This window comes from Halobacteriovorax sp. RZ-2, assembly GCF_043196685.1.
Classification (GTDB): Bacteria; Bdellovibrionota; Bacteriovoracia; order Bacteriovoracales; family Bacteriovoracaceae; genus Halobacteriovorax_A.
On record NZ_JBEBMR010000001.1, the window covers coordinates 346,029 to 461,371 of the forward strand.

Annotated in this window: 114 protein-coding genes, 1 tRNA gene and 1 riboswitch (2 of these 116 cut by a window edge); of the genes, 60 read left to right on the forward strand and 55 right to left on the reverse strand. The window is 37.2% G+C overall.

The window, feature by feature from the left end; translation table 11 throughout:
* The 6 genes from ABMA78_RS01525 to ABMA78_RS01550 form a co-directional block, all read right to left on the reverse strand.
* Positions 1 to 756 carry the 5' portion of a Na(+)-translocating NADH-quinone reductase subunit A gene (locus ABMA78_RS01525; protein ID WP_392856356.1) on the reverse strand. 588 nt of this gene lie to the left of the window's left edge, so the window shows 756 of its 1,344 coding nt (coding positions 1–756); the start codon lies at positions 754 to 756; its stop codon lies beyond the left edge, outside the window.
* A gap of 159 nt (positions 757 to 915) precedes the next feature.
* Positions 916 to 1,386: a YchJ family protein gene (locus tag ABMA78_RS01530; protein WP_392856359.1), complete on the reverse strand. Its 471-nt coding sequence runs from the start codon at positions 1,384 to 1,386 to the stop codon at positions 916 to 918.
* Positions 1,387 to 1,398: 12 nt separating this feature from the next.
* On the reverse strand, positions 1,399 to 2,061 hold the full coding sequence (locus ABMA78_RS01535) for a class I SAM-dependent methyltransferase (RefSeq protein WP_392856361.1): 663 nt from the start codon (positions 2,059 to 2,061) through the stop codon (positions 1,399 to 1,401).
* Positions 2,058 to 3,368: an MATE family efflux transporter gene (locus ABMA78_RS01540; protein ID WP_392856363.1), complete on the reverse strand. Its 1,311-nt coding sequence runs from the start codon at positions 3,366 to 3,368 to the stop codon at positions 2,058 to 2,060. Before ABMA78_RS01540 ends, ABMA78_RS01535 begins: the two co-directional genes overlap by 4 nt.
* 20 nt (positions 3,369 to 3,388) lie before the next feature.
* Entirely contained in the window at positions 3,389 to 3,742 is a 354-nt protein-coding gene (locus ABMA78_RS01545; protein WP_392856366.1) for a SirB2 family protein, read from the reverse strand.
* Entirely contained in the window at positions 3,739 to 4,242 is a 504-nt protein-coding gene (locus ABMA78_RS01550) for a potassium channel family protein (RefSeq protein WP_392856367.1), read from the reverse strand. The genes ABMA78_RS01545 and ABMA78_RS01550 overlap by 4 nt, the downstream gene beginning before the upstream one ends.
* A gap of 46 nt (positions 4,243 to 4,288) precedes the next feature.
* Between ABMA78_RS01550 and ABMA78_RS01555 the strand changes: the two genes are divergently transcribed.
* From ABMA78_RS01555 to ABMA78_RS01570, 4 genes are read left to right on the forward strand one after another with little or no spacing between them, the layout of a single operon-like run.
* Positions 4,289 to 5,029 (forward strand): hypothetical protein, encoded by a 741-nt coding sequence (locus tag ABMA78_RS01555; RefSeq protein ID WP_392856370.1) that lies wholly within the window; start codon positions 4,289 to 4,291, stop codon positions 5,027 to 5,029.
* Between the two features lie 29 nt (positions 5,030 to 5,058).
* A complete protein-coding gene (locus ABMA78_RS01560; RefSeq protein ID WP_392856372.1) occupies positions 5,059 to 6,222 on the forward strand; it encodes a DUF4056 domain-containing protein in 1,164 nt (387 codons plus the stop codon).
* A 26-nt stretch (positions 6,223 to 6,248) separates the two neighbouring features.
* The gene (locus ABMA78_RS01565) at positions 6,249 to 6,743 is read left to right on the forward strand and encodes a hypothetical protein (RefSeq protein ID WP_392856375.1); all 495 of its coding nucleotides are present in this window, start codon (positions 6,249 to 6,251) and stop codon (positions 6,741 to 6,743) included.
* Entirely contained in the window at positions 6,743 to 7,540 is a 798-nt protein-coding gene (locus ABMA78_RS01570) for a hypothetical protein (RefSeq protein WP_392856378.1), read from the forward strand. Before ABMA78_RS01565 ends, ABMA78_RS01570 begins: the two co-directional genes overlap by 1 nt.
* Here the strand turns inward: ABMA78_RS01570 and ABMA78_RS01575 are convergent.
* Positions 7,537 to 10,446: a helicase C-terminal domain-containing protein gene (locus ABMA78_RS01575; RefSeq protein WP_392856380.1), complete on the reverse strand. Its 2,910-nt coding sequence runs from the start codon at positions 10,444 to 10,446 to the stop codon at positions 7,537 to 7,539. The genes ABMA78_RS01570 and ABMA78_RS01575 overlap by 4 nt on opposite strands.
* Positions 10,447 to 10,577: 131 nt before the next feature.
* Here ABMA78_RS01575 and ABMA78_RS01580 point away from each other — a divergent pair, with 131 nt between their 5' ends.
* Together ABMA78_RS01580 and ABMA78_RS01585 are read left to right on the forward strand one after the other, a co-directional pair.
* Complete coding sequence (locus ABMA78_RS01580) at positions 10,578 to 10,973, forward strand: hypothetical protein (protein WP_392856382.1); 396 nt, start codon at positions 10,578 to 10,580, stop codon at positions 10,971 to 10,973.
* A gap of 30 nt (positions 10,974 to 11,003) precedes the next feature.
* The gene (locus ABMA78_RS01585; protein ID WP_392856384.1) at positions 11,004 to 11,255 is read left to right on the forward strand and encodes a BolA/IbaG family iron-sulfur metabolism protein; all 252 of its coding nucleotides are present in this window, start codon (positions 11,004 to 11,006) and stop codon (positions 11,253 to 11,255) included.
* On the opposite strand, the gene ABMA78_RS01590 is transcribed toward ABMA78_RS01585, so the two are convergent.
* The 7 genes from ABMA78_RS01590 to ABMA78_RS01620 all read right to left on the reverse strand — a co-directional run bounded on the left by ABMA78_RS01590 (position 11,252) and on the right by ABMA78_RS01620 (position 20,012).
* Positions 11,252 to 12,238, reverse strand: coding sequence for a hypothetical protein (locus ABMA78_RS01590; RefSeq protein ID WP_392856386.1), 987 nt, complete (start codon positions 12,236 to 12,238; stop codon positions 11,252 to 11,254). The two genes, ABMA78_RS01585 and ABMA78_RS01590, sit on opposite strands and share 4 nt — an antisense overlap.
* A 1-nt stretch (position 12,239) precedes the next feature.
* Complete coding sequence (locus tag ABMA78_RS01595; RefSeq protein WP_392856387.1) at positions 12,240 to 12,704, reverse strand: hypothetical protein; 465 nt, start codon at positions 12,702 to 12,704, stop codon at positions 12,240 to 12,242.
* The gene (locus ABMA78_RS01600) at positions 12,704 to 15,541 is read right to left on the reverse strand and encodes a hypothetical protein (RefSeq protein ID WP_392856390.1); all 2,838 of its coding nucleotides are present in this window, start codon (positions 15,539 to 15,541) and stop codon (positions 12,704 to 12,706) included. Before ABMA78_RS01600 ends, ABMA78_RS01595 begins: the two co-directional genes overlap by 1 nt.
* 48 nt (positions 15,542 to 15,589) lie before the next feature.
* Positions 15,590 to 17,002 (reverse strand): hypothetical protein, encoded by a 1,413-nt coding sequence (locus tag ABMA78_RS01605; RefSeq protein WP_392856392.1) that lies wholly within the window; start codon positions 17,000 to 17,002, stop codon positions 15,590 to 15,592.
* Positions 17,003 to 17,135: 133 nt separating this feature from the next.
* Positions 17,136 to 17,606 (reverse strand): hypothetical protein, encoded by a 471-nt coding sequence (locus ABMA78_RS01610; protein ID WP_392856394.1) that lies wholly within the window; start codon positions 17,604 to 17,606, stop codon positions 17,136 to 17,138.
* A gap of 244 nt (positions 17,607 to 17,850) precedes the next feature.
* Positions 17,851 to 19,056 carry a DNA recombination protein RmuC gene (locus ABMA78_RS01615; RefSeq protein ID WP_392856397.1) on the reverse strand — a complete coding sequence of 402 codons (1,206 nt, stop codon included), beginning with the start codon at positions 19,054 to 19,056 and terminating at the stop codon, positions 17,851 to 17,853.
* Positions 19,056 to 20,012, reverse strand: coding sequence for a M23 family metallopeptidase (locus tag ABMA78_RS01620; protein ID WP_392856400.1), 957 nt, complete (start codon positions 20,010 to 20,012; stop codon positions 19,056 to 19,058). The genes ABMA78_RS01615 and ABMA78_RS01620 overlap by 1 nt, the downstream gene beginning before the upstream one ends.
* Before the next feature lie 104 nt (positions 20,013 to 20,116).
* On the opposite strand from ABMA78_RS01620, the gene hisS reads away from it, so the two are divergent.
* On the forward strand, positions 20,117 to 21,457 hold the full coding sequence (hisS, locus tag ABMA78_RS01625; protein ID WP_392856401.1) for a histidine--tRNA ligase: 1,341 nt from the start codon (positions 20,117 to 20,119) through the stop codon (positions 21,455 to 21,457).
* A 71-nt stretch (positions 21,458 to 21,528) separates the two neighbouring features.
* On the opposite strand, the gene ABMA78_RS01630 is transcribed toward hisS, so the two are convergent.
* Positions 21,529 to 21,813 carry a hypothetical protein gene (locus ABMA78_RS01630; RefSeq protein ID WP_021266565.1) on the reverse strand — a complete coding sequence of 95 codons (285 nt, stop codon included), beginning with the start codon at positions 21,811 to 21,813 and terminating at the stop codon, positions 21,529 to 21,531.
* 192 nt (positions 21,814 to 22,005) lie between these two features.
* Between ABMA78_RS01630 and ABMA78_RS01635 the strand changes: the two genes are divergently transcribed.
* From ABMA78_RS01635 to ABMA78_RS01670, 8 genes are all read left to right on the forward strand, one after another.
* Positions 22,006 to 22,440: a hypothetical protein gene (locus tag ABMA78_RS01635; protein ID WP_392856404.1), complete on the forward strand. Its 435-nt coding sequence runs from the start codon at positions 22,006 to 22,008 to the stop codon at positions 22,438 to 22,440.
* Positions 22,441 to 22,475: 35 nt separating this feature from the next.
* On the forward strand, positions 22,476 to 23,804 hold the full coding sequence (locus tag ABMA78_RS01640; RefSeq protein ID WP_392856407.1) for a tetratricopeptide repeat protein: 1,329 nt from the start codon (positions 22,476 to 22,478) through the stop codon (positions 23,802 to 23,804).
* Between the two features lie 95 nt (positions 23,805 to 23,899).
* On the forward strand, positions 23,900 to 24,511 hold the full coding sequence (locus tag ABMA78_RS01645) for a hypothetical protein (RefSeq protein ID WP_392856409.1): 612 nt from the start codon (positions 23,900 to 23,902) through the stop codon (positions 24,509 to 24,511).
* 72 nt (positions 24,512 to 24,583) lie between these two features.
* On the forward strand, positions 24,584 to 26,785 hold the full coding sequence (locus tag ABMA78_RS01650; RefSeq protein WP_392856411.1) for a hypothetical protein: 2,202 nt from the start codon (positions 24,584 to 24,586) through the stop codon (positions 26,783 to 26,785).
* A gap of 51 nt (positions 26,786 to 26,836) precedes the next feature.
* A tRNA-Ala gene (locus ABMA78_RS01655) sits at positions 26,837 to 26,912 on the forward strand.
* A 499-nt stretch (positions 26,913 to 27,411) separates the two neighbouring features.
* On the forward strand, positions 27,412 to 27,717 hold the full coding sequence (locus ABMA78_RS01660) for a type II toxin-antitoxin system RelE/ParE family toxin (protein ID WP_392856412.1): 306 nt from the start codon (positions 27,412 to 27,414) through the stop codon (positions 27,715 to 27,717).
* A complete protein-coding gene (locus tag ABMA78_RS01665) occupies positions 27,718 to 28,035 on the forward strand; it encodes a hypothetical protein (RefSeq protein WP_392856415.1) in 318 nt (105 codons plus the stop codon).
* A gap of 477 nt (positions 28,036 to 28,512) precedes the next feature.
* Complete coding sequence (locus tag ABMA78_RS01670) at positions 28,513 to 28,827, forward strand: VF530 family DNA-binding protein (RefSeq protein ID WP_392856417.1); 315 nt, start codon at positions 28,513 to 28,515, stop codon at positions 28,825 to 28,827.
* 426 nt (positions 28,828 to 29,253) lie between these two features.
* On the opposite strand, the gene ABMA78_RS01675 is transcribed toward ABMA78_RS01670, so the two are convergent.
* Positions 29,254 to 30,210: a hypothetical protein gene (locus tag ABMA78_RS01675; protein ID WP_392856419.1), complete on the reverse strand. Its 957-nt coding sequence runs from the start codon at positions 30,208 to 30,210 to the stop codon at positions 29,254 to 29,256.
* A 247-nt stretch (positions 30,211 to 30,457) separates the two neighbouring features.
* Here ABMA78_RS01675 and ABMA78_RS01680 point away from each other — a divergent pair, with 247 nt between their 5' ends.
* Positions 30,458 to 30,949, forward strand: a complete 492-nt coding sequence (locus tag ABMA78_RS01680) for an RrF2 family transcriptional regulator (protein ID WP_392856421.1) — start codon at positions 30,458 to 30,460, stop codon at positions 30,947 to 30,949.
* Here the strand turns inward: ABMA78_RS01680 and ABMA78_RS01685 are convergent.
* Complete coding sequence (locus tag ABMA78_RS01685; RefSeq protein ID WP_392856422.1) at positions 30,946 to 31,362, reverse strand: MauE/DoxX family redox-associated membrane protein; 417 nt, start codon at positions 31,360 to 31,362, stop codon at positions 30,946 to 30,948. The genes ABMA78_RS01680 and ABMA78_RS01685 overlap by 4 nt on opposite strands.
* A gap of 76 nt (positions 31,363 to 31,438) precedes the next feature.
* Between ABMA78_RS01685 and ABMA78_RS01690 the strand changes: the two genes are divergently transcribed.
* On the forward strand, positions 31,439 to 31,864 hold the full coding sequence (locus ABMA78_RS01690) for a hypothetical protein (protein ID WP_392856424.1): 426 nt from the start codon (positions 31,439 to 31,441) through the stop codon (positions 31,862 to 31,864).
* Between the two features lie 135 nt (positions 31,865 to 31,999).
* On the opposite strand, the gene ABMA78_RS01695 is transcribed toward ABMA78_RS01690, so the two are convergent.
* Positions 32,000 to 32,803 carry a TIGR02147 family protein gene (locus tag ABMA78_RS01695; protein WP_392856425.1) on the reverse strand — a complete coding sequence of 268 codons (804 nt, stop codon included), beginning with the start codon at positions 32,801 to 32,803 and terminating at the stop codon, positions 32,000 to 32,002.
* A 137-nt stretch (positions 32,804 to 32,940) separates the two neighbouring features.
* Here ABMA78_RS01695 and ABMA78_RS01700 point away from each other — a divergent pair, with 137 nt between their 5' ends.
* Both ABMA78_RS01700 and ABMA78_RS01705 read left to right on the forward strand, forming a co-directional pair.
* Positions 32,941 to 33,477: a hypothetical protein gene (locus ABMA78_RS01700; protein ID WP_392856427.1), complete on the forward strand. Its 537-nt coding sequence runs from the start codon at positions 32,941 to 32,943 to the stop codon at positions 33,475 to 33,477.
* Positions 33,478 to 33,616: 139 nt separating this feature from the next.
* Positions 33,617 to 33,814 (forward strand): DUF5522 domain-containing protein, encoded by a 198-nt coding sequence (locus tag ABMA78_RS01705; protein WP_392856429.1) that lies wholly within the window; start codon positions 33,617 to 33,619, stop codon positions 33,812 to 33,814.
* A gap of 12 nt (positions 33,815 to 33,826) precedes the next feature.
* Here ABMA78_RS01705 and ABMA78_RS01710 read toward each other — a convergent pair whose 3' ends face one another.
* Complete coding sequence (locus tag ABMA78_RS01710; RefSeq protein ID WP_392856431.1) at positions 33,827 to 38,938, reverse strand: AAA family ATPase; 5,112 nt, start codon at positions 38,936 to 38,938, stop codon at positions 33,827 to 33,829.
* Positions 38,939 to 38,961: 23 nt separating this feature from the next.
* Positions 38,962 to 39,441: a response regulator gene (locus ABMA78_RS01715; RefSeq protein ID WP_392856432.1), complete on the reverse strand. Its 480-nt coding sequence runs from the start codon at positions 39,439 to 39,441 to the stop codon at positions 38,962 to 38,964.
* A gap of 803 nt (positions 39,442 to 40,244) precedes the next feature.
* Here ABMA78_RS01715 and ABMA78_RS01720 point away from each other — a divergent pair.
* The gene (locus ABMA78_RS01720) at positions 40,245 to 41,315 is read left to right on the forward strand and encodes a hypothetical protein (RefSeq protein WP_392856433.1); all 1,071 of its coding nucleotides are present in this window, start codon (positions 40,245 to 40,247) and stop codon (positions 41,313 to 41,315) included.
* Here the strand turns inward: ABMA78_RS01720 and ABMA78_RS01725 are convergent.
* From ABMA78_RS01725 to ABMA78_RS01735, 3 genes are all read right to left on the reverse strand, one after another.
* Positions 41,312 to 42,658 (reverse strand): ATP-binding protein, encoded by a 1,347-nt coding sequence (locus tag ABMA78_RS01725; protein WP_392856435.1) that lies wholly within the window; start codon positions 42,656 to 42,658, stop codon positions 41,312 to 41,314. The genes ABMA78_RS01720 and ABMA78_RS01725 overlap by 4 nt on opposite strands.
* Before the next feature lie 72 nt (positions 42,659 to 42,730).
* Complete coding sequence (locus tag ABMA78_RS01730; RefSeq protein WP_392856437.1) at positions 42,731 to 44,164, reverse strand: MBL fold metallo-hydrolase RNA specificity domain-containing protein; 1,434 nt, start codon at positions 44,162 to 44,164, stop codon at positions 42,731 to 42,733.
* A 280-nt stretch (positions 44,165 to 44,444) separates the two neighbouring features.
* Positions 44,445 to 45,170 carry a TSUP family transporter gene (locus ABMA78_RS01735; protein ID WP_392856439.1) on the reverse strand — a complete coding sequence of 242 codons (726 nt, stop codon included), beginning with the start codon at positions 45,168 to 45,170 and terminating at the stop codon, positions 44,445 to 44,447.
* A gap of 99 nt (positions 45,171 to 45,269) precedes the next feature.
* On the opposite strand from ABMA78_RS01735, the gene ABMA78_RS01740 reads away from it, so the two are divergent.
* Complete coding sequence (locus ABMA78_RS01740; protein ID WP_392856441.1) at positions 45,270 to 46,067, forward strand: LysR family transcriptional regulator; 798 nt, start codon at positions 45,270 to 45,272, stop codon at positions 46,065 to 46,067.
* Here ABMA78_RS01740 and ABMA78_RS01745 read toward each other — a convergent pair.
* Positions 46,062 to 46,685, reverse strand: a complete 624-nt coding sequence (locus ABMA78_RS01745; RefSeq protein WP_392856445.1) for an FMN-binding negative transcriptional regulator — start codon at positions 46,683 to 46,685, stop codon at positions 46,062 to 46,064. The genes ABMA78_RS01740 and ABMA78_RS01745 overlap by 6 nt on opposite strands.
* A gap of 62 nt (positions 46,686 to 46,747) precedes the next feature.
* Here ABMA78_RS01745 and ABMA78_RS01750 point away from each other — a divergent pair, with 62 nt between their 5' ends.
* The gene (locus tag ABMA78_RS01750) at positions 46,748 to 47,452 is read left to right on the forward strand and encodes a hypothetical protein (RefSeq protein ID WP_392856448.1); all 705 of its coding nucleotides are present in this window, start codon (positions 46,748 to 46,750) and stop codon (positions 47,450 to 47,452) included.
* Here the strand turns inward: ABMA78_RS01750 and ABMA78_RS01755 are convergent.
* On the reverse strand, positions 47,442 to 47,861 hold the full coding sequence (locus ABMA78_RS01755; RefSeq protein WP_392856450.1) for a CBS domain-containing protein: 420 nt from the start codon (positions 47,859 to 47,861) through the stop codon (positions 47,442 to 47,444). The genes ABMA78_RS01750 and ABMA78_RS01755 overlap by 11 nt on opposite strands.
* A gap of 244 nt (positions 47,862 to 48,105) precedes the next feature.
* On the opposite strand from ABMA78_RS01755, the gene ABMA78_RS01760 reads away from it, so the two are divergent.
* Positions 48,106 to 48,489 (forward strand): response regulator, encoded by a 384-nt coding sequence (locus tag ABMA78_RS01760; RefSeq protein ID WP_392856452.1) that lies wholly within the window; start codon positions 48,106 to 48,108, stop codon positions 48,487 to 48,489.
* Here the strand turns inward: ABMA78_RS01760 and ABMA78_RS01765 are convergent.
* Positions 48,486 to 49,814, reverse strand: coding sequence for an MATE family efflux transporter (locus ABMA78_RS01765; protein ID WP_392856453.1), 1,329 nt, complete (start codon positions 49,812 to 49,814; stop codon positions 48,486 to 48,488). The genes ABMA78_RS01760 and ABMA78_RS01765 overlap by 4 nt on opposite strands.
* 113 nt (positions 49,815 to 49,927) lie before the next feature.
* Between ABMA78_RS01765 and ABMA78_RS01770 the strand changes: the two genes are divergently transcribed.
* The gene (locus ABMA78_RS01770) at positions 49,928 to 51,202 is read left to right on the forward strand and encodes an acetyl-CoA hydrolase/transferase family protein (RefSeq protein ID WP_392856455.1); all 1,275 of its coding nucleotides are present in this window, start codon (positions 49,928 to 49,930) and stop codon (positions 51,200 to 51,202) included.
* A 1-nt stretch (position 51,203) separates the two neighbouring features.
* Here ABMA78_RS01770 and ABMA78_RS01775 read toward each other — a convergent pair whose 3' ends face one another.
* Positions 51,204 to 51,725, reverse strand: coding sequence for a TetR/AcrR family transcriptional regulator (locus tag ABMA78_RS01775; RefSeq protein ID WP_392856457.1), 522 nt, complete (start codon positions 51,723 to 51,725; stop codon positions 51,204 to 51,206).
* A 108-nt stretch (positions 51,726 to 51,833) separates the two neighbouring features.
* Between ABMA78_RS01775 and ABMA78_RS01780 the strand changes: the two genes are divergently transcribed.
* The 5 genes from ABMA78_RS01780 to ABMA78_RS01800 all read left to right on the forward strand — a co-directional run bounded on the left by ABMA78_RS01780 (position 51,834) and on the right by ABMA78_RS01800 (position 58,104).
* The gene (locus ABMA78_RS01780; protein WP_392856458.1) at positions 51,834 to 52,286 is read left to right on the forward strand and encodes a MarR family winged helix-turn-helix transcriptional regulator; all 453 of its coding nucleotides are present in this window, start codon (positions 51,834 to 51,836) and stop codon (positions 52,284 to 52,286) included.
* Positions 52,287 to 52,335: 49 nt separating this feature from the next.
* Positions 52,336 to 53,631, forward strand: a complete 1,296-nt coding sequence (locus ABMA78_RS01785; protein ID WP_392856460.1) for a TolC family protein — start codon at positions 52,336 to 52,338, stop codon at positions 53,629 to 53,631.
* A gap of 2 nt (positions 53,632 to 53,633) precedes the next feature.
* Complete coding sequence (locus ABMA78_RS01790; protein ID WP_392856462.1) at positions 53,634 to 54,302, forward strand: efflux RND transporter periplasmic adaptor subunit; 669 nt, start codon at positions 53,634 to 53,636, stop codon at positions 54,300 to 54,302.
* Positions 54,303 to 54,313: 11 nt separating this feature from the next.
* The gene (locus ABMA78_RS01795; RefSeq protein WP_392856465.1) at positions 54,314 to 57,355 is read left to right on the forward strand and encodes an efflux RND transporter permease subunit; all 3,042 of its coding nucleotides are present in this window, start codon (positions 54,314 to 54,316) and stop codon (positions 57,353 to 57,355) included.
* A 152-nt stretch (positions 57,356 to 57,507) separates the two neighbouring features.
* On the forward strand, positions 57,508 to 58,104 hold the full coding sequence (locus ABMA78_RS01800) for a hypothetical protein (protein ID WP_392856466.1): 597 nt from the start codon (positions 57,508 to 57,510) through the stop codon (positions 58,102 to 58,104).
* Between the two features lie 38 nt (positions 58,105 to 58,142).
* Here ABMA78_RS01800 and ABMA78_RS01805 read toward each other — a convergent pair whose 3' ends face one another.
* Positions 58,143 to 58,505: a c-type cytochrome gene (locus tag ABMA78_RS01805; protein ID WP_392856467.1), complete on the reverse strand. Its 363-nt coding sequence runs from the start codon at positions 58,503 to 58,505 to the stop codon at positions 58,143 to 58,145.
* 168 nt (positions 58,506 to 58,673) lie between these two features.
* Between ABMA78_RS01805 and ABMA78_RS01810 the strand changes: the two genes are divergently transcribed.
* The 7 genes from ABMA78_RS01810 (at position 58,674) to ABMA78_RS01840 (ending at position 67,458) form a co-directional block, all read left to right on the forward strand.
* Entirely contained in the window at positions 58,674 to 59,582 is a 909-nt protein-coding gene (locus tag ABMA78_RS01810; protein WP_392856468.1) for a DMT family transporter, read from the forward strand.
* Between the two features lie 50 nt (positions 59,583 to 59,632).
* On the forward strand, positions 59,633 to 61,978 hold the full coding sequence (locus ABMA78_RS01815) for a fatty acid cis/trans isomerase (protein WP_392856469.1): 2,346 nt from the start codon (positions 59,633 to 59,635) through the stop codon (positions 61,976 to 61,978).
* A 51-nt stretch (positions 61,979 to 62,029) separates the two neighbouring features.
* The gene (locus tag ABMA78_RS01820) at positions 62,030 to 62,791 is read left to right on the forward strand and encodes a glutathione S-transferase C-terminal domain-containing protein (protein WP_392856470.1); all 762 of its coding nucleotides are present in this window, start codon (positions 62,030 to 62,032) and stop codon (positions 62,789 to 62,791) included.
* 66 nt (positions 62,792 to 62,857) lie between these two features.
* Entirely contained in the window at positions 62,858 to 63,559 is a 702-nt protein-coding gene (locus ABMA78_RS01825) for a 5'-methylthioadenosine nucleosidase (protein WP_392856472.1), read from the forward strand.
* Between the two features lie 10 nt (positions 63,560 to 63,569).
* Positions 63,570 to 63,986 carry a hypothetical protein gene (locus ABMA78_RS01830; protein ID WP_392856474.1) on the forward strand — a complete coding sequence of 139 codons (417 nt, stop codon included), beginning with the start codon at positions 63,570 to 63,572 and terminating at the stop codon, positions 63,984 to 63,986.
* Positions 63,987 to 63,994: 8 nt separating this feature from the next.
* On the forward strand, positions 63,995 to 65,941 hold the full coding sequence (locus tag ABMA78_RS01835) for a bifunctional 2',3'-cyclic-nucleotide 2'-phosphodiesterase/3'-nucleotidase (RefSeq protein WP_392856476.1): 1,947 nt from the start codon (positions 63,995 to 63,997) through the stop codon (positions 65,939 to 65,941).
* Between the two features lie 140 nt (positions 65,942 to 66,081).
* Complete coding sequence (locus ABMA78_RS01840; RefSeq protein ID WP_392856478.1) at positions 66,082 to 67,458, forward strand: HAD-IG family 5'-nucleotidase; 1,377 nt, start codon at positions 66,082 to 66,084, stop codon at positions 67,456 to 67,458.
* Here the strand turns inward: ABMA78_RS01840 and ABMA78_RS01845 are convergent.
* A complete protein-coding gene (locus ABMA78_RS01845; RefSeq protein WP_392856479.1) occupies positions 67,448 to 68,416 on the reverse strand; it encodes a histone deacetylase in 969 nt (322 codons plus the stop codon). The two genes, ABMA78_RS01840 and ABMA78_RS01845, sit on opposite strands and share 11 nt — an antisense overlap.
* A gap of 171 nt (positions 68,417 to 68,587) precedes the next feature.
* Between ABMA78_RS01845 and ABMA78_RS01850 the strand changes: the two genes are divergently transcribed.
* On the forward strand, positions 68,588 to 69,709 hold the full coding sequence (locus ABMA78_RS01850) for a saccharopine dehydrogenase (RefSeq protein WP_392856481.1): 1,122 nt from the start codon (positions 68,588 to 68,590) through the stop codon (positions 69,707 to 69,709).
* On the opposite strand, the gene ABMA78_RS01855 is transcribed toward ABMA78_RS01850, so the two are convergent.
* Positions 69,694 to 70,515, reverse strand: coding sequence for a glycosyltransferase family 2 protein (locus tag ABMA78_RS01855; RefSeq protein WP_392856483.1), 822 nt, complete (start codon positions 70,513 to 70,515; stop codon positions 69,694 to 69,696). The genes ABMA78_RS01850 and ABMA78_RS01855 overlap by 16 nt on opposite strands.
* Positions 70,505 to 71,428 (reverse strand): aldo/keto reductase, encoded by a 924-nt coding sequence (locus tag ABMA78_RS01860; RefSeq protein WP_392856486.1) that lies wholly within the window; start codon positions 71,426 to 71,428, stop codon positions 70,505 to 70,507. Before ABMA78_RS01860 ends, ABMA78_RS01855 begins: the two co-directional genes overlap by 11 nt.
* Positions 71,429 to 71,502: 74 nt before the next feature.
* Here ABMA78_RS01860 and ABMA78_RS01865 point away from each other — a divergent pair, with 74 nt between their 5' ends.
* On the forward strand, positions 71,503 to 72,537 hold the full coding sequence (locus ABMA78_RS01865) for a hypothetical protein (protein WP_392856487.1): 1,035 nt from the start codon (positions 71,503 to 71,505) through the stop codon (positions 72,535 to 72,537).
* Entirely contained in the window at positions 72,534 to 73,535 is a 1,002-nt protein-coding gene (locus tag ABMA78_RS01870; protein WP_392856488.1) for a radical SAM protein, read from the forward strand. Before ABMA78_RS01865 ends, ABMA78_RS01870 begins: the two co-directional genes overlap by 4 nt.
* On the opposite strand, the gene ABMA78_RS01875 is transcribed toward ABMA78_RS01870, so the two are convergent.
* Positions 73,536 to 74,489, reverse strand: coding sequence for a hypothetical protein (locus ABMA78_RS01875; protein WP_392856489.1), 954 nt, complete (start codon positions 74,487 to 74,489; stop codon positions 73,536 to 73,538).
* Between the two features lie 234 nt (positions 74,490 to 74,723).
* Here ABMA78_RS01875 and rpmB point away from each other — a divergent pair, with 234 nt between their 5' ends.
* Positions 74,724 to 74,960 (forward strand): 50S ribosomal protein L28, encoded by a 237-nt coding sequence (rpmB, locus tag ABMA78_RS01880; RefSeq protein ID WP_021266376.1) that lies wholly within the window; start codon positions 74,724 to 74,726, stop codon positions 74,958 to 74,960.
* Between the two features lie 77 nt (positions 74,961 to 75,037).
* Here the strand turns inward: rpmB and ABMA78_RS01885 are convergent, their stop codons facing one another.
* Positions 75,038 to 76,732, reverse strand: a complete 1,695-nt coding sequence (locus tag ABMA78_RS01885; protein WP_392856491.1) for a S8 family serine peptidase — start codon at positions 76,730 to 76,732, stop codon at positions 75,038 to 75,040.
* Positions 76,733 to 76,880: 148 nt separating this feature from the next.
* Here ABMA78_RS01885 and ABMA78_RS01890 point away from each other — a divergent pair, with 148 nt between their 5' ends.
* Both ABMA78_RS01890 and ABMA78_RS01895 read left to right on the forward strand, forming a co-directional pair.
* Positions 76,881 to 77,558: a hypothetical protein gene (locus tag ABMA78_RS01890; protein ID WP_392856492.1), complete on the forward strand. Its 678-nt coding sequence runs from the start codon at positions 76,881 to 76,883 to the stop codon at positions 77,556 to 77,558.
* Between the two features lie 17 nt (positions 77,559 to 77,575).
* Positions 77,576 to 78,583, forward strand: a complete 1,008-nt coding sequence (locus ABMA78_RS01895; protein ID WP_392856494.1) for a DUF4340 domain-containing protein — start codon at positions 77,576 to 77,578, stop codon at positions 78,581 to 78,583.
* On the opposite strand, the gene ABMA78_RS01900 is transcribed toward ABMA78_RS01895, so the two are convergent.
* Positions 78,580 to 79,518, reverse strand: a complete 939-nt coding sequence (locus ABMA78_RS01900) for a hypothetical protein (RefSeq protein ID WP_392856496.1) — start codon at positions 79,516 to 79,518, stop codon at positions 78,580 to 78,582. The genes ABMA78_RS01895 and ABMA78_RS01900 overlap by 4 nt on opposite strands.
* A 180-nt stretch (positions 79,519 to 79,698) precedes the next feature.
* On the opposite strand from ABMA78_RS01900, the gene ABMA78_RS01905 reads away from it, so the two are divergent.
* The 9 genes from ABMA78_RS01905 (at position 79,699) to ABMA78_RS01945 (ending at position 87,703) form a co-directional block, all read left to right on the forward strand.
* Entirely contained in the window at positions 79,699 to 80,709 is a 1,011-nt protein-coding gene (locus tag ABMA78_RS01905) for an HD-GYP domain-containing protein (protein ID WP_392856497.1), read from the forward strand.
* A 119-nt stretch (positions 80,710 to 80,828) separates the two neighbouring features.
* The gene (locus tag ABMA78_RS01910) at positions 80,829 to 81,044 is read left to right on the forward strand and encodes a hypothetical protein (RefSeq protein WP_021266044.1); all 216 of its coding nucleotides are present in this window, start codon (positions 80,829 to 80,831) and stop codon (positions 81,042 to 81,044) included.
* A gap of 103 nt (positions 81,045 to 81,147) precedes the next feature.
* Positions 81,148 to 82,143 (forward strand): phosphate ABC transporter substrate-binding protein PstS, encoded by a 996-nt coding sequence (gene pstS / locus ABMA78_RS01915; RefSeq protein ID WP_392856500.1) that lies wholly within the window; start codon positions 81,148 to 81,150, stop codon positions 82,141 to 82,143.
* Entirely contained in the window at positions 82,143 to 83,084 is a 942-nt protein-coding gene (gene pstC, locus ABMA78_RS01920) for a phosphate ABC transporter permease subunit PstC (protein WP_392856502.1), read from the forward strand. Before pstS ends, pstC begins: the two co-directional genes overlap by 1 nt.
* On the forward strand, positions 83,081 to 83,941 hold the full coding sequence (gene pstA, locus ABMA78_RS01925; protein WP_392856503.1) for a phosphate ABC transporter permease PstA: 861 nt from the start codon (positions 83,081 to 83,083) through the stop codon (positions 83,939 to 83,941). Before pstC ends, pstA begins: the two co-directional genes overlap by 4 nt.
* Positions 83,941 to 84,708, forward strand: a complete 768-nt coding sequence (pstB, locus tag ABMA78_RS01930) for a phosphate ABC transporter ATP-binding protein PstB (RefSeq protein WP_392856505.1) — start codon at positions 83,941 to 83,943, stop codon at positions 84,706 to 84,708. Before pstA ends, pstB begins: the two co-directional genes overlap by 1 nt.
* A 10-nt stretch (positions 84,709 to 84,718) precedes the next feature.
* The gene (gene phoU / locus ABMA78_RS01935) at positions 84,719 to 85,336 is read left to right on the forward strand and encodes a phosphate signaling complex protein PhoU (RefSeq protein WP_392856506.1); all 618 of its coding nucleotides are present in this window, start codon (positions 84,719 to 84,721) and stop codon (positions 85,334 to 85,336) included.
* A gap of 8 nt (positions 85,337 to 85,344) precedes the next feature.
* Positions 85,345 to 86,040 carry a response regulator transcription factor gene (locus ABMA78_RS01940; RefSeq protein WP_392856509.1) on the forward strand — a complete coding sequence of 232 codons (696 nt, stop codon included), beginning with the start codon at positions 85,345 to 85,347 and terminating at the stop codon, positions 86,038 to 86,040.
* Between the two features lie 28 nt (positions 86,041 to 86,068).
* Positions 86,069 to 87,703, forward strand: a complete 1,635-nt coding sequence (locus tag ABMA78_RS01945) for an ATP-binding protein (protein WP_392856511.1) — start codon at positions 86,069 to 86,071, stop codon at positions 87,701 to 87,703.
* On the opposite strand, the gene ABMA78_RS01950 is transcribed toward ABMA78_RS01945, so the two are convergent.
* Genes ABMA78_RS01950 through ABMA78_RS01975 form a run of 6 tightly spaced genes read right to left on the reverse strand, consistent with a single transcriptional unit; the run spans position 87,700 to position 92,744 of the window.
* Positions 87,700 to 88,746: an NAD(P)H-dependent glycerol-3-phosphate dehydrogenase gene (locus ABMA78_RS01950; RefSeq protein ID WP_392856512.1), complete on the reverse strand. Its 1,047-nt coding sequence runs from the start codon at positions 88,744 to 88,746 to the stop codon at positions 87,700 to 87,702. The two genes, ABMA78_RS01945 and ABMA78_RS01950, sit on opposite strands and share 4 nt — an antisense overlap.
* Positions 88,743 to 88,997 carry a DUF493 family protein gene (locus tag ABMA78_RS01955; RefSeq protein WP_392856514.1) on the reverse strand — a complete coding sequence of 85 codons (255 nt, stop codon included), beginning with the start codon at positions 88,995 to 88,997 and terminating at the stop codon, positions 88,743 to 88,745. Before ABMA78_RS01955 ends, ABMA78_RS01950 begins: the two co-directional genes overlap by 4 nt.
* Before the next feature lie 13 nt (positions 88,998 to 89,010).
* Positions 89,011 to 89,586 (reverse strand): KdsC family phosphatase, encoded by a 576-nt coding sequence (locus tag ABMA78_RS01960; protein ID WP_392856516.1) that lies wholly within the window; start codon positions 89,584 to 89,586, stop codon positions 89,011 to 89,013.
* Between the two features lie 3 nt (positions 89,587 to 89,589).
* Positions 89,590 to 90,396 (reverse strand): 3-deoxy-8-phosphooctulonate synthase, encoded by an 807-nt coding sequence (kdsA, locus tag ABMA78_RS01965; protein ID WP_392856518.1) that lies wholly within the window; start codon positions 90,394 to 90,396, stop codon positions 89,590 to 89,592.
* Entirely contained in the window at positions 90,386 to 91,990 is a 1,605-nt protein-coding gene (locus ABMA78_RS01970; protein WP_392856520.1) for a CTP synthase, read from the reverse strand. Before ABMA78_RS01970 ends, kdsA begins: the two co-directional genes overlap by 11 nt.
* Entirely contained in the window at positions 91,980 to 92,744 is a 765-nt protein-coding gene (locus ABMA78_RS01975; protein ID WP_392856522.1) for a 3-deoxy-manno-octulosonate cytidylyltransferase, read from the reverse strand. Before ABMA78_RS01975 ends, ABMA78_RS01970 begins: the two co-directional genes overlap by 11 nt.
* A gap of 69 nt (positions 92,745 to 92,813) precedes the next feature.
* Between ABMA78_RS01975 and ABMA78_RS01980 the strand changes: the two genes are divergently transcribed.
* The 4 genes from ABMA78_RS01980 to purB all read left to right on the forward strand — a co-directional run bounded on the left by ABMA78_RS01980 (position 92,814) and on the right by purB (position 96,650).
* The gene (locus ABMA78_RS01980) at positions 92,814 to 93,173 is read left to right on the forward strand and encodes a hypothetical protein (protein ID WP_392856523.1); all 360 of its coding nucleotides are present in this window, start codon (positions 92,814 to 92,816) and stop codon (positions 93,171 to 93,173) included.
* A gap of 90 nt (positions 93,174 to 93,263) precedes the next feature.
* Positions 93,264 to 94,706 (forward strand): TolC family protein, encoded by a 1,443-nt coding sequence (locus ABMA78_RS01985; protein WP_392856525.1) that lies wholly within the window; start codon positions 93,264 to 93,266, stop codon positions 94,704 to 94,706.
* Positions 94,706 to 95,347, forward strand: a complete 642-nt coding sequence (locus ABMA78_RS01990) for a hypothetical protein (protein ID WP_392856527.1) — start codon at positions 94,706 to 94,708, stop codon at positions 95,345 to 95,347. Before ABMA78_RS01985 ends, ABMA78_RS01990 begins: the two co-directional genes overlap by 1 nt.
* A gap of 16 nt (positions 95,348 to 95,363) precedes the next feature.
* Positions 95,364 to 96,650 (forward strand): adenylosuccinate lyase, encoded by a 1,287-nt coding sequence (purB, locus tag ABMA78_RS01995; RefSeq protein WP_392856529.1) that lies wholly within the window; start codon positions 95,364 to 95,366, stop codon positions 96,648 to 96,650.
* A 2-nt stretch (positions 96,651 to 96,652) separates the two neighbouring features.
* Here purB and cdd read toward each other — a convergent pair whose 3' ends face one another.
* Positions 96,653 to 97,075: a cytidine deaminase gene (gene cdd / locus ABMA78_RS02000; RefSeq protein ID WP_392856531.1), complete on the reverse strand. Its 423-nt coding sequence runs from the start codon at positions 97,073 to 97,075 to the stop codon at positions 96,653 to 96,655.
* 114 nt (positions 97,076 to 97,189) lie between these two features.
* Positions 97,190 to 98,170 carry an alcohol dehydrogenase catalytic domain-containing protein gene (locus ABMA78_RS02005; RefSeq protein WP_392856532.1) on the reverse strand — a complete coding sequence of 327 codons (981 nt, stop codon included), beginning with the start codon at positions 98,168 to 98,170 and terminating at the stop codon, positions 97,190 to 97,192.
* A gap of 212 nt (positions 98,171 to 98,382) precedes the next feature.
* Here ABMA78_RS02005 and ABMA78_RS02010 point away from each other — a divergent pair, with 212 nt between their 5' ends.
* Together ABMA78_RS02010 and ABMA78_RS02015 are read left to right on the forward strand one after the other, a co-directional pair.
* Positions 98,383 to 100,041 carry a SulP family inorganic anion transporter gene (locus ABMA78_RS02010; protein ID WP_392856535.1) on the forward strand — a complete coding sequence of 553 codons (1,659 nt, stop codon included), beginning with the start codon at positions 98,383 to 98,385 and terminating at the stop codon, positions 100,039 to 100,041.
* A 69-nt stretch (positions 100,042 to 100,110) separates the two neighbouring features.
* A complete protein-coding gene (locus ABMA78_RS02015; protein ID WP_392856538.1) occupies positions 100,111 to 100,440 on the forward strand; it encodes an SWIB/MDM2 domain-containing protein in 330 nt (109 codons plus the stop codon).
* A 29-nt stretch (positions 100,441 to 100,469) separates the two neighbouring features.
* On the opposite strand, the gene ABMA78_RS02020 is transcribed toward ABMA78_RS02015, so the two are convergent.
* Positions 100,470 to 101,597 carry a DEAD/DEAH box helicase gene (locus ABMA78_RS02020; protein WP_392856541.1) on the reverse strand — a complete coding sequence of 376 codons (1,128 nt, stop codon included), beginning with the start codon at positions 101,595 to 101,597 and terminating at the stop codon, positions 100,470 to 100,472.
* A gap of 60 nt (positions 101,598 to 101,657) precedes the next feature.
* Between ABMA78_RS02020 and ABMA78_RS02025 the strand changes: the two genes are divergently transcribed.
* On the forward strand, positions 101,658 to 101,876 hold the full coding sequence (locus ABMA78_RS02025; protein WP_392856544.1) for a DUF3820 family protein: 219 nt from the start codon (positions 101,658 to 101,660) through the stop codon (positions 101,874 to 101,876).
* Here ABMA78_RS02025 and ABMA78_RS02030 read toward each other — a convergent pair.
* The 3 genes from ABMA78_RS02030 to ABMA78_RS02040 form a co-directional block, all read right to left on the reverse strand.
* The gene (locus ABMA78_RS02030; protein WP_392856546.1) at positions 101,873 to 102,316 is read right to left on the reverse strand and encodes a hypothetical protein; all 444 of its coding nucleotides are present in this window, start codon (positions 102,314 to 102,316) and stop codon (positions 101,873 to 101,875) included. The two genes, ABMA78_RS02025 and ABMA78_RS02030, sit on opposite strands and share 4 nt — an antisense overlap.
* A gap of 73 nt (positions 102,317 to 102,389) precedes the next feature.
* On the reverse strand, positions 102,390 to 102,857 hold the full coding sequence (locus ABMA78_RS02035; protein WP_392856548.1) for a hypothetical protein: 468 nt from the start codon (positions 102,855 to 102,857) through the stop codon (positions 102,390 to 102,392).
* Positions 102,858 to 105,884, reverse strand: coding sequence for a hypothetical protein (locus ABMA78_RS02040; RefSeq protein ID WP_392856551.1), 3,027 nt, complete (start codon positions 105,882 to 105,884; stop codon positions 102,858 to 102,860).
* 249 nt (positions 105,885 to 106,133) lie between these two features.
* Between ABMA78_RS02040 and ABMA78_RS02045 the strand changes: the two genes are divergently transcribed.
* Positions 106,134 to 106,796 (forward strand): hypothetical protein, encoded by a 663-nt coding sequence (locus ABMA78_RS02045; RefSeq protein ID WP_392856553.1) that lies wholly within the window; start codon positions 106,134 to 106,136, stop codon positions 106,794 to 106,796.
* A gap of 2 nt (positions 106,797 to 106,798) precedes the next feature.
* On the opposite strand, the gene ABMA78_RS02050 is transcribed toward ABMA78_RS02045, so the two are convergent.
* The 5 genes from ABMA78_RS02050 to ABMA78_RS02070 form a co-directional block, all read right to left on the reverse strand.
* Positions 106,799 to 107,545: a Bax inhibitor-1/YccA family protein gene (locus tag ABMA78_RS02050; RefSeq protein ID WP_392856555.1), complete on the reverse strand. Its 747-nt coding sequence runs from the start codon at positions 107,543 to 107,545 to the stop codon at positions 106,799 to 106,801.
* A gap of 55 nt (positions 107,546 to 107,600) precedes the next feature.
* Complete coding sequence (locus ABMA78_RS02055; protein ID WP_392856557.1) at positions 107,601 to 108,863, reverse strand: sensor histidine kinase; 1,263 nt, start codon at positions 108,861 to 108,863, stop codon at positions 107,601 to 107,603.
* A 222-nt stretch (positions 108,864 to 109,085) separates the two neighbouring features.
* Entirely contained in the window at positions 109,086 to 110,576 is a 1,491-nt protein-coding gene (locus tag ABMA78_RS02060; RefSeq protein ID WP_392856560.1) for a hypothetical protein, read from the reverse strand.
* Between the two features lie 24 nt (positions 110,577 to 110,600).
* The gene (locus ABMA78_RS02065) at positions 110,601 to 111,167 is read right to left on the reverse strand and encodes a pentapeptide repeat-containing protein (RefSeq protein WP_392856562.1); all 567 of its coding nucleotides are present in this window, start codon (positions 111,165 to 111,167) and stop codon (positions 110,601 to 110,603) included.
* A 44-nt stretch (positions 111,168 to 111,211) separates the two neighbouring features.
* Positions 111,212 to 111,607, reverse strand: a complete 396-nt coding sequence (locus ABMA78_RS02070; RefSeq protein ID WP_392856563.1) for an acyl-CoA thioesterase — start codon at positions 111,605 to 111,607, stop codon at positions 111,212 to 111,214.
* A gap of 19 nt (positions 111,608 to 111,626) precedes the next feature.
* Positions 111,627 to 111,731: riboswitch (cobalamin riboswitch) on the reverse strand.
* A gap of 85 nt (positions 111,732 to 111,816) precedes the next feature.
* On the opposite strand from ABMA78_RS02070, the gene ABMA78_RS02075 reads away from it, so the two are divergent.
* Entirely contained in the window at positions 111,817 to 112,446 is a 630-nt protein-coding gene (locus ABMA78_RS02075) for a hypothetical protein (RefSeq protein WP_392856565.1), read from the forward strand.
* A gap of 41 nt (positions 112,447 to 112,487) precedes the next feature.
* Here the strand turns inward: ABMA78_RS02075 and ABMA78_RS02080 are convergent, their stop codons facing one another.
* The 4 genes from ABMA78_RS02080 to ABMA78_RS02095 all read right to left on the reverse strand — a co-directional run.
* Complete coding sequence (locus tag ABMA78_RS02080) at positions 112,488 to 112,889, reverse strand: hypothetical protein (protein ID WP_392856568.1); 402 nt, start codon at positions 112,887 to 112,889, stop codon at positions 112,488 to 112,490.
* Between the two features lie 99 nt (positions 112,890 to 112,988).
* Positions 112,989 to 114,491, reverse strand: a complete 1,503-nt coding sequence (locus ABMA78_RS02085; RefSeq protein ID WP_392856569.1) for a hypothetical protein — start codon at positions 114,489 to 114,491, stop codon at positions 112,989 to 112,991.
* Between the two features lie 89 nt (positions 114,492 to 114,580).
* A complete protein-coding gene (locus tag ABMA78_RS02090; protein ID WP_392856571.1) occupies positions 114,581 to 114,922 on the reverse strand; it encodes a hypothetical protein in 342 nt (113 codons plus the stop codon).
* Positions 114,923 to 114,991: 69 nt separating this feature from the next.
* Positions 114,992 to 115,343, reverse strand: partial view of a MerR family transcriptional regulator gene (locus ABMA78_RS02095; protein WP_392856572.1) — the 3' portion only. The gene runs 554 nt beyond the window's last position; 352 of the gene's 906 nt are visible here — the last part of the coding sequence; its start codon lies off the right edge, out of view; the stop codon is at positions 114,992 to 114,994.

Consider the following 115,343-nt stretch of genomic DNA (forward strand, 5'->3'; position numbering starts at 1 on the left):
AAATAATTTACCAATAGCAATTACGTCTTGGTAGTTGATTGACCATACAGTCTTATTTGCACTTACAGGATCAATAAAGTGAATGTGAGTTCCTGCGTTTCCTGCTGGGTGAACACCTGCGAATTCTTTTGTTTCAACTTTAGTCGTTGAAGGCGTTGGAATATTTGCACCAGCTGCCTTACAAACGAAAGTTCTTCCGTCAGTCAGCTTTGAGATTACCTCAACACCGTTTACGAAATCTTCGCTTGCTTCAGCAATTACTACTGCTGGATCAGCTGCAAGTGGATTTGTATCCATTGCTGTTACGAAAATCGAATGTGGCTCAGAAGCTAAAGCTGGTGCTTTAGAAAATGGCCTTGTCCTGAAAGTAGGCCATAGACCTGATTCAACTAGAAGTGCTTGAACATCTTCTTTTGCTAAATCTTTTACTCCCGTCCCTTTGTAGTTTTCAAATGTAACTTGCTCGTTACCTGAAACTTCAATTACTAAAGTTTCAAACGCTCTTCTTGCACCACGGTTAATTTCAATAACCTTTCCGCTGATAGGTGCTGTATAAAGAACACCCTCAACTTTCTTACAAGAAAATAACGCCTGACCTTTTTTAACTTCGTCACCTACTTGAACAAGCATAGTTGGCTTCATTCCAACATAGTCTGGCCCAGTAAGCGCGACTTTAGTCACTTGAGGTCCTACCTCAATTTTTTGTGATGGCTTCCCACTGATAGGAAGATCCAATCCTCTCTTAATGTGAATCATAGCGACAAATCCCGTTATCTTGGTTTGTTAACAATAAAATATTTATGAAATTATTAGTTTTTTAACAGAAATACATAAAGTTGTAACCCTAATTTTAACTAATCACGTACTCGATTAAGAGACCATAACGCGTTAAAACAAAGGCTGTTTAGTCGACAATTATCGACCACAACATTTCTTGAATTTCTTACCTGAGCCGCAAGTACATGGGTCATTGCGTCCAACCTTGGCGCCATCTCTCTTTACCTGCGCTACGATTGGCTCACCGTCAACAAAGAACCAGTCTCCATCAACTTTAACAAATTCAGAACGTTCATAATGCACATGGTCTTGTCCGCCTAGGCCAAAAGTTGCCTTAAACTCAACCATTCCCCAGTCGTCCCTCTCTGTCCCCTCTGCAGTGTCAACGATCTCAAGACCCTTCCACTCAGATTGCGATGACCACGCCTTGATTTCATTTACATCCATATCCTCTCTATGATCTGGGTGTGTTGAATCAACGATGAAATCAATATTGCCGATTGTATAAGCAAAGTAACGTGCACTCATAAGTTGAGCTGCAGTTTGGGCCTTGGCCTCACCCTTAACAATTGCTTCACATGTCTTTGTATCAAGACCAGAATTACTCATAATAAACTCCATTTAATATCGATATAATAAGTCGGTAAAATTTGTGTTTGTTTCATCAAAATATACCTTGCTTTCTAGTAGTCGACTAGAAATAAATGTAAAATGCTCTCTTAGCATTTTCTGGTATTTTGTACGACTTCTGCGAATGGCATATTCGTCTTTAAACTCAAGATCTTCAATCTGACGATCCAACTCTTTATCTGTTGGAACTGTTAGATAAAAATACTTTAATTTGGAAGCTAGAATTGGCAAACAGTACTCTAGCTCTTCATCTGTGAGGTATTGAAAAACGCTTGTGCAAACACCAAGATCAAATGACTTCTTAGTGTTTTCATTCTTTCGACACCAACTAACAATATCTGTTTTTTCTAACTTAAATTTCGTTGATTCGATCTTATTGATTTCGCGATCTTTAACAATTTTGTAAGCGTGCTCACTTGGCTCAATACCATGGGCCTTATAGGGCTTAAATTCCTCTAAAAGTGCCTCAAATAAGTGACCAAGGCCAAAACCTAAGTCAATGATTGAGCTGATATCAATATACTCTAAACCAAATAAATTTTTAATATAGCCAACGTGTTGTTCCACATTACCTATTCCATCCATTTGATCAGCTTCCTCGTAATTGACGTCCCAATAGTCTTTTGAGAAACCTTGTGATCCTTTTTCTTTCATGTTGATTTAACCTTTAATGTCTTTCCGATTAAGTATGCATTCGAAATAAATCGGTAGATACCCACCGAGAAAATTGCCCCCCAAAGGAGCAAGAAGGATTGATTCAAATAGCTTAAGTAGGCCAGAGGAAGAAAGCATGTAAAGAAGGCGATCACCATATGGCGTCCTAAGAAATCGAAACGATTGATACCAAAGACAAGGCCATCGTAGACATAGGCAATCGACACCGGAATCTGGGCAATAGCAAGGAAGTAAATAATCCCCTTTATCGTTTCATGAATGCTTTCATCATAAGTAAAAAGTGAGATCAGAGGACCGTTAGCAAAGGTGAAGATCAAACAAAAGATAATCCCGATAGCTCCCCCCATAACAAGAAGTTTATGGAAGATATCTTTTAACTGATCATGGCCTTCATTTTTAAAGAGTGTTCCACCAATAATATTGCCAGACGTGGCCACGCCATCTGTAAAGAAGGAAGCAAATAGCCAAAGATTTAATATAATTTGATGGGCCGCAAGAGCTTTTAAAGAAATGGAGCTTGCTACTTTTGTGGCCAAGAAAAAACTTAGCGTCAAGAAGGCCGAACGCATGAAAACATTGATCGAACTTTTTCCCATATGAAAAGCATCGGCCAGAATAATTTTTTGCGATAAGAAAAGATGGCGAACCTTTTCATGTGTAAGTATGTAGTAGAGACTAATAAAGAAGCCAATTGCATTAGCAATAATTGTTGCGGCTGCAACACTTGAAAGCCCCATATTAAGTTGATAGAGCCCCAGGTAAGACAAAATAATATTTACCGAAGTGGCCACACCAATAATACCTAGGACAATATTAACCTTTGCCATTCCTCTAAGAACAGATAAGGCCGACATGAATAATAAAATAAAAACATGTCCATATAGTCTCGTTAAGAAATACTCATCACATAAAGAGTAAAGTTCTTTCGTTACGCTTAAGAAGTCATAAACAAAGTGACGTGCTGGAACAAAAATCAAAACCAGCAAGAGTCCAATGGAGAAAGCAATTAAAAATGTTACCTTAATAAGTGAGACAACATTTTCATACTCCCCCTTGGCAAGCTTTTGCGAGATCGCTTGAATAGGCGCATGTACTAAGAAATTAAACATCCAAGTGATGGATGACATAATAGAAACGCCGATGGCCATAGCGGCCAGCATATTCGTATCAAAATTTCCAACAAGAGCAGTATCGACGATTGAACTTAGTGGCTCGAGCATCGATGCGAGGATGGAAGGAATAGAAAGGGCCCAAAGGCCCTTATATGTTAACCAATTACGGTCCAAAATTTCTTCTTTAAAATTTCTTAGTATTTAGTTACTGCAGAAAAGATTGCAACGAAGATTAGTGCAAGAATTAAACCTAGACCTGCAAGACGATTTGCTTTCATGCGTTTTGCAAGAATTGGCCCAAGCGCAGAAACTGCAACCCATAGTCCAACCTTAACCTTAACCCATAGAGGCCAACCAGCACCATGACTAACACCGATACGAGCAAGAAGCCCCATACCACCTACGAAAAGTAGGAAACTTGCAATACCAGAAGTAATTTTAAATAGCTTTCTGTTTTGCGCTTCAGTACTTACAAATTGAGGTGCAAAGGCAGCAACCATAAGGACAACCATAAACACGTGAAGTACTTTGTAAAATTCATAACTCATTTCTTTTCTCCATTTCTCTCTTCAAGACTCGTCATTCTATCATTTAATATATTTAAAGTTTTATTTAACTTAGCTAGTTCTCTTTCTAGCATTAAATCTTCTCTATGTAGACTTGATTGCATCCCTTCTACATTTCTTTTTAAGACTTGTACACGTCTTCCGATCGTAAGAAATTGGCGCCCAAGCATGACATTAGCAAAAATTGCGGTATAAGTGGCAAATAGCCCCGTTCCAAAGATCATTAGAACAATTGCAATAACCCTTCCCCATAGTGTTACAGGAGTAATATCTCCGTAACCAACAGTGGTTATTGTGGTAAAGGCCCACCAAATAGCATCTCCAAGCTCAATAACTTTTGGATTGTGCCCTTTTTCAAGGTGTAAGAAGACGAAGGCGAAGATAACAACACCGAGGTTGCCGATGATTGTAATAAACCAAAAAGCAACGGTTTTGAATAAATAGATAAAGCGTTCAACAAATACGCGAAAGCCGGAGCGCAAAACTAACCTCTTCTACAAAATTTTAATTTACTATATAATATTTAATATGAGCTATTTTGGAAACAGCAATAAAGGAGAAAAGATCTTTCGCGGTGCATACAACTACTCCCGCAAGGATAATCTCTATGCTGAAGAAACATTTGAAGTCTACCGCAGGCCAAAACTCCACCAAATCTACTTTGAAGGAGAAATGCTGGCACGTGTAATGACCGGAGAGCTCTTAAAAATCAATGTCGCCTACACTGTTGATAAGGAATACACCCCAGTCAAAGTGCAAATCATTAAAAGTCTTGGAGAACAGATCTCTAAAGAAATTTTCTTATTTGATCATTCGACGAGTGAGCTCAAGTATCAATTTGAATGCGATGGTGAAGTTAATCAAGAATCCATCACGACTTCTCCAAAATTCTATGTCACCACTCCACTAAGCTGTTGCAGTATGCTCTTTCTTTGGTCAAAGAAATTTGATTCCGTTGGAAAGAACTACTACTCATTCTTTTCTTCAAATAATCAGTGGAAGTATGAAGGCCCTATTATCAATAATAATATCGTTGTTGAAAGAGCAGCGCAAACTTCTGAGTCAATCAAGATAGCAGGCGCAACAGTAACGGCCGTTCAGTACAAGTTATTTGAAAAATCAGATTCTGAAGACAGTAAAGATATGAAAGTGGATCCAGAGTTCCTAAGTATCTGGCTATCTCAACACCAAACCATTCCCTATATTATAAAAGATAAGCAAGGGACGAATATTTCGATTAAATATCTCAACAACCTCGATCGAACTTAACGATGAAAAGGCTTTGGATATCAACATTTATGTTAATTTTGATATCTTCTTGTGCTGGAAATATTTGGGTTGAAAGTACCAGACCTGACAGTAACGCCATAAATAGTGTCTTATCAAAAGATTATGGAGAGAATTCAAGTCTTGATTTAAAACTTAACCAATTAGATAAAGTCGAGTTCTCGCAAAACTTTAGGCCATGCTGTGCTTTTGGGACAAATTTTAAAATCAAACTTTTATCCATTCCAATCCCTTTTTTTAAAGAACGAAACACTGTCAACTACCAATCACTTGGAACACATATATACAATATTAATAATTTCTCAAAAGAAGAGATGGCCTCAATTGGCAAAAGAAATCCAGAAGTTAATGGGCTTATTTATACGAAAAGAGGTGGCCTAATTGATACTGCTCACATCAGGGATACAGCGGATATCACATTAACCCTTTTCTATAAGATTTATCCCAAATTAGGTACTGACTTTAAAATTGAATTACCCGAAGAAATTGGTAAGCGAGTAATTATTTTCAAAGCATTTGATACTAGAAAATTACAAGGTAAAGAGAAGATTTATTTTACATCGGCACTTGCTTCAAAGCTTGCATATGAAATGGCCATTTCTCATGAATTTGCTCAATGGCATGGCTACAGAAATGTCTCAATATTTTCAGAGGAACCATCTGCTTATTCTCCAGAGGATCTCTATTCAAATATTCTTGGCGCCAAGATCGCTTCGGCCTTAATCAACGAGCACCTTACCTTTTCCAGTATACAATACAATTTGAATATGACTTCCTGGCTTAAGGAGTCGTTAAAAGAGTTAGAACCAGTCGATAAAGATGAAACGCAAAGGCTTCTTATGACAACCAACAAAGTGTGGTGGGATATCGATATTAGATTGCCAGAGAAATTCATGTTGAAAAAAAGAGACTACGGCCTATCAATGAAGCTGGCACCTCTTGAGATTGCGGCCTCCCCTCTTAAAAATCCAGTTGTGCTTGAAATGAAAAGCTTTTTTAAGAGTTACAATTTAGACGAGATTGCAGTCATTCAATTTGAAATCGATTCATCATATGAAAAGACATTTAAGCACGTTCCAAAACACCTTTGGAATAAGAAACTCACAATTAAAGATTTTAGAAAGATCGCTCAATACGATAAAGAATTTGACGAAAACTACCTTAAGAATAATTAACTTCAAAAAACGTATAAGATAGCTATATGAAGAATTATATTTTTATATTTAACCTTTCTTTACTCTTAATCGCGACTTCCTGTGCGAAGCTTCCTGCTAGTAGAAGTGATATAAGTAAGAAGAATGAAATCCATCTGTCACAGCAACTCTCACCTTTTATGTCAGATGGTTGTTCGAAGTGGCCGGACGGAACGATTTCAAAGCCAGATGCATGGCTTAAGTGTTGCTTTGTCCACGACCAACATTATTGGCTCGGAGGCACAGAGGCCCAGCGTTTTAATGCCGACCAGCAGTTGAAAGCATGTGTAAAAGAAGAGTTCACTGATTGGATGTCCATAGTCATGTACCTTGGGGTTAGAATTGGCGGTGGCCCTCAGTACCAAACATCTTATCGTTGGGGCTATGGATGGAGTTATGACAGAGGCTATATCCCCCTAACCCAAGAAGAGATCGACTATGCCAAGACAGTCGCTCCAAAAGAGTTTGATGATATTAGAAAGTATATAAGGAAGACAAATTAATGAGGATCATATTCTACCTACTTATTCTTCTTAGTCCCTTATCAACTTTTGCCCAAGAAATGCCGGTCAATAAAGTTAGTGAGGAAAAACCTCGCTACTTTCCAATTTGGGGAGAAGAAGCAAAGAAGCGAGGCTACACTCTACCTCGTCCTTATGGGGTTAATGTTTCTAGAATAGAACATGATGAAAAATTTGGTGTTGATAAGGCAACTTTAAATGGTGAAGACCTATTTGCAGCACTTCCTGTTACTGGTGATGTGAAAGTCGATACTGAAACAAAAATCAATATGATTCGAACTGATTTTTGGCTACTCCCTTTCTTTAATCTATACCTTGGCCTAGGTCAGATTCACTCCAATGTTCAACTTGAATTTAAAACCCAGCTCCCAATTGTCGGTGCCCAACAACATAAGATACCTTTTAAAGCAAAAGGTACTGTCGCAAATCTTGGAGGAGTCTTAGTTGCTGGCTACAATAACTGGTTTGCCATGACTAATTTCAACTTAACTGACGTTATCATTGAAGATGAATTAGATGTAAATCTCTATAGTATCGCTTTTCGAGGCGGATACAATGCAGGGAAACTTCAAATCTTTACAGGGGCCATGTATATAGACAGCAATATTCAAATTACCGGCTCACGCCAAGATATAATTCTTAACGTAAGCCTTTCATCTAGTGGATGGCACGGACTTGCGGGCCTTAACTATGAAATAAATCGCGAATTTGGTTTGACCACAGAATTAAGCTTCGGTGATCGTTATATGTACTTACTCGAGTTTGGTTACCGATTTTAATCCAAAGTATTCACAAAATCCTTAGAAGCTTCAAGTGCTTCTTTAAAATTCGTGCGGTGAATTTGATATGGCTCCATCTGTTTTGTAAGCTTTGCCATTGTCGAGTTCTTCCACTTTTTTACACGTGAGTCGATAACAACGACCGCACCTGCATCAGTTTCAGTTCTTAACAGCCTTCCAAGTTTTTGATGTAGGTTTCTTGTTCTATGGGCAAGATAGTAATCTTCAAATTCGTTACCAATATTTGTTTCATAGTACTCACGGCGAAGACGAATAACCTGCTCCATTGAAAGGTCTGGAATTTTATCAATAAAGACAAATCTTAAGGCATCACCAGGAACATCAATCCCCTCACCAAAAGACTCCATTCCAATTAGGATTCCGTTTCCACTCTCTTTAAATTCTTCAACAACATTGGCCCCCATACCTTGAACAAAAACAGGAAGCTTGCCTTCAAATTTATCAAGCATATATTCCACGGCCTTCTCAAAGCGAGCACGAGCAGAGAATAAGAGTAAAGTTCTTCCATCGATATCTTCAATAAAAGGAGTTAGGCGATCACAAATTGTTTTCACAAAGTCCTTATCATAAAGAGATGGTGTATCATCGCATAAGAAAACTTTTGTACGGTTCTTATAATCATATACTGAAGGTAGATAGAGCCCTGTTCTAAAGCGCCTCTCAGGTTCACTATAAAGATAACCTGTCGACCACTCCATCCCGCGACTTCCTTGATCCCCATGCTCATTTCCTAGCGTTGCAGAAGTGTAAACAACCGATGAAGAAGTTTGTAGTAGTTGGTCATGTAAGATGCGTCCAGTATTGATTGGCCCTGCACTTAGTAGGAATCCTTGCTGCTCATGATACTTCATTGAAAGAGAATGAGGCTGAGAAGAGCTTTCAATCTTTAATAAGACCGCAAGAGCATTCATCACATCCTCAAGTTGCCCCACAAATGCTTCAAAACGAGTCCAAGCCGTAATTTCACCTTGGCCTTGCATATCGCTCACCTGCCAGCGAATCGTATATGGATATAATCTTTCATAAACTGATTTAAGAAGATAGAAAATACTCTCCAGATGGTGGAAGACACTTAGGCGAAGGGCTTCCTTTTCTGTTGGCATAATCATTGGAAGCTCATTCCAAAACTTGTCAGTATAGCGAGGCATCTTTTTAAAGATCATTTCAAACTTCTCAGGAAGCTCAAATAAGTGATCCCTAAGCATTGAGGCCGTATCAATTGATAACATTCGAAGAGATGAGATCTCTTCTTCTTGATTCTCTTCAATCAATGTATTGATTAGGTAGAAAAGAGAACCTAAACCTTGTAGATTTTGAAATTGCTTGTGAAGACTTTCAAGATCACTCTGTGCCACCTCTGCAGAGAATGCCTTAGTCGCCTCGCCTTCAATTTTATGGGCCTCATCCACCACCACGTAAGCAGGCCTAGGAAAAGACTTTGTCCAAGAAAACATCAGAGCATGATTTCCGATAATGATATCTGCTTCCTTAGCATCTCGAAGTCCACGAATATAAGTACAATTGGCATAGAATGGACACTGCTTACTTGAGCAAGCACGGTAATCAACGGCCAAATCTTTTTGAGCTTGTGAAAAGTTTTCAAGCTTCATACGAAGAACAAATGGTAGATCATCTTTTGAGATCATATGCTCTAGCGCACTATTTGAGTTGTGATAAAAAAGAGATTCAAAATAGATATCTGCAAATTTATCTTTTAAGTCATTACTTTGAGAAAATAGGTCCTCTTCATTCTGTCTTTGGGTAAAAAGAAGTTCACAAAAGTGATTGCTTGAACCAACAAGTTGTCGAATCTTTAAGTCCTTAGGAGAGACTCCTAAGAGCTTATGAAGAGCAGGAACATCCTTATTCATGGCCTGGGCCTGAAGAGTCTTAGTTCCCGTTGCCACAAGAACTTGCTTTTGTTCACTAAGGGCAAATAAAGCACTTGGCACTAAGTAGCCAAGCGTTTTCCCCGTTCCAGTTGGCGCTTGCACCATGGCGTGAATATGATTCTTGAAAGACTGACCAACTTTTAGGGCCAAGTCTTCTTGAGACTTACGGTAGCGGTAACCATTAAATAGAGTTGATACTTTATCTTCGTCACTGAAGATATTCTTCACATTCTGGCCATTGAAGGTCATATCAAAATTTTGCTCATACACTTGCTTATCTTCAAGTGTTTTAGGATATGCCCACTCTAAGGCCATCTCAATATGAGCTGCCGGATCGAAATCAATCTGTTCAGAGATCTCAAATAATTCTTCTTCATAGAGACATAGGAATCTAAAGAACCAATAGTCCTGAAGTGAGTATTTATGCATTAAAGACATCATGAAGTTATACTTACCAGCATCTTTCTTCGTCATAAGAGCTGCAACAATCACAACTTTTAAGAGGTCAACTGAATCTTGAAACCCTCGGTGCAATTCTTTTTCAGCTAGCCCAAAACCAACAATAAAGTTTTCAAGCTTCAGTGAAGACATATGTGGAAAAAGAAGTGATAAGAAGTAGAGCGAGTCTTGCCAACGATGCCTTTCTCTAAAGTCGAGGGTTTCAAAGTGATGGTCTAAGAAGCCGGCCTCAAAATCTGCATTATGAGCAAGAATGTCATGGCCATCTAACTCAAGAACTTCTCCGATGACATCATCAAGAAGTGGAGCACGCTTTAGCATCTTATTATCAATACCAGTTAACTTCTGGATGAATTTGGAAATTTCAAAACTTGGACGACACAGAGATTCATATTTATGAACGAGTTTTGTCCCTTCAAATTGAAGAAAACCAACATCTATTATTTCATCAACACTACAATCTGCACCCGTTGTTTCAATATCAAGAAGTGCCCATTTGCCTAGTGTGTTATTTTCTGTATTCATCGTATCCATGCTTGTTTACTGCTCCCATTGGCGCTAGGCCTTTATTTAATTTATCATTGTTAAATCGTATTGATAATCACCTTTTTATGTCTTATTCTAAGCTACATATTATTAATATTTTTATTACGTAAGGGTGCGCCATGTCTTCTGCGACATTTTTTCAAATTCAATCATTTCTGATCCTATCTTTAATGATTTATGGAGTAACCCAGAGCAAAAAACGCCAAAAGCACGTAAAGATTATGTCTGCTGCGATGATTTGGGATGTTATCTTAATTCTACAAATTGAATTAAGCCGCAGTGCTATCGATAAAGCAATGGAAGTTTTCCAGTCACAAACAGCACTTAAGATTCACCTATTCTTTGCGGTATCAAGCGTACTTCTTTACATCGCAATGGTTATCTCTGGCCGTATGATTCTAAAAGGTAATTCTAGCTTTATTAAGAAGCACCGTTACCTGGGTATCACGACTCTAGCGTTTAGAATTTTAACTTTTATCACAAGCTTCTATGCAGCTTCTAAAGTTGTACTATAAGAAAGAGCAAAAGCAGAAAGCGAGTTATTTATGTTATTTGAACAAGTAAAAACAATCATCGAAGAAAATATCAAAGATTCACAAGTAATGATCTACGACCTAACTGGTGGCGGCGATCACCTAGGTATCACAATCGTTAGTGACGAATTTAAAGGCAAAATGCTTCTAGCTCAGCACAGAATGGTTATGGATATTTTAAAGCAGAAGTTAAGTGAAGACTTACATGCGGTACAGCTAAAAACTCTAACTGTTGAACAGGCACAAGCACAAGGCCTTATTTAAAAGACATCATACCTAACATCAATAAATGGTAGAGATACATCCTTTCTTACAAAGGAAATTTCTTTAATTTTATCGCCAATTACAAATTCCTTGTACTTACCATCAGGTAGCTTGACTGCCCTTAGGAGCTTTGCCATTAGAACACCCTTTTCCTTATAGGCTTCTAGCCTATATCGAATAATTCTGGCCCTCGCAACATATACAGTATTTGATAATCCATAGATAAAAGGAATATTTCTTAAGAAATCATCTTCAGTAGAATAATAATTCATTGTACGAACATCCCAATTGATAAAGATATCCTCTTCTATATTTTCTGTAGTGAGATATTTTGAGTTTTGATTCTTTACCCATCCTAGATAATTATATCTTACAGGTGGACTCTTTTCCGGCGTCGAAGGCTTTTCTCGAACAGAGAGATTAGCATATGTATAAATCAGCGCATTTTGTTTCCAAATAATATCTTGATCCTCATCATCAACATTTTCTTGTAAGAGTTTATTATTGAGGTTGTTATTATAATTTAATCCCTTAAACTCTCCCCCCGTCGAATAAGCTTCACTTGGGTTTAAGATTACCTCTTTATCAAAGAAAGGATCTTGAATAAGAAAGTACATCTCTTTCGAATACTTACCTTCTGCACCAGGAAGTTCTAGTTTGATTTCTCTTTCACAAGAACGTACACATGAGACGTCATAGAAGTAATCAAAGAAATTATTCCCTCTAATATCATCTTTCAAATTTAGTGATCCAAGGGAAAGTTTAGCGAGAGAAATATCTTTTTCTAAGAATTGCTCAAATTGGGTTAAGTTGATTGTTTCCAAAATTTCTGAACTAACATTTTTATTCTTTTTCTGATAATCACTAAAGAAAGATGTCGCTGCCAAAAGAATCACTCCCGCAAGTCCAGACGCAACAACAAGCTCGGCCAAAGTAAAACCAATTTCATTCTTCAAATGTGACCAGATCGCAATCTTTTTCAACTTATTCTCCAGAAATAACAAATTCAAAATCTTTAAAAGTTTTAATATATTTACGGTGCGTAACTCGAATAATTAACTTATAAAGCCCTCGATAATCAGGATGTGGAACTAAGATATACCCCATTCGCCCCGGACAACTTAAACAATCCTCAGTAGATGTCACTAATTTATCATTCCAAGCAAGTGGAAGTTTTTCATTTAAGTCCTTTAAGCTTGTCATTGAAAGAAATTTTTCACTATCTAAGTCAACTTGAAAAATAGCACTATTTGATGCGACTTTTCGATATAAGGAATGCACAATATTGTATTGGATAATTTGACTTCGTGACTTCTTACTTGCTGATTGAAAAACATTTTGTCCTCCTAAAAAAGCATAGACAGTAACACCAAATAGCCCGGCAGCAACAACAATCTCTGCCAATGTTAATCCTTTTTGATTAGATAAAAGTTTATTTCTTCTAAACATCACTTACTCCCTGTTGCAACCCAATAGGTCTGTAAGTTAAAACGTCGATATCGATTTGGGATTTTAGACTTAGTCACAATCCCACCGTCATCAGGTAAACCAATTTCCGGGTCAACTGTAGTCCAGTTATAATTATTAGGGCCTTCTAAAACAAAATGAATCGGAGAACATGTTTTCATGTCATACATTTGCGAATTAGTTAAATTCTTATCCCAAACAGTAACATCATCTTTACACTTACTTATATTACCTTCATTATCTCGACGAGCTAACCAATTCATTTTTCGTAATTTTTCAACGGCCACTGGATGCCAGATATTATAAAAATCAATACCAGTATTGATGGCAGTATTTGAAATATTAAACTTATTAACAAGTAATGTACCAACAAAAGTAAGACGACTACTTCGCCCCTCAATAACTAATTCATCACATGCATAAAAGCCGAAAATAAAATCGACATTACTCGGAATAACACACTTTTTAGTAATTGACTGATTAGGGATACCTCCAGCATTACCTGGATACATATTATTTTCATTAAATGTATAGAGGTCCTGCATAACCATTTCGCCAGTTAACGTAATCCCATTACCTCCAACGTCATACATCCAAGAATGGAGGGTATTTTTTGTAAAAGAGATATCCCATTGAAAATTATCGTTTGTAGGAACACCAGAACACTTCTCTTCTAGCTCCTCGCTTTCACTAAGAGTTAGGCCATCTTCAGGTATATAAATTTCATTACTATATCGCCCAAATGATCCTTCTTCTAGTTTATGAGGAGGCTCGTTTCGGCCAAAATCATTCTTTAATAATGTCCAGCTGTTAAGATCTTTGCCTTCACTATTTTTCAACGAAACACTTGAAAAAGTTCCATCTAGCTCTCTATTAATTTTCAATTTTATCACATTCGGATTAGAGGCATCATTTGGTCCTGGCTTATGAGGCTCAGCATGGCGTCGTCCACTAATAGGGTTTGAACTATTTTCTACAGCAAAATCAAAGGCCCAAAACCTTAACTCAATATCCTGAATATTTCGATAACCATCTAGTTTTAACTGTTCAGGATTTTTCACATCCATTGCAAAGTTTGTAATATTTGTAACTCCAGCAGATAGATCAAGAGTGATACTTGGTTGCTTTGCAATACTATTTTCAATTTCAACAAGTGATGCATTTTTTAAATCTTGATAATCATCATAGCTTTTCTTAATACCATCAATTCTCTTTTCACAAGACTCTTTTCTTTTTGGTCTTTTATCGTAGGCTTGAGCGCAACTCTTATCCTTATGATCATTAAATGAACTATTCACCAAGGAACACTCACCAACTCTAACACTTTGATAATTAGAGCTGAATGATGAACAATTTTGAGCGTGTCGATCATATGCATTTTGAAATTCATTCTCTTTGTAAAGATCTTCAAACTCGTTTCTTTCTACACTATCTTTTTCTAAAACCTCTTTCGATTTAATAAAATTAATATCAGAATTCAAATTTATATTTATGCTTGAATCTCTGGCCAATAAGACTTCCGCTGATTCATTATTATCCAAGACCTTTATGTCCATTTTCATAATAGGTTTCTTTGAATTCCCCTTATTAATATAAGAGACTGTATTAGTTGGGTTAGATAGAAGTTGAATATAGCCTGCTTCTTCACTTACAAATTCACTTGGATAAGCGTATTCTCTGAATTCATTTGATATGGCCAATTCCGTTTTAGAAAGACCAATGCTAAATCCTCCACTATTTTTACGGCCAAAGAGCCTCGAATCCCTTGTTTCCGCCATATTATCCTCAAGCTTACGCCAAATATCACATTTCTTAGCTAAGCTTGTATCCACATAGTATTCATTTCCAAATAAGGCTGCAATTCCTTCATCGACTTCACCTTCAAGAACAACCCCACGCTTCAAACTTTTAACGTGTTTATATGTCGAATATAATTGATCATCATTGCCCCCAAATGATTTTGGTGAAAAATCTTTTCCAGGAAACTTAACGCCACCTCGCCCAACGTAAACATTAGAATATAATGCAACTGGTGAATATCCACTTTTAGGAACAATTAAATTATTATCGACGTAGACAGGTGCATGAATATTTAAACCACGTGAAGATTTGGAACCATTAATTTTCGAGAGATCAAAATCTCCTCCTTTAATAACGGCAAATTGATTAAGTGTTCGAGGGAATAAGCCGACTAAACTTTTCCCATAAGGAGAACTCTTATAATTTGAACAGCTCTTATCACTTTTCATTATTCCTTCGACGTATATTTCGATAAATCGGTCATCACCACTAGAATATAAAGAACTATTCTCAGCTTTTTTTAATCGGATAAGAATATCCTTCATGCAATTTCTTAATGTATTAGTAAGTGAAAGATTTAAAGGATGACTCTGTCCCAGAGATTCAAGTGATGAGATCGAAATCTTGGCTTCTATCTTTTCAAGTGAAGGTTCAAAATTAATTTCTCTATTGTACTCATTATAATAAGCTTTTTTAATTGCGGTAACAGAAGCACTAGACCACAGAAGTCTTTCAAGGTTAAACTTATTACTAATTACCTTATCCATATCTCCTGTACAATCATCACTTCTTGCCCAACTATTATCCATACACCATCTCTCTTTCAGAGCATATGATGTGTATGCGATAACCCCTCTTGTAAAGGTGTCCATCTCGGCATTTAAACGCCCTTCTTTCTTCTTCTTTGATACGATATCTAGAAGAGTATTTAAATTAGTGGCCAAAAATGCAGCACCAACCGAAGCGAATAGGATAAAAGCAATTGCTGCTCCACCATTTTGATTTCTAAATATTCTCATAAAAGTCCATTTTACTTAAATAACTTATTACCTTTCTATTTTCATTAACTAGCGCGCAGGAGAAAACCAAATGTCATATACTTGACCAGTCTTTCCATCCTTCATAGTAAACGTTGACATCTCACGTGCCTCAGCTCGTCCTTCAAAAGGAATATTTCCATGTTTATAATTTAGATTAATTTCAGAAACTTCTTTGCTGGCCAAAGAATAAAGCTCCTTCTTCTCACTAACTCCGTTACCGTTGATATCGTTCCATAGAATTAATCGGCCATAAATATCGTCTTTATTATTAATTAGACCATCACCGTTAGAATCATACTTCGCTAGCGCTTCAAAACCATTACCTGATTCGTTTTGATTCCCAAATAATTCAAGCGCACTATCAATCTTTCCATCATCATTTCTATCAAGAGCAAGAAAGTAAGCTTTTGAGTTAGGTTCAACCCAATGAATAACTGGAACGTCATTTATTAAAGGAAAAGAACTTCTTCCTAAAAACTGTGGAAGTTGAGAATTAAAAATTAACATTAGTGGAGAATAGTAAGAACCACAAAATTGGTTACGTCCAAGGAATGCGGCCTTAACACTTAAACAGTCTTCAAAGTCATTTAAACCGATACTGCCTTTATAATCTAATTTAACCCATTGATCTTTAGCTTCATCTTTTTGAAAGAACTCTACATTAACATCACTTGAACTACCATTGAAGAAAACACGGCCGGTACTCATTTCACGTACACCAACCCTCTTTTTAATTGTTAGGTTTGGAATTAAAACATTGATTTCACCTTCGCCAATCTCACTCTCAGTATTATCATCTGCACCACTTACAATTTCAGTACTAACTTCCATTGTATTCTTTCCGCGAATACCACAGTTAGCAATTCCGGCTTTCTTCGTATAAGATTTTTTCGCAGCATAGCCTGTTCCTTTCCAATTATAAAAGAACTTACACTTTACCTCTTTATTCAAATCAGATTGAGACAGAGGGTCACCAGATCGCTTGCAATCAAGGAAATCATCTAAGAAGAACTTTTGCTTAGAATAACTACAATTATAAGTTACGTTTGCAGACGAATTGCCATTAGTAATTAAACAACGAATTTTATTCGTGTCTATATCCCATGCACATGACTGTCCATATGTGTTTGGCCATGTGACTTCAGGAGAGAAAAATGTGTTACTCTCAAAGTGCTCTCCTCCATTTGTTAGCTTTACATTCATTTTGATGTCGCCACCATGTGGATCAATCGTGCTCTTTGCGTGTCTTAAGTTAGCACCGTAGCAAGTTGGAGTAAGTGTAATATTTAAATGTGTAGAACGAAATTGATCGCAACTATTTCTCTTAACAATATTTCCGACCTGATTAAGCTTTACGCCTACAGGAGAATTATTAGGTATAACTGAAATCCCCTGTGCTAAGACTACCTTCGTTAACAACAAGATTACTAAGTATTTCATTTACCCCTCACTTAATTAAAATAAAAAAATTTCACTTAGTTTATCACGACATATTTTCAATAATCGTGTCACGACTAATTTCAACATGATAGACATTACTCATCTCTAATTTACCGAAATAAGGTGACGATAATTATTGGTACTTCCCTTTATTGACGTCATTTTCACGATCTACAAGTTCATTAAATGAGTCCTCTAGTTCCTTAAAGTAGTCACCTTTTCTAAAGCTAACTTTTTCTAAAACCGGGATCTTGTCTGATGAAGACAACGATTTTAAATGTTGATTTAAGCGATATAGCGGGCCTGCGATCTTATGCGACATAGTCAGCCCAAGATAAAGAAATAGAAAGAATGTTAGTAGAACAACGACAAGCAGAGAAAAGCTAATAACTTGAATTTGAATATCCCAAAAATTTTGAAATACTTCACTTTGAAAAAATCCATTCTCTTCGGCCATGGATTGTAATCGAACTAAGAAAGAAAAGGTCGTGGCGATAAAGAAGCCACAAGTGATCAAATTAAGAATACCAAACTTCACTAGGAAGTGAGTTTGAAAACTAGGATTAATCCATATTTGTTTTAAACGACGGCGATTTTTGGCCATATTAAGCGTCTCCCACAATGTTTATTTATTAACATTATAGAATCGCGCCTAACTATTTAATACCAGGAAATTCTTTACAAAATAAAAGACTTCTTAGTGATGATCGTCCATCATTGCATCGTCAAAATCTTTACAAGCAATTGCAAGAGAAGCCGGAAGAAGTGCCCAGAACCCTACTAAACTTAGTGCTACAAATACTTCTAAACTCATATGTATATCCTTTATAATTGAAAATTATAGACCATTATAGGTCATTTAAACTTTCCTGACTAGAAAATTCGACTTCTGGCGCCTGGCCCTTGTCGATTTCAACTTCCATAATCCTCTGAAATCTCTTAGAAATCTTTCCAGTCGTTATATTAATATTATTTACATCTTTAGTAACCGTCGCTAAGTGCTTAGTTAGATCGCCCCATCTCTTCTCATAGAGGCCAAAATCAACTCCTAGCTTATTGATCTCTTCGTGAAGAATCGACATATACTTAGAGCGCTCCATATTCATCAGAACTGACTGAACTGTAGTTAATGTGGCCATAAAAGTTGTCGGTGAAGCAATCCAAACATTCTTCTTTTGTGAGTAAGCGATAATATCTTCGTGATAAGCATGAATCTCTGCAAAGATTGCCTCAGCAGGTAGAAATAGAACGGCCTGCTCAGAAGTTTCACCCTTAATAATATACTTAGAAGAAATATCATCAATATGCTTTTTAACGTTCTTCACGAACTCGCGGCGAGCAACAGTCTTTTCCTCAACCGATCCCTCAAACATTCTCTTAAAGTTCTCTAATGGAAATTTCGAGTCCACACAAAGTCTTCCAATTGGCTCAGGCAGATCAAGCATGGCATCCACAAGCTTGTCATTACTTAACTTATACTGAAGCTTGTAGTACTTATCACCTTCTCCAAAGACAGACTTCAGAAGAGAAGTCAGCTGAACCTCTCCAAAAATCCCACGTGATTTCTTATCAGTTAAAACCTCTTGTAGACTTACAACATTCGTTGAAAGAGATTCGATCTTCTTTTGGGCCTCATCAATTTTAGCAAGACGAGCAATAATCCCAGTAAAAGTTTCGTTAGTTTTTTTGAAACCTTCATTTAAGTTTTCTTGAACCTTATTATTGATCTTTTCAAGCTTTTCTTGAATAGCATGATTAGTCTTATCAAATTTCTTTTCAAGGTCTTGCGTTAACTGATCCTTAAAACTAAACATGTCTTTATTAAGAGCACCTTTTGTCTCCATTAGGCGCTCAACCACGATCTCACGAAGATTTGAAAAATTCTCCGCTAGCTGATTATTATTTCTAAAAAGCGTCTCTGTTATATCATCTTTTTGAGAACGGATGAGATTTGTGACTTCATCAAAGTTAACAGTGTGCTCTTTCTTAAAAATTAGAAATAAGAAAGCTAGGATCGCTATTTGTAAAACGATGACAATAATAATTGGAGTCATTAGTTCTTCCCTTCAACTTGTGGCGTAACATATTTTTGGGCCTTTTGCTCTCGCCCTTTTTCTTTAATGAACTGAAGGCCATCAATCCATTTACCTTGAACACGAACACCCCAGTGTAAGTGTGGAGCGCTAGAGCGACCAGTATTACCACTTAAAGCAATGATTTGACCACGCTTTACTGTGTCACCTTGATTAACCTTGAACTTTGACAAGTGGCAATACATTGTTATGACACCAGCTCCGTGATCAATGAAAACAGCATTTCCATTAAAGAAGAGGTCCTTAACAAGAATAACCTTTCCGTCATTAGAAGCCTTTACCGGAGTCGGCCTTCTGGCGCGCATATCAGTTCCTGAGTGCCAGCTATTCTTCTTATTATTGAAGACACGACGATTTCCGTAATAGGCCGTGATTTTAGAGTCGAGAGGCTTAATAAACTCTTTATCCGTTAGTGATTTCTCCAGCTCAGCTGTAGCATAAGCGTCTTTTTGTAACTTTACTTCTTCCTGCCAGCGTTTGACGGCCTCAGGTGATAAGTCGACATGCTTTTTTGAAACCTTGATATATGATTTCTTATAATCAAACGGCTTAATTTCAAATGTTGCGATATGGTATTGAACCTCTTGGCCATAGACCTCAGATTTTAAATAGCAATGAACTGAAGTTGGCGCATTCGTTTCTTCGCCATCTTTTGTCTCAAAGTACCAATATTTTGGTGCCCATACCGTCTCAAGCGTATTTCCCGTTACATTGTGCCCGAGAGTGTCTTCTCCACAAAGAACGCGAAATTTCTCACCAATACTTGGCAATTCCAAGACAATTTTATTGACCTTACCAGGGTGGGCAACTCGCTGTTCAACTTCGTATGTCCCAAGCTGTGGTAGTGGCCTGATTCCAGCACATGAATAGATAAATAGAATAAAGAAAAGTGGTAATAGCTTTGTGTGTTGTCTCATAAGAAAATTATGGCAAAGAAGTCACGTTTTTTAAAGGCCTATTGCTTTAAAAGTATTAAAAATCAGGGTATAAACAAATATATTTATTTCGAAGGGGTAATTTAATGGCGACTATTAAGCCGCAAAATGCAAAAGGTACAAGAGATTTCGGACCAATCGAGTCAGCAAGAAGAAATCATATATTTGAAACAATTAAAAAAAGGTTTCAATCTCATGGTTTTATGCCACTTGAAACACCGGCCGTTGAAAACTTGAACGTACTGACGGGAAAATATGGAGAGGAAGGAGATAAGCTTCTTTTTCGCGTTCTGAACTCTGGAGACTTTTTAAAGAAAGTTAAACCTGAAGATCTTCAAGAAAAGAACCTTGGTGCAGTTTCAAGTAAGATGTGTGAGCGTGGTCTTCGCTACGATCTCACAATTCCATTCGCTCGTTATGTGTGTGCAAACCTAAATGACCTTGCTCTGCCATTTAAGCGCTACCAAATTCAGCCGGTATGGCGTGCTGACCGTCCTCAGAAAGGACGCTATAGAGAATTCTACCAGTGTGATGGAGATATCATCGGAACAGAATCACTTCTAAGTGAAGTATCACTTGTTGAAGTCTATCACGATGTATTTAAGGACCTAAAAATCGACGGTGTTGAAATCGTTATTAATAACAGAAAAATCCTACAAGGAATTGCAAGTGTTCTAGGTGTTAGTGATAAATTAACAGATATGACAATTGCCATTGATAAGCTCGATAAAATTGGCGCTGAGAAAGTTGGAGAAGAACTACTTAATCGTGGCTTCAATGAGGACCAAGTAAGTCGTCTTTCAACTCTTCTAACACTTGAAGGTAACTCTGATGAGAAACTAGCAAAGATTAAAGACTTTCTTGGTGAAGATGAAATTGGGAAGCTAGGACTTGAAGAGCTGGAATTTGTTCTTTCAAATGTAAGAGAGCTTGGTATTGAGAACCTTGTCTTTGATCCTACACTGGCACGTGGGCTTGATTACTACACAGGCTGTATCTTTGAAGTAAAGCTAGTTGATGGTTCAATGGGAAGTATCGGTGGCGGTGGACGCTATGATGACCTAACAAGTATGTTTGGCCAAAAGGAGAAGCTTTCTGGTGTTGGAATCTCTTTTGGTGCAGAAAGAATTTATGATGTGATGCTTGATCGCGGATTATTTGAAGATATTAGCGCAAGCGTTGATTATATGATCATCAACATGGATGACAACGATCAAAAAGAATACCTACAAATTGCTCGCAAATTTAGAAGTGAAGGCCACTCAATTGAAATCTACCCTACTTCGGCCAAGATGAAGAAGCAGATGACTTACGCCAATAAGCGTGGGGTTAAAAATGTGATCTTCTATGGTGAAGCCGAGAAAGAAAAAGGTGTGTTACAAATTAAGGACATGCTCTCAGGTGAACAAACAGAAATATCAAAATAGTCTATCCTAGACATAAAAAAAGGCCAGCTAAGCTGGCCTTCTTTATTTCTAACGAAATTGATTCGTGTCGATTATCCTAGGATATCGTATGGACGAATTGTCTTTCTACCGTTAGCTGTACATCTCTTTTGAGCTTGATCAACTAGCCAGTATACGTACTCGTTCATTGCTTCAAGAGCGTCTGAAGATACGTTGTATCCTTTACCCTTAAGAGCTTCTTTAGTTTTTGAACCAACTAGAAGCATTTCTTTTTTCTTAGTTGCTTTTTTAGCTGTTTTCTTAGCTGCTTTTTTTGGAGCTGCTTTCTTTGCTGCCTTCTTTGGAGCTGCTTTTTTCGTAGCTTTTTTCTTTGCCATTTTAAACCTCGTGTTTAGTGTTTTTAATGAAAAATTTGTAATAATGTAATTTTAAGTACCTGGCCTGAACTACGTCAATAAAAAAAACGGAATGCCTCTTTAATTTGTCGATAAAACACCCTGATCTCAACTAAATAAGTGGGTAAAATGGTCACCTTTGCACCAATTCCAAGCTTAAGCTAATCTTTAGGGATGGATAAACAAGCTATTAAAATTGCTTCAGAAAAAAGCAATAAATTTATATTAGCGTTTGAAAATATCACAAGTAATACAAACGTCTACGATACAGAAAAAAACCAAATACTCATGCTGGAATCACCTAGTAGTATTTGTGCAATTATTCCTAAGAAATCATGTGCTAACGGACACAAGATCAACCTCTACATTATTCAAAGCTCGCAAGTACCAAAAGGACAGCTCGCTAATATTACAAAGCTTGCAAATGTCATAAAACTGGCAAGCGAGGTTATTGAGATTGAAGAGTATGGGCCAGAGAAGAATAAAGTTGTTTTCCGCTTACTTGAAGACAACCTAAAAGAGCATAAGAAAATTGAGGCGGTGATCTTAGAAAGACAAGAGCGCTTTAATGAACTTTTAAATCAATATAGAAACACACACAACGAATAAGAATAAAAATAAGAGACAGTTACGGAATTGAAGAAATGAATAGAGAAGCATTTTTTAACGACATGGAAGTTTTGGTAGTCGAGTCCATAGGAAACGCACGCGTAGCCTATGAAAATGCGTTTAAAACTCTGGGCGTCCAGAGAAAGAATGTACGATTTGCCAAAACTTTTGAAGATGCCATTAAGGAGATGAGAAGCTTTAAGCCTACTCTTGTATTCTCTTATGAAGTTCTCGCCGAAGGACGCTACAATCAAGTATTAAAAGAACACTTAAAAATTCTTCCTAACCGTACAAAGAATAGCTTCATTCTCTTAACTCAGAATGACTCAATTGATGCCATTTCAAGAATTGCCCAACAACAAGTTGACCTCGTTCTTCCAGTCCCATTTACCGTTGATAGTATTAAGGCCTTAATGGAAGAGCTTTATAAGATGAAGTCTTCCCCTAGTGAGTACAGACAACTGATTAATGAAGCTTATGAGTACGTGGGCACAAAGCATGAGAAGGTTTTTGAAATAACACAAAAAGCACGTGAACTCTCAAAGAACCCATTTGAAACACACTACCTTGAAGGTCTATGTCAATTTAAAGAAGAGAAGTATGATGATGCTATCAAGTCATTAGAACAAGCTTATTCACTAAACCCAACAGACTTCAATACATTAAAGTTATTCTTTAAAACATATAAGCATTTAAAGAATTACTACATGGCACTTCAGTATTCACTAAAGCTTCATGCGACCTACCCTATTTCTCCGGATATGCTTAGGGATCTTTCAATGGTTGCTGTTGCGGCCAGAAAGCATGAGTTGATTTTAAATTACTATGAAGCCTATAAGAAAGTTAATGAACCGGCCGATGATATCAAGGATGCCATTGCCGCAGCTTTAGTTATTTATGTTCAATGTGAACTTGATAAGTTCGATTTTGAAAAAATAAAGATCCAAGATCTTGCAGTAAATAAGAAGTACAGAGAATCACTTAAACTTTTAGAAGAGGCTTCAATAATCTGTACAACAAAGCCAGCAATTCTTGAACGTATTCTTGTTGTCCTTGCCCACACACCTGATAATAGGACAACTAAATATATTCAAATTAAGCAGAAGGAGAAATTTCCTCAATATGAGAATGCTCCTCTCATGGATGCCCTCGTTTGCGACAAAGACTCCACTGCTTCTCAATCACTAAAGATGGCCATTGATACAATCAATAGTGGCTACTCTTCAGAAATTCTTTACGAAATCATTATTAAACGATCTGTAGAGATGAAGCGTAAGAAAGAAAGTACTCAAGAGTGGTATGAACAGGCCCTTAAAATCTATCCAAATATGAAGGTTAGGCTCGATAAATTTTATAATGCCTGATGTGATTACGAACACTTCGCCCTGCGCCGTACTATAAAGACCTTTGCATAGGCCCACCAAAATTATATAAGAATAGGAAATTTTTGGGGGTATTTATGTTTAGAGCAGTAATCTTGCTAGCTGCTATTGTTTACTTAACGAGTACAATGGCGCAATTTCAAGCACCACAAATTCCAGCTCATACACAGGCTCAATGTGTAGAGAAGCTATGTGCAAACAATCCAGGTGAATGTAGTTCAAGAACGCAGCATCGTATGATCTTTGATGCGTGTTCAAGACAACTAGATCTAGGATGTCTTGATCTTTCAATGAAGCTAATCTCAAGCTATGAGCAAAATGAAATTGAAGAAATGGTTTCAATTGCTCGCTCTTGCCAGTACGTTTCAGGATACGCTCACCAAACGGCCATGAAGAATATGTACCGTTATGATCGTGATGAATTTTCAGAAATTACATTTATTAACTCAAGACTTTGGCTTGTTCAAAACTCTTGTCTATCAAGTGCTCTTTCAAGACTACATCCAAGAGACTTTGATGGCCTTGAAGATTTAAAAGCAATTACAAACCAATGTACTGGTACTTTTGATGTTGCCTGCTTTGAGACGCAGTGTAAGTCAAAATACTCATGCAATGATCAAGAAGAGGTTGTGGATGCACTTAGAAGCTGTATTTCAGGACCAAGTAAAGTTGATCGTCGCAGACTATAAAATTTAAAAAATTTAAAATTAAAAAGCTAAAAAAATAAATACACACAAGAACACAACACACAGGTTTTTTTAATGATTAAAATTATAATTAAAATAGTGGCCATCACGATGGTGGCCACGTTTTCTAAGGCTCAATTTAATAGCTCAATACTTTTTAGCGGACGTCTTGCAAACTCATGTCAGTTTGTAAGTGATCAAGCGGTCCTTGAAGTTGTTGACTCCCTTATCACAGCAATCAAAGATATCAATGACGAGCGCTACCGTTGTCAGTCAATCTATGCCAACTCTAAAGCATTCCTCGCCTCTTTAAATGAGCAATACCAATCAAGCTCAAGTGAACTTTCCATCATCGACTCAAATCTTGAGACGATCTCAAGTGAAGTCTACAAGCTTGTGACGGCCAGTTCATACGCGGGTGAGTATGATCAAGAGATTCTAAGCCTTCAGCGCAGAAGACAAGAACTTCTTGATGCTGACAATAATCGCAACAATGGAGTCGTTGATTCATTGAGTATGGCCACAACAATCCTTGATGATCTGAGAGCGGCACCTGAGTGTGATGAAGATCTTGGAACAAAGATGATTCGTCCAACGATCATGCTTATGGGTCAGGTTGCGGGAGCACTTTATCCAGGCTCAAACCTTTTTACGGCCGCAGCTTCAACGGGCCTAGCAAATATGGTGGACAGCCTTGTTTCATACGTTCAGTTTAAAGGAAATGATGCCAACCAGGCATTAGAAGACCTGTTCAGTAGTCGTAACTACTACGTTTCTTACAAGTGTGCCTATAAGAATATCAATGCCATGACTTGTAACCTTCGTCGCAAGAATGCAACAAGAGAAGAAGCAAAGTGGCTCTACAATTATATTAAGGAGCTTGATACTCCAACAAAAGACTTTGAACGAATCAAGGACTTAAGAAAGCACTACCCTCGCCTTCAGCGTATTCTAAGTGAGCTTCGTGACATTTACGAAACTGCAAACCAGCAGGACACAATCGTTACAATTGCAACTCTTCAAAAAGAACAGGCAAAACTTAGACTTTATCAGCCAAATCCTTACGAAATTGAGGAATGGAATGATAGCTACCAAAATATTCGTCCATGGGGCGAATGGGCCCATATGCTAACTTGGTATTCTAATATCAACTCTAAGCTAAAAGTTTATTGTCGTGAGTTCCAAGATGGTAAGTACTGGGTAAAAGAAAGTAGTGATTGTCAGGAAGGTGCTATTGCACGTGATGAAGACCGTTCGCAATATATCCAAGAAGTTGTTAAGCCTGCTCTAGCAGACCTTTCAGCGGATAAGGAAAGACTTTCTGAAAAGTTAAGAAACTCAGTAAATGTCGAAAGACTTTATAAAGTCATCGAGGCCGAAGATAATTGGCGCGATAATAAGAAAGACTTTTCAATTACAGAAGTTATTCAAATCTTTGAAGAAGACTTAGAGAATACAACAACTAGACCAGAGGCAACGTCACTCTTTTCAATTAGAATTAGAAAAGCACTTAAGGCCCTAAAGGCATTAGTTAATTTTGAAAATGTTGTGACAGACACTCAAGGCTTAACGCCAGAGGATTGTGACATCGATAATCCAACTTGTCAGTGCGACAGCTTCAAGGATCTTTCTCAAGCTGCGTATACTTATTTGGCAAATAACCTGTCAGATGGTGATGTGCTTTCAGTTGAGACAATTGATGCAAGTTTCTACAACTATATCCGCACAGTAGAAGAATACTTCTTATATGGACTTCCATATGCTGAGTCGCCAAAGCTTACGTACCAAGACAGCTTAAATTACTCGAAGTATATCTTCCTTGTTCCAATTTACCGTGGAATGCAAGAAAGTCTTCTACGTGGAGATAACGTGGGAGCAAGTAATATTCCTCTGATGAATACTGCGCGTGAAAATTTTGAAAAGGTATTTGCAAAAGAAATCATCAAGGTTCTAAACAAGAACGTAAAAGTGGCCCTGGACAAAGGAAGCCGTCACGATATCTACCGCGACACTCTCCACTCTTGTGCCATCTACTACCCAATGATTAAACAAAAAGGAATGGGCCTTAGAGCTAAGTATGTTCTAAAAAGATGTAAGAAGCTCCTCGATAAGAGCGGTGGTATCCCTTACCTCATCCAAGGCCAAGAGCGTTTCTCAACAAAGAACGAAGCTTACAAGAACCAGTGTTTCTACCGTGACTACGAAGAGGCCGTAAGCACAAAGAAAGCAGAAATTGCTCGCGAGCTTGACCAAAGTGGTGATTTACCAGAATTATAATATTGCCAACCCCAAGCGGGTTGGCCTATTATACTTTATACCATTTCATATGGGCCTTTAGCTCAGCTGGGAGAGCGCTTCGCTGGCAGCGAAGAGGTCAGCGGTTCGATCCCGCTAAGGTCCACCAAAACAAAAAAGCCCACTCGAAAGAGTGGGCTTTTTTGTTTTTGTTGATTTTAGTGTCAGATCTAATTGCTTTTGGCGGTCGACTCGATCCCGCATAAGCCCCTCCCTCCATTTATCTTTAACTATTACTCAAAAATTGAAATAAAAAAGAGCACCGTAAAGTGCTCTTAATAGTAATGTAAATATATTCTGAAATTCTTCAATTACTTTGTATTCATTAATTATTCAAGCACCCTTTTTCACTGAGCATTCGGTTCCAAGTCACTTTTCGTTAGCCGTGCGTAAAGAAAAAGCGCGTAGCTAAACTCTAACCACTACGGCCCTAATCCCTCTATCCCACATCTGAAATATTCATAGGATCTCACAGTTTAAAGATAGTAATTGAAAATAACGTAAGTTAGTAAATGCTTAACTATATGATTTTATATATTTCAAACACATAATTCATATCAAAAATGATATGAAAATCGACTTTATACATCATATATGATAGGATTTATATGTATTCCGTTATAAGAACTGAAGAGTTTGAGAAGTGGTTCAGCGAGCAAACACCTAAAGAAAAGGGACAGATCAATTCAAGAATTGCTCGGATAAGAGAACATGGTTACTTTGGTGTAGCTAAAAACCTAAGTAAAGATCTCGCCGAACTTAAGTGGAAGAATGGAAGAAGAGTATATTTCACTATCGCTTATGATGAAAATTGGGGCTTAATTATTCTTTTACTTGGAGGCAATAAAAACTCACAATCAAAAGATATAAATATAGCTAAATCAATATTAAAAAGATTAAACAAGGATGATTAAATGAAAGAGTTTGATATCAAATCCCTTGAGCCAATAAAACTAAAAAAAGGGATAAAACTCTACAAAGATACTTCTGTAGAATTTTTCAAGAGCAAGAAAGCTTTATCACAAGCATTATCTGAAGCAATTCTTGATGGTGATAAAGAAGCCTTTCATGAAATCATAATTGGATTTCTTAGTGTGATAAATAAAGAGGAACTTTCGAGAAGATCTAAAGTCCCAATTGCTACAATAAGAAGAATGGCCGCTGGTGCAAACTTCAATGTCGACAATATGCTTAAAATCACTGCTGCTATCAACAAAGAACTCGCAGCATAACACAGGAAAAAAAATGAATGATCAAAAAAATCGCAAGAAAGAGCACCTGGAACTACAGTTTCTATATACCACACAAAAACGAACGGACAGTAACTTAAAAGACACATAGTATCCAAACAGTCATAATAATAATTATCGATATTACAGCTTTTACAGCTAAAGATATCTTTCGTGCTTTTACACATCTATAATCATCACATTCCTTTATAAACTCAAACATATTAGATGACTTTGAAACATCATAGTCCTTTTTCAATCTAATAAAGAGCATAGAACTATATGTAGACAATACGCCGAGTACAAAAAATAAAAATGCATAAATGCTAATAAATACTATATTCATATATCACCTCTCTAAGAACAAAAAACTGCAGAATACTTGGCTCCTTGCCAACTTAACCAAGAAATAAAGTGTAAATGGATATATAACACTTTATAAGTTACCATATCCTAAACAATATAAAACCAGGTAAAAAAATGAATGATCAAAACAATCGCAAGAAAGACCCCTTAGAAGGCGTGACTTTAAAGATGATGTTAACAGATGTTATTAACCTCTTTGGCTGTAAAGAAATCTATGCAATGACTGAGATTAATAGTTTCAATGATGAGCCTCCCATGTTTAATAAAATTTTAAAATTTATTAGAAAAAATCCATGGGCCATTCAAAAGATTGAGAAGATGTATCGTGGAAATTTAGAAACGATAGAAAAAATGAAACGCGATGGAACAGTATCGAAAAAAGACCTTGCTCTTGGAAGTGGAACTGGTGGACGTAAAACAAAGTATTGAGATGCATAGGAAGATCATGTGTGAATCAGGAAACGTTTCTCCATCATTATTTTTTCTCGATCAAAACACAAGACAAGTTATTATGTACGACAATCAGAAGTAAATTAACTGCAAACATAATACTTCCTAAAGTTTCATTAGCAAGCCAAAGTGATAAAAAACTAAAAACGAAGGTATAGAAAATAAAAATCCCCCAATTATAAACTGAGTTATTTACCTTTATCATATTAGTTTGACCACATGATGGACATTTTATAGCCTTGCTTAAGTTTAGATAATTTAAACTAAAACCAGCATGACACTTTACACAAGTCTTTTCATTCGTTATTTTCATTGTGCGGTATTCCCCCACTCAGCATTGAGCTCTTAGTTACTTTTCGTTGACTCATTCTATAAAAACATTAATTCATACCTATTCTTCCATCACTACTTAAATTGAGCTAACACTCTCTCGTTACATTTTTTTACGCTTATCTCTTGATACTCTCTTTTCTTAAATTCTCTATATATAGTAGGCATTACATAACGAATACCTGAAGAAGGTAGCTTAAAATCTTGAATATTAGTAAAAGGTGTTAACTTCAAGACAAACTCTTCTTCATCTGTACAGACATCATAACCTAAATTCTTTAGAAGAGATGCCATAGTTGCACATGCAGAATAACAATTCTTATTAAGAAGTAATGTAATTTTATTACGATTAAAAGTAAATTTTGAAAGATCTTCTTCTCGATTAAATCTAAACTCGATCAAGTCTGGAAAATCTTCAATCTCAGTAAAGCCTTCACTACCTACGACATCTTCCCTACTATTAAATTCAGTATCAATAACAGTTCTAGGTTTAAATAGTTTTTCATTAACTGTTATCTTTTTTAATAATGCAAATGATAACAATCTATCTTTTGGACAAATATCAATAAGTAAAAGGCTACATAATACTCTATTTAAATCCTTATACGTTCCACCTTTATTTCCTCTCATATCAATATAGATATCATTAGGAGCTTTAATCAACGCTAAATCCTCTTTATCAATATTATAGAAGATGGATAATTTAAAAAACAAATAGTCTTTATATGATTTTACAAAATTCTCATATTCTTTGCCCGGACCTTCAGTAAGAATATAAACATGTTCATCTACAGTCTTCATCTTAATACTCATGCATTTTTTAAAAGCAACCTTATCTGTAGCTTGAATGCACTCGTCAAAGCTCGATACAAGCTCTTTGTTTATTTTTCCTGATGTCACATTATATTTTAATAAATTCTTAATTGTATTTACATCCTTTTCATAATCATCATTTCTATGATTAAAAGTACAAGATGATAAAAACAACAGTATTAAAAACAATTTCAACCATTTTTCCACATAAAAATACATGCCAATATCCTATAGCACCAATTATCGATTTTAATTCCCACCGGTGTTACTAACTGAGTAATGTAGTTCCAGACACTATTTCGTAGAACGACATTACTCGCACTTTCATTTTCATAACTACTATTCGACATTATACATACTAAAGCTTAGTCGAATCATTGACTTAAGAATTAAGATAGAATTGGGAGCTATATAGTTAATATCATGCTATAATTTTGACGTTAATGACAAATACAGGTGAACAAATTTGAAATTGAGAAATCAGATTGAATGGGCAATACATTGCATGGAATTTTTAGCGAGAGTTCCAGAGGGAGTATTTATCCCAACAAAAGTTCTCGCCAAATTTCATGGAATACCAAAGGAATACTTATCTAAGGCCTTACAACTTTTGGCCTCAAATGGATTGATTGAAGGGACCTTAGGTCCAAAAGGTGGCTATCAATTAGCAAAAGATCCTTCTCAAATTAGCCTTTTAGAAATTGTTGAGGCCATTGAAGGAAAGAAAAGAACCTTTAATTGTCAGGAGATTCGATTTAACAATCCTTGCTTGAAGAAAAAAGACAAAGATAAAAGTGTAAAGTGCACAATTGCAATTGCGATGCTTGAGGCCGATGAAGCTTGGAGAAATATTCTTAGAGAAAAGAAATTATCTGACATTGTCTCAGGAATAAATTCTCAAGTTCCAGCAGAAATCTTTGAATTATCAGAACAGTGGGTAAATAAAGAGATGTCCTAATCTGCGTCTCTTTTAAGTCTCCAAAACATGTATCCATTTAATAAGGCCAAGACAACTGTAAAGATAATAAAGTCGTAAACCATTTCAAACCCTACTGAAAAAATCATGCTGAAAGTAAAAGTTATCAAGAGTAGAAAACTTGCTAAGAAGGTTTCTTTTAACCTTACGTTAAAAATAAAAAAGACAGCTAATAAGACTTCAACGATAGTAACAATATATCCAAAAAAATATGAAACACTTTCAGGGAACCATGGGTTTAGACTAGCCGTGTAGCTTAAGAAAGTATCAAAATCACCCCAAACAACTCCCATATTTCCAGCAGGGCCTAGTAGGCTTAATCGATCCGCTACAACCCACAAATACGTGATTGCGAGAAGATATCTAATCACTAAAAGAGCTTTTTTAAAATACATACTTTTTTCCTTGAGCTAATTAAGGACACAATATATCCTTAATAAGAAAATTGCAATATTTTTTAAAAGGATAGATATGAGTCAGGAAAAAAGGTGGAGATTATTTTTCTTTTTATTATTTCTAGGAAATTTTTTAAGCGGGATATGGATGTTAGTTGGCCCTGTACATTGGTATGAAAACTTTCCTGGAAGAATTCCTGACTTTGGCCCTTTAAATGAGCATTTTGTTCGTGATCTAGGATGTATTTTCTTAGTGCTAAGTGTGATTTCATTTAAATCAGTTATTGATAGTTCATGGAGAAAGAATACACTTTTTATTTTACAGGTTTGGTTTACAGCTCATGCCTTTGTCCATCTCTTCGACACTCTTCGAGGACTGGTTGCGATGGAGCATTTATACATGGATATACCTTTATGCTACATGCCTCCTGTATTAGTTGGTTTCATGCAGTTTTATTATTATAAGGAACAAAGATCACTGAAAGGGAGTAAGATTGCTTAAAGATTTAATTTTTGCGTTGGTTGGAATCTATTTAGGACTCTCCCCTTTTTTAACATATTACTTTACGCATGGACCGGCCTGCCCATGTCATGCTCTCGTAAATGAAAAAAAAGTACCTTGAAAAGCTCCCCTATTTTAAGCTTTGAAAAAATCAATATTCAATCCACAAACAACTTCTGTTCCAGATTCCTTGATGTCATCTTGGCCAGATTGAATTAGCTTTAGAATTTTCTCCTTCAGAGGCAAGAAATCTTTTTCATCAATCGTAAATGTAGATGAATAATGAATATTATTCGGCTCTTCTTTAGCAATGATGTCTAATACTTGTATTCGCTTTGCCACCTGGTGGGGAGTGTTTAGCCAAGACTCAAATGGAAGATGAATAGACATACCACTAAAGATATAATTCTGATCCTGCTTCTTAACGAGTCCAAGCTTTTCTAAGTAAATTAGAGTGGACCTAACCTTTTTCTCACTTAGTGCAAATTGATTAGCGAGATTAGGAATTGTTTGTAATTTTGGACAACTTGTTGCGATGTGGATAGCAGAAGGTATCCATGAAATAAAGTAATCTTTATATTCCTCATTCTCATCGTCAATAACCATTGAATTAACTCTGGAAGCGAGATTGCCTGCTTCCTCAGCAATCTTTTCGCCCTTATATTTCAAATAACTTTTTAGTTCGTGAGTTGAGGCCCTTGAGTAGCGGATTAGATTCAAGAAATATTCTGTCTCAATTTTAGAGAAATTAAAAAAGACACTTAATTTAAACGCTTGGTCTTCGCTTAGATCGGCCTTATCCTTTAATACTTGAGAGAGATACGCGGCCTGACAGCCAATTGCCTTTGACAACCTTGCTTGTAGTCCCCTCTGAGCATAGGCCTCGAGAACTAAGTAGCGTAGATATTTATGATAGTTTTCAAACTCGAATATTTCCATTTGCGAAGACTAGTATATTAAAAATAAACATTCAAGGGTCAAAATATATATAAATAATATATACATATATTTTATTGCTTGTTAAATCTGCTCTTGTTCAATATCAATTTAAACCACTTTCCAAAGGGAGTACGTATATGAAACTTAAAATTGAAATCATCGCTTTTTTCTTAATGGCATTAAATCTTATTAACCCAGTAGTTGCTGGCCCAATCGTAAGCGCAGGCCCTATGGCCCACCCAGCGATAAGCACAATGCATATTGATAGCTCTGTAGCAGGTATTGACTTTCCAACAGATGCACCAGCTCCTCAATACGGCTACATTCTTGCTCTTTATAATGGAGTTAGAATTCCTGTATACACTGACCATGCTGAGCTAGAACTTGCAGAAGCTGGAACAGACTATCCAACTGATATTCAAGCACCATATTGGACAGTCTTTCAAAGAGTCTTAGTATTAGAAAATAATCTTCGCTACCCAGTAAGACTAACTTTTGATGTTAATGAAAACCTATTATGGAAACTAACAAGCGGTGAAGTAATTAACGTATCTAACGTAGTTAAAATTGTGAGAGCAGAAGCTGGAATTGATTATCCTTCAGATGTTCCATACTTCTTTAATCGTGACTTCTATGTTGCAGTCATGATTGATGAATCTAGAATCAGACTTTAATTAAATATCATCTTGGCCGAGAAGGACTTCTTTTCGGCCATGTTCAACATGTACTTGCTCATCACGTTAAATATGAGTAAAGTCGACTCCTCTGCAAGCTTGCTTATCCTATTTATAAACAAGGCCAGGAGTCCCAATCTTGAAAAAGAACAAAAAAAAAGAATTAAAGGCCCAATACCGCATTCTACACGACGAAGCCGTTAAAAATGGCGATGACTATTATAAAGATCCTGTCACAGGCGGTATCGTTTCAACAGAGGTACGCCTTAGACGCATGAGAAAGTGCTGTAAGTATGGCTGTCGACATTGCCCTTGGGGCTTCAAAAAAAGAAGTTAATCCATCACTTTTTTAGCTTAGAGGAAGAACCAATTTAAATCGCGCCCCTTGATTTTCACCGTAACTAACGGCCGTCAGAGATCCCTGTAATTGTTTAGCAAGGTTCGATGAATTATGTAATCCATAACCTTTTCCAAAACGGTTTGATTGTAGGCCCGCTTTAAAAAGAGTTTTCTGGGCATCTTTACTAAAGCCAACACCATTATCAAAGACTTCGATAACAAGTGACTTGTCTTTCAAAGATGCGTGAATATCAATTTGTGAAGGATTTTGTGATCGATCACAAGCAGTTTTAGCATTATTAAGCAGGTTCATTAAAATAGTAAGTGTATTTCCGAAGTCAATCTTAACTAACTCTTCAAAATCGACGTCTATATTAATATAGTCGAGGTGATCCATTTCTAACATCGAAAGGGCCTGCTCGATTAATTCTTTAACATTGACTGACTCAATTACATTCTTAGTTATACCATGCTCTAGATGAGTAACAAGAAGCTCTGAAACAGACTCCCCTTTCTTCTTTAGCGCCTTAACATCATTTCCTAAAACCTCATAAAGCTCTTCAGGAGATAAGCTCTTTTTACGAATTCTTCTATCCATACGATAAATAACAGTCATTATTGATGTAATAGAGTTTCCAACATTATGTAGAATATTAGACATGATATCGGCTCGACCAGCGCTTCGAGCTGTATCAATAAGTTGTCTCTGAGCAGTTCGTAGCTCGTTACTTATCCCCTCGGCCTTTTCCTTTTCACTCATAAGCTCGATCGTTCTCTTTTGAACTTCATATTCAAGCTCAGAGTTAAAGCGAGAAAGTCTCTCATATAATTCTGAGTTCTCTAAAGAAATAGCAAGCTGACCAACAAGCATATCAAGCAGTTCGAAGTGGCCTTTTGTAAATGCACCATTGATTTCATTATTTTCGAGGTAAAGAATTCCTTTATCAGCAATAGGGACAACAAGAACAGAAAGATTATCCTTACTTGAAAAGTAGCTCGAATTTTCAACTAATTGATTCGCAAAGAGACTATCCCCATAAAGGATAGGTGTCTTCGTACGCCAAACATAATTAATAAGAGAATGTGGAATTTCCCTGTAGTCATCTAGGGAAGTAGGAAGCGAAACAATAGTCTTTGCACCGCTTTGAGAACTGACAAAAAGTTTCTCACCTTTATTTAAAACAATGAAGCCCTTAGCTGCACCAGTATTAATAACCATAATATCAAGCATTGCTTCAAGTAGGTCTTCCTTAATGAGATTTTTAGAAATAACTTGAGATGAGAGAAGAATTGATTTTATGTCAAAATTTTCCCAAGATGTTGTTATTGTCGTTGTTTTCTCAATATCATCATCTTGATCACGAGTTGTTAAAGCAAATTCCGTCTCTAATTGAGAACTCTTTCCCCATGCTCCCCAAGCGCGGTAAAGACCTGCAGCTTTTTGAATCTGCAAGCGTGCAAAATCATCATTCATAAGGAGCTTCCAAACTCTTGCCATTCTCTCACGAATAACAGACTCGATATTGACGTATTCACTCTCCTGAGCATAAGCAGCTGCTTTGTCATAAAGCTCTAAAGACAGGTATGTATCACCTTTATGTAGCAGTCGCTCCGCTTCAACGAGGTAGTACATATGAGCAAAGTTTTCTGGACAATTGTCCATGAATCTCTTCATCTTCTCTTGGTTCGACTCCACTATTGTCATTAACGACTCATCAAAGTTTTTATTTTTAGCAACTGCGAGAATCGCCAGTGATTGAAAACAGTAATGTGTAACATTAGTAATAACAGAGAATGAATATGGTAAAAGCTCTTGTGATTTAAAAGATGCTTCTAAGCTTTCATCAAAACGCTGTAGTATGTAGTCATTTTGAACCTTAAGAGACATATACATACTCAAAGACATTAAACTTTGATTCTGTTGGCATTCTTCAATATAGCGAACTTCATTTTCTCTCTCAGCATCTTGAAGCTGTGAAATTGCAATACTAAGTCCCCTTAAAGTATCGATACCAATTTGATTTGGGTGTTCTGTACAGAATTCAATTCCAGTATGAATATCTTTTTGAAGTTCCTCAAGGTTTCGGCCACGGAAGAATTGATTATAAGGCTTAAATAGCTTGATAAACCCGGCCCATAAGTGTTCGCCAGCATCATGTCCTGCCTTAAATCCTTCCTCATTATAGGCATCCCCTTCCTTAATATGTTGAGTCCAGAACTGAACATGGTTTGCCATTGTGTGGCACGCTCGACACTTCTGTCCAAGATGAGAAAAGCGTTCTGCGATTTTAATTCCAAGTGCATTGAAGTCGAATCCTAAAGAGAACTCATTAAATGAACACAGAACAATTCCATACGATGCATAACCTTTTGCAGACTCAGGAACTGGCCCATAAGTAAGTGACAGCTGTACGATTTTAGCGACCACAATACAATACAGGTCAATATTACTTAAGTAACATGGAGAATCGAGGTTGATAAGAATTTCAACCGCAACGCGATTAAGCTTATCTTCCATTTCAGGGGCATCATAGAGAGACTCAATTCCAGTAGATGGAATAAGCTCTCTTACAGCTGCAAGTTCCTTCGGAACAATATTTTTTAAATTTTCACTTGGTAATGTAATACCTAGGCATCTAAGTGCCAAACGGCCCTCACTAATCGCCTTATCGTATACACCCTGTGCAGTGTATTGGATAATTAAGATATTATGTGCCTCAGCTTTTTCGATCGGGTCTTCTAATTGATCTAGTAGCCATCTGACATGCTCTTCACACTTGTTATAGTCTCCAGAGAGATAGTAAAGACTTCCTCTCTCCTTCTCTATTTTGAAGAAAGTCTCATGATGTGATTCATTTGCATTACTAGGAAGGAACCTAGATGCATAACTCAAAAAAACACTTGCTTGATCGAAGGCCGTTGAAGACTTTGCTTTTTGAGATGCCTCAAAATTCATTTCCGCGAGTTCAAGTCTAAAATCACTATCATCAATAATACTCTCACAGTGATTCAAATGACTAACAACAGTGATCGGTTCGACACTGCCATCAACAATATGTGATAAGAGTTGTTTGCCAATATTCATGTGCATAAGTGAACGCTCTTCTTTCGAAACGAGTTCGTAAGCTGATTGTTGAATCTTATCATGTGCAAATTTATATTCACTATTGTTAAGAGGTCTAATGAGTGATGCAGATACAACTGAGATCAATTCATCATGAATTTGGTCTTCACTAAGATCAGTAGCATTTTTTAATAATTGTAAGCTAAATCGATTCCCAATACATGCAGATAGATTAAGTAATTTTTGGGCCGATTCAGGTAACTCTTTCATCATCCCTATTAGGTAATCAACAACATTATCGCTTATTTGACTTTTTTGAATTTCAGAGACATCCCAGTCCCACTGGAGTTCCTTATTATTAAAAGTACAAATCTTTTTCTGATAAAGTACTTTAAGAAATTGGTCGACGCTAAACGGATTACCAGCAGTTTTTTGAAGTGTTAGCTTAGCTAATTCTGATGAATCTCTTTTAGACGTGAAAGTTCCATCGATCATGTCTTTAATATTATTTTGGTTTAGAGGTGCAAGCTTAATTTCAGATTGATTAATACACGAATTTGAATCGATTAAGGCCGAAAGAGGATGATTCTTATCAACTTCATTATCCCTAAAAGCACCAATAAAGTAGAGAGGCTTAACTTTTTCGTTCGTTAATAGAAGTTCTATCAAATGAATACTTCTAGCACTTGCCCACTGAAGATCATCAATAAACATAACAATATGTCCGAGCCTTTCGCATAGAACTTTAAACAATTCGACGAAGAGTAATTCAAATCTCGTTTGGGCCTCAATAGGCCCTAACGGTGCTGGCTCCTTTTGCTTACCAATAATCATTTCCAACTCGGGAAGAATATCAGTCATTACTTTTGCATTAATCCCAAATGCATTAAGTAAGCTCTCTCTTAAATGAGCGATTTCTTTATCACTTTTAGTAAGGGCAAGTTTTAAAATATCAGAAACAGCGTTTACAAGGGCAATTCCAAGAATATCACCTTGAAATTGGTCGAATTTCCCAGTGACAAAAATTCCATTTTCTTTTGTAATTGGCCCTAGAAGTTCATTTACTAAAACTGTTTTACCAATACCTGAAGGGCCAGAAATAAAACTCACCTGCTTCTTTTCATTTGATAGGAAATTATTAACTAAAAGGTTAATTTCTTTTTCGCGTCCATAAAGAGTCTCTGGAATTGAAAATGTATGTTTCACATCTTGTGAGCCAATCTCAAAGTCTGGCTCAGCTTGACCTGCTTCAATCGCTTCCAGGCACTTCTCAAGATCAAACCTAATTCCAGATGCGCTTTGGTAGCGAGACTCCGCTTTCTTTTCTAGTAAGTGATCAATAATTCTTGCAATTATCTTTGGATATTTTGCTAAACGACTTTCAACATCCACCTTTGTCGCAATATGGTGATAAACCCAAGTTAGTTTATCCTCTACCATAAATGGATACTCTCCGGTTAGAAGCTCAAAGAAAGTAATCCCTAATGAATAAAAGTCCGAACGATAATCAATCGATCGATTCATGCGTCCAGTTTGTTCAGGAGACATATAAGCAAGAGTTCCAGCAAGCTTATTTACTGGAGAGAAAGTGATAAAATCACTATCTCTTAATGAACCAAGCTCTAAATCAATAACTTTAACTTCGCCACTTGGATCGACAATTAGATTCGATGGGTTAATATCTTTATGCGTAATTCCCTTCGAGTGAATCTCTTCGATCACAGAGGTAATCTTAATTGCTAATTTTAAAAACTCAGTCGTTGATAAATTTGCATTAAGGGCCTTCTTGTCGAGAGAGACCGACCCGTCATCGTCTAAGACTAGGACCCAGTCACCTTCTGATTGAAAAAGGTCAATACAATTGACCATTGAATCGCTGTGATATTTAGACAGGATATTATATTCATTTTTTATGAAATCGATTTTATTACGAGAAGGCTTCTTATATACCTTGATGATAACTTTCTGATTACTACTTCTATCTTTTGCACGATAGACAGTAGAGTTCTTACTGCGATGAAGCTCATTCGAAATTTGAAAATTTGAAATCTCTTGCATGATATTACATCTCTATCTAAGGTTTATAATAGATATTTGTCTTCAATATTTTGCTCAATTAATTCTGGATATAGTAGGCCTGAGGTTAGGCTACAGAAGTTTTTCATCGTAAATGGCTTAGGGAGATAATAAATTTTTCGTTCTTTTGACGATATACGCCCTATCATTTCTTCCAATGTATAATCACTATACGCCGAACAGATAACAAAATTTTGTTTTGGGTGTTTTTTGACAATACGTGAAATGGCCTCAATTCCGTCAATTCCTGGCGGCATTCTAACATCCATAAAAATCACGTCGTATGGCCCTTGATCAAGGTAGGCCTTGTTGGCCATTTCCACGGCCTCTTCACCTTGATAAGCACTGTCTATTTTAAGTTGGCATGACTGAAAAGCACTATTAGTCAGATCTTCTTTCAGATCATCCTCTAGATCGATAAGACACATAGACATAAGCTCGTGAATATCTTCATTATCATCAACTATTAAGATGCGTCTAAGCATTAATTCCCCAACAAAGCTTGTTTGAATACAGAGTCATCCTCATCAGAGCTAAGTATTATTTGTATAAATAACTTATAACGCACACAAATAATGTGGTCAATAAAATCTAGCGATGCGACAAGGCCCTAAGTATCTAATAAGACGTCAGTTCAGGTTAATTTTTTATTAATTTCCAATAATGAACTGTATTTACTTGTCGGTCTTGAAAAATGAAGCCTCTGTATACTGTTATCAAGTTCATGCGCCCGGAAAGGGCAAAGGTAATCACTTAGGTCGCGCAAGCTTTGGGTATGAGTGAAAGTGGTGTTAAGAAGATGATTACGAGTAAAGATATCTCACTATCAAAACTTCAAAGGGATCTATGCCCATGGATCATTAAATCTAAGTGAGCAGAACTTAGAAAACTTCAGACTCGATTACTTCAATCTCTTAAATAAGTACTACGACCTAGAAGAGAAAGAAGACAGAGCAGAGAGTAGTACTGAATATGCCTACCTATTTGTCAGTGTACAAACAAAAGGGCAAGAAATTCACCCATTAAAATAATTTATCGAGGGGTCAGAAACACTAAGAAGAGATTTAGAGATGGATACAACTTCTTTGGAAAGCACCCAGAGAAGATCCTTCCATTCTTTGATAAATATATGAAGTAAAAATAGACCAGGGCCCCCAGATGACTTTCCTTTAACATAAATAGAGAGAAGTTATATGGGTGCCCTTTTTCTTTTAAAATTCAAGAACTTAAGAAGTACTTTGATATTATATGCAAGTAAACTTTTTTAGTTTTCTACCGAAAAGAAAACATGTTCTATCTTTTAAGCATTCTTATATTTGCCGCCTCTCTAACTACTCATGCAGGTGATATTGATACCTATTATGAATTAGAATTGGAGATCAATCGACTTCATTCTCAATTTAATAAGAATCAGGAAGAAGTAGCTAAAAAAAATAATCTCTTCTATCGCATGCTAAAGGCAGAAGAAACCCAAGCGCAAATAACAAAGCTACAAAAAGAAAATCAAGAAATTATAAAAAAACTAGGGCCTTTAAAAGAAGAACTTCAATCACTAGAAAACAAGCTTGTCGTCAAGTCCATCACCGGTGAACTTAAGGAGCTCACAGAGGTTAAAGACAAAAATCTTTGTATCGATAACGAGCTACACTACTTTTCAAATGATAGAGAGTTTGAAGGCTGGAATTTAAAGTATGGTAGTAAAGAAAGAAGAATCTCATACTACGCTAATAAAAGCACATATATTAAAAGCTGTCTGGAAAATCGCCCTGAAGACTCTATTATTGAGGTCGATTATAAATCACAATCACTTTGTAATGAGAGTATCGACATATTTAAATATGTTGGTACAAAAACGAAATATAAGACCTACATAAAAGAAGGGCTTGTTAATATTGATGTCTCTCTTTACTTAACGTTTGATGGAAATGAAAAAGACAAAGAAGAATCAATGTCCCTCGTGAGAAAATCAATGCCTTGTGTGAAAGACTTCTACGCAAGACACGGGCTCAAACTTAATGTCGATTTAAAAGAAGAGACTGGTATCATGGATCGATTCAAATGCGATCACACGATTACGATCTCTAAGGAGCATAAAAGGCCAACGGCAACAGAGTGGGCCACTCACAAATTCGCAAACGTAGCAAATATAAATGATCAGAAAAGATGTAAACTCTACATTCATGAATTGGCCCATAACCTAGGCTTAGCGGACGCTTACAAGGATCGAAAATGTCCTGATCGTAAGATCATTTTAGATGATAAGAATATTATGGGAGATGGACCAAGTGGTTACTCACCTTATCAGGCCGAGTTAAATGGTAGTCAGCTTAGAACAATCCTGGCCCCACTTTGTGATTAAAGTGGTATTTCAATTCTAAATGTGGTTCCATTATCAATTTCAGACTCTATAGTAATTGTTCCACCATGTTCCTTGATAATTTTTTTAGAAAGAGAAAGTCCTAGCCCACTGCCTTTGCCATATTCTTTGGTTGTAAAGTAAGGTTCGAATATTTTTATTTTATTCTCATCACTAATACCAGGTCCACTATCTGCTACTTGAATTATGGCCTTGTCATCACTAGTTGTAAGAGTAACCTTAATCTCCTTAACCTCACAATCCTCTAGAGCATCTTTAGCATTAGTAAGAAGATTCATGACAACTTGTTGAATCTTGCCTGGACTTCCTTTGACCTGTAATTCTCCGACTGGATTCTCAAAAGAAACACTGATTCCATAGTGCTCATAAATCTCTTCAATCATCAAAATACAATCATTTAAAACTTTGGATAGATCAAATATAATTAATGCTTGGCCATCCTTACGAGCAAAGTTCCTAAGCCCTTTTACGATATTTTCAATCTGCGTTGCCGATGATTCAATCTTATCTAATGATTTTAAAATATAATCTTCATGCTCACTGGCCTCATAATCTTCCTTCTTTAATCTTGAAAGATAACCTTTGATAATTGTAAGTGGCCCATTAATTTCATGTCCAACACCAGCAGCAAGTTCACCTATTGCCGCAAGTTTTGAACTATGTGTGATCACTTGATCTTTTTGCTGTAATTCTTTTACTTGATTAACGAGCTTTCTTTTAATAGGAATTAGAATTTTGAAGAACTCGTAAATTAATAGAAGAATGATTAACGAGAATAGAATTAATTCAATTTTACTTAAGTTTAAGATTTTTGATTTTGAATAGTCTGCGGACTCAAAAACAATCTTATTCATATTTTTTAAAAATACATCAGTCTCTTTAACGATGCCTTCAAGACTTCGTTTTTGATCATCACAGAAATTAACAATACAATTAATATCTTTACTGATATTCCTTAAAACAGGATCAAGATCTGTATACTGTTTTTTTATGTTATCTGTGAATGCGGGTGCAACCCCATTTTCTCGACTTCCATTCTTTAAATCCTCATGAGTCAAAAGGAGTAAATCCTTGGTTACAAGAATCTCGTTCCTTAAAGAACTCCTTGTGTGATCACTAGTATTAAACGAATAGATTAAGGCCTGCTTGGCCAATCTTTGGCTTAGCATACGTTGGCGGCCGGCCAAGTTAATAACTTGCGAGTAACTTTCCTGTTGGAGAATGAAAAATTGCATCAATGCCTGAGCAATGATAGTGAATAAGACAATCGATACGAAAGCAATAAGATACTTATATGTAATTCCTCTTTCATAATCAATTTTCATGAATAAAAAATAAACCACATAATAGCTTCTGAAAACTTAAATTTTAAAAATATAAGAAGTTATCACAACTTCTTATGCTGCCGTTTTCCTAGTGACTTTGGTCTGATTGTCATAAATATTCTCTAAGTCAAATTCCTCTCCAAAAGTAGCAACCGTTGTTCTTAAGTTTAATTGGGACTCAAGCAATATTTTAAGATGACTCGATGCCTGTTCTTCGCCGTGATTTAAGATAACTAATTTTGGAGAGATACGTGATTCATTTATCCATCCAATAAAGTCAAGATAATCACCATGTGCAGATAAGGAGTCGATATAGAAAATGCTGGCCCTTACAGGAAGCTTTTGCTTATGCATATGTAGCTCTTTTTCACCATTAATAAGAATACGGCCTTTAGTCCCTTCAGGCTGAAACCCAACTAAAATAATTCCGCTATTTTCATCAACAATATGCTTCATGACATGGTAGACAACACGCCCACCATCAATCATGCCTGATGCACTGACAACGATTCGCGGGCCGCTCATTTGAGTCAAGGCCTTTGAGTCCTCGACGTCTTCAATTTCAACAAAGGTATCAGGATAAATATCGATATCCTCAGTGACATGTTCTTTAACGTGGCCTTTATGAAAACAGTCGTTAAAGATGCGATTGGCCTTTTTGGAAAGAGGACTATCTAGATGAACAGGAACACTGGGGATCGCCTCATCATTCATAAGCTCTTTAATAAGATAAAGAATATCTTGTGTTCGTCCAACAGAGAAGGCCGGAATAACGGCCACTCCTCCACGCTTTAATATCGTATTAAGGTACATTCCGAGTACTTCTTTAGCAGGTATTCGTGCATGAAGCTTATTACCGTAAGTTGACTCTAATACGAGGTAGTCTGTTTCACAGATATCTTGCGGTTCATCTAAAAGGATATTTCGTTTATGGCCAATATCACCAGAAAAAACAATCGTCTTTTCTTCCCCTTCATTTGTTTTATAACGAATGCGAATAAAACTTGCTCCTAGAATATGGCCGGCCCAGAAAAAAGTAATCGCAATATTCTTAGAGATGGTTAGCTCTTCTTCGAAGTCCACAACTTCAAAGTGCTTAAGAACAGCTTGGGCCTCCTCGGTTGTATACAAAGGGAGTGCTGGTTTGTGTCTTGAAATCTTTTTTCGATTTGCATACTTTGCATCTTCTTCATGAATACGGGCCGAGTCCATAAGTAAGATTTGGCAAAGCCTAAATGTTTCTTTTGTGCAGTAAATCCTTCCACGAAATCCATCACGATAAAGACGAGGAAGAAGGCCTGAATGATCAATATGTGCGTGAGTTAGAAAGACCGCACTTAACTTACTTGCACCGTGATAGCTCATCCAATTTCGTTCACGATTTTCCTTTGCCCCTTGATAGAGTCCATAGTCAACTAAGTATTGTTCCTTATAGTCCTTTCCTACTTTAAGTAACGTCTTTGAACCGGTTACACCTCCGGCAGCACCAAGAAAAGTAATTTTCATCGATAGATCCTTTTTATAATTAATTTTCGTGTACTACCTATCGACGTTTTAATAGTTAAGAATGTTTAATATTGACTAAAGAATGGTAATCATAGTTGATCATTCAATTCGACTAACACAAACCTCACAATCACTTTGCAAAAAATAGACCCGAAACAAACCTTTAATTATTTTTAGAGTCGTATACTTATTTCATAGGAAAACAACTCAAGGAGAATATTATGAGAACTACAGAAAAAATTAATCTAACAACAAAAGGGTCAGTTTAATACTGACCTTTTTACATCATTACACCACGATAAATCATTGAACCACTAAACCCTACCATCACAACCTTCGCAACTTTTACAAAATAACGATTAGACATCTTTTTTAAAATCATTTTTCCTGTAACAGCACCGAGAAGCGGAGTAAAAATTGCCACAAAATAGAATGTATATGGCATTTCACCTAGATTAAATTCATAAAGTCTAATGAAAAAAATAGTTTTAGCAAGATGCCCCAGCATTTGTGTAAAGGCCTTTGTGGCAACAATTGAAAATCGCCCTAGTCGACTTGAAAGAAAGAACAAGTCTAAAGCAGATCCAGATACACCACTCAAGGCCTGTGAAGATGAAACGATTAATCCACAAAGGAGTGCACGACCTCTTTTTTCAATATCAAAATGAATAGCTAAAGGTTTTAGCAATCCAATAATTGGCAGAATACCCAATATGATAAAGATAACCTTTTTAGAAAGTTTCAACTCTATCCCTTGAAATACCCCATAAGCAATTGCTGTCCCTAGCAGATAAGGTAAAACTACCTTAAATTCAATATTCTTATAGTTAACGGCCGCCCTAAAGCCATTTGAGCTTGCTTGTGTTATTCCTTGGAGAATTAGGGCAACAGGTAGAGGGAGGTAGACTAGGAAGATGGCCATCAGAATAATTCCACCGGCCATACCTAGGGCCCCTGATATAATACTTGTAAATAGAATATAAAAGAATAAGCTCTCTAAATCCATATCCCCTCCCATTGACTGTATTATCGACAAAAACATATAATGAAAAAAGCGAATATATAGAATACAATATATTCAAATATCGAATACATGGAGAAAGCGATGTTAATCGAACTTGAGACTCTTAATGCCCTTGCAAAGTATAAAACAATGGGAAAGGCCGCAACAAGCCTAAGAGTCACTCAATCAACAGTGAGTAAGAGAATTCAAAGTCTAGAACAACAAACTAAGAAGATCTTAGTTGTAAAAAAAGGTCGTAATGTCGAGATCACTACGGCCGGGCAGAAGCTTCTTTTTGACAGCCTCCCTCTTATGCAGAAGTTGAAAGAAATTCTCGACCAAGACTATGAAGAGATGTCCAGACTTGCCATTGGTTTCTCTGAATCGATCCTTTCTTCATGGGGCGCAAAATTTATTACAGATTTTGCCAAAAAGAATAAAGAGGTCATTATCGAGCCACACGCCCATCGTACACCAGTGTTGGCCGACAAAGTCGCAAGTGGAGACTATGCCATAGCTGTTGTCGGTGGCCGTCCTAGAAATATTCCAGGAATTCATGTTGAAGAAGTCGCCAAAGAAGAAATGGTCATCATTGGCAAGAAAGGCCGTTTATTTTGTGTGGAAGAAACAAGTGGAACATGGGCATCCATAGCTAAGGATGTAAATAGGAAGAAGATTATTATCGATGAAAGAAGTGAGTTTCTCTCACCGATAGCTCAAATGGCAAAGAGTGGCTTTTGTCGTGGTCTTGTTCCAGAAAGTATCGCCAAAAGTGTTGGCGTAAGAAGTGATCAGATGAAAAAGACTGGGATTTATCGCCCCATCTATATTGTTGCAAGAAAACGTAGCTTTGAGCGTGAAAATGTTAAGTTATTTATAAAAGCGCTAAAAGAATTATAACTTCATTCTTTGAGCGACTTCTCTTTGATAAGGATCCCCTGAGCTACTAAGAGCTGAGATCACTCCTTGTCTATTCTCAATTGGTTGGTTTTGACTAAGCTTCCACTGGCCTTCAAGAGAAGTCACTTCAATTTTAATTCCCACAATTGCGGCCAGAAGCTTTTGAGTATAATCACGAGGAGCATCTTCAATTTTCCAAGGACTGTGACTCCCCTCTTCCTGCTCATTTGTGAGTATCTCGATTGAATTAAGAATCCACTCCTTGTCTTCAATAAAAGAAATTTTTCCACGAGCGTGAACAACAATGTAATTCCAAGTTGGTACAGCTTTACCAGTCTCTTTCTTTGTTGGGTAATGATTTGGCGAAATATAACAATGAGGTCCATTAAACGTAGCAACGACTTCACTAGCATCAAGTGTTTTCTTCCATAGAGAATTAGCTTTTGCAATATGGCCAAATAAAAAGAGCTTCCCCTCTTCTTCGACAACACAAAGAGGAAGGTGATTAACCTCAATCCCTTCAGTTCCATTTGATATCAAATTCGCAAATGTCGTCTCCTTCATCTGCTTTATTAACTCGGCCTTATCTTCCTGCTTGAATAGCTTTGGTATATGCATTCTACTACCTCTAATTCATTTATTAATGCTACAATGATAACTCAATAAACACTGGAGTTAAAATGCCTTATATCCTAAGCCCAATTATTACAGAATCAATGCCTGGAATGTGGTTTGAAGGCCAAGGCTATAAGCGAGAGAATATTTACTCGATGAATGACCCAAAAGGTCCTCCAGTAAATTATGACGCCCACCTTCTGAAGCCCCATAGCTTAACTCATATGGAAGCTCAGTCTCACACCATGAAAGATGGGATGAGCGTTGATGACTACTTTAAGAAGCAAGTAAATTCATTTTTTGGGCCAGTAACTGTCGTGAAATTAAAAGGACAAGATTGGAGACCTGTAAAAGGACTAGATGGCGTTTATCATTGGGAAGTCTCACTTAGTGAGCTAAAGGCCGAGCTTGGAGATGAGATTCCAAGTAAGTTAATTTTGTCAGTTGAAGAAATGCCAATAAACGAATCACAACTTCACGATCCAAATTATGTCTTAACACTTTCACAAGAAAGCGCTGACTACTTATTACAAAACCCTAACTTTAATATGTATGGAACTTCTTGGAAGTCTTCGGACTTTAATCCAGGGAGTAGAAATAGACCAATTCACAATACTCTCTTTAAGCAGGCCGCAATCTTTGAAAACTTAAAACTTCACGATGTGCCAGCTGGAAAGTATTTCTTTTCAGGATTTCCACTCCCCCTTCACTTAGCTTCTGAATCACCAGTTTGCCCGGTGCTATTTACCAAAGATGAGATTAACTTCTAATATCACTTCTCTTATAAGCATCGTCGACAAAGACTTCGACAAGAGCATTAAGTGCATCTGTTACTGTAAAGATACCGTAGACACGATTTCTATTATTGAGAACAATTGCAGACCCAACCTTGTGACTTGCTAATTGATAGGCAACTTCACCTAAACTATCGTCCTTATTAACAGCAAGAACAGATTCATTCATAAAGTCCTTAACAAGAACACCATCACACCAGCTCTTTCCATAAATCGACATGACATCTCTTTCAGAAATGATTCCCACAATTTGATTCCCGTCACTTACAGGAAGGTGCCTAATTCCATTGTCTTTCATAATCTTAAAAGCAATATCAATACTGGCATCCTGATCCACAACGTGAACAGCAGGAGTTGTAAATTCTTCGACTGATATATGTTTCATATATGCCTCCTAAATTAAATTTAGATTAGCACAATGGATTAATTGGTAACTGACAAGTGTCAGTTTTTACGAAAAAAATTCTTAATTTTTGCCTTAAACATATGGCATAGGATTTAGAGGCCCAAAGCTCACAATCTTTAGCTTAGGGAGCTAACTATATAGAATCAAGAGACACTTAAGATATCTCCCTGGCTCCCATTTATGCGTTTGCATAAGGCCAAAAGATTACATACAATTTTTATATATGTTAGCTAAAAAGAGGGTCCTGGTTGCCGAGGACGAACCAACATTAAATGATATCTACGTCGAAACCTTTGAGTCATTTGGTTATGAAACCATTGGTGTAAAAGATGGTGAGATGGCCCTAGACTACGCTAAACGTAACCCAGTTGACTTCGTTATTACTGACTTAAAAATGCCAAAGATGGATGGGCTTAAGCTCCTAGAAGAGATTCGTAAACTTAATACTCAAACCCCTCCTGTTCTAATAATCACAGGCTTCATTGATGAACTAAATGCACAAAGGGCCAAAGAACTTGGTGCCGTTGATCTTATGACGAAGCCCTTTGACTTTGATAAGGTCATTCTCTATATCGAAGAGAAGTTAAGCCAACAAACAGAATCCTAGATTCCCCACTCTTTTGAGAGCTCACCGATTCTCTTTTTAAATAGAAGAGATAGAATCATTGAAACAATTGTCAATCCAATAGCAAGTCCCGCCCATAAACCAGCGGCTTCCATTCCATGCTTATAACTAAGATAGACTCCAACAGGAATTGCAATTAGCCAGTAGCCACAGAATGAATAAAGCATCGGTTGCTTACTCATTCCAAGACCTCTTAAAACTCCCCACATGGCAACTTGTAGGCCATCAGGAATTTGAAAGAGAGCAACGTATAGGAAAAGCCCTGAGCCGTATAAAATAACGGCCTGATCAGTTGTAAAAAGTCCCATTAAAAATTTATGGAATAAGAAATAGCAGATTGCAGTAAAGACCATGTAAGAGACGGCCATAAAGATACACCCATACGAGTAGTTCTTTATCATCTCCATATCCTTACGCCCTAGAGCATAGCCAACCTTAACACCGGCAGCTCCATTAATTGCGAGAGGAACCATAAAAGTTAAACCTGCAATTGTTAAAACGATATTATGAGACGCAGAGGCAACAAGGCTCATACGGCCAATTAAAACCGTAACTGTTGAGAACATGAGAACTTCAATAAATGTTCCAAGTCCAACAGGGATTCCAAGCTTAATAAGTTCTTTAAACGACTTCTTACTAAAGTGTGTTTCAATTGGAAGCACACGGTAAGCATAGACGTAAATGATAATAGCGAGAACAAAACGAGTTATAACAGTTGCAACAGCAGCTCCCTTAATTCCCATTTCAGGAATAGGGCCGATACCAAACATTAAGCAGTAATTCATGATGAGGTTAACAACATTCATTATGATAATAAGTGAGTTTGCAAAAATCGTTTTATCAAAGGCCTGTAGATATTCCTTAATCATCTGAAAAATTAGAGCAGGAATAATTGAGATATTAACCCAATAAAGATAGGTCTTAACAAGTGGGACGATCTCTTTATTTAAACCGATGTGGTCGACAAAATATGTAAAGATATAAAGGGCAGTACAAATAACACTTCCTAAAAGAAGCGCTAAAGTCATTCCACTCCCCCATACACCATTCTCATGTGGGTTAGTCTCTTCACCACGCATTCTTGCGGTAACGGCACTAACAGAAAATAGCGTTGAGATTCCAATCATAATAAATGGAGATAACATTCCTGCCGCAACACCAATGGATGCAACTGCTGATGTTGAATAACGTCCGGCCACAAAAATATCACCAACGTTAAAAAGCATCTGACCAACTTGGCCGATAACAAGTGGAATCGTAAAATAAATGAGTTCTTTGAGTCTCTTACTCGTTGTTGCAACTACCATAATAGTTAGAGGTTATACCTCAATTTTTTAATAGATGGCATATAAAAATTGTAACCAAATATACTTTAAATCTCGGCCAAAAATTCGTAGAATATGAACACAAAGGAGTGCTTGTGAAAATCGTTTCAAATGCAGCAGAAGCTTTATCAATAGTCTATTCTAACTCAAACATTTTTATTCACGGTGGAGACTCAACACCGCAGGCCCTAATCGATGGCCTACTTGAAAATGCTCATAAACTAAAAGATGTAACGCTAACTCACCTCCACACTCATGGTGATGCAAAGTATGCAAATGAAGAATATTGTGAAAATTTTAAAATCATCAATCTCTTTGTTGGTGGTAATGTAAGAAAGCATATCGACTATCAAAGAGTTGATTACCTTCCTTGCTTTCTATCAGAGATTCCAAATCTATTTCGTAGTGGAAGGATCCCACTAGACTTCGCTCTTATTCATGTCAGTCCACCAGATCAACATGGCCACTGCACTCTAGGTACTTCGGTTGATGTTGCTAAGGCAGCAGTAAGTAGTGCCAAAATTGTAATCGCACAAATCAACCCAAATATGCCTCGTGTTCATGGTGATGGATTTATCCACGTCAATGATATCGACTATGCAATTGAAATTGATGAGAAAATTGTTGGCCATCAAGAAGTATGCTTAAGTGAAGAGGATTTAAAAATTGGTCAGCTAACATCGACTCTGATTGAAGATGGCTCAACTCTACAAATGGGAATTGGCTCAATTCCTGATGCCGTATTGGCCAGCCTAACAAATCACAAGAACCTGGGAATTCACACAGAAATGTGGTCAAACGGAGCTCTTGAGTTAATTAAAAGTGGTGCCGTTAATAACTCTCTAAAAAATGTTCACCGAGGAAAAACAGTTAGTGCCTTTATTGTTGGAGGCCAAGATGTACATGACTTTATTAATGATAATCCAAGTGTCATCCAACTAGAAGCAGACTATGTTAATAACCCAAGTATCATTAAGAGAAATCCAAAAGTATGTGCAATTAATAGCGCTGTTGAGATTGATCTAACAGGACAGGTTTGTGCAGATTCAATTGGTCACCGAATTATTTCTGGTGTTGGTGGACAAATGGACTTTATGAGAGGAGCTTCTCTTTCAGAAGGTGGTAAACCAATCATTGTTATTAATTCACGAAGTGCAAAAGGTTTCCCAAAAATTGTTCCAACGCTAAGATCAGGAGCGGGAGTTGTAACAACTCGTTCACATATGCACTATGTTGTTACAGAGTATGGAATTGCTGACTTATATGGCAAAAGCCTTAATCAGCGAGCACAAGAATTAATTAGAATTGCTCATCCAGATGACCGAGAAAACTTAGAAAAGATGTGGCACGAAACGCACTGTAGAAGATAATCTACAGTGCAGCTATTGGGGATTGGCATAATAATTCTACCATGCCACTTCCCTCATATTTTTCTTTTGCAACTTTTAAATCGACTCTCTTAAAGATCATATACGAAATAAATGATCTTAAATTTAATAAGAACGGATTCTCTTGTCCGTGTACTGAAACATATGAATCAGAAACATAACCTTCATAGATATCTCTAAAGCCAGGAGAATCAATGACAAGAAGCATGACACAAATTGCGATAGCTTCCTTGCCCTGCTCGACTCCTTGATTAATGGCCTGATTCAGCTCTTCAACAGAATCAAATGTTTGTTTTGAAATCTCTTTAATTTGTTCTGCAAGAAGATTGATACAATGTTCTCCACAAGTCGTTATGAACTCTTCTTTAGAACCAAAGTGATAAAGAACTGAAGACACATTAATCTCGGCCTTCTTTGCAATATCTCTTAGGCTCACACCGTAGACACCATTTTTGGCCATTAAAGGGATTGCGACATCAATTAAATTCTGTTTAGTCTTGTTCATCTACCTACTACCTTTTGTTAACTTACTGTCAAATCGAATAATCTTCTTGATTCAATTTGGTTAACATGTTAACCATATAGTTAACACATTAACAAATTTGGAGAAAGAATGTCAATAATAAAGAGTGAATATGTACAGGAAAGCATTATCGGACGCATGATCCGTACAACTCGAATCCTCGATAAAATGGTATCTGAAGAAGTTTCGCACTTTAAACTAACGAAGCCTCAATTTGATGTTCTTGTCATTCTACACCTAACAGATCAAGAATCCGTTACGACGACTGAATTAGCAGATGAACTACTTGTTTCAAAAGCAAATATCACTGGAATCGTTAAAAGACTTGAGGCGGCCAATCTTGTCAAGAAGGCCATTGACGAAAATGATACGAGATCAAAGAAGATTACCCTAACTGAAGACGGCCTTTGTTTAATTAATAAAGTACTTCCACGCTACTTTAGTATGGGGCAAGAGCTCGTATCAAGATTCAGCCAAGAAGAGAAATCTAAACTTCTTTGCCAACTTGGAATGATTGAAGAGTTCTATCAATCGAAGAGATAAATCACCTAAGAATCAAAAAAGAGACAAAATAGACAGGAGAACGACACTCATGAGAAGGATCAAGACCTATATCGTCTTGCTTGGACTGGCCAGTAGCGTAAGCGCTGCTCAGTACAAACTAAGCGAACAATCAGTAGTTGAACTTGCTACTAAAAGAAATGAAAATGTTGGAATTGCAAGACAAGAACTAGAGCAGGCAAGAGAGTCACTAAGCAGTGCAACCTCTAACCTATTCCCTGTTCTCTCAATATCGGCCGGCGTATCGAAGAATGATGGTAAAGGAAATATCATGCCACATGGATACGACTGGAATCACAATGCGAGGGTGCAACTAACTCAACCACTATATACTTTTGGAAAGATCTCAAGTGGTGTCGACATTGCGGAATCTGCAAGTCGCATTGGCGAGCTAAAGACTGTTGTCACAAAAGCAGAAGTTGAAAATGTTGCAAGACAGCTCTACTACAGAGTTCTCTTTAACCAAGAGCTAGTTAGAATCACAAATGACTCTTATAAGAATGCTGTCAAGAATAAGAAGGCACTTGAAGAGCGTGTTTCATACGGTCGTATTTCGAGAAATGATAATATTAAGATGCAAGCAGACCTTGCGAGTCGAAAGCCAAATTGGATTATTGCAAAGAAGAACCTAAAGAATGCAATCTTAGACTTAAAAAACTTTCTAGCATTACAACCTGAAGATGATGTTCAAGTTGTAACTGATAATTTCAATGCACAAGATAAGATCGCAACGATTCCATCAAACCTAAAAAAGCTAGATGAAACAGTTGATGTTAAGATTTTAAAAGAAAGTATCCAACTTTCAGACTTCACAGTAGAGCTTGCAAAGAGCCAACGACTTCCTGATCTAGGGCTATTTGTTGCCTACTCTCCTCTTACTTATCGTGTGGATAAACCATTTACTGGTGATATTTCACACAACCAAAATGATCTTTCATTTGGACTTCAATTTACATTTGATTGGGATCTGGGTGGAAGTAAAAACTCAGAAGTTGCCATTAAAAGAAGTGATGCAAATATCGCACGTTTAAAGTTCAACCAGCTGAGAAGAGAAATCAGAACACAATATCTAAAGTTTGAGCAAGACTATGAAGGACTACAGGAGAGGTTTGAAGCTGAGTCGGAGGCCGTTAAGCTTGCCGCTTCATCTTATAAAGTAGCACTTAGTTCATTTAAGTCAGGTGGAGTTTCACAACTTCAATTAAATGATAGTGAAATCCAACTTACTCAACATCGCCTAAACCTTGCCCAAACAAAACTTCAGCTTAAAGTAACTCGTGCAGAAATGGATAGGCTTCTTACGAGTACAACGAAGGGAGAGAAATAATTATGAAGCAAATAATCTTCGTATTAGTTGTAGGCCTTCTTTACGCCGGAAGCTTGTATGTGAAAGACCTTGATCTTCAAAGAAAAAAAGGAAAAGAGACGGCCACGATGTATACGATTCGTGCAAAGTCAGGAACTCCAGTCAATACAACAAAAGTTACAAGAAGAGCATTCTCTAATTTTGTTATTGTTACTGGTAGTAATATTGGCCCTAAGATTCACGCTTCTGTCGCTCCCAAGGTTGCTAATTTAATTAGGCCAGGCGCACTTGTTAGTATTCGCGTAAAAGATAAGAAAGTTTACGGCAATGTTGTTTCAGTTGATGCCAAGGCCGATTACCTTTCCGGTCTACATAAGATTGTTGTCTCTTTTGCCAATAAGAAGATTCCAACAAATCTCTATATTATGAATATTGAAACTCACAAACTTGAAAATGCTTTAACAGTAAGAAGAGAAGCTGTTTCAGAGCGTGGTGGTTCACATAATGTCTTCATCGTCGATCAAAACAATACGGTTATGAAGCGAAACATTGAAGTCAGTGATAGCAACGAGAACTTCTTTGTTGTGAAAAGTGGATTAAGTGAAGGCGACACTGTTGTGCTAAGTGACCAACGTTATCTAAGTGATGGCGAGAAAGTTAATATCATCGAAGCACAAGTGGATCAGGATTAAGGAGTTAGAAGATGATTGAAATATTTGTAAAACGACCTGCCACGACAATCATTTTCATTGCTATTTTTATGGTAATGGGACTTGTTTCGATTGGTAATTTAATTATTGAGCCTACACCTAAAGTAGAGCTCCCACTGATTACAGTACAAACAATCTACGCTGGTGCTTCACCGGAAGAGATTGAGTCTCAAATTCTTAAGAAAATTGAAGATGAAATTTCAGAGGTTTCTCAGATTAAGAAAATCAAATCTGATGCCCGTGATAGTTTTGGTATTGTTATTATTGAATTTGATATTGAAGCGGATGCCAATATCAAGTCAATTGAAGTAAAAGATAAAGTAGAAGCAATCTTAAATGAATTTCCAGATGGAGCCGATCGTCCAATTATTGCAAAATTTGACCCGCTCATTCAACCGATTGCCACACTAGCTCTTTCAAGTACAAAGCATGACCTGACTCAAGTATATGAGTATGCCGATAAGAAGCTTAAGTCTCGCCTCTCTTCGATTAATGGTGTTGCCTCTGTCGATATCTTTGGAGGGCGTGAAAGAGAAATTAATATTGAACTTGATAATAACCTTCTCATTCAAAACTATCTTTCAATTGAAGATGTACTGGCCGCAATTTCAAGAAAGAACTTAAATATTCCTGGTGGTTCAATCAATACAACAGACTCAAAGATCAGTGTCCGTTTTGTTGGTGAATTTGCCAATGTTGACGAGATTAGAAACCTAGAAGTCGTTTCACGCGAAGGACAAGTCTTCAGACTTCAAGAGATTGGTAATGTCTCAGATAGTTTTAAAGAAGTTGAAACAATGGCACGCTTTAATGATAAAGAAGTTGTTGGTTTATCTGTTTTAAAACTATCAGATGGTGATGCCATCAAAATTGTTGAGAACCTAAAGGGATCACTTGATAAAGTTCAAAGTGAGCTTCCTGAAGGAATGAAGCTAGAGCTAGTTGTTGATACAACGAGAATTACTCTTGATGATACAAAAGGAACAATTAACTCGATCTTTATGGGGATCGGTTTAACGATTGCTATTCTTCTAACTTTCTTAGGTGACTGGCGAGGGGCCCTAATTGCAAGTATCGTAATTCCAACTTCGATTATCTCAACTCTCTTCCTGATGGATATGTCATCGTTCTCTATTAACGTTATGACTCTCCTTGCGTTTGGTACGTGTCTAGGAACACTTATTGCCAACGCACTTATCATTATTGAAAATGTTTACAAACACCTTAAGATGGGAAAGGATTCTCAGTCTGCTGCCATTGACGGAACAAAAGAAGTTTTACTTGCCGTTATGGCATCTTCGGGAACAAACCTAGTTGTATTTACTCCACTAGCGTTTATGGGTGGTATCGTTGGTAAGTTCATGCTGCAATTTGGGATGACAGTTGTATTTGCAACGATCTTCTCGATTCTGGCATCTGTTACATTAACTCCAATGCTTTGTGCCCTACTTCTTAAAGACCCTGATACTTTAAAAGGGCCATTTCCTAAGCTTGCAGGCCTTGTTGATCGCCTTCTTGCATGGGTAACGAAACAGTACCGTTGGTTCTTTGACAAGTTTATGAATTGGCCAATTACTTCGATTATAGTTCTTATGGCCCTATTCTTTACGATTGTGTATCCAGCAAAACGTGTTGGAAACGAGTTCCTACCAAAATCTGACCGTGATGAGTTTAAGGCGTTCATCCTGATGCCAGATGGTTCACCAGTTGAAAAAACGGCACAAATCACAAAGCAAGTTGATGAGATTATCAGAAAGTATCCTGAAGTTGTCTCAACTCTTTCTGATATTGGTTATGACGGTGAGGAAAGATCACGTATTACAGTTAACTTAACATCAGCAACAAAACGTAAGAGAGACTATAAAGAAATTATGGATGACCTACTTCCTAAAGTTTCTAATATACCTGAAGCAGAGATTACTCTTACAGGTGGTAGTCGAAATGCAAGTAATGATGGTGATATCACGATTAACGTAACTGGTGATGATTTTGATAATATGGTTATTGCATCAGAAAAAATGCAAAAGATCATGAAAGATTCTGGCTACTTTAGTTCAATTGAAAGTTCATATCGAATTCCAAAAATGGAAATTCAATTTGTCTCTGAGCCACAAAAAGTTATTCGTCAAAACCTTTCAAGTTCACGTCTTGGTGGAACGATTCGCGCCCTTGTAAACGGGAACGACGATGCCGTTTATAAAGAAGGTGGAGAGGAATATGATATTAACGTTACTCTTGCCCCAGAGTTCAAAAGAAATATTTCAGACTTTGATAAATTTCTCATTCACGGAAAAGATGGACTAATTCCTATCTCAAGTCTTGGTAAGGTTCAAGTTGTTGAAGCGACTTCACCACTTAAAAGACGTGATAAGGAAAGAATCATTCAAATCAAGGCATTCGTTGTAAAAGGCGTTGTAGGTGCGATTATGGGAGACCTCGGACAAAAATTTAATCAAGCCGAACTTCCACAAGGGACAAAGTTTATGTTTGCTGGGCAAGCAGAAAGTCAAAAAGAGTCTCAGCAAGAGATGGGTAAGGCCTTCATGCTAGCGGTAATCTTAACGTATATGCTACTTGTTGCAATTCTTAACTCTTTTGTCTTCCCTGTATCGATTGGGTCTGCAATTCTAACGTCCTTTCTAGGATCATTTTTAATGATGTTCTACACAGAGCAGACGGTTAATATTGGTTCCATGATGGCCATTGTAATGGTTGTTGGTCTGGCAGTTAATAATGCTATTCTTATGATTGAATACACCCAGCAAAAACTCGATGAAGGTGTTGAAATTAAGGAAGCTCTCTGGTTGGGAGCGCAGGAGAAGCTTAAACCAATTCTTATGACTTCTATTGCAATTATCGCTGGGACTATGCCGCAGCTATTTATGATCGATAAGATGAAGTCGGCCATGGGAGCTGTTCTCATTGGAGGGATGTTGGGATCAATCTTCTTCACTTATACCCTCGTACCAACGATTCACTTGGTTATTTACCGAGTGAAGACATGGTTATCTAACCTACTAAATTCAAAAGCTTAAAGCACCATAAAGGCCCCGAAAGAGGGGCCTTTTTTTATGTCTAAAATTCAGGCATGGCCTGTAATTCTTCCCTCCTTGAACAAATTCACCTCAATAAATGTTATAAGTGTTCATTATTTATTTAGCCAAGACCAAATAAGAGAGAGTTAAAGATGAGATCAATTATTCTTACTTCAGTTCTATGTTCAGGAATTTGCCAAGCTATGCCAATGCCTTCAAAGGGTGTTGTTAAAGTATCCGATGGTGCCAAGGCAAATTGTAACTCAAAGAAAGACTTATATCGAAATAAGCTTCAAGCTTATCGAATTAAAAATTATAGCTCACAACAAAATGGCGAAAATATCGAGTTAACACTTAATATTCAAATGGTTCAATGTAGTGAAACTGATAAAGGTTTTGCTTTTAAAGATAAGAATATTTTCGATTTATTTACATATAAGACATATCGTAATCTTGAAATGGAAGTTAGAACTAAGAGTGCTAATATCCTCTTCTATCAAGATGGTGTTTACAAAAAACTTTCTCAGGTTGATATCACTGATAACCAAGACCTCTCAAAAATCACAGCAAGCTTCAATGTGAAGGACTTACTAACAAAAGAGAAATACGAGCAGTATCAAAATGGTGAAAATGTGATTACTAGCTTAGACTTCAGTCTTAAGCGCCTTATTGAAATCTCAGGCAATGATTTCAATGGTGTTTATGATCAAAATTACGGTGGATTTAGAATATTTTTTGAAATTAAATAATAAAAAAAGGGCCTCAAAAGAGGCCCTTAATATTTGTCTTATTTTTGGTTCATACCTTTGAACTTATCCTTAGACATAGTTGTTACATATGCTGCAACATCTTTAATGTCTTGGTCTGATAGGCCACGAACTTTTGTCCACATCATTGATGTGTTCTTAGTCTTTCTCTTTTTAGACTTGATTGCAGTTACTTGCTCAATAATGTAAGCAGCATCTAGACCAGCAATTCTTGGACCTTTAACGATCGCAAGCTTACCATCTTTTGCCTTTCCCATACCATCAGCATTGTGGCAAAGAGCACAGTTAACTTTTTTGTAAATTGCTTTACCTTTAGCAGCGTCACCAGCGTAAGCAGTTACACTTAGTAGAGCAGCAACAACAGTGATTTTAAATAAATTCACAATATATCTCCTTTATATTTATAGCGTAGCTATACTTTATGCAATTATCGTCAAATCGTCAGTAAATTTAAAAGAAAATATACCCCCCTGGCCATTTCTTGAGCTATACTCTCTTGCACCTAGTGACTGGCCCAAAAAGCTTAATAGTGAGTTAAAAGAGAGTTAAGAATGAACACAAGTGTCATAAGCCTAATTTTAGGAACAATTTGCATCGGACTGGCACCCATCTTTGTCAAAAACCTAACTGGCGACCTCTCACCAAGCATGATTGGAGCACTCCGTTGCGGAATTGCTGGATCAATTCTTCTTATTTACCAACTTCTTATTAAGAAAAATTATATCAAGGACAAACGCTTCTATACTATGACGGCCGTCATAGGTTTCTGCTTTGCGATGGACTTATTTGTCTGGCATCGCTCAGTCCACCTCATTGGCGCCGGGATGTCCACAATCCTAGGAAATACCCAAGTCTTCTACTTACTTGTTTTTGGCCTCATTCTTTATAAAGAGAAAATTACAATAAAAAAACTTTTGGTCTTTTTCTTTGCCTTCTTTGGAGTCTTTCTCATTCTCAAGGGGCAAGTTGAGTTTTACCAATCTGAAGAATTCTTCTGGGGAGTTCTCTTTGGACTAACCACAGGGCTTTGTTACTCTCTTTATACGACCTCAATTAAGAAAACATCTCTTATGAGCTTTAAAACGAAAATTACGGCCTTAGAGATCATCACTTACTCTTCTCTTGTGACAGGAGCACTACTCTTTCTAAGTGCTCAATTTGAACAGGGATATAAAGGCCTTAGCTTTTCACACCTACCTTCGGTTCTAGGACTGGCCATACTGTGCCAGATTATTGGCTGGTCTCTAATAAGTTATGGGCTTAAGTCGGCGCCTTTATCTGTCTCAGGCCTCATTATTCTGTTACAACCAGTTATTGCAAAGACCCTTAGTATCTTTCTATTTAACGAACCATTTTCGTCACTTGAAATTATCGGGGCTTCAATTCTTCTTACTTGTATTTATCTTGGGACTCACCTGTCGCGTCCTAAGAAACCAAAACCAAAACCAAATGACAATTGAGGTCTTTATTAATACCATATTCTAAATATTTTTAATTAGGCATGGTAATAATGAAAGCACTCTCTCTATTTACTCTTATAAGCATTCTTCTTTTTAGTTGTTCAAATAGTAATGACTTAGAAACTCTTACTCCAAAAGATCAAGTGATTCATCAAGAGGCCACTAAAAAAGCGCTTAAGAAGATCGCTAATGAAGAAGTTGTTTTTACTCAACAACAGGCCAATCATTGGAATGGTAAGAAGAAGGTCGATTTCAATAAGGATGTGAAGCCTATTTTTGATAATCGCTGTGTCGTTTGCCATAGTTGCTACGATTCTCCATGTCAGCTTAAACTGACTTCAAAAGAGGCCATTCAAAGAGGTGCCTCCAAGAATAAGGTCTACATGGGCGAGCGCCTTGTGGCCTCATCACCCAGCCGCCTCTACATTGATGCCACGTCAACTAAGCAGTGGAGAGACAAAGGCTTCTTCTCTGTCTCAAGTAAGCATATGAACGAAAGCGTCATGGCCAAAATGCTTAAACTCAAGGAGATCGCTCCCCTTCCTAAAACAAAACTACTGCCAAGCAGTTTAGACTTTAGTCTTGAAAATGATCGTTTCTGCCCTAAGAAAGACGAGTTTGAAGACTATGCACAGGCTTCTCCATTTGGAGGAATGCCATATGGCCTACCGGCACTAAGCGATAAAGAGAGCAAAACAATTACAACTTGGATTGCACAGGGGTCAAAATTTAATAAAGATCTTCCATTACCAAAATTTGATAAAAAGCAGATTAGACGTTGGGAAAAATTCTTAAACAAGGACAGTAAGAAAGGCCAACTCATGGCACGCTATCTCTATGAGCACCTCTATCTTGCAAATCTTCACTTTAGCAATAAAGCGAATTCAAACTTCTATAAATTAGTAAGATCAAAGACTCCTTCCGGAAAACCGGTTGAGATCATCGCAACTCGCAGGCCATTTGATGATCCAAAAGTAAAAAGAGTTTACTACCGTTTAGTTAAGCAGAAAGAAACGATCGTCGACAAAACTCATATGCCTTATCTCTTTAACCAAGAGAGAATGAATTGGTATTCAAATTTATTTCTTAAACCGAAGTATTCGGTTAAGGAACTACCAAGCTATAGGCCACATATTAGTGCTAATCCATTTCTATCATTCAAGGACCTCCCTGTTCAGTCTCGTTATGAGTTTCTTCTTAAAGAATCTCAATATACGATTTCTAACTTTATTAAAGGGCCGGTCTGTCGAGGTCAAATTGCACTTAATGTGATTCAAGATCACTTCTGGGTTTTCTTTATCAATCCAAAACTCTATCACGACAGAAAATCTTTTCCGCTGACAAATGAATTGGAACGAATGAGTCTTCCTGCCCAGTATGCTAACGCTGGAGGAATACAGTGGTTTAAGTATAAGAATGAAGAAGAAAAGTACTTAGAAAAGAAATCGAAGTTTATCGACGAAAACCATAATATTTTAAATTTAAATTCGCTTTGGAATGGTGGAAAGAATAATCAAAATGCCGCCCTTACGATATTTAGGCACTTTGATAGTGCGACAGTTTTAAAGGGCATGGTTGGGCAAAACCCAAAAACAGCATGGATTATCGACTACCCTCTACTTGAGAGAATTCACTATTTATTAGTTGCAGGTTTCGATGTTTACGGCAACGTCTCTCACCAGCTCAACACTAGACTCTATATGGACTTTCTAAGGCTTGAGGGTGAGTTTAATTTCCTTACACTCTTACCTTCTAAGCAGAGAATCAAAGAAAGAGATCATTGGTATGAGAGGGCATCTGATGAAGTCAAAAAACATATTGTTGGCCGTTATGCTTGGATTAATAAAGCCCCGCAAATTTCGTACAAAACAAAGGATGCAAAGAGTGAGCTATTTGAGCTAATTAAAAAAAGAATAGGCCCTTCCTTAAATAAAGAATACCAAGTGCACAATGAAGGTCTACAAAGTCTAATGAACAATCAAGAGATGAAGCATACCTCTGTTAATCTCTTTTCTCAGCTTTCTTTTATCTTAGTTGAGGATACGAATGAAACTTATACATTAATTCATAATAATGCTCATTATAATATCTCTCACCTCCTTAAAGAAGGTAGTCAGCGAATCACCCAAGAAGATAATTTTACTGTGACAAAAGGAACAATTGGGAGTTATCCAAATACAATCTTTCGCATGAAAGAATCTCAAATCCCTAATTTTGTGAATGCAATTAAAAATACTAAATCAGAAGCAAGTTATAGCAGGCTTCTTGATCGCTATGGAGTAAGAAGAAGTGATAAGAGGTTTTGGCCAACTCTCGACAAGATTCACGACATTGCTTTAAAAACAAAACCTATTGAATTTGGTCTCTATGATTTAAACCGTCTCGAAAATCGTTAAAGACACCAAATTTTAGTTAATATTTTAAAACGATCCTCCGACAGTTAAGTCATGGATAAAGTATTAATTTCGTGGGCGGGAAATGATGAGGTTGAATCCTTCTCTCCGTATTGTGCAACTATAAATAGAATTTTTTCATATTTAAATATCGATTTTAAACTCAAAACAGTTCACGTGAATTCTCAAATTCAAGGTGTGCCAGCTAAGATGAGTAGCCTACCTGCAATTATCGACGGCGAAAAGAAATACCTCGGCCTTAGAAATTGTATTAATTACTTTAAGGATCTACGTGGGCAATCAGACTTATTTCTTTTAACAAGTGAAGAAGCAAGACAAGAGCAAGTCATACAGGATTGGTGTCTTAATTCATTATGGGCAAGTATCATTTACTTCTCATACAAAGATAATAGTGGCCTTAATGCCATGAAGAAGAAATTTGCTAAGCAAGCAAACTATGTTCAAGACATCAATGAGACGCCGGAAGAAGTGATCTCATCAATAAGAGATGTTATTGTGAAAAAGATTTCTGAGTATGAAATCTTTCATAAAGATCAAGACAGCGCTCTTGATCTCCTTGAATCGCAAATTATCTATATCAACGAGATCTTAGGTACGAAGAATTTTATTTTTGGAAATGAAATTAAATACATCGATATTCTTCTGTTCTGTCACTTAAATCGAATACTTATCACAGGGCTGGCCCCTGCTGACTTAATTAAGCAGAAGTACCATCGTATTATCAAGTGGCTACAAAGAGTTGCAGCACAAACACGTTCAAAAGATAATATCTATCCAACTCACTTAGAAAGTTAGGGGCAATATTTCTAATTATGTTCTTTTTCTATTAAACTTAGATAATAGTTATTAAATGGAGACATTATGAAGAATATTGCCATCGTCATGGCCATGGACTCAGAAGCGGCGCCACTTCTTGAGAAACTAGGAATTGACTTCCAAGATAAGAAATTAGACCCAAACCTTCCAATGAAGTTATATCAGTGCGAATATCATGGGCACAAAATTTCAATCATCATTAGTGGTGAGTGTAAACATCACAAGGTACAAAATGTCGGTACTTCTCCTGCTGTTGTTTCTACCCTTCTTGCTATTAGAGAGCTTGGAGCAGAAATGATTATCAATGCAGGTACTGCCGGTGGTTTTAGAAAACGTGGTGCAGAAGTTGGCGATGTCTATACGGCCGACACAACAGTATTCCATGATCGTAGAATCCCAATCCCTGGTTATGAAAATTACGGGGTTTATAAGACAACTCACGCTATTGCACAAGAATATGGAAAACTCCTGAATCTAAAGACTGCAATTATTTCAACAGGAAACTCACTTGATATGAGTGCAGAAGATGAGAAATTAATTGAAGCGAATCAAGCTGTTCTAAAGGATATGGAAGCAGGAGCTATTGGCTGGGTAGTTGATCAATTTAATATTCCAACACTCTTTTTAAAGTCTGTGACAGACATTGTTGACGGAGAGCATCCAACAGAGGAAGAGTTCTTTGCCAATTTAAGATTAGCATCGGATAATTTAGGTAAGAAATTAATTGAGTTAATCGAAAAAATCTAAGGAGTGATTTATGAAACTACTAGCTGCGATGCTTTTTATCCTTCCAGTATTAGCTGCACCATGTGCTGGCCAAGAAGGTCAATATTGGATCAATAACGATGGGACACAAGGTGGATTCGTTGCTGATACTGCATATGTATCAGAGAATGTTTACATTGGGGAAAATGCACAAGTTTGTGATAAGGCCCAGGTAACAGGATTTGCAAAAATTACAGGAAACGCAATTATTTCAGACTACGCAAAAGTATGGGGAAATGCTCACGTGTATGAGAATGCACAAGTCTACGGCGAAGCGTCTGTATGGGATAATGCTGAAGCTTTTGGTGAATCTCGCATTTACGGATTTGCAGGCCTAAAAGGAAATGTAAAAGTATACGGAAAAGCACGTATGTTTGACGCTACTTACTCTTCAGGTCGTTATTACTAGGAATTAATATGAGAAAAATCTTTTTATTTTCACTGTCTCTTTTTCTAATTGTAGGCTGTAAGGAACAAACACAAGTAAAGCTTCGTGTTATTGAGACAACTGACCTTCATGGTTATTACAAAGACTACGACTATTATAAGAACAAAGAAAGTAAAAGATTTGGACTCGTTAAGACGGCGACACTCATTAAGAAGTATGCCGCTCAAGCAGATAATTATACTTTAATTGATAACGGTGATCTCCTTCAAGGGAATCCGATGGCCGACTTTGTGGCCACACATGGAAAAGAAGGAGTTCACCCTGCTTTTAAGCTAATGAATCATCTTAAATATGATGTTGGTAATATCGGAAACCATGAATTTAACTATGGTCTAGAATTTCTTGAGGCCTCTCTTAAAGACGCAAAATTTCCATATATTAATGCCAATGTCTACAAGGATGAAAATGGTAAACCTGGTCAAGCCTACTTCAAACAATATGTCATTTTAGAAAAGAAAGTGAAGGACACCAAAGGCCTTCCTCATAAGATTAAAATTGGCTACATAGGTTTTGTTCCGCCACAAATTATGATTTGGGATAAGAATAACCTTGAAGGAAAAGTTGTCGCTCGCGATATTGTTGAAGTCGCAAAAGAATTAACGGCAAAAATGAAAAACGAAGGAGCTGACGTTATTATTGCAATTCCTCACTCGGGAATTAGCACTGATGAATACAAACTCTACGCAGAAGATTCGGTTTATTACTTAAGTCGTGTTCCTTATATTGATGCCATTGCCTTTGGCCATACTCATGCCCTCTTTCCTTCTAAAGATTATGAAGGGATTCAAGGTATTGATGCTAAGAAAGGAACAATCAACGGTGTGGCCGCAGTTATGCCTGGCAAATGGGGATCACATGTTGGAATCATTGATTTAAAACTAAATTTTGATGGAAGTAAGTGGCATGTCATTGACGGTCAATCATCTGTTTACTCAATATATGATAAGGAATCAGACTCTAGTGTAAAACCAGATCTGGAGCTTGCAGAAATCATTGAAGATGATCACAAAAGAACAATTAAGCTGGCCGGCGAAAAAGTTGGTTTCTCTAAAGAGGAGTTTTACAGCTTCCTATCGCTAATTCAAGACGATGCTGCAACTCAAATTGTTTCAAATGCACAAATTGATTATGTAAAAAGAGCAATCCAAGGAGATGCGAACCTTAGCGGCCTTCCTGTTTTATCGGCCGTTGCACCTTTTAAAACTGGTGGGAGAAAGAATGATCCTAATGGTTATACAACTGTTGAGAAGGGAGTTCTTACTTTAAGAAATGCAGCTGACCTATACCTCTACCCTAATATGCTCTACGCTCTTAAACTTACAGGTAAAGAAGTAAAGATGTGGCTTGAATGTTCGGCCGGAATGTTCGCCCATATCGATCCGAAATATAGTAAAGATCAGCCACTTATTAATTGGGGAAATTTTCGTTCGTATAACTTCGACATGATTGATGGCCTAACATACGAAATCGACATCACAAAAAGAAGACACTACGATGAAAATTGTAAGGTTTTAAATAAGGATTCATTTAGAATCGAAAATCTAAAGTATCAAGGCAAGGCCGTAAGTGATAACCAAGAGTTTATTCTTGCTACAAATAGCTTTCGTGCAACAGGTGGAAAATTTCCAGGAGCTAAGAAGTCCAATGTCGTTTTCACGGCACCGGATAGTAATCGCCAAGTTCTTATTAACTACATTAGAAAAGAAACAAAAGAGAAAGGCTTTGTTGATGCACGTCCAAATGAAAATTGGAAAATCAAGCCAGTTCCAAACGCAGAAAAGCTAAAAGTTTACTTTGAAACTTCACCGTCAAAGAAAGCAACAAAGTACATAAGAAAGAATTCTAAATTTAAGCTTAATCGCATTAAGGGCCTAGATGATGAAGGCTTTGCAAAGTACTATATAATCCTCAAATAGACACATTGCTTCCACGAATATCCAAGGCGTAAGTCACTGAATTTACGCCTTGACGTATTAATAATATGACATTTACGCAAAGTTTAGATAAAATCTACGGTCCGAGGATTAAATTCTCAAACGATTTAAAAGGATTTTATATGTCAGTATACGTCAATAGAACATTGAATATGAAAAAGATCAAGGCCATTGGTTTTGATATGGACTACACATTAGTTCGCTATAAAACAGAAGCATTCGAAAAATTTGTTTTCGAATTAGTACTTAAAAAACTAGTGGATGTTAAAAATTATCCAAAAGAAGTAACAGAATTAAAATTTGATTTTAATCAAGTTATTCAAGGTTTAATTATCGATCGTCTTCGTGGAAATATTCTACAAACAAACCGCTACGGAAAAGTGAAGATTGCAAAGCACGGTACAAAACCAATGGACTTTCATGATCAAAATGAAATCTACGGAAATAGTATCATTGATCTAAACTCTGATCAGTATCAATCACTGGATACAAACTTCTCTATTTCAAATGGAACAATGTTTGCAAACCTTGTTGATCTAAAAGACCAAGGAATGAAGCTTCCTGATTACGAAACTCTCTCTCACGATATTAAAGAAGTTATCGATATCGCTCACTCTGACAATTCTCTTAAGGGTTATGTTGAAGAGCACCTTGAAGACTTTATTATCAAAGATCCAGAAGTAGCAAAACTTCTTGAGAGATTTAAGCGATTTGGAAAGAAGCTAATTCTTATTACAAATAGTGAATGGTCTTGGACAAAAAGACTAATGGAATACACAATCAATCCATTCTTAAAAGAACATGAGACTTGGACTGACCTATTTGATATTTCAATCTGTCTTGCATGTAAGCCAAGATTCTTTAACGTAAGTAATATGTTCCTAGAAATCCAAACGGATACAGGACTTATGACAAATGCCGAAGGACCTCTTGAGCAGAATAAGGTCTACCAAGGTGGATGGGCAGGAAAGCTTCAAAAAGATCTAGGCCTTGAAGGTGAAGAGATTCTTTATCTTGGTGACCATATTTACGGTGACGTTCTTACATTAAAGAAAACATTTAACTGGAGAACGGCCCTTATTCTAGACCCACTTGAAGCAGAGATTGAAGCTATCAGACAGTCAACTCCGACACAAGCTCTTATTGATGCAGAAATGGAACAAAAAGAAAAACTGGAACATGAGCTAAACAAGCTTGAGCTTCTAAAGCACGAAGACCCAGAAAAGTATAATAAAGAAGATATTGGTAAAATCTTTAGTGAGATAGATAAGATCAACTCGAAAATTTCACATCATCTCGATACTTATCGTCAGTTCTTTAATGCCCATTGGGGTGAGATGATGAGAGCAGGCCTTGAAGAGTCACGCTTTGCTGATCAAGTTGAGAAGTATGCATGTTTCTACATGGCAAAAATCACGGATCTTCTAGAGTACACACCACGTACTTACTTTAGGCCAAAGAAGAGAATCTTGGCCCACGAAGATTCGACTATGCTTTAAATTTAGATTGTACAAATTGTTGAAAGACTCGGTAAACTTCATCACCGTATCCCCCGGCCATAACCCATGCTTGGGGGATGCCTTTCGACTCTAATAATTCATACATATAATTATCCCTTTCAAAACATTGCTCTAAACTTAGCTGAATGCCCTTCGCACTTTCAAGAATGTCTTTTTCATAAACATCCGCACCTTGAACGACAATACAAAGATCGTAATCTTCTTTGATAAAGTCCCCTATCTGCTTGAGCTTCTCAAGATAGTTGTCTTCAGGTGTCACTGGAATATCAAGGGTACTTGGGATATAACTAGAGTTAGTTTTATCAGGGTTATCAAGAGGCCATCCATCTTTCATATGAATTGAGACACAGTCAATTGATTCATCATTAGCGACAATTTGTGCCGTACCATCACCCTTATGCGCATCCATATCCACAACGAGGCACTTCCCTAATCCTTTTTCCTTTTGAAGTTTTCTAATCGCAATAACAATATCATTAAACATACAAAAACCACTTGGCCCATCACTCTTTGCATGGTGCATGCCTCCACCTAAGTGATACGAAAAACCAGATTCAAGAGCATTACAAGCAGCAAGAAATGTTCCTTCACAATGAGAAAGCGCACGATTAATAAAGTCACTTAAGGGTTTCGTTGCGGCCATTGGATCATAACGATGGTAACTTCCATCATCATTAATAAGCTCGTAGGCTTCAAGGACAAGTCCGGTTGGGTCAAGCTTTGTTCGTGCACAAAAATCACGCTCATGAACAAGAGCAAGGTCACTTAAGAAAAAGTGAGTTGATCTTCTGCGCTCAAGAAAGGGAGAATTCTTAAATTCTTCTAAAATTTTTGTCACTCTTTCATCTTTTAAAGGAACACCAATACCGTAATCAGTATAGCTTCCAAGGGAGTCTTCCATATAATAGAGTCGACTTTTTTCTGGATGGTATTTCATAATCATTCCTTTATTAATGAAACTTAGCTTGCTTGATTATCCTAATATTATATAGTTATACCTTAAAATCGCCTGTAAATCTTACAAATTTAAGTATGAGACAAGGCCCTTTGCTATAGTAATCTATTAGCTTTGCTATAAGTATACGATTTTTTTGGGAGATTAAATTTCATGACAAATAGGACAATCTGGCTTCGCCATGAAACAAAACCATTTGAACAGCGTAGTGCTCTTACGCCACAAGCTGCCTTAGAACTTAAGGAGCTTGGTCATGAAGTAATTATCGAACGCTCACCAAGTCGTATCTTTAAGGACGAAGAATTTGAGGCCCTAGGGCTTAAGATGATGCCGACAAATTCATGGATAAACTTTGCACCGGCCAATGCTTTTATCCTTGGACTAAAAGAACTTGATATTCACGAGTTCCCTCTAAGTCATCGCCATATTCACTTTGCTCACGTTTATAAAAACCAAACAGGTTCAAAGGAAATGCTTGATCGCTTCATTCAAGGAGACGGAAAGCTATACGACCTTGAATACCTTACTGACAGCAATGGAAAAAGAATTGCGGCCTTTGGAAAATGGGCAGGTTTTGTTGGAGCGGCGCTAGGACTTAAGAATTGGATTTGTCAGCAACGAGGAGCAGACTTCAATGAATGTGCACCTCTAAGCTCGTATTCATCTCAACATGATCTCGTAAACGAGTTATGTAAAGAGCTTGATAAACTTGGCTCAAGGCCAAGAGTTTTAGTCATTGGGAATCGAGGGCGTTGTGGACGAGGAGCAAAAGAGCTTCTAGAGGCCGTTGGTGTTGAGATGACTGGTTGGGGAAGGGCCGACACGAAGGTTGCTAGGCCAATCAAACAGATTCTTGACTATGATATTCTCGTTAATTGTACTTTAAATAAAACACCGGCGGAGCCATTCTTAGACTTAGATATTCTAAAGAATGAAAGAAATCTCTCTGTGATTTCAGATGTTAGTTGTGACCCGACAGGACCGTGTAACCCACTTCCTATCTATCCAGATATCACAACGATTGATAAACCTACTTTCAAAGTTGAAGAACTAGATCAACTTCTCGAAGTTACGGCCATTGACCACTTACCTTCACTTCTTCCGAGAGAGAGTACTGAGGAATATGTAGAGCAACTACTTCCTTATCTAATTAATTTACTTAATGGTGATATTGAAGACTCTCCGTGGGAAAAAGCACTTGAGATCTTCTATCAAAAAACAATTGAGCTAGGATTAGAAAAGAAATTAGTGGAAGAGCCTCAGTTACTGATGTAATTTTCGATCGCTCTGACTTCATCGTAATTTTCAAAATTCTCGTACTTTTCGTACCCTTTAATCAGGTATTGGCACTTCTTTAAGCAAAGCTGTGTTAGCACATCTACTCTTTCTTGCGAAAGCTGGCGATTTGCTTTGGCCCAGGCCATGGCCTTGACTCTCCAGTAGTCCATCGCAAAGAATTTAAATGACAGTTGATCGTCATGCCCAGCATGCTTAATAACGAAGGCCTCTTCTAAGAAAGCGATTTCATACAGAGACGTAATCTTAAGCCATAGATCATAATCTTCGCACACAATAAAGCTTTCATTAAAACCATTCATCTCTTCAAATAATGTTCTTTCAAGTAAAACGCTTGAAGGTGAAATGACACAATTTTTTAAAGAGCGAATAAACATATCCCCTCCGACTTTTTGATGAGCTTTTTTTTGTTTTACAACTTCACCATCTCTAAGCCAAAGCTCCCCTGTATGGCAGAGTCGATGTTTTGAGCTATCTAGTAAGCTTAATTGTTTTTCAAGCTTGTCTTCTTTCCACTCATCATCAGAGTCAAGAAATGCGATATATTTCCCTGAAGATTTTTTTACACCTAGATTTCGAGCAGCTGAAACTCCTCTATTTTCTTGAAAAAAATATTTTATGCGAGAATCCGAGTAGGACTCAACAGTTTGCTTTGAATTATCAGTTGAACCATCATCAATAACAATTAATTCAAAATCTTGAAAACTTTGTCTTAAAACAGAGTCAATTGCACGGGCCAAGAACATGGCCCGATTGTAAGTGGGAATAATAACACTAACTAACACTATTAATGATATCTTCCAGCATCTCTTTGGTTACTTTCTTTTCAAGAGAGTTTAGAACTCCATCTAACTGATCATGATTTCTAGCACCACATAGCACTGTACTTAATTCATCATGAGAAAGATTAAAATGAATTGCAAAGTCTAATCCGTTAAGCCCATGCTTCTCAAGTGCCGGCTGCATTCTTGCAACAATATCATAGCGACTCTCTTTATCCATCGCCTTCCACCATGGTGCCCATGAACGGCAGTCACTTTTGTCAAACTTACGATCTTTTGTCACTCTTCCTGTAAGGATCCCCTTATCAAGAGTTCCCCAGCTCATGAAGCTTATGTCTTCACTTTTAATGATTGGGAAGATGTCATTTTTTACGTCTTGTTCAAAGAAGTTAAATTGAGATTGAATCACTTCGATCTTATCAATTTCAGAAGCTAACTTAAACTCTTCTGGCGTTGTATTACACAGGCCAATATGCTTAATTTTGCCTTCATGCTTGGCCTTCGCAATGACCTCAAGAGTTTTTCTTATATCCACTCTCTCGTCAGGCCAGTGAACCATATAGAGATCAATATAGTCTGTATTTAAATCCCTAAGAGACTGTTCAATCATTTTTTGAGTAACGACTGGATCATTAGTCATATCCACGCGTTTATTCTCATGCCAAGTCACTCCTGACTTAGAGACAATAAATACTTTTTCGCGATTATTTTTAAAGGCTTCACCAATTCTCTTCTCACTCTCACCAAAACCATAAATTGGTGCTGTATCGAAGATCTTAACTCCACGATCAAAGGCGTATTGTAAGAGACTAATAGAGTCTTCCTTACTAATATCACCAAATCCATAACCTGCGCCCTCTCCAGAGATGCTGGCGCCACCAAATGCGAATTGTCCAAATTGATCTAATATTTTCATAAGTCATGAATATCTATTTCGCCTAAATGCGTAAAGACTTGACGCACCGACAAGATAAGCGTTATCTCCTAGTTATGGATTTACTTGTATTTGCCCACCGCGGCGAGGCCCAAACATTTTTAAAAGAGATGGATTTTAAGTCCCATCAAGAATTTAACGACCTCTACCTAAGTGGTGATCAGAGTTACGGTTTAGTTCTCACAGGAGAGGGCCCACAGAATGTCATGATGGCACTTACCTATGCGATGGGTGTTCTAAAGACACAGGGAATTCAGCTAGGCCAACTTATCAACCTTGGAATCTGTGCTTCTTTTAATAAAGATCTTCAACAAGGTGAAATATTTGAGATTAGAACAATCTATGGGCAAAATGAATTCAAAAGCTTTCAGTGCCTAGGTGAATCTTCAAAGCTAGATCTTATTACCGCAAATGAACGAATTCTCGATACTGAGCTTGCAAAGGAGCTTTCTCACTTTGCCCCCCTTGCTGACCGCGAGGCCTGGGCCATTGGGTTAGTGGCCAAGAAATTCCAAACACCTTTAAGAGCTTTCAAGTTAATTTCAGATCACGTTACGGATGCACCAATTTGTGAATATATCAAAGAGCATGCACAGGATTACTCTCAAGAGCTCTACCGCTACTTTGTAAGTTCGGTATCAAAAAAAGAGAAGTCCTTAAATGGCGAGCTTCCTCTTCTCGATGATAAAGACTTCTATTTTACTCTTTCTCTAGAACGTGAAGTGAGAAACTTAACAGAGCAAATCCTTGTTAAGTATGAAATGAATCTGAAAGAACTTTTAAACTTAAGTGCCATAAAAGATATTAAGACCCTTGAAACAACGCCAAAGAAGAAGGCATTAGAACTTAGAGACTTCTTAAAAGAAAAGCTCTATCCGACTCGAACAAAAATTATTAAACAACTTGATAGCTTTGTTAAAGACACAGGCTTAGAAAAGAATGAACTAACTTATGATCCTTCACTTGAAAAAGTTATCCTTAATATACGATCAAAAATATCTTCTGAAAAAGAACTGGTGAATCTGCAAAAGAAACTCTCTAAAATTGACTGGCAAAGATTTAACTCCCTAATGAATGGAGAAGAGCTTTGAAGATAGAGAAGATCTTTATTGAAGATTCAATTAAGGATGCCATTGTCGCAGCTCAGTTACCACTCAAGTTTCCAAAAGCAAAAGTCGAAATTATTTCAAACTATGCTGATATTTGGGGAAGGGTAAAAAAGCCTTATCTGCAAAAGAGAGACTCACTAAACCTCTTTATTGCTCGAAAGCAAGGCCAACTTGTAAAAGAAGCTCCTAATGCCTATGGTATCTCAGGAGAGCCCCACTACTATTTTATTCATGCCTATAATTGTATTTATGAATGTGACTATTGTTACCTACAAGGTTATTTCAATACTCCAGATCTCGTACTCTTTGTAAATCATGAAGAGATCATTAATGAAATGCAGAAGCTGGCAGATAGATCCCCAGAAAATATGTGGTTTCATGCGGGAGAATTTAGTGACTCTCTTGCCCTGACTCACCTTACTGGGGAGCTAAATTATTACCATGAATTTACGAAGAAAAATCCTCACTGCTATATTGAGCTAAGAACAAAATCGGCAAATATTAAAGAGCTTCTCAAGCTTGCACCACTGCCAAATTTTATTACGTCCTTTTCTCTTTCACCAAAGAGTAAGGTTAAGTCTCATGACCTAAAGACTCCGAGTCTCTCGGCCCGTCTTAAGGCCATTAAGAGTCTTTATGAAGCAGGCCACCCTATTGGTATTCACTTTGATCCTGTCATTCACAGTGAGAGTTTTGAGAGTGAGTATGAAGAATTAATTAGTGAACTAAGTGAAGTCATTCCCCTAAGTAAGGTTGAGTATATATCAATTGGAGTTGTTCGCTTCACAAAGGATGTCTATTCTCAGGTGAAGAAGAACTACCCACAAACAACTTACTTTCATTCTGAATTAACAAAGGGTGAAGATGGAAAGATTCGTTATCCAAGGCCTATGAGAATGTGGATTCTAGGAAAGATAAAAGACCTTTGTCTAAGAGCAGGTGCCAGCGAAAAGAGTACCTATCTTTGTATGGAAGAATAATTACTCGTTTAAGAATTCTGGATAATTAAAATAGAGAATCTCAACCACAGAAGAAGAGAATCCTCGTTGTCTTTCACGATAGTTGCGATAAACCTCTCCAGGGTTTACAACCTTAGCGTTCTTAGCTGAAGCCTGATCAAAGCCTGCTTGAGACGTCGACATCTCATCATAAATTGCTTCAAGTTCAGAGAAGTACTCTTGGTTCTTACTTGATAAACTTCCTACGGCCTTTAAAAGAGTAAGAGACATAAGAATATTGTCTTGCAAGCTATCGGCCTCAAGACTTACGACAAGCTTATTTACAGCACTGTCTACGATCTCCGCTCTTTGTGCATCCGTTAGCTTACCTTCACTCGACATTTCAATAATAGTTTCAAAGAGAACTGTGATATTGGACTGACGGCAAACAAGAGGTGCTCGCATGATCGCTGCCATATCCTCTTCACTTATCTCATCAACACTATCAAGGGCCTCTTGCGCGTACTGAGGAAAGCGCTTTGCTATCGCTCTTCCTTCAAGATTCATCAGTAGATCTAAAGACCTATTTACCAAATTTACGATGCTTTCATCTTGGGCGTAGAAGCTAGAATCAGGATCAATAATTTGAGCTGGGGGCAAATACTCATTAAAAGTAACTTCACAGTCAGAATTACTTTTTTTTAACTCTTCAATAGTTGAACTCAACTCAGAGAAGACGCCACTATCAGGTCCAAGCCCATTAAGTGCTACAACCTGATCATCAGACCTCTTATAGTCTGCCTGCTCATGGAATTGCTTGCGTGGAACAAATTTCTTCTTAGGTAGTGCGCGATCTGTAAAAGCGATTGGGGCATTCTGAGAGTACTGCTCCCTCAAGGCCTCTGGGTGGTATTCATCATTATAATAAGTGTAGAAATAGTAACCGAGGGCCATTAAGACCAAGACCGACAAAAACAATAATATTCGTTTTTTCAAATCTCTTCCCTCAAAAAAAGTTCTAACTAGCTAGAATTACACTTAATAATAACTATATAATAACGACATTCCGCTGCTATGTCCAAATAACTTTGGTTTTTTGCAGTAAAAACCGTAGGATATTACGCAATTTGTACAAAAGTAGTTGCACTTTTACGACGTTATGTTTATATTCTACAACCTAATAACCCATATATTAATGTAGAGTTTATATAAATAAATAAGGATGAAGTGATGGCACGTACATGTGATTTAACTGGAAAAAGAAGACTTGTTGGTAACAAAGTTTCTCACGCTAAAAATAGAACTAAAATGACTCAAAAACCAAACCTTCAAACGAAGAGAGTTTTTGATCCTGTAACAGGTGAAACAATCAAGCTTAGACTTTCAACTAGAGCAATCAGAACTCTAGATAAAGTTGGTTCACTTTCTAAGTTCCTTAAGAAGTACAAGCACCTTTGGAACGCTTAATTAGATTATAATCGATTTAAGATAAAGAAAAGGCCAGCATTTTGCTGGCCTTTTTATTTGGGTAATTTTAATTTTTCTTAGTATTGAACATCTACTTGATCAATAGCAAATCCCCACTTCTGAACTGAACGATCAGACTTGAAAATAAGCTTAAGCGTATCACCTTCAGCGAAGAAAGAAGTATAGTTCTCACCTGAACCTGTAATCTTCTCAACTAGTACACCTCTGGCATCTCTAACTTCGATAAAGTCATAACGATTCTCAAGATCAAATTTACGAACTCTAACTCTCATAAATTTTGCACCTTCAACAGTGTAAGTCGTCTCAAGAGTTTGGTTCTCTAAGTATGGGTGCTCTGACTCAAAAGAAGAAACATTTACTGTTTCCCAATCTTCTGGGTTCGGCTCATTTCTTTCAGGAACTGTATCAGTTAAAAGGTTGTAAGCATTGATACGACCAGCGTTGATTGTCTTACCTCTTAGAGCTGCTACAGGATCAGAAGTAACCATTACCTTATTTCTAATTTGTAGTGGAGTAAGTCCTTTGTTTTCAGAAAGGAAAAGACCAATTACACCAGAAACATGTGGCGTTGCCATTGAAGTTCCAGAGTAAGAAGCATAACGTCCACCCTTAACAGTTGAAAGAATTTCGTGTCCTGGAGCACCAATATGTACCGTTGAACGTCCGTAACAAGAGAAGCTTGCTAGTTCATCTGCAGCAGTTGTTGCTGCAACAGAAATTACGTTATCAACATTGTAGTTTGATGGGTAGTGTGGCTTAGAATCATTGTCTGTTGAAGAGTTACCAGCAGCTGCAGTGAATACGATCCCTGCTTCATTAGCTCTTTCAATTGCTTCTTTAAGAGCTTCTGAGCGGCCACCGCCTCCCCAAGAGTTTGACATAATATCAACACCAATTTTCGTTGCATAATCAATCGACTTAATTGCAGCTTCAGTTGACCCTGAACCACTATCAGTTAGGAATTTAATCCCTACGAATTGAACATCTCTCATTACACCAGCAACACCAATTGCGTTATGTGAAGCACCGATTGTCCCTGCACAGTGAGTTCCGTGAGAGTGACCGTCCATTGGATCACCATCATTATTTGCGAAGTCATATCCGTGGATATCATCGATATATCCGTTTCCGTCATCATCAATTCCGTTACCTGGAATTTCACCTTCGTTTGTCCACATTTGATCTCTTAGATCTGGGTGGTTGTAATCAATACCTGTATCGATAACTGCAATCTTAATTGCACGATCACCTTGAGTAATTTCCCATGCTCTTAGTGCATCAACGTCTGCACCTTCAACACCAGAAACACCTCTTGGAGCATTTGAACCAGTATTTTGTAGTCCCCATAGTTGCCCAAATTTTTCATCAGCTGGCGTGTAGTAAACACCTTCATCTGAAGAAGTGTTATAACTTAAGATTTCTTCTAATACATTTGTGTGTACGATTGGCTTAACGATTTCATAGATAAAGTTTGGCTCTGCATACTCTACCTCTGCTCTTTCGTTCATTTGCTTTGCAATTGCATCAATTGATACAAGAGACTCATTAAACTTAACAACATATAAGTCACCAGACGTTAGTTCGATACGACGGTCAAGTGAACTTCCATGTAATGATTGTCCAAAGAAACTTTCAACAGATACATCTTTCTTTAACTTTACGATTAGTTCACCTGGAACGTAATCAGCAGCTAGTGGAGAAAGGGCCATTGCTGAAACAACAGCGGGTGCTAAAAATGCTTTTAATCTCATTAGATCCTCCTAATCTTTTTGTCTCCCTTCCATGGGAGACCCTATGCTAAGACTTTTGAATAATTGTCTATCAACTAGTTTAGCACTCTTTCAGAGGCAAAAATTTCAAAAGATACAAAATATTGAAAATGTGAGAAAATGTTAGTTAATGATACACGGTAAAAGTAGCGACCCAGTCCTAATAAAAAGAATCAAAGTTAACGTTTGGACACTTCGAGATGAAGTGGAAGCAGCGGTAAAACTAAGATACAAAAACGGCGAAAAGCCTAATATTGACGACCTCATCGAGATTTACAAGGATAAGGGCGAACTACCTATCAACGATAGCATTGAAGATGAAGAGGCAGCTCTTGATCCACAAGCTTTGGCCGATGCTGCCATGGCCGGAGACAATGTTACGCCTATCAAAGAAACAAAAATCATCAAGCAATTTATTCCTGATTTACCTCCTGCGAAGGTTTACGTAGGAAATATTCTCCTATCTGAACTCTACATGGATGGTATGTATTTCTTCTGTGAGAAGCAATTTACTCAAGGTCAATCAATTGTTGTTGATATTCAAATTCCAAATCGAATTATTCTAAATGGTGTCGTGATCTTCTCACGTACCTACAATATGAAAAGTCGTATTATCTCACAAACGAGCATGCCTTTCCGAACAGGTATCAAGTTTACATTCCTTAAAGAAGGTGAACGTACCCTACTTAGGAATTTTATCAAATCTATTGAGCCAGAAGTTAGAGAAGAACCGACTGCTCCAGCTGCGGCCAAAGAAAATAGCTCAAATGGTGATGATGACTTCGATCTCTTTGACGATCTCGAATAAGAATTCTAGAATTTCTTATGCAAAATATTAAACGTAATTACTTTTCAGCTAGCCTTGTCTCAATACTCTTTATTACTCTCCTATTTGGAGCAGTTATCAGTGAGTTTTTTCAAGCACCAGTTATTACATCTAAAGAACTTTCTAACCTCCAATTTCTTTTCACAAGTGATCAGGTTGATAAAGTTGATAATATTTCCCTTCAATCAAACCTTGGACGCTTTAGCCTCGCTAAAAATAAGAACCAATGGATTATTACAAAGCCTAGAAGAATTAATGCCAATGAGGCAATCATTAATAAACTCTTAGACTCACTAAAGAATGTGAAAATTAAAAAGATCTTTCCAAAGGATCCGATTAACCTTTCTAACTTCTCTCTTGATAACCCAACTTCGATTGTTACACTAAAGGGTGAAGATGGATCAGATGAAACAATCTCATTTGGTTTGATCAATCCTATTGATAACTCGACTTATGTTGTAAGTGATAAGGACAATGCTATCTATCACGTCAACGCAGTAAAGTTCTCTCTTGAAAAAATTGACCTTCCCTCTCTAATTGACTCACGAGTCTTTAGTTATGCACCAAGTGATATTAGAGGTGTTACAGTTATTAACTCAGGAAAGCTTCGTTTTGAATTTAGCCGTAATGATAAGGATATTTGGGTTTCAGGAAATAAGGCCCTTGATGATGAGGCGGTACAAGAGTTCTTAGTTAAGCTAACAAGCTTTAAGTCAAACTCTATTCTTGATAAGAGAACAGAGAAGATGGATAAGGCAATTGAGCGCTATCTGGCCAAGCCATACTTTAAAGTCATCGTTAAGATCAAAACAGGTGAAGAAATTGAGTATGACCTCTCTTGGGTTTTAACGAGCTTACCTGATCTTAATATTGAGAAAAAAGAGAATTTTATTATTCGAGCATCAAATAGAGAGCACCCTTTCTTAGTAAGCAAAGAGTACTTAAATGTTTTATACAAAAGGCTAAGATCTTTTAGACCAAGCCCTTTGAATAAAATTATTTATTAAGCGATTAAATTATTAAGGATATCAGAAGCCGCGCCTTCAACTTCATCAATGACGTGTTGAATGGCCTTACCGATACGGTGATGTTTGATTGGAAACTTCGCAAAAGGAATGAACATATAGTATGTCTCACCTTTGCAAGTCTCAAGAGCATTTAAGTCCTTAAAGATATTTTCATCAAAGTCAATTTTTACAGATTTTGCTTTTGTGCAATTTCCAATGACCTCATCAAACTCTTCGAATTTTTTCCCTGTAGCGCTGAGGAGTCCCCCAACCTCAGCACTAAGAGATATTTGGTCGGACTGCGATAGACTTAAGAAGTTCTTATGACCTTCAATTGATACAAGGATTCCCTTGCGACTCAATTGAACAATCTGTCCATCAACAGGTTTTAAAATAGAATTCCAAAATGAGAATTTAGCTTTTAAATTTGTATTCATTCTAAAGTCACGATGACTTAGAGAAAGATTATTAAGCAGGCGATCATAGACAAATAATTTGTAGATATCATAATCAACCCATCTCATTGAATGAAGATGCATGAATGGCCCGGCCTTATGCTTTAGAGAAATAAGCGTTTGCTTATTCACATCAAACCATAGGTGCTTAAGCCTAGGATCAATATAGAAGTTATACAGATCAAAGAGAGTTGTCTCCATCTCCCCTTTCTTATTAACAAGCCAAACTGGAATTTCCTTGAAGGTTTCAAGTTCTTCCTTTACTTCCTCAATACTCATTGAAGAATCACCATTTAAGTGTCGCTCTTTCATTGCACAAATTAGCTTTGACCAATTCGACCAATGTAGACTGTATGAACTGTCATCAAATAGTTGAATTGATTCAAATAACTTCGGGTCAGCAATATAATCTTCTAGATTCTTTAGCGCACTCATGGCCTTCTCACTTGTCAAAATTAGCTCAACATTTGTTCTATTCATTCAATATAGCAACATAGTTAATTAATTCGAGACTTATTCAAATTAGCCTTTAATTTCTATTAATTTCGAGTGCTTAACTTATAAACTAGGGCTTTCTCCAATAATTTATAAAATTGCGAAATATTGCCTATTATTCTTGGTATTTAATGATTTTAGCAACTTAAGCTATAATATGAACATATGAAAGCAGAGGATATCTTCCGTAAATCACATTTGGCCTTAAACTTGACCCCTTTTACTATTAGGGAGCTTTTTAACATTCCAACAACACCATGTGATGTTTATATCTTCGAAGATGGAATGTTTAAGCACAACCTCTACCGTGGCACTTATGTTTCAAATGACACACTTAAAGAGATGATTGAAAAAGGTCATACGATTGTCTTTGCAACAACAGAGCAAAGGCAAGAGCTTAAGGAATTACAACAAGATTGTCTTAGACAAGTGACTCGCTCATTTTCCATGGGTGATACTTACCAAAATTGTAAGAATCAATTGAATCTGATTACCATCAATCTTCGTTATCTTTTTGAAGATCCAACAGATGATAATGCACTTAATTTGCAGTATCAAAGTTTAAAAGTTCTGGCATCTTTCTTGATAAAGAACCCAAAAATGCATGAGGCCCTTTATCGCTACTTTGCGGCACAAGGACATCACTATATTTTTGCTCAGCCCCTACTTTCATCTATTTTTCTCGTAGGGATTTTAAAAACGTCTCAGCTTTATAATGATAAGGATATTGAGAACTTTTTTATCACAAGTTACTTTAAAGATATTGGGATGTCGGCCATACCAATTGATAAGTACGATAAAGAGAATCTTTCAGAAATGGATAAGGTGCTACTTGCAAAACACCCTATTATTTCAGCGCGAATTCTTCAAGGGCGCATTCAATTAAGCCCTGCTCATATGAAGGTTATTGAAAACCATCACACGTTCAGTATTTTAGATAAGTATGATTCAGATAACCAATACTTAAAAAATTTAACTGTCACAGGCTTTGAAACAATCATGGTAAATATTTGTGATATTGTTGCGGCCATGATCTCTCCACGCCCTTACCGAGAGGCCCTAACAATCTTTGATGCCTTAGAGAAAGTCCGTTCACATATTAGTAAGGACTACCCTCACGAGTTTAAAATTATCATTAATTATTTTCGTAATTTCTTTACAACTTCAGTCAAGTAAAAAAAACTTTTCATAACGTTTTAAATATTTCACAATTATAAGTAACCAAGGACTGAGGTTAATATATTTTTTATTACATATATTTAAATTCAACATTTGCCAGATTCTAGGGAGGGAACATGGCCAACGAAGTAAGCCCGGTAACGGGAATTATTGCAGAAGAAAACGTCTTTATCGATTTTGGTGAACACGAAGGTAAATCAATTTTAGAAATTCAGGACACTCTACCTGAGTATTACGACTTTCTCATTAATAAAAGAGAAGAAGGAATCTGTACGATCCGTCGTAACCAAGACAAGTCCTTCAGACTTTACGTATCAAATACATTACAATAATCACGCAGGGCGACATTGTCGCCCATTTTTTTAACAAAATCTTAATAAACACCATATTTACCATGTGCTAAATTCAATAAAACACTGAATTTAGGAGACACACATGATTAAGAGAATAATTGCACTTTGCCTTCTACTGGCAAGTTCAAGCACATTCGCTTTAAAGATTAATGCCGCTGGAGCATCTTTTCCATACGCAATTTATTCAAAATGGTTTTCAGAGTATTCAAAGCTTCACCCTGAAGTTCAATTCAACTATCAACCAATTGGATCAGGTGGAGGTATTCGCCAACTTCTAAAAGAAACTGTTGATTTTGGAGCTTCAGATGCTCCAATGAAAGCAAAAGATAAGAAGAAAGCTAAATGGCCAGTTCTTCACGTACCGATGGTGCTAGGAGCAGTTGCTATTGCTTATAATCATCCTCAAGTTCCAGATCAGCTAAAGCTTGATGGGCCAGCACTTGCAGATATCTACCTAGGTAAGATTACAAAGTGGAATGCAGCTCAAATTGCAGCTCTTAACCCAGGTGTAAAACTTCCTTCAGATGATATTCTCGTTGTTCGCCGTGCAGATGGTTCTGGAACAACAAAGAATTTTGCAGACTACCTTGTGGAAGTAAGCACTGAATGGAAGCAAAGAGTTGGAACAGGAAAGTCACTTCGTTGGCCAACTGGTGTTGGGGCCAAAGGAAACGATGGTGTAACTTCAATAGTAAGTAACACTAAGGGATCAATCACTTATATGGATCTTGCTCACGCAAGAAAGAATAATATTAAGACAGTTGCTCTTAAGAATAAGTCTGGTGTATTCATCAATCCAACTGTTGAGGCCGTATCAGCATCAGCTAAAGAGTTTAAAACTGATGGAAAAGAGTTAACAGGTTCACTTATCAATAGTAGTGCCAAAGACTCATACCCTATCAGTGCCCTTACTTATATTCTTCTACCAATGGTGGAAAAAGATCAGAAACAAGTTGAGATTTACAAATTTGTCGAATGGGCAATCAGTAAAGGTCAAAGTTATGCTAAAGAACTTTACTACGCTCCACTACCAACTGAACTTTCCAAAAAGGTATTAGAAAGGGTAAAATCTCTTTAATGAACCTACTTAAAAAAATAGGGCCAGCTTCTCCTTCAAAACAGGATAAGTTGGCCTATATAACACTTCGATTCTTTTCTCTTATTGTCATTGTCCTACTAATACTTATGATTGGTCAGCTATTCTACGCCAGTCGTGAGGCATTTAGTGAATTTGGTTTTAAATTCATCACTGATGATTTTTGGAACCCAATTGATGATGAATTTGGTGCGCTACCATTTATCTTCGGTACAGTTGTCACTTCTCTACTAGCTCTTCTCATTGCAGGTCCAGTTAGTATTTCAGTGGCACTCTTTATTACAGAATATCTTCCAAAAGGTATTTCGAGTATTTTAGGAACTTTCGTTGAACTTATCGCTGCCGTTCCTAGTATTATTTTTGGGCTCTGGGGCCTTTACTACCTCGCTCCATTTGTAAAAGAAATGCTTACTCCGGCGCTTAAAGCAACACTTGGTTTCCTCCCATTCTTTCAAGGGCCAAGCTTTGGAATCGGTATTCTTACGGCCTCAATTATTTTGGCCATCATGATTATCCCAACAATTACTTCTGTTGCTCGAGAAGTATTTCGATCAGTTAATATTCTCCACAAGGAAGCGGCCCTAGGTCTTGGTGCAACAAAATTTGAAATGATCAAGATTGCAGTCTTAAGGCCAAGCTTTTCGGGAATTGTTGGTGCCCTCGTTCTAGGACTTGGACGTGCTCTTGGAGAAACAATGGCCGTTGCTATGGTTATTGGGAATACACCACAAATTTCAAAATCAATCTTTGCCCCGGCCTCAACAATGGCCTCAGTTATGGCCAATGAATATGCAGAAGCAGAAAGTGATCTTCACCTTTCGGCCCTATGCTTAGTGGGTTTACTTCTTTTTGTTGTCACATTTGTCGTTAACTTAGTTGCACGTACAATTGTATGGAAGCAAACAAAGGGAGCATCAAAATGAAACTTCAAAAAAGTCGTATCATTAAGAACCTAGCCTTTAAAGGTCTACTTGTTCTCTCAGCATTACTCGTCATTCTTCCTTTAATTCTTGTCTTCATCTTCCTTCTACAAAAGGGATCGACTTCAATTAGCTTAGATTTCTTTTTAAATGACCCTAAACCAGTTGGTGAAGTTGGTGGCGGAATGAGACATGCCATTTTAGGAACTCTTATTATGGTTTCAATTGGCTCACTCATTGCTGTCCCGGTAGGAACACTATGCGGTGTCTACTTAAGCGAATATGGAAAGGGTAAAATTGCAACTTCACTAAGATTTACAATTGACCTACTAACAGGAGTACCTTCTATTGTTGTTGGTATTTTCTCTTACCTAATCTTTGTTGTAAGCTTCAAGTCATTCTCAGCACTGGCCGGAGCATTTGCTCTAAGTATAATCATTCTACCAATCGTAACGAGAACGACTGAAGAAATCTTAAAGCTAATTCCGAGACACGTAAGAGAAGCAGGTCTTGCCCTTGGACTTCCAAGATGGCGAGTGATCTACAATATCATTCTTAAGGGTTCAAGAAACTCTCTTATGACAGGAGTTATACTAGCAATCTCTCGTGCGGCAGGAGAAACAGCTCCCCTACTTTTTACAGCATTTGGAAGCATGTACATGAGCTACAATGTAACGGGCCCAATGGCCTCCCTTCCGGTACAAATTTATAACTATGCAATTAGTCCGTATAAAGAATGGCAACAACAAGCTTGGGCCGGATCTTTTACACTTATCATTATTGTTCTAGGACTAAATTTAAGTGCAAAGTTTTTATTCAATTCAAAGAAACTTAAGAAATTCTTTGTGAGGAAATCATAATGTCTAATAGCGATATCATTTTAGAAGTTAAAAATATTCAAGCATGGTTTGGTGACTTTCACGCCGTGAAAGGAATTGACCTTAAGTATCATAAGAATACCGTGAATGCGATTATTGGGCCTTCAGGATGTGGTAAATCAACATATATTCGAACTCTCAATCGTATCCATGAAGAAGTACAAGGGGCACGAGTTTCAGGAGAAGTTCTACTTGAAGGAAATGATATTTACGCGCCTTCAGCAGACCCTGTTGAAATTCGCAGAAAAATTGGAATGGTATTTCAAAAGCCAAATCCATTTGCGGCCATGAGTATCTATGACAATGTCGTCATTGGCCCAAGACTTTGGGGTAAGAAGAAAAAGAGTGAACTCGATGAGATCGCCTACAATTGTCTCTCAAAGGCTGCTCTTTGGAATGAAGTTAAGGATAAGCTACACCAAGAAGGAACTTCTCTATCAGGTGGTCAGCAACAAAGACTTTGTATTGCAAGAACACTAGCGACAAATCCTCCAATTGTTCTTATGGATGAGCCTACTTCAGCACTAGATCCAATTGCCACAGGAAAGATTGAAGACCTAATGAGTGAGCTTAAAAAAGACTACACGGTAATTGTGGTAACTCACAATATGCAACAAGCTGCTAGAATTGCAGACTATACAAGCTTCTTCATTCTAGGAGAGCTAATTGAGCATGGATTAAGTAGTGATGTCTTCACTAACCCAAAAGAAAAGAAAACAGAAGATTATATCACTGGCCGTTTTGGCTAAGGAGCATTCAATGGAATTAACTGTTGAAACACTAAGAAAAGATATTACAGAAATGGCAGCAGTTGTGGAAAAAATTCTCCACGTTGCAGTTGATGAAAAATCGAAAATGGAAAATCTTTATGAGCTTGAGAATGAAATCAATGAATTTCACAAGCTTGTGGATGACCATGTCTTTAAATTTATTGCTCTAAAGTCTCCTACTGCAATTGATCTTAGAACGGCCCTTGCCATCATGAAGATTAATTCTGAGTTAGAAAGACTTGGTGATGAGGCCGTTAACTTAAAGCGCTACCTAATGCGAATTTCAAACCAAGAAAAACACTGTAGCATCATTCAAGCTGAAGTCTTTGAAATGGTTAGAAAGAGTTTAATTGCCTTTGCTTCAAATAATATTCAAATGGCAACAGATGTTATCAAGGCCGACCACGAAGTTAACTCTCTCCACAGAGATCTTGTTAAGAAGTTCTACCAACTTCTAAAAGATGGAAAAGCAGAAGTTGATGAAGGCTTTGCAGTTATTCGCGTTTCAAAAATCTTTGAGAGATGCGGAGATCACGCAACAAATATTTGTGAAGATATTATCTTCCTAGAGTCAGGAAAAGATGTAAGGCACACAGAGGAACAGTAAGGCAAGTAATGAAAGCACTTATCGTAGAAGACGAACAATCTATTGCAAAATTAATTGGGGTTAACCTCAAGGCCATCGGAATTGATTACGATATGGCAAACACCGGAAACGATGCAATCTCGGCCATTGAGAATAATCAGTACGATCTCTTTGTTCTGGACCGAATGCTACCGGATCTAAGTGGTGTTCAAATTTGCCAATATATTCGAAATACTAAGAAGCTTAAGAGCGTTGGTATCCTATTTGTTACAGCATTAACTTCAAGCGAGTCAATTATTGAAGGACTCGATGCGGGAGCTGACGACTATATTACAAAGCCATTTGATATCGGTATTCTAAAGGCAAGAGTTAGTAGTCTTAAAAGACGAGTTGAAGGCCATCGCGATAGTTCACCTATCAATAATAAGAACACTTACAATCATATGGGTATCAAAGTTGACGTCGACGGAGTGAAGACAATTATTGATGATAAGGAAATTAAACTGACAGTTTCAGAGTTCAAAATTCTTTGTGTCTTAATATCTTCTCCAGGAAAGGTTTTTACGCGTAAGCAAATTGTTGATCTGATTAAAGGTGAAAATATCTACGTTACTGACCGAACAGTTGACACACATGTATTTGCCTTGAGAAAGAAACTTGGGAGCAAATCAAAAGTTGTCGAAACAGTTCGTGGAATTGGATATCGAGTAAAGAGTGAAGCATAACTTTTTCAATTTTCTAAAAATAAAGTTCTTGAATGATATCATTTTTTATCAAACGATAATCTTTTGTTTATCCCTACTCTTTTTAGGGACATTCTTTATCATTAATTTTAAAGATAATTTTATCCACTCAATTGTCGATCAAGAATTAAACTCGCTTCGCCAAGATGGTATTGCTCAGATATGTGACAAGCAAACAAAGCGCACACAATTCTATATTTTAAATGCAAATCGCACAATCAGGTGTGCTGCTCCAGGCTTTAAGATTGAAGACTTCAAAAATATTGTAATCGGTGGATATGACAGTGATGATAAGTATGTCTATCACCATCGTGTTCTTCACTCAAAAGGTAAAAGCTATACATTATTTTTAAGAGTTGAATCAGACGCGCTGAAATTAATTTCAACAGAAGTATTTTCAAAGCTCTTTATGGCAATGGGAATCCTTGGGATTATCTTTATTGCTGGCCAATTCTTCCTCTTTCGTCACTACTTCACACCTCTCTATGACCTCTTTCATATCTTTAGAATGAAAGGAGTTATCGATACGACGGATAGCCGTGATTATTGGGACTATATTGAGTCCAAGTCGATAAAGAGCTTTAATAAAAGAAGAAGGTTACAAAGAGACCTATTTAATACGAAACAGTACTATTCCGTTATTATCAATTCAATTGATGACCCTGTTGTGGTTACTGATTGTAAAGGCAAGATCATCTTCTGTAACAATGCCTTTAGAAAGTCATTTGCATCTTTTAATGGACGCTACCGTGGAGCTGAGCTCATTAGTATTATTAGAGACTATGACTTTATCAACCTAATTAAAAAGCATGGCTATCAAGCTAATCTAATTCACAACACACAGATGGCCCTGACAAAAGTAAGTGGTAAGACAAACTCTTTCCAACTTAAGATCAGTGATATTGAATCTAAAAATAAGAATAAAGAAATCCTATTCTACTTTAGTGATATTACAAAACTTCAAGATGTAAATAATATGCGAAGAGACTTCTTTGAGAATGTCTCTCATGAAATTAAAACACCTCTAACTTCAATTAAGGGCTACACTCAAACTCTAAAGTCCATCAATACTGATGATGACCAGCAAGAGATCATGGATATTGTCATTCAAAATGTTGATCGTCTTGATGAGCTTATCAATGGTATCCTCTCTCTTTCAAAAATTGAGAATGAAGGAAAAATTGAAGTGGAAGAAATTAATCTTCCATCATTTATTAACGCTCTTATTAATGATCAACAACTTAAGATCAATGCCAAGGATATGAGTGTCAACTACTCTCAAACTGGCCCAGAAACGATTGTGGCCAACGGAAAGCTACTCTATCACTGTATTTCAAACTTAGTTTCAAATGCCATCAAATACTCAAAGGATAGCACTCTCATTACAATTGAAAGTGGTCAAAGGGATAATCATCAATATATTGCTATTACCGATGAAGGTGTTGGAATCCCAAATGATAAGATCGCCAGAATCTTTGAAAGATTTTACAGAGTCGATCAATCACGAAGTATTAACACGGGTGGAACAGGTCTAGGTCTTGCAATTGCAAAGCACTCGGCACAAAAAATGAAAGCTTCTATTGAAGTTGAGAGTATGGTTGATAAGGGAACTACTTTTACGGTTCTCTTCCCAATTAAGTCTTAATCTATTTCAAACTTAATTGGTGCATCCATTAACTTCTTTAGCACTTCTTCGACATTGGCGTCATTGTAAAGAACATCGTAGAGTCCAGTAAAGATTCTTGCGCGGATATCATACTTTTGGGCCAATAAGAAAGCGGCCTTTGTCGTCTTATAACCTTCAACAACAGTACGTTGCGAGTTGATTATATCAAGAGGCTTTCTTCCCTTTGCAATTTCAAGTCCAAAAGTTTTATTACGTGAAAGGCCACCAGTTGTCGTTAGAATGAGATCCCCCATTCCACTTAGGCCATAGAAAGTTTCAGGACGAGCGTTAAAAACTTTACCGAAACGTAGCATTTCAACAATCCCACGAGTAATCATGGCCGCACGAGTATTGTGGTTATAGCCTAGGCCTTCAACAATCCCACCGGCAATGGCCAAAACGTTTTTAAGAGCACCACCTAAGAGCACGCCTTTAATATCATAATTAGGAAGCGCCTTAAAATAAGGTGTTTCAAGCTTGGCCGCAACATCCATTAAGACGCTTTTAGAGCGTCCTGCAATTGTGACAAGAGTGATCTGTTTTTCCATAATTTCTTTTGCGAAACTAGGGCCAGATAAGAATGTGATATTATCACGATATTGTGGGAAGAAATCATTTAACAGATCATCACTTAACTCAAGTGTATCTGGATCAATCCCCTTAGAAAGACTAATTAATGGAATTCCTTTTCCAAGGTAACTATTAAAGCGAACAAGGTTCTCACTAAAGAAAGTTCTAATTCCATGAGTCGGAAGACCTGAAACAATAAGTTCTAAACTCTCTTCTTCTTCAGCTTCCAGCTCACTCCAGTCTAGAATGGCCTTAATATTAGCATCTAGCTTAATTCCAGGAAGATAGACAGAGTTGATACGATCGTCATTTATATCCTTGTAGATATCCTCAGAACGTACCTTAAGAATTACGTTTTCAAACTTATGTGCCAGAATTGATGCAATAGAAGTACCAAATGCTCCGGCACCAACAACTAGTGCAGTCTTATATTCGAATTTTTCTTTTGTCATAGTGCAAGTATACCATGAAGACGTCCGACTCGTTCATAAATCGTTAACACTTCATCTGAACTATTGCATGTAACATTGAATGTGAAAGAAATATACTTACCTGTTTTAGATGGTTTTTCATGGTGTGGTTTTTCACCTACGGCCATAATTAACTCATCACGATTTGAATCATTTCCAATAAATTTAAAATTATAGACTGCTGGCCACTCGTATTGATCGTCTAATAGGGCCTTAAGTTTTGCTAAATCCATTTTTTATCAACTCCTACTTTGGCCATGAATGTTTGAAATCAATCGGCTTTCCATCAAAGTCTAAGACTTCTGGAACAATGCCGTGTACATAGCGGAAGATATCGATAACTTCTCTAACCGCACCATGGCCACCTTCTCTTTGAGTGACATAGTCACAATAAACTTGAATCTCATGAGACGCATGAGGAGTTGTCGCTGCAAAGCCTGCGGCCTTTAATAGCGGAACATCAAAGAACTCATCTCCCATAAAAAGAACTTCTTCTGGTTTAAAGCCAAGATCGAGAACTTTATTGAAGGCCACTCTCTTATCCTCATCACCAAGGAAGGCGAAATCAAGTTTTAGGTTATTCACAAAGCGCTCTTGAACACCTTTTGAAGCACCTCCAGAAATGACTCCTACTTTAAATCCTGCTCTCATAAGCAGTTTTAATGCGTAACCATCTGAAGTATGCGATGAGCGGTTAAATCCCATCTCATCATCTTGGTACCATACATGTCCAGGAGTTAGTACTCCATCGATATCAAAAGCAAGAACTTTGATATCTTTTAATTTCTCTTTGTACTTTTGTGCTTTTGTAAATAAATCCATTAATTATTCCGTAATTGCGTTTTTAATTCTTAATAGTCTTTGGATAATCGCTCCTGCCTGATCAAGCGGTAAGCTTGTTGCCGCATCAGACTTCGCTTCAGCTGGGTTAGGGTGAACTTCCATAAAGATCCCATCAGCACCTGCAGCGACTGCAGCTTGAGCAAGTGTTAAAATCTGCTCACGTTTCCCACCAGTTGATGTTCCAAGCCCACCAGGTCTTTGAACACAGTGAGTAGCGTCGTGAATTGCACGAACTCCAAATGACTTCATAATTTGAAAACTTGCCATATCAACAACAAGATTATTGTAACCAAATGAAGTCCCTCTTTCAGTTAGAAGGATTTTATCTTTTGTAATAAATTCTTCGGCCTTCTTTACAATATTTCCAGTCTCTTCAGGAGAAAGAAATTGTCCCTTTTTAATCTTAAGTTGAGCATCGTGTTTCTTACAGGCCTCGGCACCAGCTAGAATCATATCTGTTTGACGACATAGAAATGCTGGGATCTGGATTGTATCAACAACACTTGCTACTGTATCTGCTTGTTCAGCAGTGTGAAAGTCAGTGATAAGTTGAACTCCATATTGTTTCTTAACCTTTTCAAGAATCTGTAGACCTTTTTCAAGTCCAGGGCCTCTGAAAGAATCAATCGAAGAACGGTTGGCCTTATCGAAACTTCCTTTATAAGAAAAGTTGATTTGATCCTTAACAGGCTCAAGCATTTCTAAAAGACGTCCGCAAACGTCCATACACATTTGTTCAGACTCGATTACACAAGTCCCCATGAATAGATCAAATTTTTTATTTTCCATATTTATCTGCCTCTTTAATAAATTCGCTAAATACTGGGTGGGCCGCATATGGCCTCGATTTAAACTCTGGGTGGTACTGGCATGCAAAGAAGAAAGGATGATCCTTAATCTCAATCGTTTCAACAAGATCAAGCTCAGGGTTCTTCCCACTGATAACTAGCCCACATTCTTTTAATTGCTCAACGTAAAGGTTATTAACCTCTAAACGGTGACGGTGTCTTTCATGAATAAGTTTTTCACCGTACATTTCAATAGCACGGCTGCCATCAAGAAGTTCACACTCATAACTACCAAGGCGCATACTTCCACCCTTAGCTCCGTCACGAGTTTGTCCTTCCATGTAGTGAATTAAGAGATCACCACCATTATTAAATTCTTCCGACGTTGCGTCTTTTAATCCACAAATATTTCTCGCATATTCAACAATTGCCAATTGCATACCAAGACAGATTCCAAAGAATGGAAGCTTGTTTTCACGAGCGTATTGAATGGCAGAAATTTTTCCTTCTGTACCACGCTCTCCAAAACCACCTGGAACAAGAACACCTTGAACATCTTTTAATAGTTTTGCAGCGCCCTCTTTTTCAATATCTTCTGAGTCAACGTAGACAGGAACAAGCTTAAGCTGGTGAGCAAGAGCTCCGTGCTTAAGGGCCTCATCCAGTGACTTGTACGATTCGACAAGCTCTGTATATTTTCCAACAATCCCGATCTTTACTTCTCTTAAAGGGTGATCGAAGTTGTAGGCAACCTTTTCAAGGTCATCAATCTTTGGCGATGAAGACCAGATTCCTAAAATCTTTGTAATCTTCTCGTCTAAACCCTGTGAGTGAAAGTTTAGAGGAACCTTATAAATTGAATCCAAATCTAGTGATTGGAATACATTGTCTTTTGGTACGTTACAGAAAAGAGAGATCTTATCCATAATCGACTGATCAATCTCACGATCACTTCGACAAATAATAATATGTGGGAAGAGACCTTGTGAGCGAAGCTCTTTCACTGAGTGTTGAGCTGGCTTTGACTTTAACTCTCCAGCAGCTGAAAGATAAGGAATTAAAACAAGATGAACAAATAGAACATTCTCTTGCCCTACATCGTGAGCAAATTGTCTGATCGATTCAACATATGGAAGTGATTCAATATCACCAATTGTTCCACCAATTTCACCAATAAGAATATCTGCATCTTCTGCTGCAATATGAATACGACGTTTGATTTCATCAGTAATATGAGGAACAACTTGAACTGTTTTTCCTAAATACTTCCCTTCTCTTTCGCGTTCAATTACCTCGAGATAAACTTGACCAGTTGTGAAGTTTGATTGCTTAGAAAGTGTTAGTGAAGTGAATCTTTCGTAGTGGCCTAGATCAAGGTCTGTTTCTGCACCATCATCTGTCACAAAAACTTCCCCATGTTGAGTCGGACTCATTGTTCCTGGATCAACATTGATATAAGGATCCATCTTTAACATATTGATACGAATTCCTCGTCTCTCAAGTAAAGATGCAATCGATGCAGCAGCTAGTCCCTTACCAAGAGAACTTGCAACACCACCAGTAATAAAAATATACTTCTTTTGGCTATTTGCCATTTATCACTCCCTCCACGAATGGAATATCTTCTGGAGTATCAACTCCACATAATGTCATATCTGTAATTGCTGCACCAATAGTGTAGCCGTTATCTAATAGTCTTAGTTGCTCAAGGCATTCAATCTTTTCATTAGTCGACTCACCTAGTGAGCAAAAGCTTTTTAATACTTCAGGCCTAAATGAATAAATACCAATATGGAGATACCAATTAAGTCCTGGTGTATTTTGTCGATTGAATGGATGCGGGCTTCTTGTAAAGTAATGACAAATATTCTTTTCTTTTGAAAAGACGGCCTTTACCTTATTTGGGTTTAAGTAATCCTCATGATCATTATCAATCGACATCTCCTTAATCACCGTGGCCACATCAAAGCCTTGAGAGCTGTGAATTCTAAGAAGTTCACTCAGTAAGTCTGCTTGAATTAGAGGCTCATCACCTTGCACATTGATAACGAAATCAAATTCTTCTTCTTTGAAGAAACGATCATAGGCCAAGAAAATTCTTTCACTTCCCGAAGGCACATCATCATCGATACGAACCACATTGCGGCCCGAGTCTTTTAACATATTTTCAATTTCATCATTATCCGTTACGACACAAACTTTTGAACCAGGAAAATTTTCTACAATACCAGCACATCCATCATAAACATGAGAGACCATTGCCTTGCCGGCGATATTTGCTAGAGGTTTTCCGGGGAAACGAGTCGAGGCGAATCTTGATGGTATTAATACCAAAGCTTTTAAGTTCATTATTTACCTTTTTGACAGTAAATAATAACAAATACCTGTGCTACTTGCAAAGTGTGATATCATAAATCTATGAAATACTTCGCCTTAACACTCAGTGCCATTGTTTTTATTTATACGGCCTTAATTGAGCATAGACTTAATGCGCAAACGATTTCAGATTCCATCATTACCGACCCAAGTATTTCCCGCCGATGTGACTCTTTGATGAACCAACGACAAGAAAAAGTTGAACACCGTCAAAGACTTCTCTTCTTACTTGATCGAAATAAAAATCTCTTAAAATCGACTCCAGATAATAAGAAATCTATTGCCTCAAAACTGCGCGATAATCAATACCGCGTCATTCAAGAATTAAAGATTACAAATCTCAAAGTTATCAAACTCGAAGAACAGATTGTTCGTCGTGGTTGCCCAGGACTCACTCTCTAACGAGCAAGAGTTGCCATCTCATATCACGCAAGTCATAATTTTAGCAGACGCACAAAATTAGCAATTAGCTAAACGAGAGGGACTTCATTTATGACTAAAACAATAGGCTTTGTTTGCGCCTACCTATTTCTATCAACCTTTTCCTATGCATTAGAACAATCTCCAGAGATCTTCATTCAAGAGGCCAGCGAAGATAAAGTTGACGAGAGTGCTTATCGCCCCCTTGATATCGGAACTGTCATCGAGCAAGGAATGCGAAGCTATCAAGATAATATCATTCGTCGCAAGAATATTGAGATCCTTAAAAATCGACTTGAAGATACAAAAGAAGAATTCTGGACACCAAATCCTAAGATTAACTTTCAGTTAAATCCTCAACGAATTGGTACCCTTAAAAGTGGTAATAACGATCTAACTCGCACGGCCCGCACTGCAAGTGGAAGCGTCGGACTAGAGCTTGGGGAATACACTCTATTTAACTGGGGTAAGGATTACTTAAATTATAAGAATGAAAAGGAATCTCTTGAGCGCCAAATTGATCGCGATAAGGAAACACTTCGTGAATTTAAGCAAGAGCTTGTTCGCGAATATGTGAAGCTTATTCATGCAAAGGATTTAAAGATCATTGCTCGCCAATATCTACAAAGAGCGACACTTGTGTATCGTATGAATCGTGAAAAAGTTCTTCAAAAGAAAGTTACAAAGCACGAGTACTACCAGTCACGTGCCGAATACCTAAGAGCACAAGAAGCTTATACAAATGCAAAGACTAATGAAAATATTGCATCTGAAGACATGGCAAAGCGCTTAAATGATCCCCCGGGAACACTCTACTTCATTAAGGATGATTATCAGTATGAGAAATCAACTTATAGTAGAGACAATGCCATTGCGACAGCAAGAAAAGTCTCACCTTTTATTCTTGATAAGAAGGTCGAGAGAAATATCAAAAATCGTGAATACGAAATTGCGGTAAGAGACAATCTTCCTCTACCAAAGATCACTGTTAACTTTGGAACGTACTCTCAAATTTTTGATGGTAGCTCTGTAACAAATGACTACTACACAACGTCAGTGGGCAATTCTAATATTGACCTTGTGGCAAGCCTAAACGCCAGCTGGACTCTATTTGGCGATGGCGGGCTCTTTAATCGCAGAAAGCTTGCAAATGCAAGACTTGAAAAAGAGAAGGCCATGTATGACCTAAGCCTGACAAGAAGAAAAGTTGAAGAAGCTATTGTTAATATTTTCAACTTTTTAAACTCTTCAGTTGAGCAACTTAATATTATCAAGTCTCGTAATGATTCATTAAAAAAGAGAATGGAGACGGCCCTGTATCAATATACAAATCGCAAGACGCGCTACTTAGAATATCAGCTGGCCATGCAAGACTACTTTGACTCACTTACTAGAGAGTCTATGATAAAATTTCAATACCTAGCTAAAAGAGTTGAACTTGCTCAAATTGTCGGTATCGAAAATCTCCCGGACCAAGCTTTTGATAAGGCGATTATTAAAGGAGGAGGACGTTAATGAAAAAATTAAGTTTAATCTCTACTCTACTTTTAACTTTAAACTCTTCAGTATTTGCACAAGACTTAACAAGTTTCGAAGATATCAACGTCGTGGATGAAGACTATGGCTACGAGACTTCTCGCTACAATATTAAGGATGATAATTTCTCTCTAGAATTTAATTATGGTGGAATTACAAACCTAAGCGAATTTGCTTCGACAAATACAATTAGTGGAACACTTACTTTCTACAGCGATAGGTACTCTCTAAGTCTATACGGTGCCCTAAATACTCTTGATGTTGCAAGCGTAACTCAATTTGACAACCTCGATGCAAGTCTAAGTGTTTATACAGGAGGCCTAGGACTTAGTAGGCGCTCAATTTTAATTAATGACTTCATTAATATTAAGTCTATTTACGATGAAATTCATGCCCATATTACTTATAATATGACAGACTCTGAAGCCTTTGGAACTGAACTATCTGGACTTGGGTTTAATGCTGGCTATGGTTTAATTTATCGAGCTAGTAGTGGCCTTCATTTTTCAGCAAGGCTTATCTATAACCTGATGGCCTTAAAGAGTTCTGATGACACAATTACAGCAGAGGCATCGGCAAGTTGGGTAAGTGCTCAACTTGGAGTAGGTTTTATTTTTTAAAAGAATTGGATAAATTATGATTGAAAGATACGAAAAGAAAGAGATTAGTGAGATTTGGAGCGAGCAATTTAAGTTTGAGAAATTTCTCGAAGTCGAACACTCTTTAACAAAAGCTCTTGAGAGTGCAGGTATTATCAAAGAAGCATTCTCTAATAAGCTTAATCTTGTCACGGTTAACCCTGAACGAATCAAAGAGATCGAAAGAGAAACAAGACACGACGTCATTGCTTTTTGTACTTCTATTACAGAGCAACTAGAAACAAATGAAGGAAAGTACTTTCACTACGGGGTTACATCATCAGATATCATTGATACGGCCTTAACTCTGCAGATAAAAGAAACCCTCAAGCGTATTCTTCCGGCTTTTGAAAATCTTTTAAAAACCCTCGATGAAAAATCTCAAGAACATATCGACACAATTTGTATTGGACGCTCACATGGAATTTTTGCTGAGCCGATGAGCTTTGGACAAAAACTTAGAGGTCATCTTTGTGAATTTAAAAGACGCTATAACGACCTAAAAGACTTCTATGAAAATGAGTTAACTGGACAAATGTCTGGAGCAGTTGGAAATTACACAATCCTAACTCCAGAGATCGAAGAAGAAGTTTTAAGCTTTCTCGGCCTAAAAGTAGAACCAATTTCAACGCAAGTTATTCCACGTGATCGAATTGCAAAACTAACTAATATCATCGCTCTTTTTGGGTGTGCCTTAGAAAGACTATGTGTCGAAATCCGCCATCTTCAACACTCTGATGTTGCCGAAGTTTTCGAGGGCTTTAAAAAAGGCCAGAAAGGGTCTTCCACAATGCCACATAAGAAGAACCCAATTTCTAGTGAGAATCTTACGGGTATGGCAAGGATGCTAAGAACGTATAACCAGGTGGCAATGGATAATTGTCTTCTTTGGCACGAAAGAGACATTAGTCACTCAAGCGCTGAGAGATTCTTTCTTCCCGATATGTTTGGAATCCTACTCTACTCGATTGAGCGCATGAATAGCACAATCGAAGACCTTGTCATTGACAAGGAAGCGATGAAAGCTAAGGTAGTCCAAAACTTCAAGCACCTTTCAAGCTTTGTGTTACATAAGTTAATTGAGGTTTCAAATAATACAAGAGAAGACCTTTACCGTGTGGTTCAAAAGGCATCATTTGAAGCAAGTGATCGTCAGAGCTTCTTTGCAATTTTAGAAAATGAGCTTACAGCTAATGACGACAAGAAGCTTATCGGGCAACTAAAAGACCTCAATGATCTTGAAATCTATAGTGCCCATACAAAAAGAGTATTTACTCGTAGCTAAATCTAAACAGTAAATTCAGTAAATGGATGCGGAAGAAGTTCTTTAAAAAGAACTTTTTTCGTAATCCCTTTAAGATTCCCCAAGTAAACAGGAAAGTCTGCTTTTACGAATTCTGACATAACTTGAAGGCAGAATGCACATGGAACGGCCGGATCTTCTTGGTCTGTCACAACGACGATAAATTCAAAATCCTTTTTTCCAAATTGTGCGACACTTGAAAGGACACTTCCCCTTTCAGCACAAATTGTTCCACCGTAACTTGCATTTTCAACATTACAACCTGGGATAGGATCTTCAACACCACTAATCTTTAGGGCCGAACCTACTTGAAATTTTGAATACGGAGCATGAGCATGTGAACGTGCTTTAATAGCAATGTCATATGCTTGCTTAACTTTGTCTGATACTTCAATTTTATTTTCCATAAGATTTATTATAAAGGAAAACGCATCGAAGTCTATTTGAAAAAAACCGGCCCCCTTTTTACGTAAATTGAAGAGTAGAAGGCCGGCCAAAACCTGGAGGAGTTTTGATGAGATTTAAAAACTTAAGCTAATATTACCGATGATATCCTTTTGGTTAATAAGGCCATGGCCTTGCTCCAATGTCTCAACTGAAATCTTTCCCAGATCCATGCCAACAAGAGGAATAAGGGCACCGGCCTCAACCAAATGAGTAACTTCTCTTAAATAATTTCCATAGTCCTCCTGATCTATAATCCCGGAAGATGACACTAGGACAAATTCTTGCTCAATATTTGGCAAGGCCGAAATAAAGTCGTTAGGAAAGAATTCATCACGAACAGTAAAAAGAGATACCATACGAGTTTTCTCATTTACTATTGCTCTTAACCTACGGATATATTGATTAGGAGTGCTTGCACAAATAATATAATCAACCTTATCAACACCAAGTCTCTTTAATTGAGCTGCAATAGGAAGAGATCCATTAATTGTAATATCTGCCCCCATCTTATTTGAGAACTCCTTAGACTTTGCATCACATGCCGTTGTCACAATTGTTAAATTAGTCAGTTTGCTGGCCAACTGGGTTGCCATTGCACCAATACTATTAGTTCCATCGATAATTAAAATTGTTTTCCCACGACTCTGCTCAGGATCAATTTGTAATTTATCAAATAAGCTATCAAAGGCCATAATCGAAGCAAGAGGTAGCGTTGCAGCTTGTGAGAAATCTAAGTTCTCAGGCTTAAGGGAAACAAGTCTTTCATCCACAATTTGAAATTCTGAATTGGTTCCACTTCTTTTCATGTCGCTTATATAGTAAACCTCGTCACCCACCTTAAAGTCTTGAACACCTTCACCTACTTCCGCAACAATACCAGAAGCATCAAAGCCGAGAGTCTTGCCCATATGAGTTGGTCTCATCTCATTATCATAAGTTCCGACCGAGACCGCCTTTACCTGGATAAGAAGATCTCTTCCCTTTGCCTTAGGGCGATTTACTCTTATCTGGGAAAAGCTCATTGGATTAATTTCGTTTACAATAAATGTTTTCATAAAAAAAGTCTCCATGTAGTAGTTGTGTGATTACCACATGCTTATTATGGAATTTGACTGCGTTAAGTTTGTGGAGAATTGGTCAATTCGCCGTAAATAATAATTTTTATTGTAACTTTAACGAAAAGATAATTTGATTTAGTGAACAAAGCCTTTAAATGTTGCGTCAAATGCTATACTATTTAGCCTTACACTTAAATAGGAAGAGAGACATGTCAGCTGATAAAATCAAGCATAGTGAAGATGTGAGTGCTTCACTAAAGAACCGTTTCATTGATCTAACAATCAAGAAACCAGAAAACTTAAAAAATGATTTCCTTTCGGGATTAACTGTTGCTTTAGCACTTGTTCCTGAAGCAATTGCATTTGCCTTTGTTGCAGGTGTTCACCCAAAGGTTGGTCTTTATGCGGCCTTCATGATGGGACTTATCACGGCAATCTTTGGTGGACGTCCTGGGATGATTTCAGGGGCCACAGGAGCAGTAGCTGTTATCTTCGCTCCCCTCGTTTATAAAGTCATGGAAATGAGCAAAGACAGTGGAATGACTTTTGATGCGGCCATGGACAATGCTCTAAGCTATCTTTTTGCAGCTGTCATTATCATGGGTTTAATTCAAATTATTTTTGGATTACTTAAGCTTGGTAAATTTATTCGACTTGTTCCACATCCAGTAATGCTTGGATTTGTTAATGGTCTTGCCATCATTATCTTCCGCGCGCAATTTTCACAATTTACAGTTGGTGGAGAACTTCTTCCTTCGACTCAACTCTTAGTAATGTGTGGGCTAATTGCTCTTACAATGGGAATTAGTGTTTTCCTTCCAAAGTTAACAAAGGCCGTTCCAGCAACTCTTGTGGGAATCGTGGTTTCAACAGTTATTGGATACCTCTTAAATGAAGCGAACCCAGGACTAGTTAGAACTGTACTCGACTTTGTTCAAGACCAAGATAAGACAATCACTACGATTGCAGCAGGTCTTCCGTCTTTTAAAATTCCATTTGTTGAATTAACGATGGATAACCTAAAGCTTATTATGCCATATGCCTTTCTTGCGGCGGCCGTTGGTCTAATTGAATCTCTTATGACACTTCAGCTTGTTGACGAGTTAACTGATACTCGCGGAAAAGGAAATCGTGAATGTGTTGGTCAAGGTCTTGCTAACCTAGTAAACGGATTCTTCGGTGGTATGGGTGGTTGTGCCATGATCGGTCAATCAATGATTAATATTCGCGGCGGTGGACGTGGGCGCTTCTCAGGAATTACAGCAGCAATCCTACTTCTAGGTTTCGTTCTATTTGGAGCACCTCTAATTGAGATGATTCCACTTGGAGCACTTGTTGGTGTTATGTTTATGGTTGTTATTGGGACTTTTGAATGGTCAAGCTTACGACTATTCAAGAGAATTCCACTTTCAGACTTCTTAGTAATCGTCCTAGTGTCAGTTGTTACAATTCTTGCAGACCTTGCAGTTGCAGTTCTTGTTGGTATCATTGTTTCGGCCCTTGTATTTGCTTGGGAGCATGGAAAGACAATGCATGCTAAGAAGAAAGAAGAAGATGATAAGACAATCTATGAATTAGATGGGCCACTATTTTTTGGTTCAGTAACTTCATTTAAAGATCTCTTTGATTTTAAAGAAGATAAAGAGCATGTGTATATCGACTTTGATAATTCACGTGTTTGGGATCACTCAGGAATTGAGGCCCTACAAAATATTACTGAGCGCTACGCACAGCAAGGTAAGAAGTTACACCTTCTTAATTTAAGTAAAGACTGTCTAGTATTACTAGATAAAGCATCAAATATAGTTGAATTATCTGTGATTGAGGATTTAAATACTCATATTGCAGATGATCGACTCGATGGGTAATTGATTTTTCTGTACAAAGAAAGTCTTTTCCTAAACAATTATTAGAGACACTAATTAAAGGATTAAATTATGAGTGAAGAAAAAGGATTAAAAAAACCAGTTAAACTTAAAGCAGATCTTGCAGCAATGCTAGGTGAAACAGAACTACCAAGAACTGAAATCACTAAAAGACTGTGGGATTATATTAAAGAAAAAGGTCTTCAAACTAAGACTGAAAATGGAAAGCCAGAGAATGCAGGTAAGTTTATCGTAGCTGATGCAACTCTACTTTCAATCTTTAAGCACACAAACTCGACTTCTAAGTCTGGTAAAGTAACTGACCTTCGTAATATGAAGGAAGGTGAAACAATCAACATGATGCAAATGGCAGCTGTTGTTGGTGCAAATATCGAAAAATAATTTGCAAAAGATTGTATAAAAAAGAGGGCCTACTTAGTAGGCCCTTTTATATGGATATCAAGTCCAAGTTCTTTTTGAATTCTTTTAAAATAATTTTCTTCACTAGGTGAAATATAAGAGATGGCAATCCCTCTTCTTCCCCCGCGTCCTGTTCGCCCAATTCTGTGCGTGTAATTTTCAATCTGCTGTGGCAGATTAAAGTTTAAGACATAGCCCACACCATCGATATCAAGCCCACGAGCTGCAATATCAGTGGCCACAAGAACGTGCATATTACCTTTTTGGAATTCCTTTAAATTATAAATACGCTGGCGTTGATCACGATCAGAGTGAATTGCACAGGCCTTAATATGATTGGCCTTAAGGTGTCTTTCTAATTTATTGGCCTGAGACTTAGTCTTTACAAAGACAATAATACTTTTGATATGACGGTCTTTTAAAAATTTTAAAAGAAAGTCGGCCTTCTTTTCCTCTTCCACGAGGTAGGCCATCTGGCGAATCCCTTCATGCTTTGCTTTAACTGGTGCAATCTCAATTCGATGAGGGTTATTAAGAATTGTGTTGGCAATGACCTCAACGCCTTTAGGCATTGTTGCTGAAAAGAGCAGGCATTGCTTATTCTCAGGAAGTCTTTTCAAAACAAATTCTAAATCGTCTTTAAAGCCCATATCTAACATACGGTCTGCTTCATCGAGAACTAAGTGTGTGACTTCATCAAGAAAGATTTTATCGTCTCTAATTAGATCAACTAAACGTCCAGGAGTTGCAACTAAGACTTGAACACCCTTAGCAAGCTTTTGAACCTGAAGCTTCTTTGCGCTCCCACCGTAGACAGCAAGAGTTGAAAGGGCCAGCCCCTTACCATACTCTTTAAAACTTTCTTCAACCTGCATCGCAAGCTCACGAGTTGGAGCAATCACAAGAGATCTAATATGGTACGGCTTAAGTTTTGACTTACTCTTAGAGATTAAATCGAGAATAGGCGTCGAAAACGCAGCAGTTTTCCCACTTCCCGTTTGAGAAATTGCAAGAAGATCCTTGCCTTCTAAGACAGCAGGGATTCCCTCTGTTTGAATCTGAGTTGGTTGTGTATAACCCTTCTTTGAAAGAGCATCTTCAATAGTTTGGGATAGACCCAATTGCGTAAATTCTGCCATTCGTCATTTTTAGCAGAGTTTATAGGGGCCAGTCAACGAGTAATCCATTATACTAAGCATATGGAAGTTACATTTGATAAAGAACATCTTTTAAAATTCGTTCAAACGACAATGCCTTTTGGTAAGTACAAAGGCAGACTTCTTATTGATCTACCAGATGAGTACCTTGTTTGGTTTTCACAAAAAGGCTTCCCTCAAGGTGAGCTCGGCAGACTCCTTGAAGAGCTTGCCGAGATCAAATTAAATGGACTTGAATTTCTATTCAAAGACCTACGTTAGAAGCAATCTTCACCGACTCTATTTGGCATTTCATGCGTGAGAATATGCATAAACTTAAAGCCACGAATATCTGCGAGAATCTTCTCTTCAAGAGAAATATTGCACAGGCCTTCTGAATTCTTAGAAAATCTTTTTGTGAGAGTAATTTCAAAATCAATATCTTCGACGCCAGGGTTGTCACCAACAACATCTTCCAATTTTCTCGTGTCGTGTGTAAAAAGGCATGGGCCATCCTCACCTACGTTACGGTGATTCATAATTGTTTCACCTGCAAGCTCTGGCACAATAACCTTCACAAAGTGAATGCTTCCATACCCAAGATTTGTCCACTTAAGTTTTGCAGTACTTACATCAACCGGTAAAGTTACTGTACGCTTTGATAAAACTTTTTGATTAGCAAATGTCATTAATGAAAATAATAAGACAAATAGGACCTTCATTTCTCCTCCTCGATTCCTTTTGATGAAGAAAGAATGGCCTTTTTATTAAGATAAATAAAATAAGAGTTCTAACCTACTGTGATAAGAAATATTTATTATAAAGAATCGTGCTCCAAAACGCTAATCCTATAATATTTAAGACAATAATTTGGGTAACGCGAAAAATTTTAAACTGTTCTTTGTTCTTAATTCCTAATCCAAATTTATAAAGAGATAACAGATTGAGGATGACAGGAACGAAGATCATGCCAAAGATAGCAAGCCTTAGAGAGTCGTGCATATAATCCACTTCTTTATCTGACTTACTCTCTTCCGGGCCTAAAACCTCGATGCCATTCTTTTCTAAGATATACTTAGCGTCCACATAGTATAATTCCTCAACAGAGATCGTATACTCTTGCGCGGATGCTGAGTTTAAATAGATATGTTCATTTAGATGGCCACTTGAAGATTGAACCTTAATGCCGGCCTCTTCTAATATCGCCCTTACTTGCTTAGCATCTTCTAAAATTAATGTTGTGTAGATTCGCTTTGTTTTCATTTAGTTTGCAATTAATCCCCTTATTGCCTCTGCACAATTTGTCTTACGAATAAATTGCTTTCCACCATAGAAATTCGGATTAAGAGTATCACGATTAATTTGACCTTGCTCAGCGGACTCAATACGAAGTTCTTGAAACTCAAGTGCTTCTGGATAAATTGGCCCAGTATAAGCTCTTGCCTCTGATGAAATCGCGGATTGTTTCCCTCTAGGTCTCACTGCTTGCTCCCATCCATCAAAAACAGGATTATTCACCAATTGGTCTTTAAGAGGACGATAGAATTTCATCTTTGTATATTGATCAACGTTTGCAAGCCCTTCACCAATGATTGGACGATACTCTCGCATTTCAAGTCCTAAGTCATCTGTCATTTTCTTAAGATCTTCAATAAGCCTTGCTGGATTCTTAAGATATTCTTCATGACTAACGCTTTGTAATGTACCGGAAATTTCATCTGTCGAATTTAAGGCCTTATTTAAGATGGCCCTGAATAACTTCATCTGCAGAGCACTCTCATATGCATCACGTGGTGCATTCATCAAACGAACTTCGGCCTTTCTAATTTTTGGATTAACCCTAAAGGCCGGACGCCATGGTACTTTTGGATTAGAGATATCAAAATCATCACTAATAAATTTTTCAGGAATGACATCTTGAAAATATGCTGACACATCTAAGTGTGTATAACGGGCCTTACGTCCAACACGCTTATTAAAGTAACCCTCGTTATAAAGGGCCTTCTTAAGCTGCGTTTCTGTTCCATTCCAATTTGCAAGTTTTTGGGCAAATTCTTCAGAGATCGCAACAGGCTCAGCACTCTTCACACGATTTAAGTCTTGAAACATAAAAGCAATCACTGATCGATACTCATTAAAAACAGCAAGAAAACGAGCAAACTCGTGAGGCTTACCGTCAAAAACAGTGAGGTCAATATTTAAGTGACCTCCCCCTGCTTTAATATACGGAAGAGCATTATTCTTTTGAAATGTATCAAATACGGCCTGCATCTCATCCATATTCGGCTCAAACTTTGGAGTGACAACTTCGATTGAGCCGGCCCTTACAGAATCAATAATCACATCTCCCGCAGGTGTATAGTTTCGGCCAATACCATCCCACTCAACTCTCCAAGAGCGATCCTTAGAGTCACGAATCTTAAAAGCAATATCAAGTCCGTGACCATGGCCATCTTCATAAAGTCTTTCGATTTGTGCTTCACCACCTAATTGATCACGTAGATCAGTTGCAAGCTTTTCAAGGTATGCTTCTTTCTCATCTGGTGACATGTCCACACGAGTTTGTAGCCACGACATCTTACCATCCATTAACCTTTCTCGGTTATAACCACCATCTTCATTTTCAATCATTGCAAAATCACCTTGATACTTAAGAGGAAATTTTGCAGAGTATTCAATACCAAGATCCACCTTATTAACATCAATTGGCATATTAGTACCTGGCCTAAATTTATGAAAATTTTCGCGATCAGAAAAACTTCTCTGTGGCATCATATACTTTCTTATATCTTCAGTGATATTTGATGAGGCAACCCACTCTCTTTGAAGAGAGATGATGGCCTTTTTTAAGTTATCTCGATTGGTGTGCCTAAGGCCACCAACATCTATAAGAAAGTCTCTTGTTAAGTTTTTAAGAATCGTTTTCTTGGTTTTTCCAAGCATTGGACATTCGTTATACCAATTCCAAAGAACGACATTGTAGCCACCAAGTGCAGCTTCATTAAGTTTATCTGCGGCCCTCTTTGCTTGCTCCATTGTTAAACCAAATCGATGCTTTAAATCTGATGCCTCTGCATAGTGCATTGTTTGATCGTCAATTAGAGTCCAGGAGCGAATCTTTTCAATTCCACTAAAGTCATTGCGAGAAAAGCGAGAAGCAAGGGATGCTTGAATAAAGCGTGCAACTCTTGCGTTCTTTGTTCCCGATCGAAATTCAATTGATACCGAGTTATTGACAAAGCGACCTTCATAATCAACTCTTAAAGGACCTCGGTCTGTTTCTTCACCGTCGATAATACCATTTGAAATTTCCCAGTCGTCTAAGATCTCTTTATAGTCGGCCGTTTCAATACCTGAGCGACCGGCAATACCTTCAAGAACAATTAATGCTTGGGCCGCCTTCGTCAGCTCTGCCGCTTTTTGGCGATTAAAACTATCTCCAATAGGAACCACCATACGTTGATGACCAGGAGCTTGAAATAACTCTCCATTTCTTCCCATGGTCTTTTTAAACCATGCAATCATCTCTTGGAATTCACCATAAGACTTTTGAGGTTTAAAGAGAACTTCCCAGCCAACAGAAGTTGACTCGATCCCATCAATATATTTTTGAGCAGCGCCAATATTTGGAATCATGCTATGATAGGGTATCAAATCCCCATCAGTATGAGGAAAGTCTCCCTTAAAAAATTGTCTTCTCGTTAAAGGCGAAAGATAACTAAATGGACTGTTATTTGTTTTACTTCCCCATTCATTCCACATTTCTTCAAGTTCATCCAAAGACGCTTCTTTTGGATTAAAACCATTTAGAAAAGACATATTGATGGCCTTATTTCTGCCCTTCTCATCAAAGAGTTCTTTAGCTGGATCGTGGAGAACACCCTTATCATCAACCCAAACACGTATCGACTGTCCAGGAGTATTATTCATCCATCTTGAAAAGAATTCTATTAAAAATTTGATTCGATCTGCCTCATCAGCAGGAAGTATATCAAAGAATGCCCCAGCTTCAGGACCTAGAATTCTCGTTACATACGAAGACGAGCCTTCTTTCTCTGCCCCCCAAGTGATAGAGCGTCGGCCAGAGCCTAAAACACCAGTGGCCTTTGCACTATAGCCAACCGAGGCCTCCATCATCTCACCCCAAATTTCATAAGCACTCTTTTGAGTTGAAGCAGGTGTTCGCCAATCGATTTCGGCCAAATTATTTTTAACAAAGTAAACTTGTGGGAAGACACCAAGTAAGAGGGAGAAGATTAGGATAAAAGAAGGGTTCTTAAAAAACTTCATGAACGTCCTTAATAAAGATTAATTATTCATTCACTTTTCGGAAAACTAGTAACCTTACTTGACTAAAAGACTATTTTTAAAATAATTACGACCACTTACAAGTTTGCCTAAGTAAGATGAGATACATATAATCGCGCCCATGAAAAATAAAAAACCACTAAATTACTGGCGTATCAGTTTCAAATTAGTCCTCCTAGTTCTAAGTATTTACATTTGGTTTGTGCTCTATCAAGGGATGACTGGTAAATAATGAAGGCCCTACTCATTGGACTCTTTTCATTAAATATCTTAGGGGCATTACCAGCTCCGGGCCTTTGCCTTGCAGACTACGCAACAAAGAGATACATCCAAAATGACTTCACAGCGCCTTATCCAAAGGAAGTGATCTTTAGTTGTCAGTACACATGTCGCGATATGGAAAGTGAATTAACTGAGAAGATTACAGGGATCTCAAAAGTAGTTGTTACAAGTCTTTCTGATGATGCCTTAAAAGTTGTTTGCCAAGGCGTTGTGGTAAAGAAGTCAAAATGGGGATACGACTACGACCGCACCGAAGAGTTCTATGCCCATCAAACAAGGATTAAAGAAATAAAAGAATGGGCGAAGCTCTATATCCCAACAGAGAACGAATACACAGTTAAGCTTCTCATTAAGTTCAAAGAGCATTTAAAGAAGGTCTACCCTAGCTATAAAGTAGCGGGCCAGTCTAATACCGAAGTGGCAAAAGAATTTGCTAAAGCGGCACATACCTTAGAAGAGATGGCACAACAATTACCAGAGAGTAGAATTTTATTTGATGAATATCGACTTATGCTTCAAGAAAGAAATGGAGATTCGGGAAGTGAATTAACAGCACAAAAGTTAATCATGGACCAAATACTCTTCGGAGCAAGTTGGTCCATGAATATTTAAAATTAATCGCGACTATTTAATTTTGAAAGAAGTCTTAGAACTTCAATATAAAGCCATACAAGAGTTACCATTAAAGAGAATCCCGCATACCACTCAAGATATTTAGGAGCACCTTGATCGACACTCTTTTCAATAAAATCAAAATCAAGAATTAAACTAAATGCAGCAACCCCAACAACGATAAGGCTAAAACCAATTCCAACTGGCCCATTACCATGAATCATCGGAATCGATGCTCCAAAGAAAGACATAATAAAGCTTACCAGATAAATTCCCATAATCGAGAACATTGCCGTCATAATAATCTTTCTAAACATTCCTGTCGCTCTTACGAAGCCCCAACGATAAAGGAAGAATAAAGTGATGAAGGCCGCAAAAGTGATTGTTACGGCGTTAAAAACAATTCCTCTAAATTGGAATTCATAGATAGCTGAAATCGATCCCAGAAGAAGCCCTTCACATAGAGCATAGGCAGGAGCTGTAAACATCGCCAATCGAGGCTTAAAGATTGTCACCATAGCGAAGATAAACCCACCAATACCACCAATCATTGGATACATTCCCATTTGTGGCTGCATTGAGTTCTCTAGCGTTCCAAGCGTTACATTCCAAGTATAAATGAATGTCATAAGCATTAATGCAAAGAGAATCATCCCCTTATTAAATACTCCAGAAAAAGACATTCTTTCGTCAGATAAAGTTCCCGTATTGAATACGTCATTTCTTAGTGTCGGGTTAGTCGACCTCATAATTCCTCTTTTGTTATAATTTTAAAATATTATATCAAAAGCAAGGAGCTTTGGTCTAAGAAAACAGAGTCTTTTTAAATAACAAGGAGAATTGTGTACCGTGATTGTCAGGTGATACTTCTTTAGTCTTTGAATGCACTGAGATCGTACCGTGACTGAGTTCAACAAATGTCTTAACGATCGACATCCCAAAACCAGTTCCCTTCTCCCCACTTGTTCCAACTCTTGAAGGGATGGAATTATTTTCAAATAAGACTTCTAATAATTCCTCTTCAATACCAACACCTCTATCAATTAGATGAACTTGAACACCATCACTTCTTTCATCAACAGAAATTTCAATTTCCTGTCCTATTTCTGAAAATTTGATCGCATTAGATAAGAGGTTTCCAAAAATCTGGTATTTTAAGGCCGTTGAATTCCCCATAAAATAAATATGCTCATTAGCAGCATAGTCATATTTTAATTTAATATTCTTATCATGTAGTTTTGATTCAAACACTCGATACAAGTACTCAATAACTTGATTTAGGTAAACTTTTTCAAACTTAAGTTCAACCTTTCCTTGCTTAATTGATTGCAGGTCTCGAATTTGAGTCAAGATATTACTTATTCCAGATGTACATGAGTTAATACGAGTTAAGCACTTTTGGATATCAGGGTCTTCATTTGTGGATAGTAACTTACTCAGTCTTTTTGCGGAAAGGTTAACAACAGTAAGAGGATTACTAATATCGTGTCCTACTAATGTTAGAAGTGTATCAATCTGCTCTTTCTTTTCGACAATTGCATGATAGAAGCGATCGCGATCCACCATGTAGGCAAACATGAAAAGAGAGTTTAATAAAATAAAACCAATCATGATTAAAACGCGCCCTAAGACTTCCCCCGTTTCATTTAAATAACTTTGAAGAACGATGCCATTTAAGTGCAGAATGAATAAATATGTAGCGGCCACAATCGATAAAATAAACCAAAGAAGAAGGTCCCTCTTTGTTCCAATAAGGCCAGCAATCATAGGTAGGACGGCAAACCAAATTGGTGAAACACTAAAGAATCCACCTGTTAAAATTGACCAAGAAAACTCATGGATAAACCCGGCCAAAATAGTAATATTTAGCGCAAGGGATAAGGACCCAAAGAAGTAATAGAGAATTGGACTAAAGAAATGAATCAGACATGTCCCAATTCCGATTTGATAAAGTAGCGGGTTGTGGCAAAAGAAGTATGAGATAACCAAGTGTCCCCACATTAAAGGTGCAGTTAAGAAAACTGTATAGATATACAGACTGAGTTGCGATATATCGCGTACAGACATATCCGGCTCCCTCAGGGCCAGAAATCTGATAATCTTATTAATTGGGTTGACTGGATTCATAACCATTTATTAATACCACAAACATAACTTTTATTTAGATGATTTAATCACTTTTAGTAGATAAGCACTTAAAAATAAAGAAAAAAATAAGCGCTTCCATAATTTCGTAATTTTTATAGAAGCGCGATGCAACAATAAATATTGCCCAAATATTATGGCAAATTAGAATTGGATACTGGCCGAGATTTTTTTCAGCGGCATATACTCTATCCCCTCTAATTTTAAAGATTTATCCAAATTTCTTAGCTCTTGCTTGAAGTTTTCTGCAATTTTTCTTTGCTTTGGATCTTTAAACTTGTAGCGAGCATTAATTAGCTTTGTCACTGTTGTGGGAGAAAAGAATAAGTTATCGGCCATGGAATACTTCATCTGATCAATTGCATTTACAAGCTTTGACCTCTTTATCATTTTTGTCTCTTTATACGGTGGAGCTTGTCTTAATCGTAGAGGAACTTTTCTCTTATCAAGAATTCCATAATTATAATGATCTGTAGCATGCGCCACTGTAACAGTGAAAAGATAAGTCGTAACAGCACGAATTAATTTATCATCTTTGAAAATTTCTTCACTTGAAGGAAAATCATTTACGTGTTGATTACAATAGTCGGCCCATTTACTTATCCAAAAATCATCGACGCTAACATCGGCCAAGATACCTTTTACAAATTTATAAAATACTTCATAATAACGACTCAAATAAATCCCATACTTCCCTACTACACTTGGAGACTTAAGAGAGTAAGAGAAAGGAGGGTAAGAAAGATTTCCTTTGATACCTTTATAGCCTTCCACAAGTAGGTCTCTTAGGCCCTCAGGTCCCCCAGGATATGGAGCATAGGTCATCCACCACTTCTCCTGTAAAAGAGAGCTCTTATAATTTAGAACTGCGTTCTCTAGTGGCAGAGTAAATCTGAAGTGTGGAGATAGAAGTCTAAAGAGAATATGATCTTTTGGTAATGACGTTTTTGAAATGGCATTAATTGAGTCAAAAGGAAAATGCAACAGAGGGTGAACAACAAGAGTTGCACATAAGGCCCCGCCTTGAAGAACAAAGTACTTTGCTAACTCTAGGCCATCACAAGGATTAGAAATATCAAAAACAGTCTCAGTCTTTTGAACATAAATCGCTTGAACCTTAAAGCGCTCTCCTTCTTTATAAAGAAGTGTTTTTGTCGCACTTACATGAATTCCTTTTAAAGGCTTAACAACACGAACAGCGTCGAGGTCTACAATAAACCAATCCTTTTCGTCTTTATTATAATCACTAAAGCACTGCCAATCTTCTTCATCTAGCTTATCTGTTAAGAATTTACTCATCATGGAGTAATTCAAGAGGTCTTCAAATTCATTATTTTCTACTTTTTTTAGGCCAGGAAAAATAAGACCTTTGATAAAGTAATATGGAGACAGAGCAAGTGTTGCGACATAGCGCGAACCAATGAATAGCCACCAATCGAGAGTTTCCCTAAGAGGAACATGGATAACTGCAGGAGACTCTCCCCATGGGTGAACAGGAGAAGGTTGTGGCCATGGGCCTTTCCTCTCATACATGAAATCTTTTTGAGAATAGAGGTGCTTCGGTGAGGTTGCACTATTGATTTGAGAACGGATTTTATCCTTAACTCTTACAGAGAACTTTCCTTGATTCTTCATTTTGCCTTCCTAGCTTAAAAAATATTATTCGATTTCAATACCAAAGGGACTCAATAGATTGAGAACTTCAGGCATTGAAAACTTACAGTTTTTTAAATTTGTATTTGCAATATCAATATAGAAATTACGTGCATTAAGAAACTTAGAGCCCTTTAAATTTGCTCTCGTAAAATTTGTTCCTTGCAGATCGCTATCAGAAAAATCACCATTCTCAAAAGTGCCTTGAGTAAAATCAGTCTCTCTAAGAGTTGAAGAGATAAACTGCGCACCATAGATCGTACAATCTTGAAATGAAGCATAGTTTAGAATACTACGATTGAACTTAAGTTCAAAAAGAGTATTACAGTCACTGAAATTTAGGCCAATACATTTGGAGTCAACGAATGTCACATCACGAAAGCTTGTCCCAAGTAATTTTAAGTTACTCAAGTTACAATTTTTAAAAGTACATTCGATGAATTTCGCACTCGAGGCATCGAGTTCACTAATATCAACGCCACTGAATTCACAGCAGATAAACTCACTACCTCTAAACTCACTAACCTCGTTAATATTTTCAGTATCAAAAACTTCATCTTCAAAATATGGCATACGAGTATCTTAAACTAAATTTATTAACGAGGCTATTTTAAAATTTATGAGAAAATTGGTACAGGTTTTCGATCATCGTTGATGGCCACTAATGTGAAGCTTCCCTTCACTGCCTCAACCTGTCCTTCTTCATACATTCCTTCTAGCATAAGCCTTACTTCAACCACGAGGCTACTATTACCAACCTTTGTAATTTCACCGACTAGTTCAGCAAAGTGTCCGCCAGGAATTGGCATATTGAAATCCACTCGGTCACTAGAAACTGTCACAAACTTTTTTCGGCCAAAGCGTGTTGCCGTAATAAAGGCCACTTCATCCATCCATTTTAAAGTGTTTCCACCAAATAAAGTATCGTAGTGATTTGTACTATTAGGGAAGACGGCCCTAACTACCGTAGTCTTTGCGCGTGCAATCGCTTCGCTTAATTGCGCTTCATTCATTGATTCCTCCTCGGGACTTAAAGATTTCACTAGCTTGGGATCGGACTTTACCGTTGCGGGACAGTGCTGGAATCTCACCAGCTTCACCACCTAGCGCTAACCATCCTAAATCTCGAAAAACTTAAAGGCAATAAGAATTACAATTAAGCTGGCTAATTACCTTGGACGTGGTATTGAGAGTCAACAATAATTAATTAAGGACACATATTATGAAGAAAATACTATCTATTGCGGCCTTACTTCTTAGCTTTAACGCTGCGGCCGTTCAAACAACAGCAAGGCCATTTAGCTTTGATTTTTATGCTCCAACTAATGAGTTAAACTTTAAAGTAACTCTTGAGCAAAGATGTCGCTATGAAATTCCAGTTTGGGGAGATAGCGCAAAATTTGAAGAGAAGAATAAATCGACACCTTTAGTAGAAAAGAAGTCTAATCAATCAAGTGGACTTACTCGCTACACTTTCTCTTTAAAGCAAACACAAAGCTTAGAAATGGGTGGATTTTTTAAATACGGAAAAGAGTGTACAACGGGTATTAAGATTGTTGTTCAAAGTGCAAAGTATGCGATTGGTTGGGCAAATCAATTCAGCCGCCCAATTGAGTTTAGCTTTTTAAATGAAATGTATGCTTATAAAGAATATGACACAGTATTTGAACCAAGGGATAATGAGAATATTAAGCGATTTGAAAATAATGAAATCTCACTTGCTTTTAAGACTTTCCCTAAAGGGAATCAAGTAAATGTAACGATTTTATCAAATGGCAAGAAAATACCAAGTACCTTTAGTACAGGTGTTGCAAAGAATCCCGAAACAAACTTACCTTACAAATTAAAGTAATAAAAAAGGCCTCTTAGAATACTCCAAGAGGCCTTATATTTTTAGTATCCTAATTTATCGTAAACAACTTCTTCTTGCTCAGTCACACAATCAGTAACTGCAAAGTAAAAATCATTATTTAATCTTGGCCAACCATTGCGAGAAACTTCAATCATTTGATCATACTTAGTATATCCTTTGATTTCGCAAGTTGCTTCATACTCAGTTGCTGAATAAGAATCATCATCTCCCCAAACTTCATCTAGAATAACAAAGTCTAGAACACAAGAATTTGTTTCAGCATTACATTTGAAAGTATCAAATCTAAAATTGAAATCACCTTCACACCAAGTGTCCCCACAGATATTATCAATCTCTGTTACAACTCTACTTTCTTCTTGTGCCGTTAAAGTATTTGCAAAAATTGATGATGCAAAGAATGCTAGAATAATGATTTTTTTCATGACTGATCTCCCAAATAATGATTTTCCGGGAATATAGGACGTGGAAGAATGTATGTAAATCCTATTAATAGTATTTACACGATCTAAATATTAGATAGCTTAGAATAACTGCTCAATCATCTCAACTCCACGTGCAAGCTTACTAGAAGCTTCAGAGTCTCTTTCATTTCGATCCGCAATATCTCTTAGGTCACTAGATTTAATCTTTTTAGAGAGCTTAAATTTGGCCGTCGTGGCCTTCTTATCCACAAAGCCTGTAATCACGGCCGAAACATAGGCTTCATTCACTTGCGCGATGAAATTATTAACTGGACGGTATCTCTTGGCCTCTTTAATAAGCTTCTTTATTCGAGCTCCATCTTCAGAAACCTTAAGGCCTCGCTCCTTCATTTGTCGCATAAATTCCTGCATAACCCCTGCCCCACGAGTGGCCAGTCCAAGAAAAACCGAATCAATATTTTTTTGATTAACAGGAATACGACTTATATTTTTATAAATAAAAATTTCGGCACTAACTAAACCAGTCTCACTTGAAAGTGTTGCCATATCTCTTAAGTAGTTCGGGTCAATTTCATTTTTAGGATCATAGGCCCCTAGACAAATATTACAGGCCGAAACCTTTGCAGACTTATTCTCAGAGAAGCAGCACACTTCACAACCATAACTCACATCGATCCCATGTCCATGGCGATAACCTAAATTATGTAGTAGCTCATGAAATACAATTCCTTCGAGTTCGTCTCTAGGAGGGCCATTTTTAATTGAGTTTAGAAAGCCCGATTTCATTTTTGGATTTAGTGAAACATAAGGCCCATTGATTCCCAAACTCTTTAATTTGTTACTACCGACAGATGCGTTGGCAATGGTTCCGTCCCAAGAATAATCTTTCTGATGACAGATAACTGATGTCGGCTTTACCTTTCCGCTTAACTGAATATTTAGAAGATTTATTATATTTGCAATCTCACCTTTTGCACCAGTCTCTTTATTATTAGTTCCCAGTTCTGAAAGACAACTCATTCCCTTATCGAGAGAGTTTCTCATAAGAGTTTCAAAATTTTCATCACCAAAGTTATCAAGACAACTTTTATGAATATTCACTCCTGGTGTGAATTCATAGAAGCCATTATTAAGCTTTTCAAGAATTGGATCAAAGTCAGAAATTAGGCCATCAAGTGAGTTGATCGAATTTAAAAAGCTTTCATACGAACACATATTTACAGCTTCACTGTGCTGAGTATTTTGAATTCTTTTTTCAATGGCCAAAACACGCTTACCATTTTCAATACGGTAGAGTTTGTAAATAGACTCTTTCTCAAGTTTCTCAATTAGCTCTACTCGATCAAACTTTGAATCGAAATTATTATCAGATTCAATCGTCGTAAGCTCTCCCACGACCTTCATTTGATAATCAAATTTTCCATCGTAATTACGATCATTCAAGTGTTCAACTAGACGCTGGTTTTGATAGCGAAAGATATTATCAATTTTTCCATCTTTATTATCATCAAATTCAAAGGCCTGCCTATCTTCTGACCTGGCCAGAAGGCCAAAGAAGGACAAAATAAGAAAGATAAGAATTTTTGAGTTTGAATTCATCATGATATTTATTTATCGGAATAATCATGAAAAAAATGACAAAAAAGGCCCACAATTGTAGGCCTTAAGTATATGAAAATATGTTGTCTAGATTACCAAGTGTTGTAACAACGTTGACGGCTTAACTTCTTTTGAGTTTGGTTATAGTAGATTGTACAGCTATGGTACTCGTAGTGAAGCATCAGCTTAACATGATGGTCCTCTTCCTCACCTACTGGCCAAAAATTTGGTGCATGTGAAACCTGAAGGTCCCATAGACGATCTGCTGTACAGAAAGCTTCGACAGAGTCGTAATTTAAAAGATCAGCAGTGAATTGGATTGCCTCAACCTTAACTGCATCATTTTCAAATCTTAGGCATTCATTTGATCCGTTGATTGCAAATACTTGTGTACTAACAAATAGCGCCACTAGCATCATAAGTGTGTTTTTCATTTTTCTCCCTTATAAAAGTGAGGAAGTTTTACCTATCAAACAATAATATGACAAAACATATTGCGTTAATTAGGCAGCATTAGTGAGAAAAGTGCTATCAAAAGTTTGGAAGTCACTAATAATAGATACCAGCTCGATATTTTTGAATTCTGGTAGCTCTATTGGATAACCTCCACCGATAACAACTTCTATCTTTCGCTCAAGCTTTTCATCAATTTTTTGTAGATAAGGAACGATACTTTTGAAATAGTCCCAACTATCAGAAGAGACAGCGCCTAGAATAAGTCCTTTGCAATTAAGCGCATTAATGGCCTCCGCTAGGCACTCAGCAGGGTTTGCGGCACCAAGATAGAACGTCCCCACTCTTCTTGTTCGACACAGAATATCTGCAATCATAATTGAAAGCTCGTGAAGATTTCCC

Coding starts and splice junctions, on each gene's coding strand:
- ABMA78_RS01990 (WP_392856527.1), top strand. CDS start 94,706: ATGAAAAAATTAAGTTTAATCTCTACTCTACTTTTAACTTTAAACTCT.
- ABMA78_RS01555 (WP_392856370.1), top strand. CDS start 4,289: ATGAGCTATTTTGGAAACAGCAATAAAGGAGAAAAGATCTTTCGCGGT.
- ABMA78_RS01610 (WP_392856394.1), bottom strand. CDS start 17,606: ATGGCCAAAAATCGCCGTCGTTTAAAACAAATATGGATTAATCCTAGT.
- ABMA78_RS01830 (WP_392856474.1), top strand. CDS start 63,570: ATGAAACTACTAGCTGCGATGCTTTTTATCCTTCCAGTATTAGCTGCA.
- ABMA78_RS01615 (WP_392856397.1), bottom strand. CDS start 19,056: ATGACTCCAATTATTATTGTCATCGTTTTACAAATAGCGATCCTAGCT.
- ABMA78_RS02010 (WP_392856535.1), top strand. CDS start 98,383: ATGTCAGCTGATAAAATCAAGCATAGTGAAGATGTGAGTGCTTCACTA.
- ABMA78_RS01755 (WP_392856450.1), bottom strand. CDS start 47,861: ATGAAACATATATCAGTCGAAGAATTTACAACTCCTGCTGTTCACGTT.
- ABMA78_RS01950 (WP_392856512.1), bottom strand. CDS start 88,746: ATGACAAAAGAAAAATTCGAATATAAGACTGCACTAGTTGTTGGTGCC.
- ABMA78_RS01675 (WP_392856419.1), bottom strand. CDS start 30,210: ATGTATTTTTATGTGGAAAAATGGTTGAAATTGTTTTTAATACTGTTG.
- ABMA78_RS01645 (WP_392856409.1), top strand. CDS start 23,900: ATGTTTAGAGCAGTAATCTTGCTAGCTGCTATTGTTTACTTAACGAGT.
- ABMA78_RS01940 (WP_392856509.1), top strand. CDS start 85,345: ATGAAAGCACTTATCGTAGAAGACGAACAATCTATTGCAAAATTAATT.
- ABMA78_RS01785 (WP_392856460.1), top strand. CDS start 52,336: ATGAGAAGGATCAAGACCTATATCGTCTTGCTTGGACTGGCCAGTAGC.
- ABMA78_RS01845 (WP_392856479.1), bottom strand. CDS start 68,416: ATGAAATACCATCCAGAAAAAAGTCGACTCTATTATATGGAAGACTCC.
- ABMA78_RS01715 (WP_392856432.1), bottom strand. CDS start 39,441: ATGCTTAGACGCATCTTAATAGTTGATGATAATGAAGATATTCACGAG.
- pstS (WP_392856500.1), top strand. CDS start 81,148: ATGATTAAGAGAATAATTGCACTTTGCCTTCTACTGGCAAGTTCAAGC.
- ABMA78_RS01780 (WP_392856458.1), top strand. CDS start 51,834: ATGTCAATAATAAAGAGTGAATATGTACAGGAAAGCATTATCGGACGC.
- ABMA78_RS01900 (WP_392856496.1), bottom strand. CDS start 79,518: ATGAATAGAACAAATGTTGAGCTAATTTTGACAAGTGAGAAGGCCATG.
- ABMA78_RS01595 (WP_392856387.1), bottom strand. CDS start 12,704: ATGTTTAGAAGAAATAAACTTTTATCTAATCAAAAAGGATTAACATTG.
- ABMA78_RS01735 (WP_392856439.1), bottom strand. CDS start 45,170: ATGGATTTAGAGAGCTTATTCTTTTATATTCTATTTACAAGTATTATA.
- ABMA78_RS01810 (WP_392856468.1), top strand. CDS start 58,674: ATGAACACAAGTGTCATAAGCCTAATTTTAGGAACAATTTGCATCGGA.
- ABMA78_RS01580 (WP_392856382.1), top strand. CDS start 10,578: ATGTCTTCTGCGACATTTTTTCAAATTCAATCATTTCTGATCCTATCT.
- ABMA78_RS01800 (WP_392856466.1), top strand. CDS start 57,508: ATGAGATCAATTATTCTTACTTCAGTTCTATGTTCAGGAATTTGCCAA.
- ABMA78_RS01545 (WP_392856366.1), bottom strand. CDS start 3,742: ATGAGTTATGAATTTTACAAAGTACTTCACGTGTTTATGGTTGTCCTT.
- ABMA78_RS02070 (WP_392856563.1), bottom strand. CDS start 111,607: ATGAATGAAGCGCAATTAAGCGAAGCGATTGCACGCGCAAAGACTACG.
- ABMA78_RS01570 (WP_392856378.1), top strand. CDS start 6,743: ATGAGGATCATATTCTACCTACTTATTCTTCTTAGTCCCTTATCAACT.
- phoU (WP_392856506.1), top strand. CDS start 84,719: ATGGAATTAACTGTTGAAACACTAAGAAAAGATATTACAGAAATGGCA.
- ABMA78_RS01910 (WP_021266044.1), top strand. CDS start 80,829: ATGGCCAACGAAGTAAGCCCGGTAACGGGAATTATTGCAGAAGAAAAC.
- ABMA78_RS01750 (WP_392856448.1), top strand. CDS start 46,748: ATGCCTTATATCCTAAGCCCAATTATTACAGAATCAATGCCTGGAATG.
- ABMA78_RS01730 (WP_392856437.1), bottom strand. CDS start 44,164: ATGAAAATTACTTTTCTTGGTGCTGCCGGAGGTGTAACCGGTTCAAAG.
- ABMA78_RS01890 (WP_392856492.1), top strand. CDS start 76,881: ATGATACACGGTAAAAGTAGCGACCCAGTCCTAATAAAAAGAATCAAA.
- ABMA78_RS01670 (WP_392856417.1), top strand. CDS start 28,513: ATGAATGATCAAAACAATCGCAAGAAAGACCCCTTAGAAGGCGTGACT.
- ABMA78_RS01760 (WP_392856452.1), top strand. CDS start 48,106: ATGTTAGCTAAAAAGAGGGTCCTGGTTGCCGAGGACGAACCAACATTA.
- ABMA78_RS02045 (WP_392856553.1), top strand. CDS start 106,134: ATGAAGGCCCTACTCATTGGACTCTTTTCATTAAATATCTTAGGGGCA.
- ABMA78_RS01700 (WP_392856427.1), top strand. CDS start 32,941: ATGAAACTTAAAATTGAAATCATCGCTTTTTTCTTAATGGCATTAAAT.
- ABMA78_RS01575 (WP_392856380.1), bottom strand. CDS start 10,446: ATGGATACGATGAATACAGAAAATAACACACTAGGCAAATGGGCACTT.
- ABMA78_RS02065 (WP_392856562.1), bottom strand. CDS start 111,167: ATGCCATATTTTGAAGATGAAGTTTTTGATACTGAAAATATTAACGAG.
- ABMA78_RS01970 (WP_392856520.1), bottom strand. CDS start 91,990: ATGGCAAATAGCCAAAAGAAGTATATTTTTATTACTGGTGGTGTTGCA.
- ABMA78_RS01710 (WP_392856431.1), bottom strand. CDS start 38,938: ATGCAAGAGATTTCAAATTTTCAAATTTCGAATGAGCTTCATCGCAGT.
- ABMA78_RS01790 (WP_392856462.1), top strand. CDS start 53,634: ATGAAGCAAATAATCTTCGTATTAGTTGTAGGCCTTCTTTACGCCGGA.
- ABMA78_RS02005 (WP_392856532.1), bottom strand. CDS start 98,170: ATGAAAACATTTATTGTAAACGAAATTAATCCAATGAGCTTTTCCCAG.
- kdsA (WP_392856518.1), bottom strand. CDS start 90,396: ATGGAAAATAAAAAATTTGATCTATTCATGGGGACTTGTGTAATCGAG.
- ABMA78_RS02020 (WP_392856541.1), bottom strand. CDS start 101,597: ATGGCAGAATTTACGCAATTGGGTCTATCCCAAACTATTGAAGATGCT.
- ABMA78_RS01530 (WP_392856359.1), bottom strand. CDS start 1,386: ATGAGTAATTCTGGTCTTGATACAAAGACATGTGAAGCAATTGTTAAG.
- ABMA78_RS01885 (WP_392856491.1), bottom strand. CDS start 76,732: ATGAGATTAAAAGCATTTTTAGCACCCGCTGTTGTTTCAGCAATGGCC.
- ABMA78_RS02015 (WP_392856538.1), top strand. CDS start 100,111: ATGAGTGAAGAAAAAGGATTAAAAAAACCAGTTAAACTTAAAGCAGAT.
- ABMA78_RS01740 (WP_392856441.1), top strand. CDS start 45,270: ATGTTAATCGAACTTGAGACTCTTAATGCCCTTGCAAAGTATAAAACA.
- ABMA78_RS01695 (WP_392856425.1), bottom strand. CDS start 32,803: ATGGAAATATTCGAGTTTGAAAACTATCATAAATATCTACGCTACTTA.
- ABMA78_RS01985 (WP_392856525.1), top strand. CDS start 93,264: ATGACTAAAACAATAGGCTTTGTTTGCGCCTACCTATTTCTATCAACC.
- ABMA78_RS02060 (WP_392856560.1), bottom strand. CDS start 110,576: ATGAAGAATCAAGGAAAGTTCTCTGTAAGAGTTAAGGATAAAATCCGT.
- pstA (WP_392856503.1), top strand. CDS start 83,081: ATGAAACTTCAAAAAAGTCGTATCATTAAGAACCTAGCCTTTAAAGGT.
- ABMA78_RS01980 (WP_392856523.1), top strand. CDS start 92,814: ATGAAATACTTCGCCTTAACACTCAGTGCCATTGTTTTTATTTATACG.
- ABMA78_RS02075 (WP_392856565.1), top strand. CDS start 111,817: ATGAAGAAAATACTATCTATTGCGGCCTTACTTCTTAGCTTTAACGCT.
- ABMA78_RS01585 (WP_392856384.1), top strand. CDS start 11,004: ATGTTATTTGAACAAGTAAAAACAATCATCGAAGAAAATATCAAAGAT.
- ABMA78_RS02035 (WP_392856548.1), bottom strand. CDS start 102,857: ATGAAAACAAAGCGAATCTACACAACATTAATTTTAGAAGATGCTAAG.
- ABMA78_RS02090 (WP_392856571.1), bottom strand. CDS start 114,922: ATGAAAAACACACTTATGATGCTAGTGGCGCTATTTGTTAGTACACAA.
- ABMA78_RS01535 (WP_392856361.1), bottom strand. CDS start 2,061: ATGAAAGAAAAAGGATCACAAGGTTTCTCAAAAGACTATTGGGACGTC.
- ABMA78_RS01685 (WP_392856422.1), bottom strand. CDS start 31,362: ATGTATTTTAAAAAAGCTCTTTTAGTGATTAGATATCTTCTCGCAATC.
- ABMA78_RS01975 (WP_392856522.1), bottom strand. CDS start 92,744: ATGAACTTAAAAGCTTTGGTATTAATACCATCAAGATTCGCCTCGACT.
- ABMA78_RS01955 (WP_392856514.1), bottom strand. CDS start 88,997: ATGGATTTAGCAAAACTTAAGGCCCTATTAGACGATCAATACGAGTGG.
- ABMA78_RS01605 (WP_392856392.1), bottom strand. CDS start 17,002: ATGAAATACTTAGTAATCTTGTTGTTAACGAAGGTAGTCTTAGCACAG.
- ABMA78_RS02050 (WP_392856555.1), bottom strand. CDS start 107,545: ATGAGGTCGACTAACCCGACACTAAGAAATGACGTATTCAATACGGGA.
- ABMA78_RS01660 (WP_392856412.1), top strand. CDS start 27,412: ATGTATTCCGTTATAAGAACTGAAGAGTTTGAGAAGTGGTTCAGCGAG.
- pstC (WP_392856502.1), top strand. CDS start 82,143: ATGAACCTACTTAAAAAAATAGGGCCAGCTTCTCCTTCAAAACAGGAT.
- ABMA78_RS01865 (WP_392856487.1), top strand. CDS start 71,503: ATGGATTTACTTGTATTTGCCCACCGCGGCGAGGCCCAAACATTTTTA.
- ABMA78_RS01640 (WP_392856407.1), top strand. CDS start 22,476: ATGAATAGAGAAGCATTTTTTAACGACATGGAAGTTTTGGTAGTCGAG.
- ABMA78_RS01895 (WP_392856494.1), top strand. CDS start 77,576: ATGCAAAATATTAAACGTAATTACTTTTCAGCTAGCCTTGTCTCAATA.
- ABMA78_RS02085 (WP_392856569.1), bottom strand. CDS start 114,491: ATGATGAATTCAAACTCAAAAATTCTTATCTTTCTTATTTTGTCCTTC.
- ABMA78_RS02025 (WP_392856544.1), top strand. CDS start 101,658: ATGGAAGTTACATTTGATAAAGAACATCTTTTAAAATTCGTTCAAACG.
- ABMA78_RS01565 (WP_392856375.1), top strand. CDS start 6,249: ATGAAGAATTATATTTTTATATTTAACCTTTCTTTACTCTTAATCGCG.
- ABMA78_RS01745 (WP_392856445.1), bottom strand. CDS start 46,685: ATGCATATACCAAAGCTATTCAAGCAGGAAGATAAGGCCGAGTTAATA.
- purB (WP_392856529.1), top strand. CDS start 95,364: ATGATTGAAAGATACGAAAAGAAAGAGATTAGTGAGATTTGGAGCGAG.
- ABMA78_RS01665 (WP_392856415.1), top strand. CDS start 27,718: ATGAAAGAGTTTGATATCAAATCCCTTGAGCCAATAAAACTAAAAAAA.
- ABMA78_RS01795 (WP_392856465.1), top strand. CDS start 54,314: ATGATTGAAATATTTGTAAAACGACCTGCCACGACAATCATTTTCATT.
- ABMA78_RS01960 (WP_392856516.1), bottom strand. CDS start 89,586: ATGGATTTATTTACAAAAGCACAAAAGTACAAAGAGAAATTAAAAGAT.
- ABMA78_RS01850 (WP_392856481.1), top strand. CDS start 68,588: ATGACAAATAGGACAATCTGGCTTCGCCATGAAACAAAACCATTTGAA.
- ABMA78_RS01650 (WP_392856411.1), top strand. CDS start 24,584: ATGATTAAAATTATAATTAAAATAGTGGCCATCACGATGGTGGCCACG.
- rpmB (WP_021266376.1), top strand. CDS start 74,724: ATGGCACGTACATGTGATTTAACTGGAAAAAGAAGACTTGTTGGTAAC.
- cdd (WP_392856531.1), bottom strand. CDS start 97,075: ATGGAAAATAAAATTGAAGTATCAGACAAAGTTAAGCAAGCATATGAC.
- ABMA78_RS02040 (WP_392856551.1), bottom strand. CDS start 105,884: ATGAAGTTTTTTAAGAACCCTTCTTTTATCCTAATCTTCTCCCTCTTA.
- ABMA78_RS01620 (WP_392856400.1), bottom strand. CDS start 20,012: ATGAGACAACACACAAAGCTATTACCACTTTTCTTTATTCTATTTATC.
- ABMA78_RS01815 (WP_392856469.1), top strand. CDS start 59,633: ATGAAAGCACTCTCTCTATTTACTCTTATAAGCATTCTTCTTTTTAGT.
- ABMA78_RS01720 (WP_392856433.1), top strand. CDS start 40,245: ATGTTCTATCTTTTAAGCATTCTTATATTTGCCGCCTCTCTAACTACT.
- ABMA78_RS02080 (WP_392856568.1), bottom strand. CDS start 112,889: ATGAAAAAAATCATTATTCTAGCATTCTTTGCATCATCAATTTTTGCA.
- ABMA78_RS01820 (WP_392856470.1), top strand. CDS start 62,030: ATGGATAAAGTATTAATTTCGTGGGCGGGAAATGATGAGGTTGAATCC.
- ABMA78_RS02030 (WP_392856546.1), bottom strand. CDS start 102,316: ATGAAGGTCCTATTTGTCTTATTATTTTCATTAATGACATTTGCTAAT.
- pstB (WP_392856505.1), top strand. CDS start 83,941: ATGTCTAATAGCGATATCATTTTAGAAGTTAAAAATATTCAAGCATGG.
- ABMA78_RS01835 (WP_392856476.1), top strand. CDS start 63,995: ATGAGAAAAATCTTTTTATTTTCACTGTCTCTTTTTCTAATTGTAGGC.
- ABMA78_RS01825 (WP_392856472.1), top strand. CDS start 62,858: ATGAAGAATATTGCCATCGTCATGGCCATGGACTCAGAAGCGGCGCCA.
- ABMA78_RS01725 (WP_392856435.1), bottom strand. CDS start 42,658: ATGAAAATTGATTATGAAAGAGGAATTACATATAAGTATCTTATTGCT.
- ABMA78_RS01840 (WP_392856478.1), top strand. CDS start 66,082: ATGTCAGTATACGTCAATAGAACATTGAATATGAAAAAGATCAAGGCC.
- ABMA78_RS01765 (WP_392856453.1), bottom strand. CDS start 49,814: ATGGTAGTTGCAACAACGAGTAAGAGACTCAAAGAACTCATTTATTTT.
- ABMA78_RS01775 (WP_392856457.1), bottom strand. CDS start 51,725: ATGAACAAGACTAAACAGAATTTAATTGATGTCGCAATCCCTTTAATG.
- ABMA78_RS01635 (WP_392856404.1), top strand. CDS start 22,006: ATGGATAAACAAGCTATTAAAATTGCTTCAGAAAAAAGCAATAAATTT.
- ABMA78_RS01860 (WP_392856486.1), bottom strand. CDS start 71,428: ATGAAAATATTAGATCAATTTGGACAATTCGCATTTGGTGGCGCCAGC.
- ABMA78_RS02055 (WP_392856557.1), bottom strand. CDS start 108,863: ATGTCTGTACGCGATATATCGCAACTCAGTCTGTATATCTATACAGTT.
- ABMA78_RS01690 (WP_392856424.1), top strand. CDS start 31,439: ATGAGTCAGGAAAAAAGGTGGAGATTATTTTTCTTTTTATTATTTCTA.
- ABMA78_RS01905 (WP_392856497.1), top strand. CDS start 79,699: ATGAAAGCAGAGGATATCTTCCGTAAATCACATTTGGCCTTAAACTTG.
- ABMA78_RS01630 (WP_021266565.1), bottom strand. CDS start 21,813: ATGGCAAAGAAAAAAGCTACGAAAAAAGCAGCTCCAAAGAAGGCAGCA.
- hisS (WP_392856401.1), top strand. CDS start 20,117: ATGGCGACTATTAAGCCGCAAAATGCAAAAGGTACAAGAGATTTCGGA.
- ABMA78_RS01560 (WP_392856372.1), top strand. CDS start 5,059: ATGTTAATTTTGATATCTTCTTGTGCTGGAAATATTTGGGTTGAAAGT.
- ABMA78_RS01600 (WP_392856390.1), bottom strand. CDS start 15,541: ATGAGAATATTTAGAAATCAAAATGGTGGAGCAGCAATTGCTTTTATC.